117 protein-coding genes and 1 riboswitch (1 of these 118 only partly in view) are annotated in these 114,525 nt (G+C 47.8%); of the genes, 24 read left to right on the top strand and 93 right to left on the bottom strand.

All coding sequences use genetic code 11. The features are described from left to right. Positions 1-1,070, top strand: partial view of a M20 family metallopeptidase gene (locus QMA09_RS00585; RefSeq protein WP_290211644.1) — the 3' portion only. 364 nt of this gene lie to the left of the window's left edge; the window shows 1,070 of its 1,434 coding nt (coding positions 365-1,434); the start codon falls outside the window, past its left edge; the stop codon is at positions 1,068-1,070. A gap of 64 nt (positions 1,071-1,134) precedes the next feature. On the opposite strand, the gene QMA09_RS00580 is transcribed toward QMA09_RS00585, so the two are convergent. The 15 genes from QMA09_RS00580 to QMA09_RS00510 form a co-directional block, all read right to left on the bottom strand. Further along, positions 1,135-2,310 (bottom strand): acyl-CoA dehydrogenase family protein, encoded by a 1,176-nt coding sequence (locus QMA09_RS00580; protein WP_290211643.1) that lies wholly within the window; start codon positions 2,308-2,310, stop codon positions 1,135-1,137. A 24-nt stretch (positions 2,311-2,334) separates the two neighbouring features. Continuing rightward, entirely contained in the window at positions 2,335-3,516 is a 1,182-nt protein-coding gene (locus QMA09_RS00575; protein ID WP_290211642.1) for a CaiB/BaiF CoA transferase family protein, read from the bottom strand. A 37-nt stretch (positions 3,517-3,553) separates the two neighbouring features. Further along, complete coding sequence (locus tag QMA09_RS00570) at positions 3,554-4,960, bottom strand: SLC13 family permease (RefSeq protein ID WP_290211641.1); 1,407 nt, start codon at positions 4,958-4,960, stop codon at positions 3,554-3,556. 28 nt (positions 4,961-4,988) lie between these two features. Then, positions 4,989-5,681 carry a class I SAM-dependent methyltransferase gene (locus tag QMA09_RS00565; RefSeq protein WP_290211640.1) on the bottom strand — a complete coding sequence of 231 codons (693 nt, stop codon included), beginning with the start codon at positions 5,679-5,681 and terminating at the stop codon, positions 4,989-4,991. Between the two features lie 236 nt (positions 5,682-5,917). Then, positions 5,918-6,982 carry a tartrate dehydrogenase gene (locus tag QMA09_RS00560; protein WP_290211639.1) on the bottom strand — a complete coding sequence of 355 codons (1,065 nt, stop codon included), beginning with the start codon at positions 6,980-6,982 and terminating at the stop codon, positions 5,918-5,920. 51 nt (positions 6,983-7,033) lie between these two features. Beyond that, positions 7,034-7,699, bottom strand: coding sequence for a GntR family transcriptional regulator (locus QMA09_RS00555; protein ID WP_290211638.1), 666 nt, complete (start codon positions 7,697-7,699; stop codon positions 7,034-7,036). Between the two features lie 136 nt (positions 7,700-7,835). After that, entirely contained in the window at positions 7,836-8,726 is an 891-nt protein-coding gene (locus QMA09_RS00550; RefSeq protein WP_290211637.1) for an NAD(P)-dependent oxidoreductase, read from the bottom strand. Positions 8,727-8,739: 13 nt separating this feature from the next. Beyond that, positions 8,740-9,294 carry a Fe-S-containing hydro-lyase gene (locus QMA09_RS00545; RefSeq protein ID WP_135504463.1) on the bottom strand — a complete coding sequence of 185 codons (555 nt, stop codon included), beginning with the start codon at positions 9,292-9,294 and terminating at the stop codon, positions 8,740-8,742. Between the two features lie 12 nt (positions 9,295-9,306). Next, entirely contained in the window at positions 9,307-10,149 is an 843-nt protein-coding gene (locus QMA09_RS00540; protein WP_135504465.1) for a fumarate hydratase, read from the bottom strand. Between the two features lie 20 nt (positions 10,150-10,169). Next, entirely contained in the window at positions 10,170-10,670 is a 501-nt protein-coding gene (locus tag QMA09_RS00535; protein WP_290211636.1) for a PaaI family thioesterase, read from the bottom strand. Between the two features lie 17 nt (positions 10,671-10,687). Beyond that, complete coding sequence (locus QMA09_RS00530; protein ID WP_290211635.1) at positions 10,688-12,055, bottom strand: MmgE/PrpD family protein; 1,368 nt, start codon at positions 12,053-12,055, stop codon at positions 10,688-10,690. Between the two features lie 5 nt (positions 12,056-12,060). Beyond that, the gene (locus QMA09_RS00525; protein WP_290211634.1) at positions 12,061-12,858 is read right to left on the bottom strand and encodes an enoyl-CoA hydratase/isomerase family protein; all 798 of its coding nucleotides are present in this window, start codon (positions 12,856-12,858) and stop codon (positions 12,061-12,063) included. Between the two features lie 24 nt (positions 12,859-12,882). Beyond that, entirely contained in the window at positions 12,883-13,809 is a 927-nt protein-coding gene (locus QMA09_RS00520; RefSeq protein ID WP_290211633.1) for a hydroxymethylglutaryl-CoA lyase, read from the bottom strand. A gap of 199 nt (positions 13,810-14,008) precedes the next feature. After that, on the bottom strand, positions 14,009-14,395 hold the full coding sequence (gene pcaC / locus QMA09_RS00515) for a 4-carboxymuconolactone decarboxylase (RefSeq protein ID WP_290211632.1): 387 nt from the start codon (positions 14,393-14,395) through the stop codon (positions 14,009-14,011). Between the two features lie 103 nt (positions 14,396-14,498). Then, positions 14,499-15,527 (bottom strand): DctP family TRAP transporter solute-binding subunit, encoded by a 1,029-nt coding sequence (locus QMA09_RS00510; protein WP_135504475.1) that lies wholly within the window; start codon positions 15,525-15,527, stop codon positions 14,499-14,501. Between the two features lie 584 nt (positions 15,528-16,111). Between QMA09_RS00510 and QMA09_RS00505 the strand changes: the two genes are divergently transcribed. Next, complete coding sequence (locus QMA09_RS00505) at positions 16,112-16,609, top strand: TRAP transporter small permease (RefSeq protein WP_290211631.1); 498 nt, start codon at positions 16,112-16,114, stop codon at positions 16,607-16,609. Next, positions 16,597-17,859 carry a TRAP transporter large permease gene (locus QMA09_RS00500; protein ID WP_290211630.1) on the top strand — a complete coding sequence of 421 codons (1,263 nt, stop codon included), beginning with the start codon at positions 16,597-16,599 and terminating at the stop codon, positions 17,857-17,859. The genes QMA09_RS00505 and QMA09_RS00500 overlap by 13 nt, the downstream gene beginning before the upstream one ends. A 70-nt stretch (positions 17,860-17,929) precedes the next feature. Here QMA09_RS00500 and QMA09_RS00495 read toward each other — a convergent pair whose 3' ends face one another. The 12 genes from QMA09_RS00495 to QMA09_RS00440 form a co-directional block, all read right to left on the bottom strand. Beyond that, positions 17,930-19,225, bottom strand: coding sequence for an amidohydrolase (locus QMA09_RS00495; RefSeq protein WP_290211629.1), 1,296 nt, complete (start codon positions 19,223-19,225; stop codon positions 17,930-17,932). 42 nt (positions 19,226-19,267) lie between these two features. Beyond that, entirely contained in the window at positions 19,268-20,797 is a 1,530-nt protein-coding gene (locus tag QMA09_RS00490; protein ID WP_290211628.1) for an AbgT family transporter, read from the bottom strand. A 171-nt stretch (positions 20,798-20,968) separates the two neighbouring features. Further along, positions 20,969-22,135 carry a M20 metallopeptidase family protein gene (locus tag QMA09_RS00485; protein ID WP_290211627.1) on the bottom strand — a complete coding sequence of 389 codons (1,167 nt, stop codon included), beginning with the start codon at positions 22,133-22,135 and terminating at the stop codon, positions 20,969-20,971. Between the two features lie 211 nt (positions 22,136-22,346). Further along, a complete protein-coding gene (locus QMA09_RS00480; protein WP_135504485.1) occupies positions 22,347-22,925 on the bottom strand; it encodes a TerD family protein in 579 nt (192 codons plus the stop codon). Between the two features lie 18 nt (positions 22,926-22,943). After that, positions 22,944-24,026 (bottom strand): toxic anion resistance protein, encoded by a 1,083-nt coding sequence (locus QMA09_RS00475; RefSeq protein ID WP_135504487.1) that lies wholly within the window; start codon positions 24,024-24,026, stop codon positions 22,944-22,946. A 21-nt stretch (positions 24,027-24,047) separates the two neighbouring features. Beyond that, positions 24,048-25,661 (bottom strand): YceG family protein, encoded by a 1,614-nt coding sequence (locus QMA09_RS00470; RefSeq protein WP_290211626.1) that lies wholly within the window; start codon positions 25,659-25,661, stop codon positions 24,048-24,050. A gap of 18 nt (positions 25,662-25,679) precedes the next feature. Next, positions 25,680-26,495, bottom strand: coding sequence for a hypothetical protein (locus QMA09_RS00465; RefSeq protein WP_290211625.1), 816 nt, complete (start codon positions 26,493-26,495; stop codon positions 25,680-25,682). Further along, entirely contained in the window at positions 26,492-27,601 is a 1,110-nt protein-coding gene (locus QMA09_RS00460) for a cysteine protease StiP family protein (protein ID WP_290211624.1), read from the bottom strand. The genes QMA09_RS00465 and QMA09_RS00460 overlap by 4 nt, the downstream gene beginning before the upstream one ends. Beyond that, the gene (locus QMA09_RS00455) at positions 27,601-28,974 is read right to left on the bottom strand and encodes a phosphoribosyltransferase domain-containing protein (RefSeq protein ID WP_290211623.1); all 1,374 of its coding nucleotides are present in this window, start codon (positions 28,972-28,974) and stop codon (positions 27,601-27,603) included. Before QMA09_RS00455 ends, QMA09_RS00460 begins: the two co-directional genes overlap by 1 nt. Beyond that, a complete protein-coding gene (locus QMA09_RS00450; protein ID WP_290211622.1) occupies positions 28,907-30,052 on the bottom strand; it encodes an HpcH/HpaI aldolase/citrate lyase family protein in 1,146 nt (381 codons plus the stop codon). Before QMA09_RS00450 ends, QMA09_RS00455 begins: the two co-directional genes overlap by 68 nt. Positions 30,053-30,445: 393 nt before the next feature. Then, positions 30,446-31,024 carry a TerD family protein gene (locus QMA09_RS00445; protein WP_183736444.1) on the bottom strand — a complete coding sequence of 193 codons (579 nt, stop codon included), beginning with the start codon at positions 31,022-31,024 and terminating at the stop codon, positions 30,446-30,448. Between the two features lie 14 nt (positions 31,025-31,038). Beyond that, positions 31,039-31,656: a TerD family protein gene (locus QMA09_RS00440; RefSeq protein ID WP_135504497.1), complete on the bottom strand. Its 618-nt coding sequence runs from the start codon at positions 31,654-31,656 to the stop codon at positions 31,039-31,041. Between the two features lie 416 nt (positions 31,657-32,072). Here QMA09_RS00440 and QMA09_RS00435 point away from each other — a divergent pair, with 416 nt between their 5' ends. The 4 genes from QMA09_RS00435 (at position 32,073) to QMA09_RS00420 (ending at position 36,966) form a co-directional block, all read left to right on the top strand. Next, positions 32,073-33,011, top strand: a complete 939-nt coding sequence (locus tag QMA09_RS00435; RefSeq protein WP_290211621.1) for a glycosyltransferase family 2 protein — start codon at positions 32,073-32,075, stop codon at positions 33,009-33,011. Then, positions 33,001-33,396: a GtrA family protein gene (locus QMA09_RS00430; RefSeq protein WP_290211731.1), complete on the top strand. Its 396-nt coding sequence runs from the start codon at positions 33,001-33,003 to the stop codon at positions 33,394-33,396. Before QMA09_RS00435 ends, QMA09_RS00430 begins: the two co-directional genes overlap by 11 nt. A 19-nt stretch (positions 33,397-33,415) precedes the next feature. Continuing rightward, the gene (locus QMA09_RS00425; protein ID WP_290211620.1) at positions 33,416-36,001 is read left to right on the top strand and encodes a YfhO family protein; all 2,586 of its coding nucleotides are present in this window, start codon (positions 33,416-33,418) and stop codon (positions 35,999-36,001) included. A gap of 89 nt (positions 36,002-36,090) precedes the next feature. Continuing rightward, positions 36,091-36,966, top strand: coding sequence for an SDR family oxidoreductase (locus tag QMA09_RS00420; protein WP_290211619.1), 876 nt, complete (start codon positions 36,091-36,093; stop codon positions 36,964-36,966). Between the two features lie 30 nt (positions 36,967-36,996). On the opposite strand, the gene QMA09_RS00415 is transcribed toward QMA09_RS00420, so the two are convergent. Together QMA09_RS00415 and QMA09_RS00410 are read right to left on the bottom strand one after the other, a co-directional pair. Beyond that, positions 36,997-37,704 carry a YqjF family protein gene (locus tag QMA09_RS00415; protein WP_290211618.1) on the bottom strand — a complete coding sequence of 236 codons (708 nt, stop codon included), beginning with the start codon at positions 37,702-37,704 and terminating at the stop codon, positions 36,997-36,999. 99 nt (positions 37,705-37,803) lie between these two features. Then, entirely contained in the window at positions 37,804-38,040 is a 237-nt protein-coding gene (locus QMA09_RS00410; RefSeq protein WP_290211617.1) for a hypothetical protein, read from the bottom strand. 225 nt (positions 38,041-38,265) lie between these two features. Here QMA09_RS00410 and QMA09_RS00405 point away from each other — a divergent pair, with 225 nt between their 5' ends. The 3 genes from QMA09_RS00405 (at position 38,266) to QMA09_RS00395 (ending at position 39,601) form a co-directional block, all read left to right on the top strand. Continuing rightward, complete coding sequence (locus QMA09_RS00405; RefSeq protein WP_135504507.1) at positions 38,266-38,970, top strand: type 1 glutamine amidotransferase domain-containing protein; 705 nt, start codon at positions 38,266-38,268, stop codon at positions 38,968-38,970. A 54-nt stretch (positions 38,971-39,024) separates the two neighbouring features. Then, on the top strand, positions 39,025-39,231 hold the full coding sequence (locus QMA09_RS00400) for a hypothetical protein (RefSeq protein WP_290211616.1): 207 nt from the start codon (positions 39,025-39,027) through the stop codon (positions 39,229-39,231). Positions 39,232-39,370: 139 nt separating this feature from the next. Beyond that, complete coding sequence (locus QMA09_RS00395; RefSeq protein ID WP_290211615.1) at positions 39,371-39,601, top strand: hypothetical protein; 231 nt, start codon at positions 39,371-39,373, stop codon at positions 39,599-39,601. A gap of 67 nt (positions 39,602-39,668) precedes the next feature. On the opposite strand, the gene QMA09_RS00390 is transcribed toward QMA09_RS00395, so the two are convergent. The 10 genes from QMA09_RS00390 to ribE form a co-directional block, all read right to left on the bottom strand. Further along, positions 39,669-40,856 (bottom strand): S1C family serine protease, encoded by a 1,188-nt coding sequence (locus QMA09_RS00390; RefSeq protein WP_290211614.1) that lies wholly within the window; start codon positions 40,854-40,856, stop codon positions 39,669-39,671. Between the two features lies 1 nt (position 40,857). Beyond that, entirely contained in the window at positions 40,858-41,733 is an 876-nt protein-coding gene (locus tag QMA09_RS00385) for a peptidylprolyl isomerase (RefSeq protein WP_290211613.1), read from the bottom strand. Between the two features lie 112 nt (positions 41,734-41,845). After that, positions 41,846-43,246: a sensor histidine kinase gene (locus QMA09_RS00380; protein ID WP_290211730.1), complete on the bottom strand. Its 1,401-nt coding sequence runs from the start codon at positions 43,244-43,246 to the stop codon at positions 41,846-41,848. Beyond that, positions 43,236-43,916, bottom strand: a complete 681-nt coding sequence (locus QMA09_RS00375; protein ID WP_290211612.1) for a response regulator transcription factor — start codon at positions 43,914-43,916, stop codon at positions 43,236-43,238. The genes QMA09_RS00380 and QMA09_RS00375 overlap by 11 nt, the downstream gene beginning before the upstream one ends. Before the next feature lie 99 nt (positions 43,917-44,015). Beyond that, positions 44,016-45,029: a GTPase gene (locus QMA09_RS00370; RefSeq protein WP_135504518.1), complete on the bottom strand. Its 1,014-nt coding sequence runs from the start codon at positions 45,027-45,029 to the stop codon at positions 44,016-44,018. A gap of 67 nt (positions 45,030-45,096) precedes the next feature. Next, positions 45,097-46,920 carry an LTA synthase family protein gene (locus tag QMA09_RS00365; RefSeq protein WP_290211611.1) on the bottom strand — a complete coding sequence of 608 codons (1,824 nt, stop codon included), beginning with the start codon at positions 46,918-46,920 and terminating at the stop codon, positions 45,097-45,099. Positions 46,921-46,989: 69 nt separating this feature from the next. Then, positions 46,990-47,529, bottom strand: coding sequence for a histidine phosphatase family protein (locus tag QMA09_RS00360; protein WP_290211610.1), 540 nt, complete (start codon positions 47,527-47,529; stop codon positions 46,990-46,992). Between the two features lie 225 nt (positions 47,530-47,754). Beyond that, a complete protein-coding gene (ribH, locus tag QMA09_RS00355) occupies positions 47,755-48,219 on the bottom strand; it encodes a 6,7-dimethyl-8-ribityllumazine synthase (protein WP_183736446.1) in 465 nt (154 codons plus the stop codon). Between the two features lie 13 nt (positions 48,220-48,232). Continuing rightward, positions 48,233-49,426 (bottom strand): bifunctional 3,4-dihydroxy-2-butanone-4-phosphate synthase/GTP cyclohydrolase II, encoded by a 1,194-nt coding sequence (locus tag QMA09_RS00350; protein WP_290211609.1) that lies wholly within the window; start codon positions 49,424-49,426, stop codon positions 48,233-48,235. 13 nt (positions 49,427-49,439) lie between these two features. Continuing rightward, a complete protein-coding gene (gene ribE / locus QMA09_RS00345; RefSeq protein WP_290211608.1) occupies positions 49,440-50,069 on the bottom strand; it encodes a riboflavin synthase in 630 nt (209 codons plus the stop codon). A 239-nt stretch (positions 50,070-50,308) separates the two neighbouring features. Continuing rightward, positions 50,309-50,481: riboswitch (FMN riboswitch) on the bottom strand. An 86-nt stretch (positions 50,482-50,567) separates the two neighbouring features. Here ribE and QMA09_RS00340 point away from each other — a divergent pair. Further along, positions 50,568-50,891 carry a CHY zinc finger protein gene (locus QMA09_RS00340; protein ID WP_135502479.1) on the top strand — a complete coding sequence of 108 codons (324 nt, stop codon included), beginning with the start codon at positions 50,568-50,570 and terminating at the stop codon, positions 50,889-50,891. Between the two features lie 30 nt (positions 50,892-50,921). On the opposite strand, the gene QMA09_RS00335 is transcribed toward QMA09_RS00340, so the two are convergent. The 9 genes from QMA09_RS00335 to msrA form a co-directional block, all read right to left on the bottom strand. Beyond that, entirely contained in the window at positions 50,922-51,419 is a 498-nt protein-coding gene (locus tag QMA09_RS00335; protein ID WP_290211607.1) for a GNAT family N-acetyltransferase, read from the bottom strand. 24 nt (positions 51,420-51,443) lie between these two features. Continuing rightward, positions 51,444-51,920 carry an NUDIX hydrolase gene (locus tag QMA09_RS00330; RefSeq protein ID WP_290211606.1) on the bottom strand — a complete coding sequence of 159 codons (477 nt, stop codon included), beginning with the start codon at positions 51,918-51,920 and terminating at the stop codon, positions 51,444-51,446. A 12-nt stretch (positions 51,921-51,932) separates the two neighbouring features. Next, the gene (locus QMA09_RS00325) at positions 51,933-52,757 is read right to left on the bottom strand and encodes a metallophosphoesterase (protein ID WP_290211605.1); all 825 of its coding nucleotides are present in this window, start codon (positions 52,755-52,757) and stop codon (positions 51,933-51,935) included. A 13-nt stretch (positions 52,758-52,770) separates the two neighbouring features. Beyond that, positions 52,771-53,478 (bottom strand): CBS domain-containing protein, encoded by a 708-nt coding sequence (locus QMA09_RS00320; protein WP_290211604.1) that lies wholly within the window; start codon positions 53,476-53,478, stop codon positions 52,771-52,773. Next, a complete protein-coding gene (locus tag QMA09_RS00315; RefSeq protein ID WP_290211603.1) occupies positions 53,468-53,896 on the bottom strand; it encodes a VOC family protein in 429 nt (142 codons plus the stop codon). Before QMA09_RS00315 ends, QMA09_RS00320 begins: the two co-directional genes overlap by 11 nt. Positions 53,897-54,003: 107 nt before the next feature. Next, positions 54,004-54,789 (bottom strand): ABC transporter permease, encoded by a 786-nt coding sequence (locus tag QMA09_RS00310; protein ID WP_290211602.1) that lies wholly within the window; start codon positions 54,787-54,789, stop codon positions 54,004-54,006. After that, positions 54,786-55,664 carry an ABC transporter ATP-binding protein gene (locus QMA09_RS00305; protein ID WP_483313535.1) on the bottom strand — a complete coding sequence of 293 codons (879 nt, stop codon included), beginning with the start codon at positions 55,662-55,664 and terminating at the stop codon, positions 54,786-54,788. The genes QMA09_RS00310 and QMA09_RS00305 overlap by 4 nt, the downstream gene beginning before the upstream one ends. Then, positions 55,661-55,846, bottom strand: coding sequence for a PLD nuclease N-terminal domain-containing protein (locus tag QMA09_RS00300; protein ID WP_241666142.1), 186 nt, complete (start codon positions 55,844-55,846; stop codon positions 55,661-55,663). The genes QMA09_RS00305 and QMA09_RS00300 overlap by 4 nt, the downstream gene beginning before the upstream one ends. 167 nt (positions 55,847-56,013) lie before the next feature. After that, on the bottom strand, positions 56,014-56,673 hold the full coding sequence (msrA, locus tag QMA09_RS00295; protein ID WP_483313536.1) for a peptide-methionine (S)-S-oxide reductase MsrA: 660 nt from the start codon (positions 56,671-56,673) through the stop codon (positions 56,014-56,016). 146 nt (positions 56,674-56,819) lie between these two features. Here msrA and QMA09_RS00290 point away from each other — a divergent pair, with 146 nt between their 5' ends. Then, positions 56,820-57,401, top strand: coding sequence for a protein-L-isoaspartate(D-aspartate) O-methyltransferase (locus QMA09_RS00290; RefSeq protein ID WP_290211600.1), 582 nt, complete (start codon positions 56,820-56,822; stop codon positions 57,399-57,401). A gap of 48 nt (positions 57,402-57,449) precedes the next feature. On the opposite strand, the gene QMA09_RS00285 is transcribed toward QMA09_RS00290, so the two are convergent. From QMA09_RS00285 to QMA09_RS00265, 5 genes are all read right to left on the bottom strand, one after another. Next, positions 57,450-58,151 (bottom strand): Na-translocating system protein MpsC family protein, encoded by a 702-nt coding sequence (locus QMA09_RS00285; protein WP_290211599.1) that lies wholly within the window; start codon positions 58,149-58,151, stop codon positions 57,450-57,452. A gap of 107 nt (positions 58,152-58,258) precedes the next feature. Further along, positions 58,259-58,453, bottom strand: coding sequence for a hypothetical protein (locus tag QMA09_RS00280; protein ID WP_221300853.1), 195 nt, complete (start codon positions 58,451-58,453; stop codon positions 58,259-58,261). 245 nt (positions 58,454-58,698) lie between these two features. Beyond that, the gene (locus QMA09_RS00275; RefSeq protein ID WP_135502456.1) at positions 58,699-58,905 is read right to left on the bottom strand and encodes a heavy-metal-associated domain-containing protein; all 207 of its coding nucleotides are present in this window, start codon (positions 58,903-58,905) and stop codon (positions 58,699-58,701) included. 53 nt (positions 58,906-58,958) lie between these two features. Then, the gene (locus tag QMA09_RS00270; RefSeq protein WP_290211598.1) at positions 58,959-61,067 is read right to left on the bottom strand and encodes a type IA DNA topoisomerase; all 2,109 of its coding nucleotides are present in this window, start codon (positions 61,065-61,067) and stop codon (positions 58,959-58,961) included. Positions 61,068-61,172: 105 nt separating this feature from the next. Then, the gene (locus QMA09_RS00265) at positions 61,173-61,853 is read right to left on the bottom strand and encodes a spermidine synthase family protein (RefSeq protein ID WP_290211597.1); all 681 of its coding nucleotides are present in this window, start codon (positions 61,851-61,853) and stop codon (positions 61,173-61,175) included. A gap of 126 nt (positions 61,854-61,979) precedes the next feature. On the opposite strand from QMA09_RS00265, the gene QMA09_RS00260 reads away from it, so the two are divergent. Further along, complete coding sequence (locus tag QMA09_RS00260) at positions 61,980-62,681, top strand: oxidoreductase (protein ID WP_135502450.1); 702 nt, start codon at positions 61,980-61,982, stop codon at positions 62,679-62,681. A 20-nt stretch (positions 62,682-62,701) separates the two neighbouring features. On the opposite strand, the gene QMA09_RS00255 is transcribed toward QMA09_RS00260, so the two are convergent. The 11 genes from QMA09_RS00255 to QMA09_RS00205 form a co-directional block, all read right to left on the bottom strand. Beyond that, positions 62,702-63,478: a sulfite exporter TauE/SafE family protein gene (locus tag QMA09_RS00255; RefSeq protein WP_135505727.1), complete on the bottom strand. Its 777-nt coding sequence runs from the start codon at positions 63,476-63,478 to the stop codon at positions 62,702-62,704. Positions 63,479-63,539: 61 nt separating this feature from the next. Further along, positions 63,540-63,767, bottom strand: coding sequence for a sulfurtransferase TusA family protein (locus QMA09_RS00250; RefSeq protein ID WP_135505729.1), 228 nt, complete (start codon positions 63,765-63,767; stop codon positions 63,540-63,542). Positions 63,768-63,954: 187 nt separating this feature from the next. Further along, a complete protein-coding gene (locus QMA09_RS00245; RefSeq protein ID WP_290211596.1) occupies positions 63,955-65,076 on the bottom strand; it encodes an MBL fold metallo-hydrolase in 1,122 nt (373 codons plus the stop codon). Between the two features lie 50 nt (positions 65,077-65,126). After that, positions 65,127-65,522, bottom strand: coding sequence for a DsrE/DsrF/DrsH-like family protein (locus QMA09_RS00240; RefSeq protein ID WP_290211595.1), 396 nt, complete (start codon positions 65,520-65,522; stop codon positions 65,127-65,129). Positions 65,523-65,681: 159 nt separating this feature from the next. Then, a complete protein-coding gene (locus QMA09_RS00235; RefSeq protein WP_290211594.1) occupies positions 65,682-66,239 on the bottom strand; it encodes a sulfurtransferase TusA family protein in 558 nt (185 codons plus the stop codon). Positions 66,240-66,288: 49 nt separating this feature from the next. Beyond that, a complete protein-coding gene (locus QMA09_RS00230; RefSeq protein WP_135505737.1) occupies positions 66,289-66,585 on the bottom strand; it encodes a rhodanese-like domain-containing protein in 297 nt (98 codons plus the stop codon). 40 nt (positions 66,586-66,625) lie between these two features. After that, positions 66,626-66,988 (bottom strand): rhodanese-like domain-containing protein, encoded by a 363-nt coding sequence (locus QMA09_RS00225; protein ID WP_290211593.1) that lies wholly within the window; start codon positions 66,986-66,988, stop codon positions 66,626-66,628. 38 nt (positions 66,989-67,026) lie between these two features. Then, complete coding sequence (locus QMA09_RS00220; protein WP_135505741.1) at positions 67,027-67,506, bottom strand: DsrE/DsrF/DrsH-like family protein; 480 nt, start codon at positions 67,504-67,506, stop codon at positions 67,027-67,029. Positions 67,507-67,644: 138 nt separating this feature from the next. Next, on the bottom strand, positions 67,645-67,905 hold the full coding sequence (locus QMA09_RS00215; RefSeq protein ID WP_290211592.1) for a metal-sensitive transcriptional regulator: 261 nt from the start codon (positions 67,903-67,905) through the stop codon (positions 67,645-67,647). A 137-nt stretch (positions 67,906-68,042) separates the two neighbouring features. Beyond that, positions 68,043-68,429: a DUF302 domain-containing protein gene (locus tag QMA09_RS00210; RefSeq protein WP_135505745.1), complete on the bottom strand. Its 387-nt coding sequence runs from the start codon at positions 68,427-68,429 to the stop codon at positions 68,043-68,045. A gap of 81 nt (positions 68,430-68,510) precedes the next feature. After that, a complete protein-coding gene (locus tag QMA09_RS00205; RefSeq protein ID WP_290211591.1) occupies positions 68,511-68,963 on the bottom strand; it encodes an OsmC family protein in 453 nt (150 codons plus the stop codon). A gap of 112 nt (positions 68,964-69,075) precedes the next feature. Between QMA09_RS00205 and QMA09_RS00200 the strand changes: the two genes are divergently transcribed. Further along, complete coding sequence (locus QMA09_RS00200) at positions 69,076-69,663, top strand: GNAT family N-acetyltransferase (protein ID WP_290211590.1); 588 nt, start codon at positions 69,076-69,078, stop codon at positions 69,661-69,663. A gap of 129 nt (positions 69,664-69,792) precedes the next feature. On the opposite strand, the gene QMA09_RS00195 is transcribed toward QMA09_RS00200, so the two are convergent. Further along, positions 69,793-70,578: a carbon-nitrogen family hydrolase gene (locus QMA09_RS00195; protein ID WP_290211589.1), complete on the bottom strand. Its 786-nt coding sequence runs from the start codon at positions 70,576-70,578 to the stop codon at positions 69,793-69,795. Between the two features lie 87 nt (positions 70,579-70,665). Between QMA09_RS00195 and QMA09_RS00190 the strand changes: the two genes are divergently transcribed. After that, on the top strand, positions 70,666-71,832 hold the full coding sequence (locus QMA09_RS00190; protein WP_290211588.1) for a pyridoxal phosphate-dependent aminotransferase: 1,167 nt from the start codon (positions 70,666-70,668) through the stop codon (positions 71,830-71,832). A 48-nt stretch (positions 71,833-71,880) separates the two neighbouring features. On the opposite strand, the gene QMA09_RS00185 is transcribed toward QMA09_RS00190, so the two are convergent. Together QMA09_RS00185 and lepB are read right to left on the bottom strand one after the other, a co-directional pair. Beyond that, on the bottom strand, positions 71,881-74,220 hold the full coding sequence (locus QMA09_RS00185; protein WP_290211587.1) for a purple acid phosphatase family protein: 2,340 nt from the start codon (positions 74,218-74,220) through the stop codon (positions 71,881-71,883). 512 nt (positions 74,221-74,732) lie between these two features. After that, entirely contained in the window at positions 74,733-75,266 is a 534-nt protein-coding gene (gene lepB / locus QMA09_RS00180) for a signal peptidase I (protein WP_290211586.1), read from the bottom strand. Positions 75,267-75,392: 126 nt separating this feature from the next. On the opposite strand from lepB, the gene QMA09_RS00175 reads away from it, so the two are divergent. Both QMA09_RS00175 and QMA09_RS00170 read left to right on the top strand, forming a co-directional pair. Further along, positions 75,393-76,295: an acetamidase/formamidase family protein gene (locus QMA09_RS00175; protein ID WP_290211585.1), complete on the top strand. Its 903-nt coding sequence runs from the start codon at positions 75,393-75,395 to the stop codon at positions 76,293-76,295. Between the two features lie 107 nt (positions 76,296-76,402). Beyond that, a complete protein-coding gene (locus QMA09_RS00170) occupies positions 76,403-77,422 on the top strand; it encodes an SEC-C metal-binding domain-containing protein (protein WP_135501453.1) in 1,020 nt (339 codons plus the stop codon). A 209-nt stretch (positions 77,423-77,631) separates the two neighbouring features. Here the strand turns inward: QMA09_RS00170 and QMA09_RS00165 are convergent, their stop codons facing one another. Next, complete coding sequence (locus QMA09_RS00165) at positions 77,632-78,108, bottom strand: acyl-CoA thioesterase (RefSeq protein ID WP_290211728.1); 477 nt, start codon at positions 78,106-78,108, stop codon at positions 77,632-77,634. Between the two features lie 80 nt (positions 78,109-78,188). Here QMA09_RS00165 and QMA09_RS00160 point away from each other — a divergent pair, with 80 nt between their 5' ends. After that, positions 78,189-79,010, top strand: a complete 822-nt coding sequence (locus QMA09_RS00160) for an AAC(3) family N-acetyltransferase (protein ID WP_290211584.1) — start codon at positions 78,189-78,191, stop codon at positions 79,008-79,010. A 71-nt stretch (positions 79,011-79,081) separates the two neighbouring features. Here QMA09_RS00160 and QMA09_RS00155 read toward each other — a convergent pair whose 3' ends face one another. The 4 genes from QMA09_RS00155 to adh all read right to left on the bottom strand — a co-directional run bounded on the left by QMA09_RS00155 (position 79,082) and on the right by adh (position 81,888). Continuing rightward, entirely contained in the window at positions 79,082-79,672 is a 591-nt protein-coding gene (locus QMA09_RS00155) for a Fic/DOC family protein (protein ID WP_290211583.1), read from the bottom strand. Further along, on the bottom strand, positions 79,665-79,859 hold the full coding sequence (locus tag QMA09_RS00150; protein ID WP_290211727.1) for a hypothetical protein: 195 nt from the start codon (positions 79,857-79,859) through the stop codon (positions 79,665-79,667). The genes QMA09_RS00155 and QMA09_RS00150 overlap by 8 nt, the downstream gene beginning before the upstream one ends. 125 nt (positions 79,860-79,984) lie before the next feature. Further along, a complete protein-coding gene (locus QMA09_RS00145) occupies positions 79,985-80,347 on the bottom strand; it encodes a DUF779 domain-containing protein (protein WP_135501461.1) in 363 nt (120 codons plus the stop codon). A 20-nt stretch (positions 80,348-80,367) separates the two neighbouring features. Continuing rightward, positions 80,368-81,888 carry an aldehyde dehydrogenase gene (adh, locus tag QMA09_RS00140; protein WP_290211726.1) on the bottom strand — a complete coding sequence of 507 codons (1,521 nt, stop codon included), beginning with the start codon at positions 81,886-81,888 and terminating at the stop codon, positions 80,368-80,370. Between the two features lie 236 nt (positions 81,889-82,124). On the opposite strand from adh, the gene rluF reads away from it, so the two are divergent. Together rluF and QMA09_RS00130 are read left to right on the top strand one after the other, a co-directional pair. Beyond that, positions 82,125-82,832 (top strand): 23S rRNA pseudouridine(2604) synthase RluF, encoded by a 708-nt coding sequence (rluF, locus tag QMA09_RS00135; protein WP_290211582.1) that lies wholly within the window; start codon positions 82,125-82,127, stop codon positions 82,830-82,832. A gap of 11 nt (positions 82,833-82,843) precedes the next feature. Beyond that, entirely contained in the window at positions 82,844-83,560 is a 717-nt protein-coding gene (locus QMA09_RS00130) for a DUF6904 family protein (protein ID WP_290211581.1), read from the top strand. A 174-nt stretch (positions 83,561-83,734) separates the two neighbouring features. Here QMA09_RS00130 and QMA09_RS00125 read toward each other — a convergent pair whose 3' ends face one another. The 5 genes from QMA09_RS00125 to QMA09_RS00105 form a co-directional block, all read right to left on the bottom strand. After that, positions 83,735-84,034, bottom strand: coding sequence for an AraC family ligand binding domain-containing protein (locus QMA09_RS00125; protein WP_135501467.1), 300 nt, complete (start codon positions 84,032-84,034; stop codon positions 83,735-83,737). A gap of 83 nt (positions 84,035-84,117) precedes the next feature. Next, the gene (locus QMA09_RS00120; protein ID WP_290211580.1) at positions 84,118-84,840 is read right to left on the bottom strand and encodes an amino acid ABC transporter ATP-binding protein; all 723 of its coding nucleotides are present in this window, start codon (positions 84,838-84,840) and stop codon (positions 84,118-84,120) included. 13 nt (positions 84,841-84,853) lie between these two features. Continuing rightward, the gene (locus QMA09_RS00115) at positions 84,854-85,519 is read right to left on the bottom strand and encodes an amino acid ABC transporter permease (protein ID WP_290211579.1); all 666 of its coding nucleotides are present in this window, start codon (positions 85,517-85,519) and stop codon (positions 84,854-84,856) included. Positions 85,520-85,537: 18 nt separating this feature from the next. Then, the gene (locus tag QMA09_RS00110) at positions 85,538-86,374 is read right to left on the bottom strand and encodes a transporter substrate-binding domain-containing protein (RefSeq protein ID WP_290211578.1); all 837 of its coding nucleotides are present in this window, start codon (positions 86,372-86,374) and stop codon (positions 85,538-85,540) included. Positions 86,375-86,455: 81 nt separating this feature from the next. Then, positions 86,456-87,298, bottom strand: coding sequence for a MurR/RpiR family transcriptional regulator (locus tag QMA09_RS00105; RefSeq protein WP_290211577.1), 843 nt, complete (start codon positions 87,296-87,298; stop codon positions 86,456-86,458). A 474-nt stretch (positions 87,299-87,772) separates the two neighbouring features. On the opposite strand from QMA09_RS00105, the gene QMA09_RS00100 reads away from it, so the two are divergent. Genes QMA09_RS00100 through QMA09_RS00085 form a run of 4 tightly spaced genes read left to right on the top strand, consistent with a single transcriptional unit; the run spans position 87,773 to position 91,770 of the window. Next, on the top strand, positions 87,773-88,525 hold the full coding sequence (locus tag QMA09_RS00100) for a carotenoid biosynthesis protein (protein WP_290211576.1): 753 nt from the start codon (positions 87,773-87,775) through the stop codon (positions 88,523-88,525). After that, entirely contained in the window at positions 88,522-89,196 is a 675-nt protein-coding gene (locus QMA09_RS00095; RefSeq protein WP_290211575.1) for a lysophospholipid acyltransferase family protein, read from the top strand. Before QMA09_RS00100 ends, QMA09_RS00095 begins: the two co-directional genes overlap by 4 nt. 1 nt (position 89,197) lies before the next feature. Continuing rightward, positions 89,198-90,298, top strand: a complete 1,101-nt coding sequence (locus tag QMA09_RS00090; protein WP_290211574.1) for a glycosyltransferase family 2 protein — start codon at positions 89,198-89,200, stop codon at positions 90,296-90,298. Continuing rightward, complete coding sequence (locus QMA09_RS00085; RefSeq protein WP_290211573.1) at positions 90,295-91,770, top strand: phytoene desaturase family protein; 1,476 nt, start codon at positions 90,295-90,297, stop codon at positions 91,768-91,770. The genes QMA09_RS00090 and QMA09_RS00085 overlap by 4 nt, the downstream gene beginning before the upstream one ends. A gap of 35 nt (positions 91,771-91,805) precedes the next feature. Here QMA09_RS00085 and QMA09_RS00080 read toward each other — a convergent pair whose 3' ends face one another. The 16 genes from QMA09_RS00080 to QMA09_RS00005 all read right to left on the bottom strand — a co-directional run. Next, positions 91,806-92,636, bottom strand: a complete 831-nt coding sequence (locus QMA09_RS00080) for a phytoene/squalene synthase family protein (RefSeq protein WP_135501485.1) — start codon at positions 92,634-92,636, stop codon at positions 91,806-91,808. Continuing rightward, positions 92,627-94,093 carry a phytoene desaturase family protein gene (locus tag QMA09_RS00075; protein WP_290211572.1) on the bottom strand — a complete coding sequence of 489 codons (1,467 nt, stop codon included), beginning with the start codon at positions 94,091-94,093 and terminating at the stop codon, positions 92,627-92,629. The genes QMA09_RS00080 and QMA09_RS00075 overlap by 10 nt, the downstream gene beginning before the upstream one ends. Further along, a complete protein-coding gene (locus QMA09_RS00070; RefSeq protein ID WP_290211571.1) occupies positions 94,090-95,616 on the bottom strand; it encodes a phytoene desaturase family protein in 1,527 nt (508 codons plus the stop codon). Before QMA09_RS00070 ends, QMA09_RS00075 begins: the two co-directional genes overlap by 4 nt. 272 nt (positions 95,617-95,888) lie before the next feature. Then, a complete protein-coding gene (locus QMA09_RS00065) occupies positions 95,889-96,461 on the bottom strand; it encodes a LysM peptidoglycan-binding and 3D domain-containing protein (protein WP_290211570.1) in 573 nt (190 codons plus the stop codon). Between the two features lie 235 nt (positions 96,462-96,696). Next, positions 96,697-98,142, bottom strand: a complete 1,446-nt coding sequence (locus QMA09_RS00060; protein WP_290211569.1) for a DEAD/DEAH box helicase — start codon at positions 98,140-98,142, stop codon at positions 96,697-96,699. A 150-nt stretch (positions 98,143-98,292) separates the two neighbouring features. Beyond that, positions 98,293-100,176, bottom strand: a complete 1,884-nt coding sequence (locus QMA09_RS00055) for an alpha-E domain-containing protein (RefSeq protein ID WP_290211568.1) — start codon at positions 100,174-100,176, stop codon at positions 98,293-98,295. Then, the gene (locus QMA09_RS00050; RefSeq protein ID WP_290211567.1) at positions 100,157-101,632 is read right to left on the bottom strand and encodes a circularly permuted type 2 ATP-grasp protein; all 1,476 of its coding nucleotides are present in this window, start codon (positions 101,630-101,632) and stop codon (positions 100,157-100,159) included. Before QMA09_RS00050 ends, QMA09_RS00055 begins: the two co-directional genes overlap by 20 nt. Before the next feature lie 133 nt (positions 101,633-101,765). After that, on the bottom strand, positions 101,766-102,398 hold the full coding sequence (locus QMA09_RS00045) for a hypothetical protein (protein ID WP_290211566.1): 633 nt from the start codon (positions 102,396-102,398) through the stop codon (positions 101,766-101,768). A gap of 129 nt (positions 102,399-102,527) precedes the next feature. Continuing rightward, positions 102,528-103,433: an HD-GYP domain-containing protein gene (locus QMA09_RS00040; RefSeq protein ID WP_290211565.1), complete on the bottom strand. Its 906-nt coding sequence runs from the start codon at positions 103,431-103,433 to the stop codon at positions 102,528-102,530. 89 nt (positions 103,434-103,522) lie between these two features. Next, on the bottom strand, positions 103,523-103,957 hold the full coding sequence (locus QMA09_RS00035; RefSeq protein ID WP_290211564.1) for a hypothetical protein: 435 nt from the start codon (positions 103,955-103,957) through the stop codon (positions 103,523-103,525). Between the two features lie 255 nt (positions 103,958-104,212). Beyond that, positions 104,213-105,700 (bottom strand): glutamate synthase subunit beta, encoded by a 1,488-nt coding sequence (locus QMA09_RS00030; RefSeq protein WP_290211563.1) that lies wholly within the window; start codon positions 105,698-105,700, stop codon positions 104,213-104,215. An 18-nt stretch (positions 105,701-105,718) separates the two neighbouring features. After that, entirely contained in the window at positions 105,719-110,305 is a 4,587-nt protein-coding gene (gene gltB, locus QMA09_RS00025; protein ID WP_290211562.1) for a glutamate synthase large subunit, read from the bottom strand. A 268-nt stretch (positions 110,306-110,573) separates the two neighbouring features. Further along, a complete protein-coding gene (recQ, locus tag QMA09_RS00020; protein ID WP_290211561.1) occupies positions 110,574-112,343 on the bottom strand; it encodes a DNA helicase RecQ in 1,770 nt (589 codons plus the stop codon). Positions 112,344-112,492: 149 nt separating this feature from the next. Beyond that, entirely contained in the window at positions 112,493-113,278 is a 786-nt protein-coding gene (locus tag QMA09_RS00015) for an SDR family oxidoreductase (protein ID WP_290211560.1), read from the bottom strand. Between the two features lie 128 nt (positions 113,279-113,406). Beyond that, a complete protein-coding gene (locus QMA09_RS00010; protein ID WP_290211559.1) occupies positions 113,407-113,919 on the bottom strand; it encodes a hypothetical protein in 513 nt (170 codons plus the stop codon). A gap of 243 nt (positions 113,920-114,162) precedes the next feature. After that, on the bottom strand, positions 114,163-114,525 hold a 363-nt coding region (locus QMA09_RS00005), incomplete at its 5' end, for a helix-turn-helix domain-containing protein (RefSeq protein ID WP_290211558.1).

Below are 114,525 nucleotides of genomic sequence, written 5' to 3'. Positions count from 1 at the left end.
ACGCCGTCAAATCTTATTTTGAGGAAAATGGCATTAAAGGTACGGTCGTGTTCTATGGCTGTCCTGCCGAAGAAGGAGGCTCGGGCAAAACGTTCATGGTGCGCGAAGGCGTTTTTGACGGCCTCGATGCGGCGTTCACTTGGCACCCTTCTTATGTCAACACCATCATGAGCTTATCAAGCCTGGCAAACTATCAGGTTTATTTCCGCTTTAAAGGCATCGCTTCCCATGCCGCGAACTCGCCGCATCTCGGGCGCAGTGCGTTGGATGCCGTTGAACTGATGAACGTCGGCGTCAATTACTTGCGTGAACATGTCATTCCAGAAGCACGGATGCATTACGCCATCACCAATAGCGGCGGCATTTCTCCCAACGTCGTGCAATCGGAAGCGGAAGTCCTGTACTTGATCCGTGCACCGAAAGTTGCGCAAGTGGATGACATCTACAAGCGTGTATGCAAAATCGCGGAAGGGGCAGCGTTGATGACAGAAACCGAGATGTCCATCGTGTTTGACAAAGCCTGCTCCAATTATGAACCGAACCGCGTTCTTGAAAGCATTCTTTTTGATAAGCTGCAGGCAGCCGGTCCCATCCACCCGACAGCAGAAGAAAAAACGTTCGCGGAAGGCATTTGGGACAGTTTGTCTGAAGGTGAAAAGAAAAATTTCGTCGGGGGCATGGAAAGCTTCGGCTACAGCGGCGATGGCAGCGAATTTGAAGGGAAGTTCCTGTCAGACATCATTTCCGGCTACGAGCCTTCCGACGAAACGATGCCCGGCTCCACCGATGTCTCGGACGTCAGCTGGGTGGTGCCGACCGCTCAATTGACGGCTGCAACCAGTGCACTCGGCACACCGCTGCATACGTGGCAGATGGTCACGCAAGGCCTCAGCACGTTCGCCCATAGCGGCACATTGCTCGCAGCGCGTACGATGGCGGAGGCTGCTATCCACCTTTTCGAAAATAGCTCAGCACTCGAAGCGGCAAAAACAGAGCATGACAAAAAACGTGCGAAAGAACCCTATGCCAATCCGATTCCCCACAGCGTCAAGCCATCTGCAACCAAATAATCGCACAGCAATGTGCAAATCAAAAGCGCCCGCCAACAAATGGCCGGGCGCTTTTGTGTAATTTTTAATAAGAGCGCGGCATTCCGAGTACATTCTGCCCGAGGAACGCCAGCACCATATTATTGCTGACGGGCGCCACTTGATACATCCGCGTTTCGCGGAATTTGCGCTCCACATCGTATTGATCGACAAAGCCATAACCCCCGAACGTATCGACGCAGACGTTTGCTGCCTGCCAGCTCGCTTCACTCGACAAGTATTTCGCCAAGTTCGCCTGTTCGCCGTACTTTTCGCCTTCGTCGTATTTGCGCGCTGCTTCATAACGCATCAGGTCTGCGGCTTTGATGGCGGCGTAGGCTTTGGCAATCGGGAATTGGATGCCTTGATTCATGCCGATTTTGCGGTCGAACACCACTCGGCTATTGGCGTATTCAGTAGCTTTATCAATGAAGAAATAGCCATCGCCAATCGCTTCAGCAGCCAACAGCGTACGTTCGGCATTCATGCCGTCGAGGACGTAGCGGAAGCCTTTGCCTTCTTCACCGATCAAGGAATCTGCAGGTATTTTCATGTTCTTGTACCAAACTTGGTTTGTCGCATAATTGAACATGGCACGGACAGGTTCTGTCACAAATGTCTCAGGCTGTTGTTCGCGGATTTCCCGCAAATCGACCAGGAACAAACTCAAGCCTTCGGTTTTCTTGTCGCCCAACTCTTCAGAAGGCGTTGTGCGAGCCAAAAGCATCAGCAAATCCGATTGCAGGACACGGCTTGTCCAATTTTTATGGCCGTTGACGATATAGCCGCCATTGGTCTTCTCGGCAAATGTCTGAATCGCTGTCGTATTGGAACCTGCCGCTTCTTCTGTCACAGAGAACGCCTGGAAGCGGATGCTGCCGTCTGCAATGCCCGGCAGGTACTTGCTTTTTTGTTCTTTGCTGCCGTGCTTCAGCAAGGCTCCCATCGTATACATTTGCGCGTGGCAGCCTGCTGCGTGCCCGCCCGACCGATTGATTTCTTCCAATACGATCGTCGCTTCCGTCATGCCGTAGCCTTTGCCTCCGTATTGTTCGGGGATCAACGCGGATAGATAACCGCTTTTCGTCAGTGCGTCGACGAATTCATATGGATATTCCCGTTCAAGATCGAGGTTCCTCCAATACTCATTCGGAAATGCCGAACACAGATTCCGGACTTCCCCACGCAAATGCTCCCGTTCCTGCACACTTAAACCCGCCATCTTCTTCCCCATCCCTTCCCATTTTCAATTCTTTGGATCCGCCTCTGTAAAAGGACGCATTTCTTCATAGTCAAAACCGAATTCTTCCAGTATAGCTGCGGTGTGTTCTCCAACCTCCGGAACCGGGTTCATGACCGTGTCAAATTCATCCGATGTCACTGGCGGCAGCAAAGCTTTCAGCATGCCCACTGGCGAATCCACTTCCCGCCAGCGGCCGCGCGCCTGCAATTGCGGATGGTCCACCAGTTCGGTAACGGTATTCAAGCGGGCATTGGCAATTTTCGCTCCTTCCAGCGACCCGATAATGGCATCCGAGTCCATGTGTTGGAAGACCGATTCGATGATCGCCCGCAGCGCATCTTTGTTCGCGACTCGGTTGGAGTTGTTATTGAAGCGTTCGTCCACTGCGATTTCTGCCTTGTTCAAGACCTCTTCGCAGAACTGCACCCATTCGCGTTCGTTCTGGATGCCGAGAAACACCATTTTTTCATCTCCCGCTTTAAATGGGCCATATGGATAAATGGTGGCGTGGCTCGCTCCTGTCCGCTTGGGCTCTGATTCGCCGTAAGCAGAATAATACAGCGGATAGCCCATCCACTCAGCCAGCGCTTCGAGCATCGACACTTCGATAATGGCGCCTTTCCCTGTTTTGTAGCGGGAAATAATCGCTGTCAATACGCCCGTGTACGTATACATGCCTGCAGCAATATCCGCGATGGAAATCCCCGCTTTTGAAGGCGTTTCTTCCGTTCCAGTTACCGACACCAGCCCCGCTTCACATTGAATCAGCAAATCATACGCTTTTTTATTGGTATAAGGCCCAAAAGTCCCGTAGCCCGAAATGGAGCAGATGATGAGCTTCGGGTATTTCTTTTGCAGCTCCTGTGCGCTGAAGCCGAGGCGGTCCACCGCTCCCGGCGCAAGATTCTGGATAAAGACATCGGCTTCCGACAATAGTTTATCCAATACATTCTTCGCTTCTTCGTGCTTCAAGTCGAGCGTAATCGATTCTTTTGAACGGTTCGTCCAGACGAAATGGCTTGATAAGCCTTTGACCGTTTTGTCGTAGCCGCGGGCAAAATCCCCCGGCCCTGGCCTTTCCACTTTGATGACACGCGCACCCAAGTCCGCCAGCTGGCGCGTCGCAAACGGCGCGGCCACGGCTTGTTCGAGTGAAACCACTGTGATTCCCTGTAAAGGCAACATGACTTTTCCTCCTTTTGGATTTCGATTCTAGTTGGCGCTATACCAAGCCGATCCATTGCCACCAAGTTGCGGCGACTAGAATGGTAGCGGCGATGGATATCGCTGTTGCGTATAAGCCAGGCTTCAAAAAATCTTTCTGTTTGATCATTCCGGTGCTGTGCGCCAATAGATTCGGCATCGACTCGACGATGAGCACGAAACCGAAAAGGCACGTAAGCCCGGTCGTGAATCCGATCACCAGCGGATCGATGCCTGCGTTCTGTGCCACGCTGATCAGGATCGGCACCAGAACCACGACAGCGGTCGCGACATTGGAAATCAATTTATGGAATAGCTGGGACAATAAAATAACGGTCACCACTGCCACGAGCGGATTTTGCAGCAAGCCGGTAAACCATCCGACGCTTAAATAATCGCTGATCGTACCGGCCGCGCCAGAGTCGGCAAATGCATAGCCCATTGACAGCGTGACGCTGATCAGCAGCACGGTATTGTAATTGATCTTGACGACGGTTTCCCAGTCCGCGACACCGATTTTTGGCAATGCCATCAGCACCACCCCGATCAAAGCGGGCAGGCTCGGGTGCATGCCATGAATCGGTTCGGTCAGCCATAACATGACGATGAACAAAAGAATCAGCATACCGCGGATTTCACCCGGCGTTACTGGGCCAAGCTCTTTCAACTTATCGCCCATTTCCTCGCGGATTGCCGGAAAAGAGCGTTGTTCCGGAGGCAGCGGAAAAGTTTTCAGCAGCATCAGCCATATTGCTGGAATCAGGATTATCCATAATGGGAAGGTATAATAAAACCATTGAAAATAGGTGATTTTGATTCCTGCGAAGCGTTCCAGCAATTCGACCGTCAAAATGTTGCCGATGGCGGCGGTCATGACGGATGTGCCACTGATAATGCCGCCGAACGCTACACCGAGCATAATCATTTTCCGCAAATTGCTGCCCGCTCCCGCGTTCGTCGTTTCGATGATCATCGACGACACCGGCAGGATCAGCGCCGACCGGACCGCTGTAGAAGGAATGAAAAATGCCTGAATTTGCTGGATGATGATGATGCTGCCGAGCAATCCTTCCGGGCTGCTGCCCCATCTTTTTAAGATCCAATAGGTCATTCTTCTGATCAACGCGGTTTCGTTGACTGCTGTAGCAAGCATCATGCCCGCCACGATTAAATAAGTGGCGGGTGAGGCAAAACCGCTGAAGACGACCGTTGCGTCTGCTGCTTTTGTCAACAGCATGGCAAGCAGAATGATCAACGCAGTCAAACCGATCGGCACGGGTTCGAACGCCCATAAAATGATGCCTGAGACAATGATCGCCGTCATCATTTTTGCATCATGCGAAAAGGCATCCGGCAAGCCGAAAAATAGGAGCAAAAAAACAGCGGCGGAAAATGTAAAAGATCCAAACGCCTTATAATCGTTCATGGCCCTTCACGCCTTTCCTTGCCGCTGTTCAGCCGGCATAGCAAATCCAGCCGCCGAAATGGTTGGTTTTAAAGAACTTCGTGATTTTTTGGAATCCGGCTTCCACTAGCAATTCCCGCAGCTTTTCTTCCGGAATCGAGGCTTCCACCAATGTGCTTTTCATCAAGTTCTCGACTTTCTCCTCTGATAAGTTGGTCATATCTAGCCAATAATTTTTCCATAATGCCACCTGCTCCTGGAACTCCTCGTCTTTCGGGTCGCCATATTTGCTGGCCAGCACAAGAGGCGCGCCATGTTTCAAATGTGATCTCAGTTTTTTCAGCAGCATAAGCTTATCTTCTACTTCTGCTACGAAATGAAGGACCAGCAGACAAGTCGCCGCATCAAAAAGCTTTTCTTCCGGAACATCTTCGACCGTTCCGTGGATCAGGATTGTCCGTTCCTCCATATCGTTCTGCTGCGCTTTCATGCGCGCGGCTTCAAGCATCGCCTTTGACGGATCCACTGCAGTAAAACACCATTCGGGGTTTGGCGGCCCGAACGTTTTCAGTTCATTGCCGCCTCCACCGCCTACTATTAGAACAGCCGCTTCCGCCTCCAATTTGGACCTCAGAAACGTATGCGATAACCGCAATAACTGGTCATACGTCGGCAATGTCCGCCTCACGCCTTTGTCATATTCCTGTGCTATATCGGAATCGAACGCCATTTTATCGGACATCTTTTCCACCTCGTTTCCCACTTTCTTTCAATTGCAATTCTTGACAACAAAACCAAATCTAATGAGAGCGCTTTCTTTACAATGAAATTTTAACAAGCTCCGTGGATATTGGATACAATATAAGTATAAAGCTAATACTACTAAAAATTCCGACTATTGTAAATATAAATAACAGGAAATTCGGCTTGCCCATCTATTAATTCCGATGATAAATACTGCCGAATCTCCTGCTGGTTTTAGTTGGACTTTCTTTTAAGCGCTTCTATGACAGCATCGGTCACTTCTTTCGTATTCGAACTGCCTCCGATATCGCCTGTTTTAATCCCTTGCTGCAGCGTTTCTTCAATAGCCTGCAACACCAGGGCACCCATTTCCGGTTCACCGAGGTGGTCGAGCATCATTTTCGCCGTCCAGATTTGTCCGATCGGGTTCGCGATGCCTTTTCCGTAAATATCCGGAGCCGAGCCATGCACCGGTTCGAACATAGACGGAAATTTCCCGTTCAAATTGATGTTGCCGGCTGGCGCGATGCCGATGCTGCCCATGATTGCCGCTCCAATATCGCTGAGGATATCACCGAATAAATTGCTTGCCACCACCACATCCAGTGTTTGTGGCTTCGTGACGAAAAATGCGGAGAGCGCATCGATGTGCTCGCTATTCGTTTGAACATCAGGATAGTTCGCGGATAATTCGTTAAATACTTCGTCCCAAAATGGCATCGAATGGGCAATGCCATTCGATTTGGTCGCACTGGTCAAACTGCCGCCTCTTTTTTGCGCAATTTCAAAACCGTATTGCATGACACGGGAAACGCCTTTTTTTGTAAAGACGGCATTTTGGACAACAACTTCATCTTCGCCGCTATGGACCCGGCCGCCAATGCTGCTGTATTCGCCCTCGCTGTTTTCACGGACAATCATAATATCGAAATTTTCGGGCCGGCTCAGCGGTGAAACCATGCCTTCCAGCATTTTCGCTGGACGGACGTTGATGACTTGCTGGAATTCCCGGCGGATTTTCAGCAGCAGCCCCGCAAGAGAGACGTGGTCCGGTACGAGGCTTGGATCTCCAACCGCCCCAAGAAAAATTGCGTCGCTTTGGCTGATTTGCTCCAGCCCGTCTTTCGGCATCATCTCCCCATGCTCAATATAATATTCGCAGCTCCACGGATAATGGCTGTAATCGAATTCAAGGCCGCCATGAATTTCTGCCACAGCATCAAGGACACGCAATGCTTCCGGCACGACTTCTTTCCCGATTCCATCTCCTGGTATTACGGCAATAGCCAATTTCTTCATGAAATTATCCCCTTTTCCCTAAGCGCTATTTCAACATTCTGGATCGAACAATTATTTGTCGCTGATCATCTGGATCAAATTGCCTTTTGTGCGCAGAATATGCTGCACAGTCACTTGCCGCAGCTTTTCAGCGTCTTTATCTTTGATGGCTTGAAGCATTTGGCCGTGCTCTTTATGCGATTCCGACAAATGGTCTGCCAGCAAGCTCGGCGTATATGGCGGAATGCCTTTCCACAGCGTTTCGATAAACCCTTGAATTCGTCTCCACGGACACCCTTCACGGATGATGCGGTGAAACTCGGAATTCAAAGCCATGAATTCTTCCATATCGTGCTCATCCGCTTTCAGCATCAGCATGCGCCCATATATGTTTTCCAGCTCGTTAATCTCTTCCTCGCCCAGGAATGGCAGCGCCTTGACCACTGCTTCGCCTTCCAGCAAAGCACGGAGCTGATAGATTTCCTCAATATCTTCAATCGAAACAGGCGTTACAATCGCGCCTCTTCTCGGCTCAATTCTGACAAGGCCTTCCACTTCCAGCTGGCGCAAAGCTTCGCGGAGCGGCATCCGGCTGACGCCAAGCTTTTTCGCCCACTCTTCTTGCATCAGGCGCTCACCCATTTTGAATTCGCCTTTTAAAATTAGCTCACGCAGCTTTGTCGTAACCTTGAATTGCAATGTAGCCCTGTCTTGTTCCGTTAATCTGAATTTCTCCATGTGGCACCCCTCAAATACTGTTCTCTTCTAAATCGGCTGTGGCATAGCATTGCTGGTATGCCAACAACGCCTTCAAATTAAGAATGATGAAGTAATTTTAACACTAATCCACGGTGTTGGGCACGAAGGGATTCAGTCATCCTTTTATCTCTACATTGAACATTTCTTCGATGCTTTTGATGATAGCCGTATGGTCTTCGCTTCCACGGCCCTCGGTCCAGGCTTTTTTCCATAGCTGAAACGAAGCACCCGAAATGAACATCGGTACACTTTCCTGCTCAGCCATGCTCATGGCAATCTTTAAATCCTTGACCATCAGATCCAGGGTGAAGCCGACTTCGAAATTTCTTGTCAATACCTGATTGGGGAATTTGAAATCACTGGAAAAACTTTTGCCTGTGCTGGTGTTGATGACATCAAGCATTTTTGCCGGATCCAGCCCCAGCTTGACACCGAGCGCCATCGCTTCCCCGGTCGCTGCAAGCGTAGTCGCAGAAATCATATTATTCAGCGCTTTGATGGTATGCCCCGCACCGGCAGCCCCGACATGATTGATGTTTTCCCCGAGCATTTCCAACAACGGAAGGGCTTCCTTATAATCTGATTCTTCTCCACCGACCATGATTGATAAGGTGCCATTCTCCGCTTTTTTGACGCCGCCTGAAACCGGTGCGTCAATCATGCGCAATCCTTTCGCCTTCATCGCCGCACTCAACTCTTTCGTTACGGAAGGGATTGATGTCGTCATTTCGATGAGCAAGCTTTCCCCGTTCATGCCATCCATCAAGCCATTATTGCCTTGCAGCGTCTCTTGGACGATGTAAACATTCGGCAGGACAGTGATGATGTATTGAAATTTCAGTGCCAAGTCGGCCGGGCTTTCCGCTTTTTCTGCTCCCAATTTGACCATCGCTTCAATGGCTTCCTGGTTCACATCGTAAATGCCGACTTCAGCACCTCCTTCAAGCAAACGTTTAACCATCCGGCCCCCCATATTGCCGAGTCCGATAATCCCTGCTCTCACCATTATCCGTCCTCCTCTATTGCTCTCTGTATTTCTCGACGCCTTCTTGGTAAATGTCTCCCCCATGCGCATCGTTGATAACAAATACCGGGAAGTCTACTATCGCCATCTTGCGGATCGCTTCTGGCCCTAAATCATCGTAAGCGATCACTTCAACCGATTTGATTGATCGGGAAATGAGCGCTGCTGCTCCACCGACGGCCCCGAAATAGACGGCTCGGTTTTTCTTGATCGCCTCTTTCACTTCATCGCTGCGGTAGCCTTTGCCGATCATTCCCTTAAGCCCTTTTTCGAGCAATGCCGGCGTATACAAATCCATCCGGCCGCTCGTTGTCGGCCCCGCAGAACCGATCACTTCTCCGGGCTTTGCCGGCGTCGGACCGGTGTAATAAATCACTTGGCCGCTGACTTCGAACGGCAATGGGATCCCTTGCCGCTCTTGTTCTGCCATCCTTTTATGGGCCGCATCACGCGCCGTATAGACGATTCCTGACAGCAGCACGCGATCGCCCGCTTTCAATGATTCGATATCTTCTTCTGTTAATGGCAGCGTAACTTTCTTCTGGACCATTCGCCTTCCTCCTTAAAGCACAGCCGTCTGGTGGCGGCTGGCATGGCAGTTCAGATTGACTGCAACCGGCAATGCGGCAATATGGCACGACTCCGCTTCTACTTTTACATCGAGTGCTGTCGTACTGCCCCCCATGCCTTGAGGTCCGATTCCTAAACGGTTTATCGAAGCAATCAACTCTTCTTCGAGTGCCGCTACGTCAGGGTCTGGATGGCGTATGCCGATTGGCCGGAACAGTGATTTCTTCGCCAGATAGGCGCAGCGTTCAAAGTTGCCGCCGATTCCGATGCCGACGATCAGCGGCGGGCAGGCATTCGGCCCCGCCACTTTAACAACTGAAAGAATGTACTCCTTGACCCCTTCAATGCCGTCAGAAGGTTTGAGCATTTTCAATGCGCTCATATTTTCAGCGCCTCCGCCTTTCGCCGTCATATGCAATACCATCTGATCGCCCTCCACCAGTTCAATATGGACGATGGCCGGTGTATTATTGCCGGTGTTTTTCCGGTTCAACGGATTGTAAATCATCGAGTTTCGAAGATAGCCTTCTCCGTAGCCTTTCGCGACGCCTTCGTTAATGGCATTGACCAAAAGTCCACCCGTGACATGGCAGTCTTGCCCAAGCTCCACGATGAAAACCGCTGTACCGGTATCCTGGCACATCGGCACTTGTTCAGCTTGTGCGATATCGGCATTCTCAATCAATTGCGCAAGCACTTCCTTGCCCGTTTCCGACCGCTCAGAGGAAAGCGCTTTTTTGAATGCCGAATAGACGTCATCACCCAAATTGTAATTGGCACGCTGGCACATTCCGGCCACTTCCTCAACGATATCTTTATAGTGGATTTCCTTCATGCAGGTCCCTCCTTCCAAGATCACTTTCTTCCTGAAATATAAAATGTCCCAAGCGCCTTCGCCACAAGCGTTCCGTTATCGTCTGTAATCGTACATTCTGCCGCGACGGTACTGCGTCCACGCCGCAAAATGACTGGAACTGCCAGCAGGTGTTCACCCTTCCCTTTTTCAATAAAATTCACTTTCAGCTCCAGCGTGAAAACTTTTTCACCTTCATCCAAAGTTTTCAAGATGCTGAAGCCGATTGCGACGTCCGCCAAGGTGTATACTGCTCCTCCTTGCGCGACGCCATACGTATTTTCGTTCTGCGCGCCAAGTTTCATTTCGGCTGTCCCATCAGCATGCTGCTCGATGCCGAGGAATCGTCCGAGAAAATGCATCGGCACAATGTCCGGGCGTGAGACACGCGAAGATTCGCCATATAGCGACAATACATACGCCACTTCATCCAATTCTTTTTGATCCAGCGCGGCCAGCTCTTTTTGCAGTTCATCTAACCGCCCGCGATTGTTGTCAGCCATATGCTCGCCCTCTTCACCTACAGATTGTCCATCAGCTCTTCGATGTTCTGCACTTTTTCCAAATCCAATAATTCCTTAGCAATCCGCTCTCTCTTTTCGGCTGGGAAATCACTTGCCATGCCGATGAATTTATCGTGCAACTCTTGTGCAGTTACCGCGTTTTCCGGATCGCCTTTCGGGTATTCGGTTGCCATTTTGACCGAATCGCCCCCTTTGAACACAACTTCCACTGCCGCTCCCCATTTTTTCGGGTAGCTGGCATCGATGCCAGGTTCCGTAATGACTTCCACTTTTTTCATCAGCGCGCGCACTTCTTCGTCCCACAGCGATTGTTCATTGAAATCCGCCAAACTGGCACTGCCTTTTAATAGGGCCAAGGCCGAGCAGAACTGAAGACTGAACTTTGCCGCATATTCGGTTTGCGGATCTGCATCGTCGGTGATGTTCAATGCCACTTGATAGGATTCAACCTTCACCGAATCAATCTCTTCCAGTGACGGCTTGCGCTCCTTGAAAATGTCGATGAGCATGTCGACTGCATGGTGCGTGTGGCGGCAGGAGGCATGAATTTTAAAAGAATTCTCCATGATTTTGAATTGTTGGCCCAAGCCTTCTGTAATGCGCGTTTCGTCGTACTCCTCGCTCATCGCTTTGAAAAAGCCGCGATCGCCTTCAAGAATCTTGCGGGGGCCGGTAAAACCTTTTTGGGCCAATAAAGCTGCGAGTACGCCGTTCATCGAAGCTTTCGCCGTATGGAGCTGTTTCGACATCGCGCCGTCTTCGATAAATTCCCAAAGCCCTGCCGCTTGCGTCCCGGCATTGCCAAGAGCCGCGATTGTCTGCTCTTCATCCAAGCCCAGCAATTTGGCCGCCGCGATGGCCGAACCGAATGTCCCGCAAGTCGCGGTATTGTGCCAGTAATAATAATGCGAAGGCGATACCGCTTCGCCGATCCGGAAACAGACTTCATAGCCCGCAACTACCGCGGTGATCAATTCTTCCCCCGATAATCTCTTCCATTCGGCAATTGCCAGCGCAGCCGGGATGACGACAGTTGCCGCATGGATAATCGAACCTTTATGAATATCATCGAGTTCCACAATGTGGCTAGCCGCACCGTTAACCATAGCCGCATTCAAAACGGAAGATTTTCCGCCAGTGAACAGGCGCGCCTGATCTTTCCCACCCATTTCTTCGGCAAGTTCCGCAATCATCCCGACGGGCGCTTTTCCGGAACCGGCAATCGCCGAACCGAAATAATCCAATATGCAGAGCTTTGTAAATTCCACTACTTCCGCAGGCAAATCATCGTATATCAGCGCTGTGCTGTATACCGCCAGCTTTTTGCTCAGTTCAAGCGCCTGTCCTTTTTTTACATCCTGCATTCAAGTCATCTCCCTTGCCAGTTTGCTTTCCGTTTTTCATTAAAAGCCAAAATCCCTTCTTGGCGGTCAGCTGAATTCGCGCATTTATAATATTGGTCCAATTCGATCACTAACGCCGTATTCAAATCGGTTTCAAGTCCGGTATTGACCGCTTTTTTCAACGCTTTCAGCGACAGCGGCGCATTGGCTGCAATTTCCTTGGCAATCGACAGCGTCGCTTCCAGCAATTCCTCTTTTGGCACCACGCCGTTCAGAATGCCCGCTTCCAACGCTTTGTGTGCTGGAATTTTATTGCCCCTGAAAAGAAATTCCTTTGCCAGGCCGACCGGAATTGCACGCGGCAGCAATTGGGTTCCACCGACTCCTGGAATGATGCCGAGCTTCACTTCAGGAAGACCCATCTGCGCGTGCTCTGAAGCATAGCGCAAATCACAGCTCAACAGCATTTCCATGCCGCCGCCCAGCGCAAAGCCATTTACAGCGGCTATGACTGGATAGGGAAAATTCCGCAGGCAAGCGTAAGCTTCCTCGAAAATATCGTGCTGTTTCTTCCATTGCTCATTTGTCATGCCCTTCCGCTCTTTTAAATCCGCTCCAGCACAAAAGCTTTTTTCCCCGGCAGCGGTCAAAACAAGAACACGCAAATCCGGCTTTTCATGTAGTTCCTTGAGGCACTCGATCAGTTCGCTGCCCATTTTGGTGTTCAGGGAATTCATCGACTCTGGTCGATTCAACTCTAGGATATATACATTTTCCGAAGCATGGTCTTCTTTCACGTTGATTGTTTGCCAATCCACCATCATGTTCATCCTCCAAATTCTCATCATTTAATTATTCGGTACCGGATACTTCTTGTCTGAAGGCCCCGCCTTCAAAATATAGCTCGGCGTATTGTGGCCAACCAATTTTTCAAGCATGCGGGAAGTTTCAATCAACCCTTCCAACGAAATACCTGTTTCAATGCCCATACTGTGAAGCATGTGGACCGTGTCTTCCGTACAGACATTTCCCGTCGCGCCAGGCGCAAATGGACAGCCGCCGAGACCGCCGAGCGATGTGTCAAAACTGTCCGCACCCGCTTCGAGGGCAGCGAGGATGTTAGCCAATCCCATCCCCCTTGTATTATGGAAATGCAGATTGAACTTCTGTTCCGGATGAACTTTTTTCAAGCTCTCCAGCAAGTCGGATACTTGACGCGGATTCGCCATGCCTGTCGTATCCGCCAATGTGACGATATCAATTTTCAGATCGATGAGTTTCCGGACCAGCTCGTGGATCCTCCTTGAAGGCACATCGCCTTCAAAAGGACAGCCGAATGAAGTCGCAATCGACACATTCATGATTATTCCATTCGTTTTGCAGAAGGTGTGAATCGCTTCCAGCTCTTCCAGTGATTGCTCTGTCGTCTTGTTCACATTTTGCAGGTTATGGGTATTGCTAGCAGAAAAAACGAAATTCACTCGTTCCACACCTTTGGAACTTGCCAATTCGGCGCCTTTCAAGTTCGGAATTAATGCAATCAATACTGGATGGGCTGAATCCCCGGCAATCTGGTCGTATAATTCCCCGCTATTCGCCATTTGCGGGACCGCTTTCGGATGGACGAACGAACCGAATTCAATCGTTTCGACACCCGCTTGGACCAACCCGTTAAACAGCGCTTTCTTTTCCTCAAGACTGGCGATTTTCGCCTCCAATTGAAGCCCATCCCGTAACACGACTTCGTTTATCTGCACACGCTGCGGAAAATGCATAGCGCCCCTCCTTTGAAATATTGATGCCCCATCAAAATTTTCGCTTTATTTCGGCTACAGCCCGTTAATCAAAGCATTAAGTTGTATTTTGTATCCAAAATAATGGCAAAAATTTTTACCCGCCTTGCTGCACTTGGATTTGCTGGATGCTGAAGCCAAGTGCGGGTCGGGCGGAGCTTTCATTAGCCGATTTAATGGCTTATTCTTTGTCCATTTCGTCAAAAACTTCTTTTGCGGAGCGGAAACTGTCAATGGCAGCGGGTACGCCGCAGTAAATCGCTGTTTGCAGGAATACTTCTTTGATTTCATCGCGTGTCAAGCCGTTATTGATCGCACCTCTGACATGCAGCTTTAATTCGTGCGGGCGATTGAGCGCCGTGATCATCGCCAAGTTGATGATGCTTCTTGTTTTTCTTTCCAGTCCTGGGCGGCCCCAAATCTCACCCCAGCAATATTCCGTAACCAATTCCTGCATCGGCATATTAAAATCCGTTGCATTATTGATTGAATTCTCGACGTACTCAGCACCAAGAACGCTTTTTCGAATTTCCAGGCCTTTTTCAAATTTTTCTTTATCCACAATCATTCTCCTGTCTTCAAGTTATTTTGAAAGGGTTTCAATAAAGTGAAAAAGCTGGCTATGAATACAGCCAACTTTTTCAATTCCAGCCATAGGGGCATGAATTCCATTATTCTCCCGCAGCTTCTCTTGCCGCTTCGTATACATCAGCGCCAATTTCCTCTTCAAACTCTTCATAGATTGGCTCCAAAGCCGTTTTGAATTCTTCAACTTGTTCAGGAGTCAATTCAGTGATTTCGATTTCACCGCGTTCTTTGATCAATTCCAAAGCTTTTTCGTTCAACGTTAGGGCTTCTTCACGCGCCACTTTCGTGCCTTCCTCAACGCCAGCTTCAACAATCGCTTTTGTTTCTTCGTTCATGCCTTCCCAGAATTCAGTGTTTGTGAAGATCGCATAGTCAACACGAGTGTGGTTCATAATTGTCATGAATTCTTGTACTTCATCAAACTTCTTCGATTCGATGTTGCTGAATGTATTTTCCTGTCCATCAACTACGCCTTGGTCCAATGCAGTGTAAAGTTCGCTGAATGGAATCGATTCCGAACCAGCTCCAAGAGTTGAATAGACAGCTTCTAAAACTTGTCCGCCTTGTGTACGGAATTTCAATCCTTTAAAATCCGCTGGAGAAGTGATTGCGCGTTCGTTATTCGTTACATGTTTTCCGCCATTTGGCCACATTTTCAAACCAAGCACGCCATCTGCTTCAAGGCTTCCCAAAATTTCCGTTCCTTTTTCCCCATCCCAGAAAGCGATGGCTTCATCATCGTTGTCAAACAGGAACGGCAATGAAGGAACGTTGAATTGAGGATTGTTCCCTACGAATTTAGATAAATCAGGAGCAATGAATTGTACGTTATTTGATACTAAGTTTTGGTATTCATCTTGGTCACCGAACAAAGAACTGTTCGGGTAGATTTCAACTGTGATCTTGCCATCCGATTCTGCTTCAATATACTCTTTCATCGCCAATGCACCCTGGTGCTTCGGTGTGTTTTCAGCTACTACGTGAGAAAATTTAATCGTCGTTTCCTGAACCCCATCCGCGCTTTCCGATCCGCCGCCCGACTCCTCGCTTCCGCAAGCTGCCAAAACAAAGCCGACCATCAATAAAAACAATAGTAATGTTACCTTCTTCATGTACTCTTCCCCCTTGTATGTTTGTTTTGCTTTGTTGCTCCCCAGCCTATTCCGTTTTTTGAAAGGGTTTTCATTTTACCGTTAACGCCTCCCTTTTCATTGAACTTTTATTGCTGTTTTAGAGTCGGGCCCCTCATTCTTGATTATTGGATACAACTCAACCCCAAATTATCACAGCAAATTCACATTGTAAAGAAAAATTTTAATTTTCTAACAGTTAGTTCTTGTATATTCTATTCATTAATTTATCTATTTTCAACTCCACTTAAAAGTTGATTTTGTGTAGAGCAGAGATTTTTCGCACTCTAAGAAGGATTTAAATTTAAGCACAAAGCCCTTTGAGCCGCTCTTCATAGAATATAACTACTCTAATCAATCTGTTGGCTTTATGCGGGACTTCCAATCCATTTTTAGAATTTCCTTGATCCGCAGATTGCTGGATAATCTTTTATAAAAATTCAAAGCCTCGTTTAAATATTTTAAATAATTTTACTATTTGGTCTTGTTATTCTAAAACGCTTATATTATGATTTGATTTAACATCTCGTATCCAAAATACATGAACGGGATAAGGAGGAAAATGAATGAAAATATTAGATTGGATTGAAAGCGCTTTCTCAGCTGTTTTATTTTTAGCTGGAATTGGAATCAGTTTGTATTCAGTATTCATGCGTTATGTGATAGGGGCATCTCAAAGCTGGGCAACAGAAATTTACACCATGATGCTGGTTTGGGCAATTTTCATCGGATTTTCCACTGCCTTGAAAGAAGACAAGCATATTGCCATCGATATCATCTATGACAGAGCAGGCCCGACCTTCAGAAAAATTTCACAAATCTTCACCCTTGTGGTCGGCATCTCGTTCAGTGTTTTCGTTATCTGGACTGGCCTGGACATGGTGATGACCGCGTACGAACAGCAAATCAAAACCATCGATCTCAACTTTCCAATCTGGATCAACTACTTGATCATGCCGATAGCCGGTACATTGCTGTTTATCCGATTCTGTGAAAAAGCCTACAAATTCTTTATTAAGAAAGAAGACGTTACCCACGGGGAGGATATTCTATGGAAGCAGTAATTGTAATCGGCTTATTATTCTTCTTTGCATTATTGCGGGTGCCGATTGCCATCAGTTTGGCAATGTCCAGCATCATCGGCTTGTATATGGTTGATTTTTCTTTGAACACCGTTATTCAGCGGATGTTTACCGGCGTCAACAGTACGACGCTTATGGCAATCCCCGGTTTTGTCTTCGCCGGTTTAATCATGGCGCAAGGCGGAATTTCAAAGTATTTGATTGAAGCAATACGTGTATGGGTCGGCCATACAAAAGGCGGCCTATCGGTCGTTACCGTGTTGACGTGTATGGTTTTTGCGGCAATTTCCGGTTCCAGCCCAGCGACTGCTGCGGCGATCGGCGCCATCATGATTCCGATGATGGTCAAAGCGGGCTACGATAAAAAGTATTCCATGGGATTGGTCGCATCTGCGGGGACGCTGGGAATTTTGATCCCACCTTCAATTCCTTTGATTTTGTATGGCTCTGTTTCAGAACAGTCCACCGGCAAATTGTTTTCCGCCGGTATCATACCTGGCTTGGTACTCGGTTTAGCACTCATCATTTATGCTGTAATCGTTGCCCATAAAAAAGGCTATGGCGGTTCTCCTAAAGTACCTTTGAATGAAAGATGGCGCCCGACGCTTAAATCATTCTGGGGACTGATCATGCCGGTCCTCATTTTGGGAAGCATTTATACCGGTGTCGTTACACCGACCGAAGCATCATTCTTGGCGGTTTTATACTCGTTGATCATCTCGATATTCGTTTACCGTGAATTGAATTTAAAACAGTTCCGCAACATTCTGACCGAATCCATCAACACCACAGCTATGATTTTCCTTATCATCGCAGCTGCACTTGTGCTCGGAACTTTCCTCACTACGGAACAGATTCCACAAAGCTTTGCGCAATGGGTCAGCGACAGCGGTTTTAACAAATGGACATTCTTGCTGATTATCAGTTTGCTGTTCTTCGTCCTAGGCATGTTCCTGGAACCGACAGCAATCATCTTGATTACATTGCCGATTCTCTTGCCGATCATCACTGCATTGGAAATTGATGTCATCCATTTCGCAATCATCATGGTTGTCAATATGGAACTTGGGATGATAACCCCTCCGGTTGGACTCAATCTCTTTGTTGTCAGTGGGATAACTGGCGAGAAAGTGGAAGAAGTCATCAGGGGCGTTGTGCCATTTTTCGCGATATTCGTTATCGTTTTGATCATCGTCATCGTCTTCCCGCAGCTTTCGTTATTCCTGACGTGACCGCGGCAACCGCGGCATTTACAAGACATAAGAAAAGACAGGGCCCGCTGCCCTGTCTTTTTCTTATGCCTTATTTATTGCTCAGATTCCATGCTGAGCGCAGCAGTACATCCACAGCGGCCGGCATCGATGCTTCATCGAAGTCGAAGCGCTCGTTGTGGTGGCCTGCCGCCAAATCACTGCCGACGATGCAATAAGTCGCCGAACCGCCGAGCTCTTTCACACGTTCCATGTAATAAGTAGCGTCTTCAGATCCGGCCGCATCGGTCGACCAGGCTGTCACTTTAGTGAAGTAAGGAGATTCTTCGGCGATCGCCGCCAGATCTTCGACCAGCTTGCTGCTCGGCATGCTGCTTTTCGCTTCACCGACGATGTCCACTTCCACTTCAACACCGTACATCGCAGCTGCCCCGTTCAAGACAGCCAGTGCCTGGGATCGGATGTAATCATTGATTTCTGATGTTTCACCGCGCGTTTCCAATTTCATCTCAGCCAGCGGCGCAATGATGTTGCGGCCGGAACCTGCAGCCAATACGCCGACATTGATGCGTGAAGCCCCTGCAGAATGGCGCGGAATGCCGTATAGCGCAAGAACTGCAGAAGATGCAGCGGTCAATGCGTTGCGCCCTTCTTCCGGTTTGCCGCCAGCGTGCGAAGCTACGCCTTTAAACGCGACATCCAATTTCGTTGTAGCCAGGAAACCGGAATTGCCCGCGATGAATTCGCCTGTCGGCACGCCGGTCCCCAGATGCATCGCGATGAAGAAGTCCACATCGTCGACGACACCCGCTTCCACCATCGACTTCGCGCCCCGCGTCCCTTCTTCAGCCGGCTGGAAAATCAATTTGATCGTTCCAGCCAACTTTTCTTTATTGTCCATCAACGCTTTTGCCAACCCGAGGCCGATCGATGTATGCCCGTCGTGCCCGCAAGCGTGCATTTTCGAGGCATTTAATGAAGCAAAGCCGTTTTCAAACGGCATATGCCCTTCTGCCATGTCTTCCTGGATATCGAGCGCGTCCATATCAAAGCGATACGCAAGCACTGGGCCGGGCTTGTCGGTTTGCAGCGTCGCCACAATTCCCGTCATCCCGCCTTTGAACTTCGGCAGCCAGTCGAGATCTGCTCCATTTTGTTCAGCCCAGCTATAATGGGCATCCAGAATTTCTTCTGACGGAACCCCCATGCGCTCTTCAGCTTTCATGACGTCTTGGGCCCACTTCAATTCATAGCCGAGTGACTCTAAATACGGTGCCACAAGCGATGCTGTACGCATTTCCAAAAAGCCCGATTCCGCATGCTTATGCAAATCCCTGCGCCACTTGATCATGCCTTCCTGTAAATCGTCGCCAACCAGTTTTTCCATAATGGAATCTACTCCTTTTCATCTGTCTACAGTTCGTCTTGCTTACAAAAATGGTGTAATGCCTGGTCCGTATTGGAAGCCGGCATAGAAGAAAATCAGGAACATGATAATCCATACAACCAAGAACGACAGCGTATATGGAATCATCAATGAAATCAATGTCCCCATTCCCGCTTTTTTATCGTATTCACGCATGAAGGAAAGAACAACGATAAAATACGGATTCAGCGGCGTCACAATATTCGTGGATGAATCCCCGATGCGGTAAGCCATTTGCGTAAATGCCGGATGATAGCCCAGCTGCATGAACAATGGTATGAAAACCGGTGCTTCCAGCGCCCATTTGGCAGAACCGGAAGAAATCAAGAAGTTCAGCATCGAGGTAAAGAGAATATATCCGATAATGAGGTAAATTCCCGTGAAATTGATTTGCGTCAGTAATTCTGCGCCATTGACCGCAATCCACGTTCCGATATTCGACCACGTAAAGTAGGCGATAAACTGGGAGGCCGCAAATATCAAGACGATAAAGCCGGACATGTCTTTAATGGAATCAGCCATAAACCCGACGGCATCCTTTGAATTTTTAATGACTCCAACAGTTTTTCCGTAGGCTACACCCAGGACCACGAAAAGCCCTAAGATCACCGGCACAATCCCTGTCAAAAATGGCGAAGGAATCATTCCGCCATCTTCGTTTCGGAGCGATGACCCAGGCAAAAAGATGAGCAACGCGATAACAGCGAGGTAAGCCAATGCAGCAAGCCCCGCATTGCGCAAGCCTTTATTCGCTTTGGGATGTTCTTCGGCACTTACGTCAATGACCGTATCCCCTACATATTTGCCAAGTTTCGGTTCGATGACTTTTTCCGTAATCAAACCTGCTACAATCGTCAACACAAAAACAGAAACCATATTAAAATACCAGTTATCGGCTGGCGTCACTATAAGTTGATCGTCCAAAATAGCGGCAGCTTCCGTAGAAATACCCGAAAGCAATGCATCCGTTCCGACAATCAATAAATTCGCGGTGAAACCTGCGCCGGCACTGGCAAAGCCAACGGCAAGCCCTGCAAGCGGATGGCGTCCGATTTTATAAAAGACCATTGCGGCAAGAGGCGGAATCAAGATTTGTGCAGCATCTGATGCAATATTTCCCATGATCCCCACAAAAGCGATTGCGTAGGTAACCAATGCTGCCGGCGCTTTCAAGATCGTTTTACGAATGGCAATTTCCAATAATCCGACTTTTTCAGCCAAGCCGATTCCCAGCATCACGGCAAGGACCGTGCCAAGCGGTGCAAAGCCCGTGAAGTTCGTCAGCATCGACGTGATTATGTATTCCAATCCAGCCCAGGACAATAAATTCTGGATGGCAAGCGTTTCGCCTGTCCCCGGGTGCACAACAGATGCATCAAACAAACTGAAAATAAATGAGCTGACCATAACGGCCACGGCCAAATACACAAAGATCATGAATGGGTCTGGCAGCTTGTTTCCGATCTTTTCGATAGCGTTCAAGAAGCGGATAAAAATACCCGTCTTTTCAGTCTTTTTTTCTGTTTTCTTCATATTGCGCCTCCCGAAGTAAAAGAATTTTTATTCAATTAAACAGTATTATATACATCAATTCTGCCATTATTCAACATTTTCTAAATTTAACTGCATAAAAATTGTTTTCAATTATTCTTTTCCGCTTGGTTCTGCAAGCAGCAAAGGCAAAGGCCAGAGCCCAGCTGCCCATCATTTTTTCAGTTTTTCCAAGGCGTTGACCGTCACATCGACCATCGTATTGATGCCGATTTCCAGGGCATCTTCGTTGAAGTAAAATTCCGGATCATGGAGCGGCTTCGATTTTTCTTCGCCTTCTCGTGCACAGCCCAGCCAGTAGAAAGCTCCCGGATACTCTGCCAAAAAGCGCGAAAAGTCTTCACCTGCCATAGAAGGATCTACTGCCGGCACCGCTTCTGCCCCCAGCGTTTCAACAGCGCGGCCGCGGATCAGCTCTGCCCATTCCGGCGTATTGACCGTCGCGTCATAGCCTTCAATGTATTCATAATCGATTTCCGTTTCAAACGCTTCTGCAAAACCTTTTACGAGGCTGTCGATTCTCCGTTTCACCGTTTCTTTGGCTTTGCTGCTATACGTTCTGACGGTGCCGTTCAATTCCACCCGGTCTGCGATGACATTATAGCGATAGCCGCCGCTGATTGTGCCGAGTGTTAAGACCGCTGATTCCAGTGGATTGACATTGCGGCTGACAATCGACTGCAGCGAAGAAATGAATTCCGCGGCGATGACGATGGCATCTTTGCCTTGATGCGGCATGCTTGCGTGTCCGCCCGCCCCTTTGATCGTAAAAATCAGCCGGTCGGAAGCCGCCATCATTTCTTTGTCACGTATGCCGATCTGGCCGACTGGCAAATCCGGCCACACATGCTGCCCGAAAATGACATCCGGCTTAAACTCATCAAATACACCGTCTTCCATCATCGGACGCGCCCCGCCGATTGGCGTCGATTCCTCATTCGGCTGAAACACCAGCAGCACGCGCCCCGGCAGCTGGTCTTGCATTTCTTTCAGTTTGAACGCAGTGCCAAGCAGCATGGCTGTGTGGGCATCGTGTCCGCAGGCATGCATTTTCCCTGCCGCCTTGGATTTAAAGTCGACAGCCGTTTTCTCGGAAATCGGCAATGCATCAATATCTGCACGCAGCGCCACCGTGCCGCCAGCTGCGCCTCCTTCAATGATGCCGAGCACACCGGTTTTCGCAAATCCGGTTTTGAATGGGATCCCTGCCTTTTCAAGCTCTTGCTGAATACGTTTAGACGTCTCCCATTCTTCCCCGCCAAGCTCCGGATTCTGGTGCAAAGCCCGCCGAATTCCCTTGATCTGTTCGATATCCATCATCCAACTCATCCTTTCCTTATCGCATTACTCTCTTTTCGAGAATAGCATAAATTGAAAAAATGATGTTGAATAATGCCAATTCATAAAATATTGCATCATCTTCCCTATATTTCGGAACCCGAATTTCTGAGACCGAAGACCCAATTGAAAAAGGCTGTCCCGAAGCCATGTATTATGACTTCCGGGACAGCCTTTAGTTAAAACTCTTTGATTAATTTAATCCGAAATCGCTGACCAAAGCCGCAAGTCCACCTTGATAACCGCTGCCGATCGCGTTGAATTTCCACTCTGCGCCGTGGCGGTAAAGTTCACCGACAACTAAAGCTGTTTCAATCGAGAAGTCTTCACCAAGGTCATAGCGCAGGATTTCCTGGTTGCTGTTTTCGTTCATTACACGGATAAAAGCGTTTGATACTTGGCCAAAATTCTGTCCGCGGCTTTCCGCGTCATGAATTGTGACCGTGAACACCACTTTATGGACATCGGCAGGCACGTTCGGCAAGTCCACAATCACTTGCTCATCGTCGCCGTCGCCTTCGCCTGTCAAGTTATCGCCGGTATGGACGACTGATCCGTTGCCGCCTGTCAGGTTATTGTAGAAGATGAAATCTTCAGGTCCACGTGATTTGCCGTTTTCCGCTGCAAGGAAAATGGACGCATCCAAGTCGAAGTCTCCTCCGCCGCTGTATTTATTGGTGTCCCAACCAAGCCCGACAAGGACTTTCGTTAATCCTGGATTGGTCTTTGTTAAATCGATTTTCTGGCCTTTAGTCAAATTGATCGATGTCATATTGAATTCCTCCTCAGATTAAGTAGCTTTGCGCTGGGTATCTTCGTATTTCTTCTGCAATTCTTCGATGCGCAAACGCCCTTGTTCGCGCATTTTACGGTTTTCATCTTCAATTGCACGGGTCTCATTCATGCCTTGCATAATCGTCTCCCATGTCTGCTCAATCGTTTCAATCTTGATGCTCGGCTGGCCTGACATGCGTGCGATATCGACGCTTTGGCGCGAGATATCATTGGCATTTTTCAGCAGCATTTCGTTTGTTCGGCGGTCAAGTTCATTCATGCCTTCAGCAACCAAACTTTGGCGTTTCGCGGCAATCGCATTGATCAAGCCTGTTTTGAAAATAGGGATTGTCGTGACGAAAGCGGAGTTGATCTTTCCGATAAGCTTCGTATTGCCGCGCTGCAGCATACGGATCTGCGGTGCTGACTGGTAGGAAACCTGCTTCGCCATCTCCAGATCATAGACGCGCTGTTCCAGCAATTCGATGGCGTTCTGCAATGAATTCAATTCCATCAGCGCCATTTGGTTGCCGCTTTCTGCTTTGGCTTGGACGCCCGGCAATTGCTGCTTCAGTTCATCGATTTTTACATCGCCTGCCGCGATGTATTTTTCCAGCTCCATAAAATACTGGAAGTTCTTGTCATACAATTCTTCCAACGTTGTAGTGGATTTCTTCATTTCGGATTCGTATTTCGTGATTTCAACGTAGACTTTATCAATTTCCGTTCCCATCGTTTGATACTTGCTGAATAATTGTTCGATCACTTTATTGCCTTTATTGAACATTTTGCTTAGAAAACCTTTTTTCTCCACAAAATCTTTTTTGTCGAATTTGTCCATGATTTTGCCGAGTTGCTTCAGCAGCTCACTGGATTCTTCCATGCTGTTCGCTTGGACCGTGTTCAAGACTTTGCCCGTAAATGCCGAAATTTCATTTGCCGGCTCGCGTCCAAACTCCAATAATTCAATTTGGTTTTTCGGATTGATTTTTGCAGCCAATTGCAGGACTTCCGGGTCTTTCTTCAGCTGAACTTTCAGTTCGTTTTCGTTCTGCATTGCTAGTTCTTGTTCTTCCATATGATTCGGCATCGTGTTCATCAACTTTCCCTCCTTTTATGGTTAAAGCCATTTTCTGAACATCTTTTTCACCACGGACGGTTCTCTATATGGTTCGTCGTAGCTTCTGTCGTCCAGCCAATGCGTGTCGATCAAATCCGCATCGATCCACCGTTCGATGTCTTGATGCGCTTGCGGATTGATGATGATTACATCCAATCCGAAAGTGTGGATCAATGCGATCGCATTGGCATCTGCACGGCTCAATTCACCGTCTTTTTCTTCATTATAAAACAAGAGCGTCGGGACGAATTGCGGATAGTCGAATTGTTGGATCAGTTTGATGACCGGATCCGGCAGCGACATCGATTGCGAAAACTGGTACAGCTTCAAGTCTTCCAGAGACTCTCCCGGTTGCGGGGAAAGCATCGGTTTTTCGACGTGGCGCGCGATGGCTTCGCATAAAGCCGTCTGCAAACCTGTTGGCAGACGCCCGTATTTCCACCAATTGGCGGTCTTCATCTTTTCCGGATCCAAGCGGCCGTCTTTTCCCAGCGCTGCACGGTAATGGAATTGCTGATTGCCTTTCCGCTCTTCGATGAACGGGAAGCTGCGGACCAGCAGCGTGTCATCACGGTCGTCCAGGCCATGGATATTGTCCCAAAAACGCTTGCGGTCTTTTTCAATGCCCATCACTTTTGCAAAGACGACGGGAATGATGACGCTTCCACGTTCTACTGCGAATGAGGGCCGAACCATCGCCCGTTCTTTTGCCAATATAAAAGCTTCATCAATCGTCGTTTTCAAGCGCACTGACTTTGTTGTATAGGATTTGAATTGGAAAGGTTTGTACAGTCCTGAATCATCGTGATGCAATAGCCGGTCCACTTCCTGCGTTGCCCGGAAGGCGACAGTCCCAACTCTCTCCGGCCGTTCCAGCGGAAAAGGCGGCACCTCATCGGCTGTTATCTGGAAACTATGCGACGGCAGATCTTTCTCACCGAGAGCATCTTCCAGCCATTGCTTGCCTTCAGGGTCGTAGACAATCAGATGGAAGCCGAATTTCGCGGCGAATTTCATAAACCATTTTTCGCTTTCTGTCGTTTCCCCGTACCATAAAAATCCAGGCAAACCTTTTTCAAGCACCAATTTATCCAGCTCCGGCTCCACATGGTTGAACGTCCATTTCACGAGATCGGTTGCCACGCGCCGGAAAGAAGAAATCGTCGTGCTGCCGCCAGACTGCTCCTGGAATTCCTTCAACACGTCAATCATGATGAGGCGGATCCGCCGATTCAAGCCCGCGTCCTTCAATCGGGGAAGCAAACCCTTGCCATCCAGAAAGGCTACGATGCGGCTAGGGGACAGCCCCTTTTCCTTATTATTCATTTCGAATAAATCCTGAAGGCTGCGCAGACGCTCTCCTGAAATCTGCTTATTCATGTTGCCTGAAAGGCGGATCAGCCGACCATCCGCTCCTTCCAGCAAATCATAAATAGCTGCGAAATAATCATCAGTATCCAGCGGCATGCCAAGAAATTGCCCCAGCAGCTGTGGATACGTTATGGTTTCGCCTTCCACTTTCGTTTCCGGATGCGCAACCAGCGGTTTAGCCAGCCATTCACCCAGTTTTTCCGGATCCCACGTTCTCACGCGGACCGGATGCAGTTGAACCATGGGAATCCCCCTCATCCTTTATTTATATTGCAAGACTACTTTCGCGATGCGTTCAAGAATTTCTTCCCCTGCTCTGATGCCGCTTTGTCTAGTGACTTCGATATGGGATGAAATCGCAATGCTGCTCTTCACTGCTTCCCCGTGGGCAGCAAATAGCCCCAAATCCGCACTTTCGAGAAGGCAATGGTCCAATAACGAATCTCCGGCCGCCGCAACAAAGCTTGCGTTGACACGTTCTTTTACATATTCCATAGCGCCTGCTTTCGTAATGCTGACTGGCATGAAGTAAAGCTTGCGCCCCTGCAAAGACATATCCCAACCGATTTTACGGAAAATCTTCGTGAATTCGCCTAATTTCTCTTCCGGAAAACGTTCGCGGTCGACAATCAGGTAAACAAACCAATCATCGGCCTGGCGCACACGCAGTACCCAATCTTCTGAAAAATGCTGCTCTATTTTCGGCATCAGTTCTTCGATGACCGTTTTATCACTGGCGCATTGCTGGCGCAGCTTTTCAGACCATTCCTTAATCGGCTGCCCATTTTCCAAGATGACAGCGCCATTTGAAACAACCGCGAAACGAGGCGCATCACCATCCTTGAAAATCCCGGTCACCCGCTCGTATTGCGCTTGCGTCCTTGTTGTCACCGGCAGGAAAAATGCAGATTCCGACAGTTCCCATAACGCCTGCTGGCTTTTTCCGGTCATAAACGACTGCGGATTGCCTTCAAAACGCTCCACTTCCCGCAACTCTGCCTCCGAGACATCAAGCCCCATTGAGCGGCGGGAATAAATCAAAGTCTGATCCAGATCACTCGCAAAAAGGATTGTCATAATTCTTTCCCCGATCTGATCAAGCCGATTGCCTGATAAAATAAGGTTGGCACTTCTTCGACTTCGATGCCTTTTTCTTTCGCCAAAATCAAGATATGCTGCACATCCGGATTATCGAGTTCCCGGACATACACTTTCCATGGACTGCGGCGCAACAGGACGCGCGTCGTTTCGCCGACCCCTGGTTTGACCAAGTGGTAATTCCGTTCACTGTACATTTTATCGCCGATTTCTTCCACTTCACGCATGCCTTGCCACGTCCGCTCTGCTGTTGCTGGAGAACTTTCGGCGGCTTTTTTCACTGCATCCGCTGTTCCCTTGAATTCAGCAGTTACCTGATTGATGAAATCATTGGATAAGTCATCCTGGAGCAGTTCGGCATAGAACTTCGCGCCGTGAAAATCATCCTTGCCAACGTATTTTTCATTTAAAATGGTTCGGCTCACAAGCCCGGACACTGTGGCATTCAAACAAGCGCTTGGAATCAGGAAATCTTCCCTTGTACCAAACAACACGGCACATGCGCCGGGATCGGCCAAGACCGCCATATCGTCTTTCAGGCTCCAGCCATTTTTCTCATTCAAAAGCGCAACTGATTTGGTCAGTTCTTTTTGGATGGCACCTTTTCCAGTCCAGCCGTCAACGAATTGGATGCGGCTTCCGGGGTGTTTTCCGCAGATAGCTTCCATCGCTTTTTCATCGATGCCTTTGTCCCGCAGAATCGACACGCTGTAATGCGGCCAATCCATGCCTAAAATCTGCTGAGCGTATCGGCGGATTAAAATGCCGATCGGGCTGCCGGCGCGCGCAAGAGAAACCAATACAATATCATCTGTCCCCGCATTCATATGGATGCGGCGCGCCACAAGGCCCACCAGAGAACCCAAATATGACTTGGTTTTTTCGACTGTAGCATGATACAGTTTTGTGTATTCCTGGGACGGTACGTATTCAATCGGCAGACGCTCTGCATAATGCGCTCCCGCTTGAACCGCTTGTTCACGTTCTTCAAGTGTACTTTCGGTAAAATCATCTGTTACATCTTTCAATAAAAAAGTGATATCTTCCTTCGAATAGCTTGTTTTGACCAATCCTGCTTCAATCATCAGGCTCCGTCCCCCGCTTTCTTGTTCGTCAGAGAAATCCATTTGACAGGCGCTTTTTTCTCTAAATAAGAAATCAGCGGCTGCCATTCTTGTTCTAATGTGACAGACTCAGCCAGCAAATATATCGTTGTTATATCAAGCTTATGCACGTTATAGAGGAACTGGTTCACCCCGTCAGCATCAGGCAAGCTGAATTTCACTTTTTCTTTGATCGGATATTCTTTGGTGTCAGAAGCAAAAATCGGGCTTCGCGTAGTTGTTTGGACAAGTGCATGGCTGTCCAGTTCCAAAGCAAAGCGGAGCGGCAAATACATATTCTCGCCGATTCCGATTACCAGCGGCTTTTCATTTGCTGCCAGCTCTCCGGCCAGCGCTGTAGCCTGGTTTGCCCAGCTGGCGATTTCAAGATGGGCAGTGCTGGACAAGCCGAAGCGGCCAGTCAGCGGAATATATCTGTGACCCGTAGCCGATTGATGCGGCAATGGTTTTACAAATGCGATTTCTTCCAATTGCGCGCCGCTCGTTCCTGACAAATTCTCCAGCTCTCCGTCTTCAGGCGATGAACCGTGCCGAAGTTCGAATTCTCCATCCATTAAAGCAAGGACTGCGATGCTGATGTTCCGGTCCAATTCAAGCTGGCTGACATTTTGCCGCTGTTTTTCATTGCGCCAATCGAGTATCGACAAGGATGTATATTTTTTGCCCGGGAATTGATCATCCAGGGCTTTTATGAGATTGATCAAGGTATTGCCCGTAGAGATCTCGTCATCAATAAGTACGATGGCTTCCGCATCTTCGAGCATTCCTTTTGGAGCATAAACTCTGTGGGAAGTCGCGTGGGAATGTTCTTCTTCGAAAACAAAAGATGGAACCAGCTCGTTTATGTTTTCTCGTGTTGTATGGATATAAAAAGCATCTTCAAAATGCTGGAAAACAGAATGGCCCAATCCGGTAGCCGTTTCCGCCATTCCGATAAAAACCGTTTTCTCCGGCAAAGCGACCCGATACTCCAATGCTTTTTTCAGCAAAGCCGGATCGGGAACTCCCTTCCCGATCATGTGCGCCAGCTTTTGTGTCTGCGGCGGGGCAGGGAGATTCTCTTTTTCCATCAGCAAAGAAGCCAGCAAAGTACCGGTGCCCAAAGCAACGGCTGGATTGACCGCTAAGTGTTTGGCAATCAGCTTGCTGACAAATAGGAATTGCCGTTTTTTATTGACCCGAAGAGCCATCGAAAAAAGCGATTCCACCGGCAGCCCCTGAAAAGATCGGTTCACTTTCACCAATAATTCCAGAGAGTCCCATAATTTATAATTGTTTTGATAATTGACTTGCTCGAATGTGGTTGAGGACATCGATTGGTTTAAAGTTTTCATTCAGCACCCCATAGACTTCCGCCTGGGCAGCAATTTTCTTTGCCCAGCTCAAATGCGGTTTTACTTCGTTCATTTTGTTGCGGGTCGGGCTTTGCAGTACGCCATTATGCGAATCACTTTCAGACAGAATCAATGCCGCATCTGTATAAGTTTCGAGCGAAACGATATAACCGGCATTGACGATCATTATTTGGGACGGGTGGATGCACGTTTTGCCTTTGAAACCGTTAAGGGCATCCAATTGCACTTCTTCCCATAACACCTTCTCTGGAATGCTTGCGAGCCAGCCTTGCCGGTTGGCAGAGAAATGTTCATACACAGGCCCTGACACGGTAAAACCGTCTTCGGCTCTGCCGAACCGGTTCAGTACATCGGCTAAGCAGTCCCTGATTACGTGGACATCGTAAATTGTCCGATCTGCGGGACGGCGCAACCCGTACAAACTCGAAAAATCGGTGGCACCGACTCGCACCGTCAAAACCCGGTCCACTTCCTCCAATAATATTTCATGGATTTCCTGCAGCGCTTGGCTGCGCGTTTCGGAATACAGCACTTCTTTCGTTTCAAGAAGCGGGAGAGCGTATAAATTGCGCCCTGCCGCCGCACTGGCGCGGTCAAGCGCTGGAAAGAATGCCAAAAGGTTTTCCGGTTCGCATTTCGGAAAGACGATGCCGGTCAAAACGCTTAAGGAGGTGCCGCATAAAGCCGTCATCTTATCGAGTTGCTGCGCATTGCGAATCCGCAGGAAAAGAGCCGGTCCAGCCTCTAGCTGAAACACCTTCGCTTTTTCCAACTTCTTCAGCTCCTGAACGACATTTTCTTCCGCCTCCAATAGCTGCGAGTCTGCAACAGCATCCTCCAGGCAAACGATCAACGTCGTCAATCCAGCAAACGCATCGCGGCTGTATTGTCCGGATAATATCTTATTGGCGAAATCCTGCCTCGAACCAGGCGTGTACAGCGCAGCTCCCAAAGCCAATCCCAATGTTTCCCGTTCTGCATCTCGGTTGAATTCTGCCGGGGTATATTTAAAAAAGGTTTTTAAATCAGAATCGTTCAATACGCCAAAATGTTTCATAACTTCTTTCCTCCCGGCCCCGCCGCAACAGCAAGCACCTAAAATTAATAGCGGAATTAATATATAAGTTAAATTAATATTTTATACTCTTCGATATTCCGCAAAACAGCTTCGCTTGCCGCGGGCGAGCGCCAAGCCTCCTCAGTCGCTTCGCTCCCTGCGGGGTCTCGGCTGCCTCGCTTTCCCGCAGGCGTCTCCACTGTTTTGCTCCATATCGAGAGATATCTTAGCTGAGGCGCGTCAAGGGGCTAGGCGAAGCAATGAGACGAGTGTTCTTCTCGGCTCATGGCGAGAGCCATGCCCAAAGCGTCCGAAGCGATGTAAAAAAATAACAACTTCTTTATTAGTATAAAAAAAGCAAGGAGACAGCCTCCTTGCTTTTCTGCTTTCAAATCAGCTGTCGAGGCCGAAGTCTTTGACGAGTGAGCCAAGGCCGCCCTGATAGCCGCTGCCGATTGCATTGAATTTCCATTCAGCACCATGGCGGTAAAGTTCCCCAACGACAATTGCCGTTTCAATTGAGAAGTCTTCTCCAAGATCGTAGCGGATCAGCTCTTCATTGGAGTCGCCGTTGACAATGCGAACGTAAGAATTGCTTACTTGGCCAAAGTTTTGGCCGCGGTTTTCCGCATCGTGGATCGTGATTGCGAACGTTACGCGTTCGATTGTTGATGGAATTGTCGACAAGGTAACTTTGACTTGCTCATCGTCCCCGTCGCCTTCACCTGTTTTGTTGTCGCCTGTATGCTCTACTGAACCGGCGGCGCCAATCGTGTTGTTGTAGAAAATAAAGTCAGCTTCAGAAGCTGCTTTGCCGTCTGCGTTTAAAAGAAATACCGATGAATCCAAGTCAAAGTCCTGGCCTCCGTCATATTTGTTCGTATCCCAGCCTAATCCGACAACTACATTTGTAAGACCCGGATTTGATTTCGTTAAATCTACTTTTTGACCTTTTGATAAATTGATTGCCATTGCGCATGCACTCCTTAAGCGTATTTGTTTGCGATTGAGCCGATATCTGCATCCACTGTGCCTTCACCGATAGCGGAAAATTTCCATTCTGAGCCTTGGCGATAAAGTTCCCCAGGAATCAATGACATTTTCCCTGCATAATTCTCAGTGAGGTTGTAATGGATAAGTTCTTCTTTGGATTGGTTGTCCACTAAACGGATAAAAGCGTTCTGGATCATGCCGAAATCTTGCTTCTTCTGTTTTGCGTTATAGATATTGACAACGAAGACCAGACGGTGGACTGATGGCGAAATCTTTTTCAAATCGATTTGGATCGTTTCGTCATCGCCTTCGCCAGCTCCTGTCAAGTTATCGCCTGAATGGACAACGCTGCCATCTTTGCTTTTCTTGTTGCCGAAATAGATCAGGTTTTCTTTGCCTTTCAGTTTGCCGTTCTCATCCAATAGGATAACTGAAGCGTCGCAGTCCACTTCTGAACCGCCTCCTGCGCCTCCACCAAGCAAGCCGCCCAAAAATCCGCCGCTTTTCTTTGTTTCAACAGGGTCCCAGCCCAATCCGACCATAATGCTTGATAGAGAGGAACGTCCTTTTGTTAAATCGATCTTTTGACCTTTTACCAGGTTAATAGCCATTCTTTTTGCACTCTCCATTCATTTTTATGTACTCTTTTATAAGTCTATTTGTAAATCCGGAAAATTTCAATTATTAAGGGTTTCCAATCCCAATTGCAGCTGGAACCGTTTTACCAATTCTGCGTCTTGTACATATAGGAAGAATTAAAGAAGCACCTTTTTATCCCTCGCTTCGGGACATAAAAATGAGCTGCTCCTGCACAAAATCCTCAAAAAGTCTTGTGCCGCATTTTTCCTAAGATTGAAAAGCCCCCACCGCCGCAGCTCCGGAATAACAGCCGGTATTATTCTATACGTTCATCGGGCAAATAAGTTTCGTTTATGCAGCAAGAGAATTGCATATTAATAAAATGCGATGGGTAAACAACTACAGACAGCCTAATTTATCGACCGTTGACTCGAAAGGAGCCCTTTATGTGGTATTAATCTCCATAGTCGTTCCCGCTTATAACGAAGAAGCCAATATCAAATTCATGTACAAAAAATTATCCCAGGAACTGAATCCGCTTCCGTTCGATTACGAAATTATGTTCATCAATGATGGCTCAAGCGATGGAACTTTGCAGGAAATTCTGGCGCTTGCGGATCAACACGCCAACGTCAAATATATTTCACTGACGCGTAACTTTGGCAAGGAAGGCGCATTGTTTGCTGGACTGAAACGCATAAAAGGAGATGCTGCCATTTTGATGGACAGCGACCTTCAGCATCCGCCAGAATTAATCAGCGAAATGTTTAGCGGATTCGAAGAAGGATTCCACCAAGTCGTTGCAAAGCGAACGCGAACCGGTGACAGTAAAGTGCGCAGTGCGTTCTCTTCCTTCTACTATAAATTAGTGAACTTTGTCACCGACGTCGATTTTGCGGACGGCGAAGGCGACTTCCGTTTGCTTAGCCGCAAAGCCATCAATGCGATTCTTCAACTGAGCGAGAGCAATCGTTTTTCAAAAGGCCTTTATTCTTGGATCGGCTTAAGCAAAAAGACCATTGCCTACGAAAATGTATCGCGCACAGCCGGAGATTCCAAATGGTCTTTTGGCAGTCTTGTGAATTACGGGATAGATGGCATCATTTCCTTCAACATGAAACCTTTGCGCATCTGCTTTTATACAGGCTTCATTGTTCTGGTCCTTTCTATCATCTATATTGGCGTGACATTCTATAATATTACGGTAAACGGCATCGGTGCCCCCGGCTATTTCACAACGATTACGGCTATTCTATTTCTGGGCGGCATCCAATTGATCAGTCTTGGCGTGATCGGTGAGTACGTTGGACGCATTTACAATGAGTCAAAGCAGCGCCCGAATTTTCTGGTCGATATCAGCAATGTGGACGAATACGATGCACCTTAACCGCCTGAATACGGAATTCAACCGCTTTGTCGTCGTCGGCGTCATCAACACCATCACTTATTACAGTACCTATTTGCTGCTCCATACAGGAGCTGGGCTGCCGTACCTGCTTGCACATGTCCTCGGCTTTCTGATTTCTTTAAATGTTTCTTTCTTCTTAAACTCTTACGTTACGTACAAAGTAAAGCCGACACTTAAAAAATATCTTTATTTCCCGCTGACACAGGTAGTCAATATGTCAGTTTCTACAATCCTTATTTACGTGTTTGTGGAATTCATGCATCTAAGCAGCAACATCGCTCCATTCGCGGCCGTTCTGTTTACAGTGCCGATTACGTTTCTCGTTTCAAGGAGAATCATGAAGGGTCCGGCACGCTCCAAATAACCCGAAAGCTGGTGATAGCATGCAGTGGAAATACCCGAATGTCCTTTTGTTCTTCAGCTGTCTTGTATTGTCAGCTGCTGGACACGCGGTTTTCCTTTCCCAATGGACGCGCGGCCACTTTATGATTGGCATTGATGACGGCGCTTCCCAGATGATGCCGTTCAAAAAGCTATTATATGAACAATACAGCAGGGGCGAATTTTTCTATTCATTCGATTTTGGGCTTGGCGCAGGGACGTTCAGCGAACTCTCCTACTATTTTTCCACATCGATCGTTTTTCTGATTACGGCCGCTGTGGTGTTTGCTCTTGAAAGCCTCCACGTCATCGAATCGACAGATGTGCTGTTTTGGGCCAATGCCGCTGTTTTTATCAGCATCATTCGATTGGCTTTCGTTTTGTTCATTACTGCCAGAGTGTTCGCCTATATGGGCATTTCCAGGCTTTCCGCGCTTACTGGCGCTGCGCTTTACGGCTTGCCGGGTATGTATTTTCGCCATACAGTGTATTGGGAATTCTTTGCTGACGCCTATTTATGGCTGCCGCTGCTGATTCTTGGTGTGGAAAAAGTTTTCAGGGAGCAAAAACCTGGCTGGTTCCTATTTGCCATAGCCATTTCGCTGATCGACAACTTCTATTTTGCATACATCAATATGATGCTCACAGCCATATACATAATGGTGCGCCTTTTTTTCCCGCTAACTGAATCGGAAATTCCAAAAAGGAAAGCCATCGGCACTTTTTTTGTTTTTGGCCTTCTCGGGCTTGGCATCAGTGCAATATCTTTTGTGCCAGCGGTCTATGCCTATCTGAACAATCATCGTCCAGCTTTCCAACAAGACATCGAGTGGGTGAATTTGACGGATAACATCCTGTTCACCAGCCGCTACATTGTTTTGCCAGCGATTTTTTTGCTATTTTGGACGATTCCCGCTTTCCATCGGAGCCGCTTGTTCCGCTTATTCGCTTTGTTCGCATTAATCGGTGTGCTGCTTCACTACAGCCCGATTGCGGCAAGCCTTTTCAACGGCTTCTCCGCTCCGCAATACCGTTGGGAATATTTCATGGCATTTGTGAGCGGCGGCGCAGTAGCGGCAGGCTTGGAACGCATTGGCGGCCTCACCATGCGCCAGCTCATTGCATCTTCCGCCTTTGCCCTGCTGGCCTACAACTTGGCTATTCGAATAGACCAAGGTTTTGACGCTGGATCATGGCAAGCGGTATTTGTTTCACTGTCACTGCCGGCAGCCATACTGCTGCTCGCGGCGGCCATTCGCTGGCCGCGGCCGCTGCTGAAAAAAATCTTGGCCGTCTATATAGTAGCTTCCGCTGTCGTGTTTGCAAATTTCTATCAGGCCGATGCGATCCTTGAAATTGGCCGCATTAAAAATGTAAACGAAGAGCTGCTGACTACCACAGGATATGACTCCGTTGAGATCAGAGGTTTGCTGGAAGAAATCCATTCGCAGGAAAGCGATCCGATGTACCGCATCGACTGGATGGAAGACATCCGCAACAATACGCCGATTGTTCAGGAATTCCGAGGGCTGAGCGCATACTCCAGTATTCTGAATAAAAATTTATTGTATTTCTATCTATATGATTTGGAAATCGATATGGGCCGTGAAAGTGTCAGCCGTTATGCTTCACTGGGCAACCGCGCCAATCTCCACAGCCTGCTGCAAGGCAAATACACCATTTTGGAAAAAGGTGATCCGAATGTTCCCTATGGCTTCGAAGAGCTGACTGCTTCGGAAAACTTTGTCGTTTACCGGAATACCAATAATCTGCCTTTCGCCCGTTCCGCCTCTGATTCCTATTCCGAGGTAGGGCTCGAAACGTCCCCTCCGCTCGTCCGGGAACACGCCATGCTCAACGGAATCGTGCTGGACGGCGAAGGCGGCCCAGCACCCCTTTCGACGGCAGATCAAACTCTGCAATATCAAATCCATGAACAAGCTGCCGTTTACGATAACGGGTTATTGGAAGTCCGAGGCGAAACCGGCGGAATCGATTTGACGCGCAAAGACGGCGCAGTTTTGGAAGGCGACCTTTACGTATCATTCCATTTGGAGAATGAAGCTTCGAGTGAAGGATTCATCCTGACAGTGAATGGATATGAAACAAGCCGCAAAGCAAACGACTCCATCTACCGGACATACGTCGACGACTTGACTTTGCGCATCCCGGCTGATGAAAACGTGAAAATCCGACTCCCTCAAGGCAATTACCGGCTGACAGAACTCCAGGTTTTTGAAGAAACCTACGAAGTGCTGGAAGCTCAGGTTCAGAAAGCTTCAGGCGCGTCAAATATTGAAATCGATGGCAGTAAAGTTACGCTCGATTACGATAACGTTCAGCAAGATGAGTATTTATTTCTCAGCATCCCTTATGAGCGCGGATGGAAAGCATCGGTAAACGGCGAAAAGACACCGGTGCTGAAAGCCAATTATGCATTTGTCGCCGTCCCCATCGAAGCGGGTATGAATGCAGTCGAATTCACTTACAGGCCTCCTTATTTTGGTGTTGCATCAGCCGTCAGCCTCTTGTCCGCACTTGCCGGGCTATTTTATCTCATCTTCAGGAAAAGGCAGTCCTTTCCATAGTTTTGGAATGGCTTCGCGTAATAGCGTTTAGCGGAGGGCGCAGCGGGAATATTGACTTTATAGCTAACCGAACCAAGGAGGAATCCATCATGGCAGAAGATAAATTCGAAAAAATCGACAAAGAAATTGAACCGCAGGAACAGTCGCACCAGCCTGGCTCTGAAAGAGAAATGTCGCCAAAACCGATTTACGATGATAAAGATTACAAAGGTTCAGGCAAACTCAAAGGGAAAACAGCGTTGATTACCGGCGGCGACAGCGGAATTGGCCGTGCCGTAGCAGTAGCATTTGCAAAAGAAGGGGCAAATGTAGCCATCGCTTATTTGGATGAGCATGAAGACGCAGAGGATACAGTTAAAGCCATCGAATCTTATGGCGCTAAAGCGTTCAAATCAGCAACGGACATCGGTGACTCTGAAAATTGCCAAAAGCTCGTTGATGACGTCATCGCTGAATTTGGCGGACTGAACATTCTAGTCAACAATGCAGGCAAGCAATTTCCGCAGGATGACTTCCTGGCAATTACGCCCGATCAATTGATGGAAACATTCGAAACGAATATATTCAGTATGTTTTACTTGAGCCAAGCAGCGGTACCGCATATGCAAAAAGGCGATTCGATCATCAATACGTCATCGGTTACCGCTTACCGCGGCTCATCGTCACTCATCGATTATTCATCGACAAAAGGTGCAATCACGGCCTTTACACGCTCGCTTTCCCAAAACCTTGCAGACAAAGGCATCCGCGTCAACTCCGTGGCACCAGGGCCGATTTGGACTCCGCTTATCCCGGCCACGTTCGATGCTGAAAAAGTCGGCAAGCACGGCGGCGAAACAGCGATGGAACGCCGCGGACAGCCTTCAGAAGTGGCGCCGGCCTATGTCTATTTCGCATCAAAAGATTCAACTTATGTGACCGGCCAGGCAATCCATGTCAACGGCGGCGACTTTATCACATCCTAACCAAAAAAGAAAACCGCTAAAGCTTCGGCTTCAGCGGTTTTTTACGTTTTTTTCGATGGCCGGCGGATAAAACAACACTTCCATCGAAGAGCTGTAATGGGTTACCGGACGCAGTCGATGCAATTGTTCGGGCAGAAAACCAGCAAGAGAATTTTCTGTGATTTCTCCTTTAACATATTGAAGGCGCCAAGGCGGATGCCCGATATCCAGGCGGTAAAGCCTGTTTCCAGGTTTAGTCCATAGGCTGTAGCGCTCTGTCAGCCAAATCTCTAAAGGGGCAGGTTCAATAATGGCTGCTTGAGGTTCGTAAACCAGTTCAATTTCTTCAATTCCAGCCGCTCCACTATGCCTGCTCTTGAACCTGATCTGCGTTCCTTGCTTAGCCATTTCGATGCGCGCCTGTCGGTATGGCAAAAAGCTGCCGAGAGACGCCGTCTGAACAGCTGCCAGACTGTTTGCATCCATTGAAAAAAAGTAGACGCCGCGCCGATTGTCGTACCGGACATACGTCCTGACGTTAAGCTGCAAAAATGTCCGCATTCCCGGCACCGCAGACATGCCCCGAATATGCGTATCGCGTGCCTTGAACAGCACAGCGCTTATCCATGCTTTTCCACCGTACAGATCCAATTCCAATTCAGGAGGCAGCATTCCGCAAAGCCAATCTGCGGGAACCGCCCAATGCAAAAACAGCACATCCTGCAATTGCTGCGACATGATCCATTTTCTTCTGTCCATCTTCCTATCCCCTTTGGACATTCAAATGAGCCTCTTTATCAAAGAGCTTCGGGGCAAGTATCCTTCAAAACGCTCTTGCTGTTTAACTACAGGCAGCTGTTATTTTTTCGATGGGAATTTTTCGCCTGGATGCCCACCATCGTAATCGGAATCGTTGCCGCCTTCATTGAACGATCCGCTTCCTTCAGCTTCAGCATCCGATTGTTCCTCTTCATATCCGCCTGGATGCCCTCCGTCGTAATCCGAGTCGTTGCCCCCAGCGTTAAAACGAGGTTTTTGCCGCTTTTCCTCTTTTGGATACTTTTCTTCGTCGCGCTCTTTGTTTTCATCAGCCATTTTATATTCCCCTTTCTCTCCAGTGCTTCTTTCTTATTATCTGAATACCCACACTATAGGAGGTGAAACAGATTTTCTTAATCCGTAGAACTCTTTCCTACGAAAGTAACAAACCTTGTTCGAAGTTCTTTGACACTCCCATTAATGCGTTTGTTAAAACGTTTCAGGAGAGGCTGAAAGGGTAAATAGACTAATAGATATAAAGACTCTGAGGAGGAATAAACGATGGCAAAAGTTTTAGCCGTTCTATCTGGCGGATATGCAGATGAAGAAAATAATTACGTAACTGGATGGTGGGCGGAAGAATTGTTCGCTCCAGTATTAGCGCTGGAAAAAGAAGGGCATACAGTCGGCCTTGCTTCTCCAAAAGGCGGAAAGCCCGTTGTTGACCCGATGAGCTTGAGCAAAGAATATGACCCTGAAGGCAAATACAAGGAATTATACGACTCCGGCATTGCAGACAAAACGACACCAATTGTTGACGTCAAAGCGAGCGATTACGATGCCATTATGATTGTCGGCGGACACGGCGCCATGTTTGACTTAGCACATGACCCGGATTTGCATGCCGTCATCAACGTTGTCTATGAAACGGGCGGAATCGTTTCTGCTGTTTGCCACGGACCCGCACCGCTCGTCTATACCAAGACCAAAGACGGCCGTGGAATTTTAGAGGGCTTGAAGGTGACAGGCTATCCAAATAAATTCGAACCTGAAGAAGTGGTCGGCCTGCTGCCATTCAGCCTTGAAGATGAAATGAAGAAAATCGCGAACTACGAACCGGCTTCTGATAAAGAGCAATACGCCGTATGGGGCAGCGATCAGATTTTAACCGGACGTGATCCGCAGTCTTCTCCGCTTTTCGGAAAAGAGCTCGCTGAGAAATTGACAAGCCTCGAAAAAAAGGAAGAAGAAAAATTCTTTAAGTAAGCTGCTTTAATGGCTGCGTTCAATCAAACTGCTTGATAAGAGGAGGAAATTCACATGACAGAAAAAGATCCGAAAGAGCAAGAATACGCAAGAGCCAATAAGTCAGAAATGCAAGGACCCCCAGCACACAAAGAAGGGCTGGAGGAGCCGAAGACCAAGGGCTATAAACCCATTCAAATCGGTATCGTCATTTTTGTCATATTGGTATTGATCCTTATTATTACTGGTATAAGTTCAGATATGTGGGGACTTTTCGGCTGATTGCTTCCAAGCAATCAGTTTTTTTATTGGCATAGATTTCAGCAGCCTCTCAATTTTGAAAAGCAATCTTTAGACTATCAATTATTTGATTTTTCTGTTAATATTACATCAATAAGAGTGGCGCAGGGAGGCGTTGAATATGAACCAGCAAGAACCTTTGGAAAAAGAGGAATTGCCAACCACCCAAGACACTGCAGAGCCGGTTGAACCACCGCCGCATCATCACCATATGCATCACATGGAAGGCCTGGAAGAGCCGAAAATCAAGAATTACAAAGCAATACAGGTCGGTGTAGTTATTTTTTCAATCGCCATATTGGCATTGATCTTTTTCGGAATCACTTCGAATATGTGGGGATTAATGGACTGATGAAAGCGGCAGAATAAAATTTTATGCATAACAAAAAGAGGATGCAAATGCGCATCCTCTTTTTGTGTTAAAGGCTTTCGTTCAATTCGATTTCAAAATCCATCAATTCGCCGTTGCGGTATGCTTTCACTTTCAATCTATCCCCTACTTCTGTTTCATTGTATAGATGCTGGCGAAGTTCCTGGATCGACGTTACAGGCTTGCCATCCATCTCGACGATGACATCGAATTGCTGGAGCCCTGCTTTGTCCGCGCCGGAACTTGGCGAGACTTCATTGACCACAATTCCGCCTTTCACGTTTTCAGGAAGTTTCAGCTCGCTTTGCCGTGCTTGCGGCGGAACTTCGGACAGATCCAGAATGCTGACGCCCATTGACGGACGTTCCACCGATCCTTTCGATTCCAAATCCTCGATTACCGGGATGGCTGAATTGATCGGAATGGCAAGGCCGATGCCTTCGACGGCATCCTGTGCTATTTTCATTGAATTGATGCCGATCAGCTGGCCTTGGCTATTGATCAACGCACCACCGCTATTACCGGGATTGATGGCTGCGTCTGTCTGGAGGACTTCTGCCTGCCAATCCTCTGTTCCATCTTCATTGATATCGATTGGCACGAGCCGTTCGGTTCCAGAAATGACGCCCGTCGTCACCGACCCGGAAAATTGAAGGCCCAGCGGATTGCCGATAGCGATTGCCGGCTCGCCTGCCTTAAGGACAGAGGAGTCACCGAACTCGATGACAGTCGTAATTTGTTCAGAAGGCACTTTCAGCACAGCGAGGTCCGTCCAGACGTCCGTGCCCAGCACTTCCGCATCCAGTTCCGTTTCGTCAGCAAGTGTCACCTTCACTTTTTCCGCACCTTCGACGACGTGGTTATTGGTGACGACATATGCCCAATCCCCGGTTTTTTTATAAATTACGCCTGATCCCGCTCCAGCCTCCTGTGCGCCCGACTCGGCTGTCGGCATGAACGGGCTTTGCTGTGCGGTCTGCAAATTCGTTACCCCTACGACAGCTCCTGAAGTTTTTTCAACCGTCTCTGTAATATCAGTAGTGACGATATTCGTGCTTCCTTGTACGCCGCTTGCTGTTTCAGCAATGGTTGCGCCGTTGTCTGCCGCCGGATCAACATCCGTGAATTCCGGCAGAACGACGCCCATCAGAAGCGCTCCTGCAATCAATCCCATAAAGCTGGAAGCAAAGTAACCTGTCCGTTTTTTCTTCGGTTCACTTGAATTGTAATAACCCATATTAATTTCCTCCTTCTGACAGTGTGTTTTCAATGTCATAAGACGCCTGTTTTTCAGAAAGCCACGTTGTGTATTCACTGTTCAATTGCTCTTCAAACAATAGCTCTTTGATTTTTTCTTTGCTGTTTTCAAGTGTAGCTTCAGCAGCTTCTGTCTTGCCGGTCACTTTGATGATGTGGAAACCGAATTCCGTTTCGACCGGCTTGCTGATGTCGTCCACTTTCATGGCAAATGCCGCTTCCTCGAATGCAGGGGCCATTTCACCAGTTCCGAATGCCCCAAGCTCTCCGCCATTCTCTGCACTTGCTGTGTCCGTCGAATACTCTTTTGCCAATTCGGCGAAGTCTCCGCCTTCAGCAAGCTTGGCTTGTACTTCTTCCGCCTCTTCTTTTGTCGCGGTCAGGATGTGGCTCGCTTCCACTTGTTCGCTTTGCCCCAGTGAATCCTTGTTTTCATCAAAATAAGTTTGAATTTGCTCATCCGTAATTTCAATGCCTGGGCCGATCAGTTTCTCGATTTTCACATAGGTCTGGACTTCTTCCTTTAGGGATTCAACTGTCATTCCGCTTGCGGCTAACGCCGAATCCAGTTCCTCAGCACCGCCGTATTGCTCTTCGTAGACCGCAATTTCAGCATCAATTTCTTCGTCTGAAACCGTGATATCCTCTTTTTCAGCTTCCTGCCGGACAATTTCCTCTGAAATCATCAAATCGAGTGTTTCCGTCCCATTTGTTTTCAGCATTTGAGCGTACAGCTCATCTTTGCTGATTTCTTTGCCATTAACACTTGCCACTCCATTGTTTTGTCCAAAACTCATCAACAAGAATATCGCTGATGCAGCTATTACTCCAATTGCAATGTATATCGCTTTTTTCATTTCGCAAGCCCTCTTTCTATCTGATTACTAACATCGTAACAAGCAATTATGAATAAACTATGACCAAAGCTGTAACAATTAGGGAAATAAAAAGACAGTTTGGCCGGCTGGCTCAAACTGTCTCTTTATGCGGCAGGTGGATCAGGAAAATCGTACCTTTGCCTTTCTCGCTTTGCACACGGATGTCCCCACCGTGCAATGTCACCAATTGCTTAACGATCGATAAACCAAGACCGAATTGGCCGCTCCCGCGCGATAAATCCGCTTTGTAGAAGCGGCGCCAAATCAAATCGATTTCTTGGACATCAATCCCTTCGCCCGTGTCTTTCACTTCGATCGCCATACCGCCCGGCTCGCTGTATGCCCGCAAGGAAATCAGCCCATCCGCTGTAAACTGGATGCTGTTTTTCACAATGTTCGTCAAAACCTGGATCAGCCGGTCCATGTCTCCGTAAATCACCTGTCCGGGTTCTGAGGCTATTTCGATGCGATTTCCTTTTTCAGCCGCTTGCATCTCCAGCTGCTCTTGAATAATTTCAAGCAATTCTTCTGCCTCAATCTCTTCTTTCGTTAGCGTCACTTGGTTTGAACGGATTTTTTCATAATCCAGGTTTTCATTGACGAGGCGGATGAGGCGTTTCGTTTCATCGCTGACCAACCGGATGCCTTTTTCACGCTGCTCTTCCGCAATCATATTATTGCGCAGCCCTTCAATGACACCGGCAATGGTCGTCAACGGCGTACGCATTTCGTGCGAGACGTCCGCCATGAACTGGCGCCTTCTGTTTTCCAATCCTTCAATTTCTTCATTCGACTGCTGCAGCCTTTTGGCCATCTGGTTGAAATCCTTCGACAAATCGCCGAATTCATCAAAATCGGATTCCGGCAAATTGACTGCGTAATTTCCTTCGCTGATCATTCCCGCAGCTTCCTGCATGCGTTTCAAACGGCTGACATGCAGTTTCGACAATAGCAGACTGAGCAGCAATGCCACTGCCAATGCGATGAGTATTGTCGTTAACAGCGACTTATTGAGTTCGGCAATCATTTCGCTCGTGCCGCTGACAGGCGAGGCAAGGAGCACTCCGCCGGCCAATTGGCCATTGTCGGCATATGGCATCGCCACAAACGTTACGGTATTCTCAAATCGTTCAACATCCCGGTTGACGACAAGTGTTTCCCCGCGCTCAATGACGTCCCATTCCTCCGTCGTCAATTCAACAGGCGGAAATGCCCCGGAAACCGGGTACAAAATGCGGCTTTGCTGGTCGAAGACGATAAAATTAATGTTTTGAGCTTCCAGAATGGACACGTAGGACTGAAGATTGGTGCCCGGCCGCGGCGCTTCCAGCTCCTGCAAAATCTTGACGCCATAGCTTTCCAGTTCTGCCGCCTTGTCTTCGTAAGCAAAATCTTCCACGTAATTGACGAACAATAAACTCAATATAAAGAATGCAATGAGCAGGATGCTCAAATGGCTCGCAATCAATTGGTAAAAATAATTAATCCGCATATTCTTCAAATTTATAGCCAACTCCCCAGACGGTATGGAAAAATTGTTCCCCGCCTGCTATTTTTTTGCGCAGACGCTTAATGTGCACATCAACGGTCCGTTCGTCTCCGTAATATTGGTAGCCCCACACTTGCTCCAGAAGCTGTTCGCGGCTGAATACCTGTTTTGGGTGCTGCATGAAGAACAGTAGCAGTTCGAACTCTTTCGGCGTCAAATTCTGTACCGGTTCCCCGTCTTTCTGCACTTCCCGCGTTTCTTTATTGACCGCAAAATGCTCCGTGCGGACTGTTTCTTTCGGCGCTTCCGCTTTTTGTGAACGCCGCATGACCGCTTTGATGCGCGCCATAAGCGTCAGCGGGCTGAAAGGTTTTGTCACGTAATCATCTGCGCCCATCTCGAACCCGATGACTTGGTCCGATTCACTGTCTTTGGCTGTCAGCATGATGATTGGCACCGAATCTCCGAGTTCCCGGATTTTCCGGCATAACGCAATTCCGTCCATCCCTGGCAGCATCCAGTCCAATATCAATAAATCATAATCGCCTTGTCTGTATTTTGCGAACCCTTCCTGGCCGTCCGCTGCAAAATCACCGGCAATCGCTTCTTTTTGAAAAAACAATTCCAACATGGAACTAACGCTCGGATTGTCTTCCACCACTAATATTTTCATCCTGTACCTCCGGCATCTGTTTCTTTTAAAGTAAAGCAGGCGGGCAAAAGACGCAAGTACATAGAAAAACCGCCCTATGTAAAAGAGCGGTTTTTGCGTCTACGCCTTTTTCTCGCGCGCTTTGTATTTCTCGAACAAATCGCCGATCATGTCGTAATCGATGGCAATATTGTTCTCGTAGGCATATCTTACGCCATAACCCAATGCCAGGGTCATTGCGGATGCTACGGTGCCGCCGATAACAGACCCGGCGCCCGGGATGAATTTCAATGCCTGGCGGTAAAGTGTATGGCCAATTGTCTGGGTCGCCGTGATGACAATCATGTCTTTCGCCGCTTTTTTGCTGAGCGGTTTATCGTACAGCTTCGAAAGCTTGATGATCAAGCCGACTTGCAGCGAGGTCAGCGGAATGATGTCCGAACCGGGAATCGGGGAAGCTCCGATGACGCCGGCCGAAACGCCAGCACCGATGATCCAGCGGTTCGCAGCGGCTGATTTCTCTTTCATGCTTTTAGCGAAGAGCAGGTCTTTACCTTTCTTTTCGAGCAAAAAAAGGATTTCCTTCTTCAAAGTTTCCAGATTCTCTCCTGTTTTCGATGAAATTGGAATCACCTTATATTTGCCGCCCGTATGGTTTTTGACAAATTCGATGATGGACGGAATGTCTTCTGCCGCGTCTATTTTGTTCAAGACGATCAGGATGTCCTTGTTATGCTTTTCAATTCCCGCAAACTTTTCCTTCTCGCTTTCCGAAAAAACAGTCCCTGCTGCATTCAGGAAAAACAGCACGACATCCGATTGCTGGACAAATTCCAAGGTCTTTTTAGGATTTTCGTCATTCGGGTCGTTCAACCCAGGTGTATCCATGAACTTGATATTCTCCAAGCCTTCCAAATTATACGGGTCGACGCTCACGGTTTCCCCTGGCATTGGATTGGTGCTTGCAATATCTTTGCCGATGATTTTATTGACCGTCGAAGATTTGCCGGCATTGACTTCGCCAATCAACGAAATCAGCAGCTCCTGCTCAAGCATGTCGTTGACTTTTTTCATCTCGTTTTCAAACATTGAATCCATCACACGGCTTACTTCTTCTTCAAAACTCTTTGCCATCGTCTAATCCCCCTTGATAAATCCTCTTTATGAATAGTATAAGCAATGATGTGATTCACGCATACCGTTACTTGTCGATGTATGGTTTCAGCAAGGCATCGCCATATTTCAAAATTTCCTGCGCATTGCGTATATGCTTTTTAGTCGCACTGTTTTTCGCGCGTTTTTCCATGGTTCTCATATCCCGCAATTCATCTGGCAATTTCGCTCCCGGCGCTTTGTACAATTGTTCAGACTGGACGAATGATCCGCCCGGCATGTAATAACGCATCGCCAGCAGGTTTTTTTCATACTCGAACAGATTATGGCCCATCATCGGAGTTGCATGCTCCACACCGAGCAAGGCGAGCGTAGTCGGCATAATATCCACTTGTCCGCCAAGACGGCTGAATTCTTCTCCTTCGAACAAACCGCCTCCTGCCATCACAAGCGGCACTGTCAGGCGTTCTTTCATCGTATACGGATGGCCAAGGAAATCTTTCAGCAGCAGCGCATCTTCTTCTGACAGCGGCGATCCATGGATGCCGGAATGGTCGCCGTAAATGACAATCAACGATTCATCATAAAGTCCCTGATCTTTCAGTTCTTCTACGAACTTTCCAATCTGCTCATCAGCGTAGCGGATCGATTGGAGATAATGGCCGACGTGTGTCCCTTCATATTCCGCCGGCAGCTCCAGATGCTGCATTTCTGCCGGCAAGATGAATGGTGTATGGCTTGTCATCATAACAATATTCGAGTAGACCCGTTCATAAGTATCCAGCTGCCGCGGCAGTTCCTCGAGCGCAAAATCCATCAGCACTTCATCCGAAGGGCCGTAGCCCACTTGGTCTTTGTCCGGAATCTCTTCGACTGTGAATACTTCATCGAATCCGAGTGCCGGATACAGCACGTCGCGGTTCCAAAATGTCACATCATCTGCGTGATAAGTAGCAGAACCATAGCCTTCTTTTTTCAGGGTCCGTGAAAGCGAAGGCACTTCCTTGCCGTTCAAGTCATTGACGGTAGGCGCCATCCCTTCCGCATAAAGACCGGTATTGCCCATCCATTCGGCGTCCGAAGTTGTGCCGGCACCAATTTGCTGGAAGACATTCGAGAAATAGGCGCTTTCTTCAATGAGTTTATTGAGATTGGGTGTTATCTCCTGGCCATTGATCGATTTATTGACAGTGAAATTTTGCATCGATTCCACTTGGATCATGAACAGGTGGCGGCCTTCAGCCAACCCGAACGAAGCGTGATTGTTTACTGGCACATATTCATTGCCTTTTAACGCTTCCAGCTCTTTTGCCGATAACTTTGTTTCAGTGCCGGAAGCGTGGGCTTTTTCGTTAAGGTGGTTATACATCTGGACAAGCTGGGATTGGGCATAGCCATTTTCTTTGGCAAAAAAGGAGATATCAATGATTGGCTGCTTGATAGCGTAGACGGTTGTAAAAACACTGATTGCAGCCAGCCCAGCCGCTGCATATTTCAATGAATTGAGTTTTGGCAGCTTGCCCCAACGGCGCGCCAAGACGACTAATATTACGGCGTCCAGGAAGAAAAGAAAATCCAGTGGATTGATCAATAGCAAAATGGTCGTGCCGACGGTGCCCGATTGGGTGGTCTGCCGCAAATCATAATAGGAAGGGATTGTGGAATAATAGCGGCTGTACAATACGACGGCAAAAAAGACCCCTGAGACCAGCATATTGAAAATGCCGGCAGTGAGCCAAACCCTTTTCTTGAATAACAGCAGCGCAACAGCCAGCAGGAACGCCCAAACCGGAAATTCGACGAATGCGATATGGAATATGGATTTCGCATCGAAGATTACGATGCGAAACGCCATAACTTTAAGAAATAATAATAGGAAAATTGCAATATAAGGCATAGCTTTTGTTCTCATCGTAATCCACCTCCTCTTTAAAGACGGCTGTGCTGACGGAATGTTGCCACTCCGTTGCACTCGACAGCCTCAGTTCCAGACCCTTTCCACGATGGCGGATTGCCCGTCGTGCCTAATTTTAAAAATATCAGGATTCGATAAATTCCGCCACTCAGCAAACCCAAAGCCCGGATCCCAATGATTGAGCAATAAGGCCAAAAGATTGCCATGCGTCACGACAATACTTTGATGCGGCACCGCAGATACTGCCGCGATTCCCCGCTCAGCTGCTTCAATACCGGATTCGCCGCCCGCCAATTTCAATTCCATATTATTGAATGACCGCTCCAGATGGCCGAGCCAGTCAGGCAGATTGCCGAGGCCCAATACACGCTCCGAAAGGCGGATGTCGGTATTCAACGCAAGCCCCTTCTGTTTTAAAGTTGGTTCAATTGATTCGATGGCCCGCACATAAGGGCTCGAAACGATATAAGAAATTTCCACTTGAGCAAAAAAACGGGCAAGCCTGTCTGCCTGCGCACGCCCTTCCACCGTCAATTCTGCCTGCGGATGCTGTCCTTCCGCCTGGCAATGCCGAACCAGGTAAAACGTTTTCTCCGAACCCTTCATCTAAACTCCCCCTTAACGCCTTCACAAATTCTGCCATATTCATTCCATTATAAGGCTTTTTGGGAGATTCGTCTTTTTTTCGCCTTCCGGTTGAACCGCCATTATTCGCAAAAGCGATGGAAGGTATGGATACCAGTTTCCGCTCATATCTTGGTTCTTATGTTATTCCCTTTTTATCCGATTTTTAAGCAAAAAAACTCCAGGCAATTAGCCTGGAGTAAACGATTATAGTTTTTTCATCAAATTCGCCATTTCAATGGCTCCAGCAGCAGACTCCCAGCCTTTATTGCCAGCTTTCGTCCCTGCACGCTCAATCGCCTGTTCGATCGAATCTGTTGTCAAGACGCCAAATATGACCGGAATATCCGATTGGTCGCTAGCCCGCGATACGCCTTTTGCGACTTCGCTGCAGACGTAATCGAAATGCGGTGTCGCCCCTCGGATAACGGTGCCGAGTGTGATGACTGCGTCATAGTTGCCGCTGACCGCCATTTTTTTAGCAACCAACGGAATTTCGAATGCGCCCGGCACCCATGCAATTCCGACATCTTCCGCTTTCACGCCGTGCCGCTTCAAAGCATCTTCCGCTCCGCTCAGTAATTTGCTGGTGATGAATTCATTGAAGCGCCCGACCACAATGCCGATGCGCAGCCCTTCTCCATTTAAATAACCTTCAAAATGATTTGCCATGTCCATTTCTCCTTTAGAAATTCAGCAAGTGGCCGAGTTTCGATTTTTTTGTTTTCATGTATGCTTCATTGTCCTTGTTGGTCGGCATTTCAATCTGCAGCCGCTCGACCACTTCGAGTCCGTAGCCGCCGATGCCCGCAATTTTCCGCGGGTTGTTGGTCAGCAATTTCATCTTCTGGACGCCAAGGTCCCGCAGGATTTGCGCACCGATTCCGTAATCGCGCAAATCGTCGGCAAAGCCGAGTTTTTCGTTGGCTTCCACCGTGTCATAGCCCTGTTCCTGCAATTCGTAAGCTTTCAGTTTATTGATCAGGCCGATGCCGCGCCCTTCCTGCCTCATATACAGCAAAACTCCGGCTCCGGCATCGTTGATCTGTTTAAGGGCGGCATGCAGCTGCGTGCCGCAATCGCATTTATGCGAACCGAAGACGTCTCCCGTCAGGCATTCCGAATGGACGCGCACGAGCACCGGGGTGTCAGGATCGATTTCCCCTTTCACCAATGCCACGTGGTCTTGTCCGGTGAGCACTTCGGTATAGCCGACAGCGCGGAAATCACCGTAATCCGTAGGCAATTGAACTTCCACTTCGCGTTTGATCAATTTTTCGTTTTTGCGCTTATAGGCGATCAAATCCTGGATGGTCAAAATGCCCATGCCGAGGCGTTTTGCGACTTCCTGCAAATCATCGACGCGCGCCATTGTGCCGTCAGCATTCATAATTTCGCAAATGACGCCAGCCGGTGTAGAGCCTGCCAATTTCGCCAGGTCCACAGCCGCTTCCGTATGCCCAGCCCGGCGCAGTACGCCGCCTTTTTTTGCAATCAGCGGAAAAATATGGCCGGGGCGCTTGAAGTCAGATGGCTTTGCAGCCGGATCAAGCAGACCCATGATCGTATGCGACCGTTCAAAAGCGCTGATGCCTGTCGTTGTTTCGCGGTGGTCGATGCTGATGGTGAAGGCGGTGCCGTACTCATCCGTGTTGTTGTCGGTCATCAAACCGATCTTCAAGCGTTTGGCAATTGTTTCCTCCACAGGGACGCAGATCAAGCCGCGGCCTTCCGTCGCCATCAAATTGACGATTTCCGGTGTAGCGAATTCCGCCAAGGCGATAAAATCGCCTTCATTTTCCCTGTTTTCATCATCAATGACGATGATCGCTTTGCCGTTTTTCAAATCATGGACAGCTTCTTCAACTGTATAGAACATTTTTCCGCCTCCATTAAAATCCGTTTTCCGCAAGCCAGCTGCGGCTGATTTTCGGTTCTGCCGTCTGGATGCGTTCTGTGTACTTCGCCAGCATATCGCATTCGATGTTGACGGATTCGCCGATTCCTTTAGCACCCAGCAGCGAATCTTCCTGTGTGGTGGGAATCAGTGAAATTGTTACGGTGTTATGGCCGAGGCCGAAAATCGTCAGCGATGTGCCGTCGACCGCAATCGAACCTTTCATCATCATGTACTTCATGAGTTCGGGTTTGACTTCGATCGACTTCGTCACCGCATTCGCCTCTTTTTTGACCGAACGGATGACACCCACGCCGTCAATATGGCCGCTGACAAAATGGCCGCCGAATCTGCCATTTGCAGGCATTGCACGCTCAAGGTTGACCTTTGAACCGCTTTTCAGCCCGTGCATTGTAGAGGACTTGACCGTTTCCGGGATGACGTCGACCGTAAAAGTGCTTTGCGCCAATGAAGACACAGTCAAACAGACGCCATTGATGGAGATGCTGTCTCCACGTTTGGCGTCTTCTAAAACAAGCGAACACGAAATGGTCAGCTCCATTGCCTGGGGCTTTGACCGCACAGATGCTACGCGGCCCACTTCTTCCACAATTCCGGTGAACATTGAATCACGCTCCTTTGTAAAAGCCATGAAGCTCCGATGCTGCGGTCCAATGACCGCATTAAATTAGGTACTGCTAAAAGGATTCTTTCCACCAAGGGGCAGTCGGGTGGCAAGGAAAGGAATTTCTATAGGGGATTTGCAAGCCGCATCAAAGGCACGCCGAATAAACTCTATTTCGTTGTCAGAAACGGAGCCGTGCCGTTAAAGAGCTAAAAAAAGGGTACGACAAAATAAGCGCTCGAATTCTTCTCCCATCCAGACTTTCACTGTCGGTGCCGGATTTTCACCAGCTCCACCGCCTTGAAAAACACCCAGCCGCTTTCTGGCTGGACATCTTTTCAAGATCGGGTCACGGACTTACAGTTCTCTGCTCACCGCCGGTAAGGAATTTCACCTTGCCCCGAAGAATTCGATTCGATTAATTGTCCATTTCATAGTAGCATAAAAAAGAGAAAACTTCGCAGATTTCTGATTTTGCGGAAGACAGGGGGAGAAATGATGCCGCATACACAAAAGGTCTTAGGGCTTCAAGTCGATGAAGAAACAAGATGCGTTCATTGGCATTCGGAAATTGATCGGATCGCTATCAAATTTTATTGCTGCGGATTGTATTACGCATGCTTCGAATGCCACGAAGCGACCGGCTGCGGAAAAGCCGCGGTTTGGCCGAAGGAGCGGTTCGATGAAAAAGCCGTGCTTTGCGGATCCTGCGGCCATCAATTGGCCATCCAGGAATACCTCGAATGTGCGTCGGTATGCCCGTCATGCAACAGCCGCTTCAACCCCGGCTGCAGCCTCCATAAGCATCTTTATTTTGCCTGAGCGCCGCTTTGAAGGCAAAAAAAAAGAGCGTCAGCCGCTCTTTTCAGCAGCTTTCACTCGTAAAGACATGACGATTTGTTCGCCTTTGGAACGCATCAGGCGCCTCCCGGTATCTTCAAATCCGGCCCGTTGGTAAATGCGCTGAGCCGGCGTGTTGCGTGCATTGACGCCAAGCACCACTTCGTCAGCCTCGGGGAACTCTTGGCGGATAAAATCAGGCAGTGCATAAATCGAACCTGTCGCGATGCCCTGCCCTTGGAAAGCCGGATCCACGGAGTAGCCCCTCAGAAGCAAGGTATGCGGGTTATCGGAATAGGCTTTGCGGTCATCCGATTCATCGAGTTCAAAAAAACCTGCCACTTGGCCGCGTGCTTTGATAACGATGAAATGCTTCAGCGGATTTTCCGCATCCCGCCGGATGATATCCTGCGGCAAACCGGTAAATTCCCGCTGCTCCGAAGGCAGGTCGTATTGAACGTCCACTTTCGGCGTATAGCAATGCAATGTGACTTCTTTTTTCCTGATCACCGTAAACGCCTCCTGAATGGTCTATTAAAGCGCATCTTCTGCAATGATGACATGTTCGATACTGTCAGGGAGCTCTTTTAAGCCGGAACGCAGAAATTCCGGATAAAGCTCGACTTGGCCGATTTCACTAAGCGGCATCCATTGATAGGTCAGGCGTTCGCCTTCAGGTCCGAAAAAAGGGCCTTCACGGAAATGGCTGGCGCCTTCCACTGGCTCCACTTCGTAATAAAAACCGAGTTCATGATACTGCTTCGCATTGTAGGTGAAAAAGTTTTCTGCCACCCACAACAGCCGGCTGGCAGACACCGCTGTATCCAGCTCTTCAGCCATTTCCCTCACCAGGCAGCTTTTCGAGTCCTCCAGCATTTCCGCCCGTCCGCCGGGCAGCGCCCAATAGGACTCTTTTGTCTGCTTGTGCAGCAAAACGTGGCCATTCTCGATCCACACTGCGGCCACACGGTAATTGAAAACCTGTGTCTCCATTTTAAACGATGTATCCAAATGGGTACCTCCTCATTCTTTTTCCAGCGTCACCGCTACAACTTCCGGCAGATTGAAAACCCTGACCGGAAATCCGCTATTCCCAAGGCCGCGGCTTAAAACAAGCTGTGTGCTGTCTTTACGGAAAATCCCTTCGGTCATCGTTGGAAACCATCCTTGCCCAGGCGCGATCAAACCGCCAAGACCCGGTATGCGTACCTGTCCGCCATGGGCATGGCCGGCGAATACCAAATCAATGCCCTGTTCCACGTAAATACTGAACATTTCCGGCCGGTGCGCCAATAGCAATGTGAAGTCGTCCGTCAATGCCGTTTCGGCTAATGCATCTCTCGTAAAGTCCTCTTCCGTCAAATCGACATTGAACAACGGGTCGTTGATGCCGGCAATCTGCACCGTTTCCCCGCCTTCTTCCCATTGCACCTTGTCGTTCATCAATACAGTAACACCGCGCTCTTCCAGCGCCGCTGTAATTTCGTCGATTTTATTGACCGCCACTTCATGATTGCCAAGCACAAAATACACTTCGCTCATCTCAACCAACGCGTCAACCAGCGTCAAACTGGTTTCCAGATCGTAGCGGTTGCTGTCGATCAAATCCCCTGTCAGGAAAATGGCATCCGGGTCGGCAGCTTCCACTTTTTCAATCAACGATGACTGCCCTTTTCCGAAATTGGCGTTGTGGAGATCCGATACCTGCACAACCCTTTTGCCGTCAAAAGCAGCTGGCAGCTCTGCAGACGATAAGGTATATTCCGTTGTTTGAATCCAATTATTATTAACCCAGATGAAGCTCCAGACAAAAGCGATGAGCAACAGCAGGATGATCAGTTTTTTCATATTTTAATAACCTCTATTCAATCTTAATCAAGTCAATCGGCGTAATGATTCCCGTCAATTGTTCTTTTTTGCTGCCATTTCTTGTGATGAGCAGCGCTTCAAGTCCGCCTCCTGAGAGCACAGATTCCTTGAATATTTCCTCCGCTTCGTAAACGGATGTCGCCGAAGCGATGAACCGATGGTTGCGGCCGTCTTTCTCATGTTGCAGAATGTCACGCATTGTCGTTATTTCCCGGGAAATAGTTTCTTCTTCCCTCGTTTGGATGAGCCAGCGCGCGATGCCGCCCGACGTAATCAAACCGGCAAATTCTTCTCCGTCATAAATAGGCCATTGCATAAAACCCTTAGCCCGGACGATGCGCAGCACTTTCGCCAATGTGTCGTCCGCTTGGAACGTATGCACCTGGCGTGCAAATATCACACCGACAGTTACCGGTTGGGACAATAATACCTCAATCTGCTCTATCAATTCTACAATTTCCGTATGCGGTTCAGCAATAACGTATTCTGTCGAAGTCCGATGATGGACAATGGCGTTGCGCAAATCGGCGAATTCCCGCAGATCATCTTCGTATTTTCTGACTGTGGCGTTCTTTCTGCTAGCCAGATCGATTGATTTGAAAAACGTTACGTAATCCTTTGAAGCATTGATTTCTTTCAGCAATTTCTCGATTTTATTGAAAGCCACAAGGAAGCGGCTTGAATTTTTGTCAGACCTCACTTTCAATACCCCCATCTGCAGCAATCTCAATCTTCATCCGGTCCGGATCTTCCATGAAAACAGCGTAATGATGAGGGCCTCCAGCATATGGGTAACGGTCCTCGTAGAGCATAGACACGCCCAAACCTCTCATCTTGCCAGCTAAGCGGTCTACAACAGCTGGCGCCGCCGCATGAAAAGCGAGGTGATTGAGGCCGGGAGCTTTGCGGTGGTAAGGGCGGGACAGGAAATTTTCAGCCGTTTGCACGAACACCACATAGCTGTGGCCATTCCTGTAGCTGAAGCCCTCGGGCCACTCCTGATAGATCGAATACCCCAATTCAGGTAACAGCGCTGCGTAGAATTCCCTCGATTTCTTCAAATCGGAAACATTCAGTTCAATGTGGTGAATCAAATCAACCGGCCCCTTTTTTTTCATTTTAACAGAACCCCCAAAAAAGTTCGTGTTCAAGCAAAGCGTGCAATGCGCAAAGAAAAGGAGCCTGGCATTTTTAGCCAGGCTCCTCGGTATATGTGCTGAGGTGATTACACTTTTGTGGCTGCTGCATTTTTGCGGGACATCCAGACGCCGAATGTTACGGCCATTGCGATGAGGAGCAGCGCAATGCCCAGCGCCCACCAAAAATCTGCGCGCACCGGCCCATCCACGAGCCATTGGGCCGCATAATTCGGGATCTTCACCGGCGAAACCGTCCAATACGCTCCAAGGAGCCCATCTCCCAGCTGCGCCAGAAAAACCAATGCCAGAGCCACTGCCGCAGCAAACCCCGGATTCGGCAATGCGGCGCTCGCTGCTAGAACAATGGACACCACCAGCAAAATCCACACGCTGTAAGTTGCAGCAAATTGGATGAATTTCACGAAGTCCACTTGTTCGAATAACAGGAATGTATAATAATAGGCCGCGAGCAAACCGGACCATACGCTTATAATGGCGATCAAACCCGCGATCATCCATTTACTCAAAAAATATGAAGTGAAAGACAGCGGCCGCACATACAGCAGCGTCGCTGTCCCGCTTTTTCGTTCACCAGCAATCGTTCCCATATAAGCCAATATCAACACGAGCATGCCGATTAATTGATATTGCCCCAACACAGCAGCAAGTATTTGCGCCGGTTCCGGCGGTGGAATTTCGATGACTGCCCCGTCTGGCAGATTTCCGACCGAATCCAGTATTTGCGGCAGGAAATAATTCGTCACTGGTTCCATGATGCCGAATAGGATGAAGACAGCCGGAATCCAGAAAATTTTATAATTCCGCAGGTTTTCCCGCCATTCCTTTTGGAAAAGTACGCCCAATTGCTTCATCTTGCGCCCACCACCTTCAAGAATATTTCCTCAAGCGTGGCAGATTGCCGTTCAACAGCGTTCACGCCTGCTGGATCTGAAGCAATTACACGCAGCACTTCCTCCATGGATGGCCCGCCGCTTGCCGGCAGCCAAATCGATGCGCCTTTAACTTCAGCTTGCCAGGGATTGCTTTGCAAAAAACGTGCTGCATGTCCGCTGTTATCAAAACCGATGCGGATTTGCGGATTGGCATGGCGCTTTTTAACTTCAGCGAGCGACCCTTGTTCCACCAGCTTGCCGCGTTGCATGAACAATACCTGGTCTGTCATCTCTTCTGCATCGTTCAGAATATGCGTCGAGTACAGAATCGTCGTCTGCCCTTGGAGCGATTTCAACAAATCCATCACTTCCCGGCGACCTGTCGGATCCAATGCAGAAACCGGTTCGTCCAGCAGCAGCAATTTAGGTTGGTGGACAATCGCCTGTGCGAGGCCCAAGCGCTGTTTCATGCCTCCGGAAAACGTTCCTGTTTTTTTATTCATGGCTTGGCCCAAGCCGACAAATTCAAGTGTCCGTTCCGATTGCTTTCCGGCCAGCTTAGCCTCCACTCCGCTGATTTTCGCCGCCATTTCTGTGAACTCGATGGCCGTCAGCCACGGGAAAAATTGCGGGTGCTGCGGCAGGAAGCCGATGCCGGAATGGGCATCCCATTCAACGCTTCCCTCAGTCGGTTTCAGCAATCCGGCAAGCATCGATAATGTAGTCGTTTTGCCAGCGCCGTTAGGACCGATCAAGGCGGTCGCCGTGCCTTCTTCCAGCGCGAAGGATACCTGGTCAACCGCTAATTCACCGCCATAACGTTTCGTCAGCCTTCTGGCTTCCAGCATGTTCAATAATTACGCCTCCCAACAACAAAGTAAACAATCGGGCCGATGATATTGATCAGCACAATAATCAGCGCCCACATCCATTTCGGTCCGTTCGGATTCGGATTTTTCACCAGATCCACTAAAGCGAAAATCATTAAAGCCAATTGGATCAACACAATCGGCAGCAACAGCCATAGCAAATCCATTTCTTCCATTGCCATCTTATTCCCCCCTTATACCTTCAATTCTCATTTCTCCATCCAGCCAGCTGATTCCTGCTTGAAATTCTTGTTAGCGTTTCAAAAGAATGTAAACCTTACAGTGCCAGCTTTTATCCAAGAAAAAAAGACTCCGCAAAAACGGAATCTTTCGCTCACCATTTGATCGCCATCAAAGTTTCCACCAGCACGCGCCGGCTTTCTTCGCTGATGTTCCAGCACATTATTTCTTCCTTCAATTTCTCCCGGTTGCCGAAGCCTTTGGCGAAGCCGTTCAGCCTCGCGGCAAAAATTGAATCCTGAAAACTCTCTGCATCGGGGTAATGCTGCGCCAACTGATCAAGGATCCGTGGATAGCGTTTTAAATAATACTTTTGGTGCCGTTCTTCCGCTAATGTGAAATCCCGGTAAGGCGCAATCTCCGTTTCAATTTTCTCGCCGAGCCGGTTTTCCATTTCTTCCTTGATCCGGATAATCGTCTCCTGCTGCCGGACAGAATGGAAGCGCAGTAAGGAAATATACTGCCGCCCTTTATACTCATCGCGGTTTGGATAATGATTTCCCCAAAAATGCCGCAGTATTTCTTCGTACGGCAGCACAGCCGGATCAAAATCAATTTGCAGCGTTTCGCTATGGTCCCCCATCTGGCGGTAAACCGGATTCAATGTCGTGCCCCCTGCGTAGCCTACCCGTGTGCGCAGCACCCCGGGCAAGCTGCCGAAACGCGCTTCCGGTCCCCAGAAACACCCCATACCGAACGTGGCGGTTTCAAAATCGCCATGTGCTTCTGCTATTTCTCTTTCTATTGCAGCCATTTCCGGCTGATTTCCTTCCATCCTGATCCCTCCTCGAATAAAATTTGGACCGCAAAAAAATAGGTAAAAAAATGAATCCGTATTACAATGAACTATATAGAGCGAATCCAGTCCACCCTATCCTAATCGGAAAGTGAGTGAAGAATATGGACAGCCGAAAAAAAGAAATCATTGCCTATTTCCGCAATTTAGACCGCAGTTTTTTCATGGATAAACACAAAGAGCTTGCAGGTTTGGATGAAGCGATTCCGATCGGCCATCAGCAAACCATTTCTCAACCCTCGCTCGTCTTGGAGATGACACTTGCGCTAGATCTCCAGCCCACTTCAAAAGTATTGGAAATCGGAACAGGTTCCGGCTTCCAAACTGCGTTGCTCGCCAAGTTCGCTGCTTCTGTCTATACCGTCGAACGCATTGCCGAATTCCATAACAGCGCCCAAAAACGCTTAGCTGAAGCCGGTTTTTCCAATATCCATTTCAAGCTGGATGACGGCAGCTTTGGTTGGGCTGAACACGCTCCGTATGACCGCATCATGGTCACTGCCGCCGCTGCGGTCATACCGCAGGAATTGATCGAGCAATTGAAACCTGGCGGAAAAATGCTGATTCCGGTCGGCAGTTCCTTCCTGCAAGATTTGCAGCTGGTGGAAAAGGACGAAAAAGGCAAGCTTCATAAAACCGTTATTGATAATGTATTGTTTGTGCCGCTGAAAGGCAAGTACGAATGACTTGCGCTGAAAAAGATAGGAGCTGCCGAGAAAAACGTCCGGCAGCCCCTATCTTTTTTCATGATTTTCCAGCAGAAGCACAATATAGCCTTTATCTTCTTCCAAATGCCAATCGATAAACACTTCCTGAACATCGCGGCTGACTGCCGCTTTCCATACCAACTGCCGCAGCAAGGTCCGTTCAAGCGGACGCTTCACCAGCTTCAGCTCTTCTGAAAATCCGGCTTTGATCAATTCTTTTTCTATTTTCATAAAAATTCCGGAATGCCGCAATAAAACCGTGCGGTGATTCAACCAGAAAATTTCCGTTTCTTCCGGCTGTTTATACGTCTTATCGCTGATTTGCTGAAGGGTATCACGGAATGCATGTTCATCAATTTCCAGCGGCCATTTGCATTCACCCTTGCCGCTGCCGCTATCCAATACAATCAGGATCAGCCCTGTCTGCTCTTCCAGATTCCAATCGATGTACATCTCGTTTGTGGAAAATCCACAGAGCTTCCTTACCTCCATCGCTATTTCCGGTTTTAGATCTTTCATCAGCAATTCCCTGATTTCCAGCACACGCCGAAATTCATTTTGCCTTAAGAGAATTTTCTCCGCAGGCGCCAAAAAGCCCCGAAGTTGAATAGCGATGAAAGGGGAGTTGACGGCCACATATACTGATGCCGGGCCTTTCCCGAAATAATTCCGAAGCCTTGTAGAGATAAAACTCCCAATTTCTTTTTCCATGGTTCTTTCTGCTGCCATTTCCTATCTGCTCCTTTGGCCGAAAAACATGTACACAATTAAAGCGCACCATAAAAACCCTCACTTAGCCGGAGGGCTTTATGGCGTGCATCTAAGTATAGAATCGTTCAATCAATTTCAATCTGAACGGTTTGGCAATACTCACATAATTCATATCTTCTGTCGTCTTTCAAACTTTCCACATAGTTCTCAGCGTCTGTGAATTCGCGCTTATCAATCGGCGTTTTTACAAATCCACACTTGTCTCCTGCATGAACTCTTTGATGAATTTTTTTGTATTTGTGATCAATGAAGAATTGCATGAAGCTCACCTCTTTCTGAAGAAAAACGTAAAAAAGCCGAAAAGGGTCCTAGGGATCCTTTTCGGCTTTGTCAGCAGCTCTATTGTCTGTAACATTTCACCAAAGTCTATTCTTTATGAAACTTATGCAAGCATTCTGAAGGATGTCGGCATCCTTATGCCTGTTAAACCATATTTCAATGACAATAAAATGGAAACACTATTGTTTTCCAAGCAAATTAAGTTTACCTCAGATTATCTTTGGTTTCAAACAATATGAAAGCCGTCTTGCCGTATTCTTTCAATAAGCTGCTCCTGGCCCAAAACTTTTTCATCGAACGAGATTTTCACTTCGCCATCCGCTGTATCAACCAATGCGCGTTCAACTCCATCCATTGCAATAATGATCGCTTCAAGAGCTCGGATCGGCTTTTCAGAAGTGGCTTCTTTGACGAATAAGGTTATCGTTTTCATTTCACTCATCCTCTCCCGTACGCTTTTTGACTCTATACCCGGATTTCATACAATTAAAATTCCATTTTCAGCTTTCCGTCTTCCAGCACCAGCTTGGCATTAAACTTTTTGCCGTTTTTTGACACAAAACCTTTGATGACCGGCGTTTTTCCTTTTGTACACAAATACTCCACTTGCTTCGCAGTCAGCCGCTTTTTCAAAAACACATTTGGAAACGATTGCTTGCAGCCATTGTCGTATTCCGTGCAGCCGTATGAGCCTTTGCGCGAGATGATCATGCCTTTTTTACAGCGTGGGCACAAAGCGATTTCTTCTTTGCTGTCCGGCATCGCCAGCTTATCCGGCAATCCATTGTGCTTCATCTGTGCAGGGACATCTTCAAGCAGTTTGTGGATGAATTTTGCAATCGTCGCCAGGAACACTTCCGGAGATCCTTCCCCTTTGCCGATTTTCTTCAGATACGTTTCCCATTTTGCCGTCATCGCAGGGCTCGACAGCAGATTCCCTTCAATCGACTGGCATAGGATTCGGCCTTTGCCGGTAATCGAAACGATGTTTTTCTTCACTTCAATGTATTCGTGGCGCTTGATCGTCTCGATGATGCCGCTGCGCGTCGCTTCTGTTCCAAGCCCTTCAATTTCCTTGAGGATCTCGGTATCTTCTACGTCGTCGACATATTTGCCGCAGGTTTTCATCATGGCAATCAATTGGCCTTCCGTATACGGTTTCGGAGGCGTTGTCATGCCTTCCTTTACAGCTACGTCAGCCTTTACCGCTTCCTGCTCTCGAAGTTCCGGCAACGGGGGTTCCTGTTTCGTTTCTTTTGCAGCCGGAAACAAGTCTTTCCAACCTTGATCAAGATCCGTTTTTCCAGTCGTCAAGAATGCCAAACCATTTACTTCTGTGGTCACTTTTGTTTCCGCATAACGGTAATCCCGATGGAACATCGCCAATGTCGTCCGCAGCACTTCCTCATACAGATTCCGTTCATCGCGCGCCAAGCCTTCCAATTTTCTTGCAGTCGGAATGGACTTGGTGGGAATGATGGCATAATGCTCCTGGACTTTTGCACTGTCGACAAATCGCTTTTTCGGCGATTTTGACGCTACAGGAAATTCAGCGCCGATCAGTTTTTGATAGGATTCCACTTGTCCCGCCACATAGCTGAATTCCGCCGGTGTAATGTGTTGGGCATCTGTCCTCGGATAGCTTACCAATTTCTTCTCATACAGCCCCTGCATGACCGACAGCACTTTCGCCGGGCTGTATTTCCATTTGCGGTTGGCAGTTGCCTGCAAGGTCGATAAAGAATGCAGCATCGGCGGTGGCATCCGTTTTTCCACTGTTTTCAATTGGGCTACTGTGCCTTCCGCTTTTCCGGTGATATGGTGTTTCTGCAGCAATTCTTCTGCTTCACGCCGTTCTTTCGCTTTGAACTTGGCTTTCCCTTTATAACGCCCTTTCTCGGCAGTGAAGACGCCTTCAATCTCATAAAACGGTTCCGGCACGAAAGACTCGATTTCCATCGCACGCTGATAGACCAGAAAGACAGTCGGTGTCTGCACTCTTCCGATGGCGAATACTTCATGTATGCCTTTCTCCTGCAGCAGCAAGGAGTATAGGCGGGAGCCGTTCATGCCGACCAGCCAATCACTGATTTGGCGTGCCCGCGCTTCCTGGTAGAGCAGCAGATCCTGCTTATTGTCGCGCAATTGCTGAAAGCCTTTCCGGACCTCGTCCACTTCAAGTGAATTGATCCACAACCGCTGGATTTTCTTGTTTTTCACACCTGTCTGGTAATAAATGCTGTAAAAAATATTGGAACCTTCCCGGTCAACGTCGCACGCATTGATGACCGTATCGGTTTGTGAAATCAATCTTTTAATAATATTGAATTGCTGCGATTTCCCTCTCGCGACCTGGAATTGGTATTTTTCAGGCAGGATTGGCAGCGCCTCGAGCTTCCAGCGCCCCCATTTTGGGTCGTAGGCCTTCGGCTCTTTCAACTCCACCAGATGGCCGATTCCCCATGTGATAAAGGCGCCTTCCGGAAAAATCGCATCTGGCGCTATTTCCAAATAGCCATCCCGTTTGGACGTTTTGAACGCTTCGGCATAGGCTTTGGCCTGGCTCGGCTTTTCAGCTACAATTACTGGTTTCATACAATTCGTCCTTTCATTCTCCGCTTTCCTCTATTGTACGCTGTTCACTCGAAAAGCAAAGAAATTTGAAAACGGAGTACTGGCGATTCTTGCTGAACACTGAAGTTATAGCCTTTTATCCGAAAGTATATCGCTAAATCTGCTCTTTATCGTTTCTTTATCTCCAAAAATCATCACCAAGTCGCCGGTTTGCAAAGTTTCCTCAAAAACCAATTTTCTAACGATAGAATTGCCTCTTCTGATGAAAAGCAGGTGAATGTCATCATCCCTATCCAGTAGCTTTTCCGCTATCTGTCCCAAGTATTCAGAATCATCCTGAATTTCCAGCAGCGCGACCATATCATGATCTTCAAGCGATAATGCGGTTTTTAGCGGCCAATCTTCCAAATCGTATTCTTCATCCATTTCGTGTTCGAATTTATCAGTCAAAAAGGTTTTTACCATCCCACTTTTCAAAAATAGCAGGATTGTCAGAAAAACTGCAATTACCATAAAAAGTACGTTTATCCTCAAATCGTTGGACAAGATCGTGGCAATGGAAGAAATCATGACCGCCAGTGAGAAATAGCCGAACAAAATGACCGCCGCGCTGATTCTTCTGCGAATCGGGTGGTCGACAATCAGTTTGGACTCTTCCGATGTAAAACCAGTGGCCGTCAGCATGGAAATCACCTGATAGCGGGCGATCGGTTTATCCAGCCCTGTCGCTGCAAAAAGCATTACTGCAATTTCAATTGCCAGCCACATGATGGATGAGTAAAGTAAAATAAAAAGAAATTCCGTCATGCCTGCCACTCCTCTCTTCACATTTAACCATTCCCCCATTGCAATAGTTGAAATCCTTTCTGACTTAAAGTATTCAGTAGTATAATCAATAACACGAGCTTGATTGATAAGAATGGAGAGGATCCCATGGAACATGCTACTAAAACCGCGCTGCTTGCAGGTGCCAGCGGCCTGGTCGGAAATGAGCTGCTGCATATTTTGCTGGAAAGCCCTCATTATGATTCTGTCAAAATAATCGGCCGCCGCCATCTCGACATTATGCACCCCAAGCTGGAACAAATAGTCGTAGACTTCGATCGGCTTGAAAATTGCCGCGAACTGCTTGCTGCTGATGACGTTTTTTGCTGCTTAGGCACCACGATTAAAGCAGCAGGCTCCCAGCAAGCGTTCAGAAAAGTGGATTTCGAATACCCGGCCAAACTCGCGCAATTGGCAAAAGAGCAAGATGCGCAAAAATTCCTGGTTATTTCAGCGCTCGGCGCCGATTCAAAGTCCAAAGTATTCTATAGCCGCACCAAAGGCCAATTAGAAGATGCTTTGAAGAAAAACGGCTTTCCCGCGCTCCATATTTTCCAGCCATCCTTGCTGCTCGGAGACCGCAAAGAATTCAGGCTCGGCGAAAAAGCTGCGGCTCTGTTAAGCCCATTGTTCAGTCCTCTGCTGATCGGACCGCTGCAAAAGTACAAGCCAATCAGCGCACGGCGTGTTGCGGTTGCTATGCATCACGCAGCGCAAGACCTTTCCATCGGAATCTATACCCATCCGTCGAACCGGATTGTTGAATTGAGCCGCAGGCACCCGATAGAACAGAAAAACGGCACTGGATAATTTCCAGTGCCATTTTTTCGTTATAGAATATCCGACCAAATTTTGATGGCTGTCCCTAAAATCAACAGCGCCAAAATCCATTGCAGATATTTCGTATTCATTTTTTGGCCAAGTTTCGCCCCGATTGGAGCCGCAATGATACTCGCCACAATCATGACTGCAGCTGGACCGTAAAGAATCTGGTCTGTTGCAATCTTGCCGATTGTTGAACCGATTGACGAGATGAACGTGATTGCAAGAGATGTGGCAATCGTCATGCGTGTCGGTATCTTCAGAACGACTAGCATGATCGGCACAAGGATGAATGCACCCGCTGCGCCGACGATGCCGGCTGCAATCCCGACTGCAAACGCCAAGCCGGCCGCCAGCCATTTATTGAATGTCACAGCATCAGCTGGCTTATCATCCAAGTCTTTTTTCGGGATGAACATCATAATGACCGCGAGCGTCGCCAAAATCGCGTAAACGAAATTGATCGCCCCTTCAGAGATTAACGTCGAGCCATAGCCCCCGATGAAACTCCCGATCAGGATAGCCCCACCCATATAAGTGATCAAGGTTTTATTCAAATAACCGCTGCCCCGGTATGCCCATACGCCAGCAATCGTTGCAAAGAACACCTGAATCGCGCTTATTCCGGAAACTTCATGCGCACTGAATGCCGTATAGCCAAGCATTACCGGTATATACAACAGCATCGGGTATTTGATGATTGAGCCGCCAATCCCGACCATTCCGGAAATGAAAGATCCGACGAATCCAATCAGGAAAATGACAATAATAAAATCAATACTCATTTGAATCCCACCTTTTCATAAGAGAAAAGGGCATCGTTTCCGACGCCCCTCCTTTAAACTCTTAGCCTTTCTGAATCCAGAATTTAAGGACGTCGCCATCTACTTGGTGATCCAGAAGGTCGTGGCCTCCTGATTTTGCCCATGCAGTCAAATCCGCTTTAGCACCCTTGTCAGTTACTAGGATTTCCAATACTTGCCCTGAATCCATTGCTTTCATTTCTTTTCTTGTTTTTACGATCGGCATTGGGCAAGCCAAGCCTTTTGCGTCTAATACTTTATCTGCGTTCATCATATTCTCTCCTTTGGGTTTGTTTTATTAGTCGATGTTCCGCAAAATAATTGCGCTTTCCAACCCCGCTTGCTTCATCGCTGCGCTGCAGGAGCAGTTAGGTTTTACCATTATTTTGCTGCACATCTAGTCATATCTCATTGTGCCGAAGAATCTTTTAAAATCAATTTCTTTTATAAATTGTTACTTAACGGACTGCACAACGGTTCGGTCCGATTTCCATTTCACGCTGGACTTCTTCATCTGGTGTGATTTTGCCCATATTCGTTTTGCGGATGTCTTGGTAAGCGTTCGGCTGCGGCGGCAGGTTTTTCGTGACCATGTCACGGAATTCCTGTTCGTCGCTGATGTTCAAGCCGTGGTTCTCTTTGAACAGTTCGCCTAGTTTTTTCGAAACGCTGCCGTCTTCGTTCAATTCTTCGATGATCATGAAATGCGCCGGCAATACTGTAAGCTCTCCAGCTAATTCCTGGAAGCGGCTGTAAAGCGACTCGCGCAAATCGCCTACCCAGTCTTCTGCAAGCCCTGCAAGGTCTGGACGGCCGATTGAGTCGATGAACAGGATATCACCCGTCATCAAGTATTGGTCGTCAACGATGAATGACGTAGAACCGATTGTGTGTCCTGGTGAATACAGCGCTTCGACTTTCGTGCTGCCGATTTCCGCTTCCAGGCCGTTCACCAATGCCTGGTATTCAAATACAACTTCTTCTGCATCAGCTGGCGGCAAGTAATACGTTGCGCCTGTTGCTTCAGCAATTGTTCTGCCGCCGGAAATGTGGTCGGCGTGAAGGTGTGTATCAAATACGTGCTTGATCACAGCGCCTTTTTCTTGCGCGAAGTCCAAGAAGATATCAGCCATGCGTGTTGCATCGATAACAGCGGCTTCGCCTTCAGAAATGGCCATGTAAGACAAGCAGCCTTTTCCGATGCGGACGAATTGATACAATTCCCCGCCATTTTTCAAATCACCGACTTTTACTGGTTCCAAGTGTTCGCTCCAGGCTTTCATGCCTCCTGAAAGATAGGCCGAGTGGACGCCTTCTTCAGACAGCATTTCCGCTACCATGATGGAAGAACCTTCTTTTGCGCAGACAACAAGAATATCTCTGTCTGTCGGCAGGTCTGAAACCACTTCTTCGACGCCGTCCAATAAATCAAAATAAGGGATATTCAAATATTGGATATTGCCGCCTTCAATTTTCCAATCCGCAAAAGCATCGCCATTGCGTACATCCAGGATGAATAAAGGCTCGTTATTGATTACTTTTTTTGCTACTTCACCAGCAGCCATTGCTTTTACAGTCATAGATTAAGTACCCCCATAGGTATTATTTTAGGTAAAAAAATATTCATTTCTTAGAAAGTTAACGTTACGTCAGCGTCTTGTGCAAAATCAAGGAAAGTTACCGCTCCGCCTACTTCAATGCCGTCAACAAATGCTTCTTTTTCAAGGCCCATAACGTCCATCGTCATTTGGCAGCCGATGAATTTCACATCAAGTTCTTTTGCCATTTCAATCAATTCAGGAATCGCAGGGACATTCGCGTTTGCAAATCCATCTGCGAAATGTTCTTTGCCTTCTGGCATTGGAAGCTGTTGGTTCGCTTCTTTGTGGATCAAGTTCAAGCCTTCGAACGTGAAGAAAATAGCTACTTCGTGATCAGTTGCAGCTGCAGCTGTCGCGATGTTGAATACTTTATATGCTTCGAATAATCCGCCGTTAGAGGCGATGATTGCTGTTTTTTTAGTCATTTTCCAAACTCCTTTTAATAGGTTCTAGTTTAAGATCCATTACATTGATATTCTTTGGCGACGGCGCGTCTAGGGCTAATGAAGCAATGCCCAAAACGTCCGGCGTGATTTTCAAAATATTACTTTTTAGTTGAAGTTATAGAGATGCTGCGGACTGGATTATTCAGTTTTGCCTGTCCAGTCGCGCATGCCCGGTACTACGTTCAATAGTTTTCCGAATCCTTTTTTCGCCATCATTTCTCCAGCAATTCCGCTTCTGCGGCCAGAATGGCAAATGATGTGGATTTCATCTTGCGACTGCAATTCATTCATGCGGTTTTCCACTTCGCCAAGCGGGATGTGGATAGCACCAGGAATATGCGCTTCTTCGAATTCATCCTGCTCACGGACGTCAAGAATCGTCAGTGATTCACCGTTTTCAACTTTGTCTTTAAACGCATCCAAAGAGATTTCAGGAATTGCGATTGTTTCTTCTTTTGAACCAGCCCCATCTTTGCGCAGGAAATGGCGCAAAACGTCGCCTTCTGTTTCAGTGCCGATGTATTCGTGTCCTGAGCTCTTCGCCCAAGCTTGAAAATCAGCAGTCGAACCTTTATCAGTTGCCTGAATTTCAAGCACTTCGCCTGAACCTAGGTTTTTCATCACTTTTTTTGTTTTTACGATCGGCATCGGGCAAGCAAGCCCTTTTGCATCTAATACATTTTCAGTTTGAATCATGAATTATCCTCCTATGATATCGCTGCGGCCAAGCCGCATTTATTTTGAATTATTCTGTAGCGCCTTCCCAAGCCATCATTCCGCCATCCATGTTGATGACATTGTACCCTTGGTTCTCAAGGAAGTTAGTGGCTTGGCTGCTGCGTCCGCCTGAACGGCAGACCATGATATATTCTTGTGCTTTATCCAATTCATTCATACGGAACTCCAATAGGCCAAGAGGGATGTTGACAGCTCCCGGAATTTTTCCAGCCGCTACTTCAGCAGGTTCCCGGACATCGATAATCGCCGCTTCCTGATTGGTTTCCACTAGGTTTTGCACTTCTTCTGGTGAGATCTGTTTCATCTTTTTTCCTCCTCTATCGTTTTTAGAGACAGCTTCCGCCTTAGCGGTAGCTGCTCATTCCGCCTCGTACGTTCAAAACTTTTTCAAAGCCGTTCTTTTTCAAGATTTGGCTGGCTTTGCTGCTGCGCATTCCGCTTTGGCACATAACCACCACTTCTTTGTCTTTCGACAATTCGCCCATGCGTTTCGGCAGGTCGTTCAATGGAATGTTTTTGAAGCCTTTAACATGGTTTCCTTTGAACTCGCCTGGCGTCCGTACATCAACGAATTGTTTGTTTTTGCTGCCGAGCTGGGATTTCAGTTCTTCCGTCGAAATCGACTGCACGCCTTTTTGCGGAGATGTGAGACGGTATCCAAGCCACAAAACTGCTGCACCGACTACAATCCATAAAAGAATATCCATTTTCATCATTCCCTCTCTATTCGTTTTGGCCGAGCCAATTAGATGAATAAGTTTACGTTGCCGTCTTCTGCATCGCCAAGATATGCTGCTACACCTGCATATTCGATTTCATCAAGCAATTCCAATTTGTCCAACCCAAGAAGATCCATTGTCATTGTGCAAGCTACCATTTTAATATCTTGCTCTTGTGCCATCTCGATTAATTGTGGAAGTGTCATGGCGTTGTGCTTTTTCATGACTTGCTTGATCATTTTCGGTCCCATTCCGCCAAAATGCATATTTGAAAGCCCTAATTTATCAGCGCCTCTTGGCATCATTTTCGCGAACATTGTTTCCAGTCTGCCTTTTTTCAGTTCCGGCGGATTTTCTTTGCGCAATGCATTCAATCCCCAGAATGTATGGAAAATCGTCACTTCGTGGTCGTATGCTGCAGCACCATTTGCGATAATGTAAGCTGCCATTGCTTTGTCGTAATCCCCACTGAAGAGTACGATGGTCGTTCTTTTAGTTTCAGTCATTTAATTGCCTCCATAATTTTACCCGTAGGGGTATTTTTTTCTTCAAAAAAAAGAGCGTTTTAAAGTGTCGCTGCACTTTTCATATACCCTACAGGGTATGTTAAAGCATACAGTTCTCTATGTCAACAGGAAACTTTTTTATCTGCTTTTCACTAATAATTCGACTGCTTCTTTTACGACTGCTTCCGTGCCTTCGCCTTTTTCAATGCTTTGGCGGACGCAAGACTCAAGGTTATCACTGACTACCACGCCGATTGTGCGGTCGACAGCACTTCTGATTGCGGAAAGCTGCATGACTACATCGCGGCATTCGCCTTCATTTTCAACCATTTTCAGCACGCCCCGCAATTGGCCTTCAATCCGTTTCAGCCGATTTTCAATGCGTTTATCGTATGCCATCTTTCGTTCCTCCTCGAAATAAATATAAGAGATGCGTTGTTTACACCCCTTATATTATACCCCTTAGGGTATGTTGTCAACCATTTGAATTTTGTTTTTTAGCAGCAGTCGATTCCGTACCTGTCTCTTCTATTAGATTACTGGATGCTGTTGTCGATTGCGTTGATCAATCGTTTTTCAATATCCTCAGCGATTGCTTGGACATCCTGATCTTCTACCATCGAAATCATCGCTGTCGGTTTTGGCATACCGATTTTCACGCTGCCGCCTTCTTCGTAGACCACAATCTTACAAGGCAGGAAATAGCCGATCATTAAGTTAGACGATAGCACTTTGTTCGCTTCTTTCGGGTTGCACACTTCGAGAATGGTATACGGCGTGCTGAAATCTTCACCTTTCTCCTGCAGTTTTGCCGTTAAGTCAAAATTCCATAAAACACCGAATTTCTCATCTTTCAGCTTTTCTTCTAAAGACTGAACTGCCTGGTCCATCGTTTTATCCGTTTCTACCGTGTAATTGAACATATAGCAGCACTCCTCCTCTAATTTGATCTTCCCCATTACCCTACCCGGTATAATTCAGCTTAAACATTCCACTCGTTTCTTCTATATAGAAAAGGACTGGATATTAGCCTGCAGCTCGAGTTCGACATTGCCTTTGATGGCTCGGCTGATCATGCAGGAAGACTCCGCTTTTTCAGCAAGCCGGTGGGCCAGTTCGATATCTTTTTCGGAGGCATCTGTTTTCAAGACCACTTGCGGGCGATGAATGATTTTTTTATAAGTGATCACGCCTTTTTCCACTTCAACGATTCCTTCTGATTGCATCGTCAGGGATTCTTTTTCCAAATTGCTGCGCTGCATCATTGCTGCCAGTGTAATGATGTAGCAAGTCGCGGCTGCTCCAAGCAGCATCTCATCCGGATTGGTGCCGACACCGGGGCCGTCCATTTCTGGCGGTATGGAAATCTGCGTCTTCAAATTCCCCGATTCGATTTCTCCGACATCATTGCGCAAACCCGGCCAATCCGCTTTTAAATGAAAACTGTGTAAAGCCATGCAGTTTCTCTCCTTTAATGGTAACGTCATTATATAGATAAAATCATTTCATCCGATTTCTTTATTATTTCAGTGCACATAGGCATTAAGCAAGCAAAAGGAGCTAACTAGAATGGATATTACACTAAGGCAAGCCCGGCCTGAGGATGGAACAGCGGCAGCTCCGCTCATCGTCAATGCCATCGGGGACATCGCCAATCATATGACGGCACAGCAAGAGCCGCAATTGGTGCTGGCCAAAATCAGCGATATGGTGCGCGGCAAGCACACACGCCACAGCCACCGCTTCACGTATATAGCGGAAGTCCAAGATGCTATTGCCGGTGTGCTGGTGCTTTACCATGGCAGCGAAGCGGAAGCGCTTGACCGCTTTTTGTACGATGAGCTAAGAAAAAGCGGTCATGATCGGACGATTGAAAAGGAAGCCCATCTCGATGAATGGTATATCGATACTGTATCGGTTGATGCCGCTTTCCAAGGAAGAGGCATAGGCACGGCATTATTGAGCCACGCTGAAAAAGTTGTTTCAGCCGAAGGAGGCGGGAAGCTGTCGCTGAATGTCGATACAGGAAAAGAAGCGGCCATCCGCCTCTACCAAAGGCTCGGCTATACGATTTCCGAACCGTGGACCATCATTGGAGAACCGTTTCACCATATGGTCAAAACCATACCTCCAGAAAAGGAGGGTCCCCAAAAGTAATTTAGGGCACCTCTTTGTGACGAAGCTAGCGCAGCGATGCAAGAGTCATAGTATTCCATTGGCCGACGTTAAAAAAGGGGCTGTCCACTAAGTCTGTTATTCGACTTGGTGGACAGCCCTTCTTTTTGTTCATTTGAATTTCATGTACAGATTTTCACGGCGGTCCGCGAACACGGGTATGCGTTTCCGGACTTCTTCCACTTCAGCCAAATCGATGCCGGCGTAGCCGATCCCTTCCTTCTTCTCCATATCCAGGCGGATTTCGCCCCATGGTGCGATCACCATTGAACTGCCGCCGAATTCGTTTTTCGGATCATTGCCGATGCGATTCACCGCAACGATAAAGCATTGGTTTTCGATGGCGCGCGCCTGCAGCAGAATGCGCCAATGGTCAATGCGGGCTTCCGGCCATTCCGCCGGCACGAAAATGACTTTCGCCCCGTTTAGCGCTTGCGCCCGTATCCATTCGGGGAAACGGATGTCGTAGCAGATGACGCCGCCGCAAACCGTTCCCTCAAGTTCGAACGTACCGAGGCCCGCTCCTTCTTCCAGATGGATATGCTCATCCATCAGCCCAAAACGGTGCGCTTTGTCATATTCCGATACCAGGTTGCCGTTTTTATCCACCACATACATCGTGTTGTAGAAGCCATCCTGTTTTTTAGTGGACACGGAGCCTCCCACGATATTGACGCCGTGCTGTTTCGCAAAATCCTGCAGAAATTTAAGCGTCCGTCCATCGCCATCCGCCAGCGTTTCCAATTCCGTCAACGCGTAGCCCGTATTCCACATTTCCGGCAGGACAATGGTTTCTGCCCCGTTTGCTGCAGCTTCTTTCAAATAAGCCTCCACCTTTTCAAAATTCACGTCAGGCTCCCCAAAAGCGATATCCATCTGTACGCACGCAATCTTCATTTCATTCTCCTCCAGTAGACAAGTTAAGTTAAACTCTATAAGATTTGGAATAGAAGTGCAATTATTTAGAAAATGAGGGACTATTATATGGAATTTTCAAACCGCCTGCAGCAATTGCCGGACCAATTTTTTTCAAAACTTGCATCCCGCACGAAACAAGCGATGCTGCAAGGGCGTGATATCATCAACCTCGGACAGGGCAACCCGGACCAGCCGACGCCTGCCCATATTGTCAAAGCAATGCAAGAGGCGGTTGCCGACCCGCAAAATCATCGGTATTCCCCATTCCGCGGCATTCCGGAAATGCATCAAGCCGCTGCGGCTTTCTATAAACGCGAATACGGCGTAGACATCGACCCTGACACAGAAGTTGCTGTGCTCGGCGGCACGAAGATCGGCCTTGTGGAACTGCCGCTCGCCTTGCTCAACCCCGGCGATTTGCTGCTGTTGCCGGATCCGGGATACCCGGATTATCTGTCGGGTGCCCCGCTTGCCGAAGCCCGATTTGAAACGATGCCGCTGAAAGCGGAAAACAATTTCCTGCCGGATTACGCAGAACTTTCACAGTCGGCCAAAGACCAAGCCAAATTGATGTACTTGAATTATCCGAACAACCCGACCGGAGCTGTCGCCGACGACCATTTTTTCAATGAAACCGTCGAATTCGCCAAGCATCATGGAATTGGCGTCGTCCACGATTTTGCATATGGAGCGGTTGGCTTTGACGGCGTAAGGCCTCCGAGCTTTTTGCAGGCAGCAGGCGCAAAAGAAATCGGCATTGAAATGTACACCTTGTCCAAAACCTATAATATGGCTGGCTGGCGCATCGGTTTTGCTGTCGGCAACGCCAAAATGATTGAGGCATTGAACATCATCCAAGATCATTTATTCGCTGGATTGTCGCCTGCCCTGCAACTTGCCGCTGCTGAAGCTCTGACCGCTAGCCAGCAATGCGTTGTAGAACTGAACAGCACATACGAAAGCCGCCGCAATGTTTTGAAGGCGGAATGCGAGCGCATCGGCTGGCATATTGAAGCGCCAAAAGGATCTTTCTTTGCCTGGCTGCCCGTGCCAGAAGGCTTAACAAGTATGGAATTTACGGATCTCCTGCTGGAAAAAGCGGATATTGCCGTAGCTGCAGGGAGCGGCTTCGGCGAAAGCGGAGAAGGCTATGTGCGGGTCGGCCTGCTCGTGGACGAAGCCCGCATCGTGGAAGCCATCCAGCGCATCGAGAAATTAGAATTGTTTAGCTGACAATAAGAATACAAAAAAGGAGAGCCTGCGCGGCTCTCCTTTTTGTATTCAGTCTGTTTCCAAGTTTACGGAGAATTTCATATCCCAATAAACATCAGAACTTTGCGGGTTGTCCTGCCGCACTTCCGCCGCGATGATGTTTTCACCATCCCTAAGGTTAGCCAATGCAGCTTCATCCAGTGTGATACGCGTTGATTTATTCTCCGGCGGGATATTTTCCCTGTCAAGATCGTTCAAATGGTCGTCATAGCCAACTTCCCCGTCCGCCATATTATAGCGTCCGATTTCTTCTCCATTCAGATAGATGATTGCTGCGTCATCCGCTTCCAGGTCAATGATGCCGTAATTGCCGATTGCTTCTGCATCATCGATATCAAACGATGTCCGGAAATAGGAAGTTGCGTATTTATCAAATTCATCTTCTCCGTAATCAATGACGGTCTGGATTTCACCGAAGGGCTCGCGTTCATCGCCTTCCGGATAACCAAGCGGCGAAGGACCTGATTCCCAGCCGTTATCATCAAAGTCAGGCTGCATCCAGTCGGATCCAGGATCGCTGCCATCGTCCAAATAAGTCCAGTCGGATTCCGCTTCCACTAAGCCCGTTTCAGCATGCTCAACAATTGACAGCAGGACCGTTTCGGTTGTCAGGTTTTGGCCATCAGCCGCTACTTCTGCCCATATTTCGACTTCTCCAGGCTCGGCGTTTTCCGTTATGCTGACATTCCCTGTCGGGGAAATCGAAACGGCGCCTTCCGGGTCTGTACGGTAAGTGATATTTTCTCCAAAAAGGTCATATTGCCCGCCTTCCGTATTGGTGCCGGCAACGTCTAGAACAACTTCCGGGTAGAAATCGGTCGGTTCGGTCGGCAAAATCCTCCCTGTCGCCGTCAGAACCGCATCGCTCAGCCCCGGAACGTCGACTTCAATGGAACTGTCTTTGACGATTTTATACGTATCAACCAGTTCCATCGTATCCGTCCGGTACGTGGTGAATTCCAGGCTCGTCGGCGTCACTGCAACATTCATGAATGTCGGCACTTCGAGCTGTTCTCTGACGGCTGAATAAGGCTCGGGATCTTCATTCATCAGGTAGAACTTGCTGCCGCTTGCCGAGTTGCCGGTCAGGTAAATCGTCCCTTCAGGATTGATGACCGCCCCATCTTCAATCATATGATTTTTCAGCGGCTTAAATCCTTTCATTTGATGCGACCTGACATACGAATGGTCATGGCCCATCAATACAGCGTCGAATTCAAGCCGGTCAATTGCCGGTACGAGCTGCTCTCGCAAGCCAAGGACATGGTCGCTCGTTGAATGCACGGCAGCACTGTAAATCGAATGGTGGAAAACGAGGAATTTCCATTTAAAGTCCTGGCCTGAAGTTGCTTCTATCGTTTCTTCCATGAACCGGACATGTTCTTCACCGTTTGTTTGGTTCGAATTCAGATTGACGAATAACGCATCTCCATAAGTGAAATAATAATTGCCGCCCGAACTATCGTAATTTCCCAGCTCTGCATTCTGATTCGGCACATTAAAATGGTATTCGTAGAAAATCGTATTATCGTGGTTGCCGATCGTTGTGGCTGTCGGCAAGCGCTTCAGCGCATCAGGTGCAAAATATGCTTCGTATTCTTCTTCAGAATTGCGGCTCTCAACTTGATCTCCAGCGGATTGAATAAAACTCGTCATCGGATACTTGTCCAAAGCCTTTTCCAAAGTTTCGTTCCAGCCTGCTATATCCGCTTTCAAATTTCCGGAAGCTCCGATTTGCGGATCACCCATCAACAGGAAATTATAGGAATCGGTTTCCCGAGTATGGAAGCTGTATGTCTCGCTCCAGTTGCCGTAGCCGTCGCCCACCCGGTAGATATATTCAGTAGAAGGCTCAAGACCGGATATAATCGCTTCGTTGGATGCGTATCCGGTGGAAGCGATATCCAAATGGGCCATACTCTTTTGGACAGCTGCCGCTTCAGTGCCGGCAGCGAAACGGCTTCCCGCTTTGGCATACTCGACAGCCCCAGGGTTGCGGGTGTCCGGAGAATACCACGAGAAGTTCATTTCTTGCTCATTGCGCCCTGGGGCGAAGGCAATCGAACTGACGAGGTAGCGCGATGCAGCGGGAAAGACAGTCGGTCCGCTCCGGTCGAGCAGCAGATAGAAACGGTCATATTGCTCTTTGTAGCTGCCCGAGAAATTCAACAGCTCTTTCGACAATTGAACGTTTCTTCCTTCGATTTCAGCGCTTTCCGCCAATGCCAGCGCATTTTTGGATTCGCCTTCTGCTGCTGCACTTTCCGCCCCCGGCAAGCATATGAAGCTTAATAGGGCTGCCGCTCCGATAAATTCAACAACTTTGGACTTCAAGGGAATCAGCCGCATTGTCTTCACTCCAATTCATTGATTTCTTTCATGCCTTCCGCAGCGAACTGCCTTCATGCCAACACTTCCAGCAACATTACATTTGTTAAAAATTGGATGAACAGCATTTAACAGACTCGTGACTTAAGAAGAATATTTTTAAAATATGAGAGAGCAGAAATACTCAAATCTTTATTGAATTAGAGACATATAACCTCTAATAAAATCCATATATTGGTATCTTTATTTCCAAAACCAAAATTCAACATTTATTAATTGACTTTTCAGACTTTTATTCTATCCTACACTGTTTATGGATAAAAAGAAACCTCTATCAATAGGAAATATGTACTTATTAGACGATATTCCATGCAAAAAGTTCGCCGTTTTGTCAATTTTCCAATAATTGTGACGATACTTTAACAACGGCGTCAGTTTTATCATTTAATTAATCAGCATTGGGACCAAAAGAAAAAGCCTGGCATCATACCAAGCTTCTTGAAAAAAGAAATTCTATTATCAATCATTTTATTTCATTCAATCGCACCCAGATTCTTAAAAGGCTCGAGGCGCAACTTCACCTCTCCAATGATTGCGTGGTCGAGCACGAATCCGATTTCCCTTGAATCCACACTGTTCAGCCGATTGTCGCCCAGCACGAAATATGCCCCGCCAGGCACCGTGAATTCCCCGAAATCCTCTGTCAGTTTTTCCAGCCCCTGCTCGCGGGCTAGATTGCGGTTTTCGTCCAGGTAAACTTCTTCTACAGGTGTGCCGTTCAGGATCAGCCGATCATCGGACATGCTGATTCTATCTCCCGGAATACCGATTACACGCTTGATGAAATTCCTGTCCCCAGGTGTTTTAAAAACAATGATGTCGAAGTTCTCGATATCGCTGAGTTTCACGATCAGGACTTTATCGGCTTCTTGGAAAGTAGGCATCATCGATGTGCCATGCACTTCTACAGGCTCGAAAAGAAATTGGCGAGCCAAGAGCACGATCAAGGCGGTGAACAAAAGGATTTTCATCCAGGCAATAAGTTCTCGAACTGCGCCTTCAGCCATCGCTTCTCCTCCGTTCTGCATAGTACATCTATTTTACTACAGCCAAAAGCGCTTGCACATTCGTTTTGCTATTCATTATCCGGATTGCTACAATTGTGTAAATATTAAAAATAGGAGGACTAATGCATGAAAACTTTGTCGACAAATCATGTCATCTACAGCTTTTCCCATTTGAACGAACCGGTCATGAAAGTACAGCCAGGCGATACGGTGGCCATCGAAACCTACGATTGTTTCCAAAACCAGCTGCAATCGGCCGAACAGGAAGTCGCAGCCATCGATTGGAATGAAATCAATCCCGCCACCGGACCGATTTTCATAGAAGGCGCAGCCATCGGCGATTTGCTGAAAGTGACCATCGATGAGCTTGAAATCGGCAGCCAGGGCGTAATGGTGACCGGTCCCGATTTAGGGGTCATGGGCCATCGCTTTGAAAAAATGGAATCGAAAATCATTCCGATAAAAGATGGCAAAGCGGTCTTCAATGACCAGCTGCACATCCCTTTGAATCCGATGATCGGCGTAATCGGTGTGGCACCGGACGGTCCGCCGATTTCCTGCGGCACTCCCGGAGCGCATGGCGGCAATATGGATACGAAATTGATCACAAAAGGCGCAACGCTCTACTTCCCGGTCTTTGCTGAAGGCGCACTGTTCGCATTGGGAGATTTCCATGCTGCCATGGGTGACGGCGAAGTCAGTGTCTCCGGCATTGAAGTGCCGGGACGCGCTACTGTTACATTTGACGTCATCAAAGGTTTGCATTCAAAATACCCGATTCTCCAAAACGACGACGGCCTCGCTCTTCTTGTATCCGCCATGACACTTGATGAGGCAGTCAAAATTGCGGTGGAGGAAATGATCGACCTGTTGCTTCCTCATACGGATTTGAGCGTCAGCGACATGACGATGTTGATGAGCGCCGCCGGCCAGGCCCAAATCAGCCAAGTCGTCGATCCGCTCGTGACGGTGCGCTTTTTCGTGCCTAATTACGTGCTTGAGTCGCTGGACATCAAATTATTCGCTTAATGTGTTTTATTTAGCCTTTTAGGGGGCTTGGCGGCGTCAGAATCGTCCGACTTTTGAGCCGCGCCGCTTTTTATGTTACACTCAAGAAAAACTTGTAGGTGATAAGAATGGTAGGAAGAAATGACCCATGCCCTTGCGGCAGCGGAAAGAAGTATAAAAAATGTCACGGGAAACAGCAAACGGTTTCCATCAATGACTTGGTAAACGACGAATTGTTCAAAGTACGCCAGCAATTTTTCTCGGACAACCCGAATCAGGAACAGCTTCCGGCGTTCCGTGAACTTCAGCAGCAATGGCAGCCTCGTTTGATGCAGTCAATGGCGGAAAACGATGCACAAGCTTTTGTCATCGAAAATTTCCTGTTCATGCAAAAGCCTGAACTTTGGGCAGACTTTTTAACAAAACAGATCGAAGCGGCTCAACGCCCGACGACGAAGGAAGTTCTTGAAAACTGGAAAGATGTAAAAGTGTTCCTGGGCCAATTTGTTGCCGGAAACGAAACGTCTGCACAATTTAAAGATGCTTTTACAGGCGAAGTCTTTAAAATGACTGACCAGCCTCCGACAGATATGCAAGACAATCAGGGATTATTGGCTATCTTGTTGCCGGATGCACGCATCGGCGAAGAAGGCGCATTGTTCTTGAATGGCTATTTGACGGTTGTCGGCGAATTCACTCCGTTCTTTGAGAAGTTGAAAGCGCAAATGGCTTCTGACAACGCTACGGACGGCCCAGCTTATCTGCGCGATAATTATTTAGCGGTCGTTGAGATGATCGTCAAATACTCGACGGGCTCAGTGGACGAGAGCGTTGAGCTCTCCCCTGAACACCAATCGGTCATGGACGAGCTTAATAAGCACGTAGAAGGGGCTGACTTCGATGCCGAAACAGTCGATAATGTGACGAGCATCCTGAACAGCTACCTTGTGAGCCAACAGCCGACTGTCCAAAAGCCAGAAGCACTTGTTGCCGGCTATTGGAGATTCCTGCAGGACCATGAGTTGATCAAAGGGCCAATGCTTGCGCCTAAAGACCTCAGCGAAAAATTCGGTGTTTCATCAAGCACGATCTTAAAACGCTCAAAAGAGTTCGGTTCTTATTTCGAAGAACTTTTAGCGAAAAACTAAACAGCAAAAAAGCGCGGCTTAGGCTGCGTTTTTTTGTAGAATTTTGCTGGCTTTTATTCGTTTTATGCACATTAATCCAGGCTTTTCTGTGTGCTATGGGGATAAAAACGGCTTTTTTCTTACCCCTTGCGACTTATCAACATGTTGATAAGTTTTTGCGGCTCATTGTTTTCCACAGAAAAAGGTTCCGGGCAGTCCCGGAACCTTTTTTATGACCTTGGCGTTTTTACACGCAATTTACGGTGCTCCCGGCGGGCAGGTGCACTTTCAAAAAATAACTTTTCCCCTGGCGACTCGGCTATCACTGCCGGGACCTGCGCGGGTTTGCCGTCATCTCCCATTGCAACCATCGTTAAAAACGATTCGGTTGTCAGCCGCTCTTCCCCAGTCTGCAAATTATGTGATTTCACACGCACGTAAACTTCCATTGACGTTCTGCCAGTAGATGTTACATTCGCTTCAAGCTCCAGTACATCCCCGACGTGTGCAGAAGACAGAAAGTCAACCGAGTCAATCGACGCCGTCACCACTTGTTTGCGGGAATGTTTCATAGCGGAAATTCCAGCAATCTCATCAATATAGGCAAGCACCTTGCCTCCGAAAATCGAATCCATGTGATTCGTATCCGGCGGCAATACCAATTTCGTCTGAATGGTACGTGATTCTTTCATCGGCCTTGCGTCCATTTTCAACATCCCTTCCTTTTGCTTGCTGTTTTTAACTACGCTTCCCTTCTATGATATATTACAAATAAGGGGGAGTAGCAATGACAGAATTATTGAGAATCTTGAACACACCTGAATTTCAATCCAAACACACATTGAAAGACCAATTGCGGGAAATTGGAATAAAAGCTGGCGACGCACTGATCGTCCATTCATCGCTGAAGTCAATGGGCTGGATCGCAGGAGGCCCACAGGCGGTCGTTGAGGCCTTAATGGAGACAATTACCACAAATGGCACCTTAGTGATGCCCGCGCAGTCTGCGGACAACTCAGACCCTTCTTATTGGATGGCCCCGCCCATCCCGGAAAATTGGCATCAGCCATTGCGTGATGAACTGCCAGCATACGATCCCCACCTGACGCCAATGCGCGGCATGGGCAAAATCGCAGAATGCCTGCATCGCCATCCGGATACCATCCGCAGTCCACATCCAGCCCACTCCTTTATCGCTTGGGGAAAAAATGCCGCCCATTGGATGAGCGAGCAGCCGATTGAAAATTCTTTCGGACCCGGTTCGCCGCTCGGTAAAATGATGGAAGCCGATGTGAAAATCGTACTCCTTGGCACCGGGTTTGATTCGTGCACCGCTTTGCATTACGCAGAGTTTGTCCAAGAAGACCGAACCACATCACCACAAGGCGCAGCCATCATGAAAGACGGCGAGCGGATCTGGCAGCCATTCGACTGTGTCGATATGGATTCTGAACGATTCCCAGAAATCGCCAAATCGTATCCAGGTCCGATTGAAACCGGCCAACTCGGCCAAGCTGAAGTCCGGATCGTTGCCATGCACCCGCTTGTCGAATTCGGCATCGAATGGCTGAAGGCCAATCCTGCGCCAAAAGAAGAAGAACCAGCATAAAAGCCCGTCCATTGGAGAGGGTTGCCCCTCCATTTAAAAATGGCGAGACAGCCTCATACAAGGACGGGCTTTTATGTATAAACGATTTCATCTAATAGATTTTCGAGGCGGACATTACTGGAATTGAACGAATCCACGAACGCATTGATGATTTCAGCAGGTTCGGCTATATTCTCCCAATCCAGCCGGTAACCGGCATTCAGGGCTAGCTGGCGAGCAAATTCCCGAACAGTCCGTCCATTGCCTTCACGGAAAGGGTGCAGGGCATTCAGTTCTGCTAAATAATGGGCAAGGCGCGGAACAAACTCGCTGCGCGGCAAGTTTTTCAAGTAGTTATCCTGTTTGAGTTCCGCAAAGATCCTGCGCAATTCCGCATCGATGAATTTCGGATGCGCGAAAGACGAAGACCCTTTCGAAATCATTTCTTTTCGCAATTCGCCGGCAAACGGATAGACATCCTGCAGAATGTAACGATGGATGTCGATAAAGGCTTCCATATCAACAGGATCCGCTGGTTGTTTGATGCGCAATTCCGATAGCCGGAACAGCGTATATACTTTTTCCAGCTCTTTCAGCTTTTCTTCATCCATCAAATTGAAAAGGTTGACCAGCACTTCCGACTCCGGGTAGCAATACATGGAGCTATGCTGGTATTTAGACATTGAATTTCGATTTGATGGCCCGGTGGAATTGAGCTTCCGTCCGTTCGCCTGTCAACACCGACCTCACAAACTTCTCATCCTCGTGTGTTACATCAAAACCTTCAGTCACTAGAGAATGGGAAGCATAGGAAATTGCATGGTTGGCTTGTTCATGGGAAACACGGTTAACTAATTTCGTCAATTTCATGACCACCTTTCGTCTCCCAATCATACCATTTTTCCGCCCTTTTTTCCAGCTTCAACCCCTATTCCATAAGGTTTTCAGCGGTTTTTTCGCACACAAAAACCGGATGCCGAGGCACCCGGTTTTCTTTATGCCTGCTGCTGCAGTTCTTTGGTTTCTTCCGCTGTAAAAGGCCGGGATCTCGTTAAGAAGCGTTTGCCTTCCACGCCTTCCAATGAAAACATGCCCCCGCGGCCATTCACAACATCAATGATCAGCTGCGTATGGCTCCAGTAGTCGAATTGGCTTTTATGCATATAGAATTTACTGCCGCCGATTTCGCCGAGCAGCACGTCCTGGTCGCCCAAAAACAAATCGCCTTCCGGATAACACATCGGTGCGCTGCCGTCACAGCAGCCTCCCGACTGGTGGAACATAACCGGCCCGTGTTTCTTTTTCAGCAATTCAATCAGCTCAAGCGCCGCTTCTGTTGCAATTACACGTTGGACCATCTTAATCCCTTCTTTCTTGATCAAAAGAACCCTTGTTTGTCATCGCTATAGCTGACAAGCATATTTTTCGTCTGCTGGTAATGGTCAAGCATCATTTTGTGGTTTTCACGGCCGACGCCGGACATTTTGTAGCCGCCGAATGCTGCATGTGCAGGGTATTGGTGGTAGCAGTTTGTCCAAACACGCCCAGCTTGGATGCCGCGTCCGAAACGGTAAGCCGTATTCGTGTCGCGCGTCCAGATGCCCGCTCCCAATCCGTATAACGTATCGTTAGCGATTTCAAGCGCTTCTTCTTTTGTTTTGAATGTCGTAACCGAAACAACCGGCCCGAAAATCTCTTCTTGGAACACGCGCATCTTGTTATGTCCTTTAAAGACAGTCGGCTTGATGTAATAGCCTTCTGCCAAATCGCCTTCAAGCACATTGCGGTCTCCGCCAATCAATACTTCAGCGCCTTCTTGCTTACCGATATCCAGGTAAGACATGATTTTTTCCATTTGTTCCTGTGAAGCTTGTGCGCCCATCATTGTTTCTGGGTCAAGCGGATTGCCGATTTTGATTGCAGCCACGCGTTTCAAAGCGCGCTCCATGAATTCATCATAAATATCTTCATGGATCAGAACGCGTGAAGGACATGTACATACTTCGCCTTGGTTCAAAGCGAACATGACAAAACCTTCAATTGCTTTGTCCAGGAATGCATCGTCTTCATCCATGATGTCTTTGAAGAAGATATTCGGTGATTTCCCTCCAAGCTCCAATGTTACCGGAATCAGGTTTTGTGATGCATATTGCATGATCATGCGGCCCGTTGTCGTTTCACCCGTAAATGCCACTTTTGCAACTCGCGGGCTTGATGCAAGCGGTTTGCCTGCTTCTAATCCAAAGCCGTTGACAATGTTCAAGACGCCTGGCGGAATCAGATCGCCTACCAATTCAGCCCAGACAAGAATGCTTGCAGGAGTCTGTTCAGCAGGTTTCAAGACGACGCAGTTTCCAGCTGCAAGTGCTGGAGCAAGTTTCCAGACTGCCATCAGCAACGGGAAATTCCAAGGAATGATCTGGCCCACGACGCCCAGCGGCTCATGGAAATGATAAGCTACTGTATCTTCGTCTATTTGGCTGATCGAACCTTCTTGCGCACGGATAACGCCGGCGAAATAGCGGAAATGGTCAATCGCTAAAGGAATGTCGGCATTCAAGGTTTCACGGACAGCTTTTCCGTTATCCCATGTTTCCGAGACTGCCAATAATTCCAGGTTTTCTTCCATGCGGTCTGCAATTTTCAATAACATATTCGAGCGGACAGTAGTTGACGTTTTGCCCCACGCTTCTTTAGCTGCATGAGCAGCGTCAAGTGCAGCTTCCACGTCTTCAGCTGTCGAACGCGCTACTTCTGTGAATTTTTTGCCGTTTACTGGAGAAACATTATCAAAATATTGGCCTTTTACTGGTGCGCGCCACTCTCCATTTATATAGTTTTCGTACCTTTCCTTGAAAGAGTGTTTTGCACCTTGTGTGTTCGGCATCGCATATTCCATTACCATTCTGTTTCCTCCCTTTTCTCTTTTATGCCCTGACTTGTATACGCTTACATTCTTCTTAAAAAAGAATGCTGCTCAACAAGAAACAGCTTCCCTTCTATATTGTCAAAAAAATTAGATAATTGCAAGTCTTATGGATAAATTATAGGCAGCATTTCACATCGTTTTGTTTATTCGGCGTGAAGGGTATACTATTTACATAAAAAGAAATAAGCAATGAAGGGATTTTATGTATGCGAATCAATAAGTTTTTAAGTGAAACGGGCATCACCTCGCGCCGCGGCGCCGATAAATTCATCGAAGCCGGCCGCGTCACCATCAACGGCCAGCCGGCGGAGCTTGGCAGCAAAGTCGGGCCGCACGACGAAGTCCAGGTAGACGGCAAAGTCATTGAACAGCCGCAAGAAGAATACGTCTACATCGCCCTCAACAAACCCGTAGGCATCACGAGCACGACCGAGCGCCACATAGAAGGCAATATCGTGGATTTCGTCAACCATCCTTCCCGCATCTTCCATGTCGGAAGGCTCGACAAAGATTCTGAAGGTTTGATCCTGCTGACGAACGACGGCGACATCGTCAACGAGATTCTGCGCGCAGAGAATGAGCACGAAAAAGAGTACATCGTCAAAGTGGATATGCCGGTGACCGAATCCTTCTTGAAGAAGATGTCGGAAGGCGTTGAAATCCTCGATACAAAAACATTGCCGGCCAAAGCCGAGAAGATTTCGAAATTCACATTCCGCCTGACGATTCGGCAAGGACTGAACCGCCAGATCCGCCGCATGTGCCAAGCGCTCGGCTATGAAGTCCGCGATTTGAAGCGGGTGCGCATCATGAACATTCATCTGGGCGGCTTAGCCACAGGCGAATGGCGGAATCTGACGGATGAAGAACGCAATGAACTGTTCCACGAACTCGATTACAAACCGAAACGATAGGAGACAGATACATGCTGACATTACAGAACACCCCTAACCACGCAGGCGTTAAGATCAGCGGCGATTATTTCGACCTTGAGGAATTGAACAAAGCGATCTACCATGTAATCGGCGATGAAAAGAAATACCATAATTATAACGGTTCCCGGACCCGTATTCTTGGCATTTCCCATGCAATCCGCCAAGCCGCGCTTGGTGAACGCAATGTGGAAACTGTTTATAATGGTTTGACGGAACATGCAAAAAAACAAAAGAGCTTTATATCCCCTGACAAAAATATTTATTTCTCCACAGAAGTGCTGTGGCCTGAAATTTTATACGCAGCGGTTGCACTAAAAGACTTTGTCCGCCTGCACCGCGAAGAATCCGCATTCCCCGACTGGGAGCCTGAAGTACATGTCATCACCCATTTCCAGTCGCTTGTGCTGGATTGCCTTCACGGACAAGTGCCGGAAGAGGAATACCAGATCATCATGAAGACATTCAGCCAGGCTCCTTCTGTCGGCGACTATGCTATCCAATACATCGATTTCCTTAATCTGAAATATATCGATATGCCAAAACAGCAGCGTGAAAGTGCGCTGTCTTCTGTCGCGATGAAAATTGCTGTGCAAGACAACGATTACACCGCATTCCGCCAGCAGGTGCTGGCAGCGGCAAATCCCGCAAAAAAAGGCATACATGAAATTTACTTTAAAGCTGATTATCCCGACGAAATCGATTGGTGACAAGAAAAGCGGAAGTGCCCGTTTAGCCCCGACAAGCGCTGGAAGCCTGGCCGGTAATGGCGCTCTTTGCCATTGCTGGTCAGGCTGAAGCGACTCGAGGGGCTGGGCACTGCAGCTGGACAACATGAAAAGCGGGAGCGCCAGTGTGAATTCACACTGGCGCCCCCGCTTTTCTCAACGCTTAATTTGAAGCACCATGAAATCGCTGACTTCTTCCGCCCGCAAGCTATGCCTTTCCCCTGGAGCCATATGAAGCAGATTATGCTGCGATACTTCGACTTCCCTGCCTTCTACCGTAAAAATCACTTTCCCTCTTTTCACAATGATGAGAACGTCCGCATCCACTTCATGCTCCGCAACGGTCTGACCGATCTGCAGCTGCATATTCACCACATTGGTGTCATTAAAACTCAGCACTTTTTCGATATGCTTATGTGTCTCGTTCAGATAATAAGGTGTATCTATCAATTCCATGCCGGTACCCTCCTTTTACACCAATTAGTTCGACACAAAAACCCGAATTCCTCTGCTAAAGGAATTCGGGTTTGCGTTCTTTCTTATTCAACCAATTGGATAAACTGTTTTGTCCGTTCATTCTGAGGGTTCTCAAAGAACGTTTTCGGATCTGCAGATTCGATAATGACGCCTTTGTCGAGCATGATGACACGATCTGCTACTTCTTTGGCAAACTTCATTTCATGCGTGACCACAACCATCGTCATGCCTTCTTCAGCAAGTTGCTTCATTACTTGAAGAACTTCGCCGACCAGTTCAGGGTCAAGTGCTGATGTCGGTTCATCAAACAGCAGCACTTTCGGTTCCATCGCAAGTGCACGTGCAATCGCTACCCGCTGTTTTTGGCCGCCGGACAACTTGCTCGGATAAACATCCGCCTTGTCGCCGAGGCCTACTTTCTCAAGCAGCGCTAAGCCTAATTGCTTCGCTTTTGCCTTATCCATTTTCTTTACGATAATGGGTGCTTCAATCACATTTTCCAAAACCGTCTTATGCGGAAACAGATTGAAATGCTGGAAAACCATTCCGACTTCTGCCCGGATGTCCGGCAATTTATCTTTTTTTGGATCGATGGTGTGCCCGTCAATCGTAATCATCCCGCTGTTCATTTCTTCTAAAAAGTTGAAGCAGCGCAGAAGCGTACTTTTACCTGATCCGCTGACCCCCACAAGAACTACCACTTCCTGGGGCTTTACATGCAGATCAATGCCTTTCAGCACTTCCAAATCACCAAAAGATTTATGGATGTTTTCGCCAATAATCATGATCTTAACCCCCTCACACTTTGTCGACATCCAGCCTGTTTTCATACCATCTGACGATGTATGTGAAAATCATGACCAGGACTAAATAATAGAAACCTACAACGATGAATGTTTCAAACTGTTTGAAAGAACTTGCTGCTGCCCGGTTTGCCACCGAGAAGAGCTCTGCTACCCCGATCATCCAGACCAGGGAAGAATCCTTCAAAGTGATGATAAACTGATTGCCAAGCGGCGGAATAGAACGGCGCAGCGCCTGCGGGAAAACAATTCTCCGCATCAACTGATTGTTCGTCATGCCGAGTGCCCGGCTCGCTTCTGTCTGTCCGCGGTCAATCCCTTGGATCGCTCCACGGAAAATCTCAGCGATGTATGCACCGTTATGGACTCCAAGAGCCAGCGCTCCTGCCCAGAAATTATCCAAAACTACGATTTGCGTAATCCCGAAATACAGGAACATGATCTGCACCAGTAAAGGCGTCCCTCGGATAACTGTAATATATATATTTGCGATGCCTTGCAAAATTTTGGATTTCGATATTTTCATCAATGCAAAGGCTATACCCAAAATTGTTCCGAGAACAACTGAAATGGCTGTCAATTGGAGCGTGATGATGACGGCATCCAAAAATCCCGGATAAGTGGTTATAAAGATATCAAATATTGTTCGAATGCTCTCCATGGCAATTCTCCTCTCCGTTTAGCGCAGAATTTCGATTCCTTCTGTATCCACTTCGAGGAGGTTAGTACCGAACCATTTGTCCGAAATTTCCGCGTAAGTGCCGTCTTCAACAATAGCAGCCAACGCTCTATTGATTTCTTCTAAAAGAGCTTCGTCTTCCGGACGCACGGCAATCGCCGCTTCTTCGATCCACAGGTTTTCGCCAATGTCCTTGATTTCAAGACCGGCTTTCTGTGCTTCAAATCCGACAACGTCAGAAGTGATGACCGCGTCAACACGTCCTGGCACCAATTCCTGCAAAGCGACAACGTCACTATTGTAGTACTGGATATCATCAGTAAACTCTTTTGCAGCCGGCTCGTAAGTCGTTTGTGCTACAATCCCGATTTTCTTGCCTTCCAAGTCTGCTGGTTCCTTGATTTCCGTGTTGTCTTCAGCAACCCAGATTTTCCCGCCTGACAAATAGTACGGATCTGAGAACGCTACTGTTTTCGCGCGTTCGTCTGTAATGGCCATCGAACCTAGTACTGCATCATACTTTTTGCCGATTAGGCCTTGGATGATGGTTTCGAACGGATTTGTTACCGGATTGTGTTCCAATCCCATCTCTTCTGCCAAAGCTGCACCAATTTCAATATCAAAACCTGTTTGTTTTCCGCCTTCTTCATAGTTGAACGGTTTATAAAGTCCGCTGGCTGCAGTTGTGAACTTGCCCTCTTCCAGCAAGCCCAGCTCGTTTCCTCCGCCTTCAGTGCTTGATCCTCCCGAACCGGCTGAGTCTTCTGAACCTCCACAAGCTGCCATAAGCATCCCTGCTGATAGAATTACACCTAAAAATGATAATTTCTTTTTCATATTGTTCTCCCCTTTTCGTTTATTATGATTGACCAAAGCGCCTGGGCGTTTCGGGACTTGCCAGTAGGTTGAGCGTTCTTTTTATAAAAATATGTCTTTCTCTTTGTATACTGCTTCGACCTTTATCAAATTCCCTTTTACCTTGGCATGCTCCTTTACGTAAACGAAGCGCATGATGGAAGTCAGCAAAGCGTGGACAGCCGTGTAGGAATCGATGTTCAAATTGGAATTCAATGCGACTGGCAGTAGGATATTCGCATATTCCCCTGCAGGCGAATCACTGGAATCTGTCAGCACAATCACTTGTGCACTCCGCTTTTTCGCTGTACTTAGCGTATCAATCAGTGCCCGCGTATACCGAGGAAATGCAAATGCAATCACAATGTCGCCTTCTTCGATCTTCGCCAGCTGGCTGTAATATCGCCCTTCGGAAGAAACAATCATTTCCGTGTGGCCCAGCGTCATGTCCAGCCAGCCCGAAAACCAATGCGCCAGCCCGAAATCGAAAAAATTGCTGGTGACGTAAATGTGTTTTGCGGAACTGATCATATCGACTACTTGAAGCAGCTTTTCTTCATCAATGGATTGTTTGAGTTTGACGATGCTTAAAATATCCGCATCCAGCAAATTCTCCAAAAAAGATTGATCCGCTTCAGGTTCAAGCATTTCCTGCTCTGCCTGCACCAGCCTTTCTTCCGCTAATTTCCGCTGAATCACCTGCTGAAATTCAGCATATCCTTTGTAGCCAAGCTTCTGCGTCCAGCGAATCACCGTTGACTCGCTGACGTTCACCCGTCGCCCTACTTCAAGAGCAGATGAAAATGCCAGGAAAATGGGTTCTTGCACAAATAAATCCCCCACTTTTTTTTGGCCAGAGCTGAAATCTTTATATGCCCCCGAAACTTTACGCAGTATTTCCTGCACGCCTACCGCCTCCAACACAAGAACTTACTCAAATACCTATAAAAAGTATACTACCTTGCAGGGAACCCTGCAATACTTTACTGAATATTAGCGGAAGACTTTCATTTATATTTATTCTAAAATTACGTATTTTACTCAATTTATGGCGTTTTTTATGCATTAATTATGTATTTTTTAAGCAGGCGCCGTATGGAGCGAACTGGAAATACAGCTTTTTAGAAGCGGTTTTATGAAATCCATTTTAAAAATGGGTTTTTTTTATGCAGGAAATACTTCAGCCGACTATTTTCTGGAGAAAATCCCACGCCAGGCTAAATTGTAAACTTAAATTTTTCAAGTCTATTGATTTTAAAGGATTTCTCTTAGAGGACCCGAATTAGGAAAAGAAAGCAATGAGCGGAAAACGCCAGGACATGAAATAAAACATAAGTATTGTATAATAATTGTATAATATTAGTATCGGAGTGGTTGAATGTGAAATGGCAAGATCGGATTTTCTGGCTGTTTATCGTGTGGTACAGCATCGGAATTGTTTTATTGAGTTTTGATTTATTGCCTTGGTGGCTGGAATGGGCAAATGCATTTTTCCTGATGCTTGCCGGAACACTCGGCTTCCTTTATTTTTATCATCTGTTCGGAAAAACAGCCGGCATTTCGTTGGGCATTTTCATTTTCCTGTTTACGTTTATCGTTGAAGGGGCTGGCGCAGGTACAGATTTCCTTTTTGGCTCGTACGACTATACAAAAAGCTTCGCGCCCAATCTATTTGGGGTGCCGATTGCTATCGGCTTCGCCTGGCTGATGGTCATGGCGACTACCCACGTCCTTGCAAGCTGGATAATACCTTCCGGGGGGCTTTTATACGCTGTTGTCGGTGCGATAGGTGCTGTCATCATCGATTTGATCATCGACCCTGTCGCTTTTCTGCTGAAGGAATATTGGATTTGGCAAGATACCGGCATTTATTACGGCATCCCGTGGACCAATTTCACTGGTTGGTTTACCGTCGCTTTCGTCCTCCATTTGCTCATTGACTGGCTGATGAAACGGCAGGGCATCCAAACCCGCTCTTCCATTCTTGAAAAACGGATGGCTCTCTTATACATATTGATTACCGCTATGTTCGTGCTGCTTGGCGCATTGGGCGGTTTGTGGCTTGCGGCATTGCTGACCACCACCCTTGCAGCCGGATTCACAGCATTGGCATGGAGAAGGAGACGCGTATGATTCCCGCGAAAAAAATTTATTTATTCGATAAGGGATTTGAATTGTATTTGAATCCGCTGCTTCGTCGATCTTTTTCGGGTCTTCTCGGCCGCGGCATACTAAAGCCGCCGTCAAATCCTGTAATCTTCATCGCCAACCACAGCTCCTGGTGGGATGGGCTCTTATTCTTTTTCCTGAACCGTACTGTATGGAAGCATGACATCCACATGATGATGGACGAAAAAGGATTGGTTCAATACAGCTTTTTCCGTTTTCTCGGCGCATTTTCCATTAATCGTGCAAAACCGAAAGATATACTCGCTTCGCTGCAATACGCAGAAAAGCTGCTGAATAGCGGAAAAACAGTTGTGCTATTTCCGCAAGGCGATGAATTCCATCAAGAAAAGCGGCCGCTCGGCTTTAGTGCCGGCATCACCTATTTGATGGAACGCTGTCCGGACATTCCGGTAGTCCCGCTCAGTTTCTATTATTCGTTCCGCCATGCCCAAAAGCCGGAAGTGTGGATGTTGCAGGGAGCTGCGTTCCGTTTAACTGATCTTTCCAGCACCAGCCGAAAAAATCAGACTGTTGAAATCGAACAGCTTTCCACCCAGCAGCTCGATGAGTTAAAGCATTTTGCAGTGGCGGAAGATACGGCCGCATTCGTAGACTTATTAAAAAGGAGGAAATAGCATGTTCTTGTTCATCGGTGCACTTGTATTTTTTTTGCTGTGGACGATCTTTAACAGCTTTTTCCTTCCTTTGCTGCCAACCAAGGCGAACTTGTCTTCAGCTCCGCTCATTTCAGTGCTGATTCCGATGCGCAATGAAGAACATAACGCCGAAACTTTGGTGGCTTGCCTGAAAGCCGCGGATTATCCGAGTATGGAATTCATCATTTTAAACGATCAATCGACAGACCGTACCGGCGAGATTCTTTCCCGCCTGACAGCTGGCGACAGCCGTTTCACGCTTTTACAGGGACGGGAACTGCCAGCAGGCTGGGTTGGAAAAGTCCATGCCTGCCACCAATTGCAGCAGCATGCCCAAGGAGAATACCTGCTGTTCATTGATGCCGATATCCGCTTTGTTCCGGAGGCGTTCGGACAAGCGTTGTCGTTGATGCAGCAAAAAAACGCGAAATTATTGTCCGGTTTTCCTGCGTTCGATGTGCCCCCTTTCTTGAGCAAGCTATTGGTTCCGATGCAGCATTTTGTTGTCTTCTTCCATCTTCCGCTGGCCGTGGCCAATCGAACGAATATCCCCTCAACCACAGCGGCAAACGGCATGTGGATGATGTTCGAACGCCGAGCATACGACAAGATCGGCGGCCATGCTGCCGTGTCGGATTCTCTCGTGGAAGACGTCCACATTGCGCGCTTGATGAAGGCTTCGGGCATGAAGATGCTACTCGCCAATATCACCCGGTCGGTGCGCTGCCGGATGTATGACACAAACCATGACGTATGGGAAGGCTTCTTGAAAAACAGTTATGCAGGCATCGGCCGTTCGCCTTTGATGGCAGCTGTCTTAAGCCTATTTTATAGCGCGTTTTACGTAGCTCCGCTGTTTCTGCTTATGTATGGCATGCTGACAGCCAATCCATTGTATGCTATCCCTTACGCATTAACCGTATTGCAGCAGCTTTACGTCATGCTCAGAACCCGCCAGCATTGGTATTTGGCATTTCTGATGCCGGCGCAGGCAGCTGCAATGATTGCTGTGCTGCTCCATTCCATGTGGAAAGCATGGCGCAAAAAACCGTATTCCTGGAAAGGCAGGCAGTATTCATGAAAAAAGTGATTATTATCGGCGGCGGCCTTGGCGGTCTTGCGTCAGCTGTTACGTTGGCGCATGCCGGATTCCAGGTGCATTTATATGAGCAAAACGCTCATCTCGGAGGTAAATTAATGCCGGTTTCATTGGGCAGCTATACGTTCGATTTCGGGCCGAATACCATCACGATGCCGCATGTTTTCAACGGAATCATCGAACAGACAGGTGAGCGGGCAGAAGATTTTTTCGAACTATTGCCACTCCAATCGCATACTCGCAATCATTTTTCAGACGGTTCCACAATCGAGTTTTCTTCTGATCCGGAAAAGATGGCTGCTGAAATTGCCCGCTCTTCCTCAGCCGATGCAGCCAATTATCCGAAATTCCTAAAAGAAATCGACCGTCTTTACCAATTATCAGAACGCTATTTCTTTCCAGCCACGTTCCAATCCTGGCGCGATTACCTTTCCCCTTCACTCGGAACCGCTTTATTGCAGGCGAGGCCGATAGAAACCTTGGACCATTTTTTCAAGCGTTATTTTTCAAACCCGAATTTGCTGCAGGCATTAGGCCGCTATGCCACGTATATCGGGTCTTCTCCGTATAAAGCGCCAGCGACGTTTGCAATGATTGCCTATCTTGAATTGGTCGAAGGCGTGTATTACACCAAAGGCGGAAATGTCCGCATTGCAGAGGCTTTCGCAACTGTTGCCAGAAAAAATGGAGCGGTGCTGCAAACAGGGACTGCTGTAACACGGATTTTGGTGGACAAAGGGCAGGTATGTGGCGTGGAGCTGGCAGGCGGCGAGAAAGCCGAGGCCGATCTGGTCATTTTAAACGGTGATCTTTTAAGCGCTTATCCTGAATTGGTGGAGGGAAAACTGCGTCCTTCGTTTTCTGACAGTAAAGCGGCACGTTTTGAACCATCCATTTCTGCATTTGTCATAACTGCAGGATTGAAGGGTTATGCACCGGAACTCAAACACCATAACGTATTTTTCTCCGGGGATTACCGGCAAGAATTTGCCGACCTGTTCGCCCAGCAGCGCTATAGCGACGAACCGACCGTCTATATCAGCAATTCCTCCTTCACCGACCCGTCCGTATCTCCGGATGGCAGCAATTTATTCATATTAGTCAACGCACCTGCCCTGACAAAGGACGGACAGCTGCAAATCGATCCTGAGCAATACAAAGAACGCATCTACGATTTTCTGGAAAGCTACGGCGTAGAAATCCGCAGCCGCCTCGCTGTGGAGAAGGTTTTTACCTCTTCTTTCATCAAGGAGACGTTCGGCTCGTGGCGCGGCGCACTTTATGGCCCATCTTCCCACCGCAAAGCGGATGCATTCCTGCGTCCTGCCAATGCCAGCCCGGACATTGCCAATTTATACTTCATCAGCGGCAGCACGCATCCAGGCGGCGGTTCTCCGATTGTCACAATGGGCGGACAAAACTTGGCAAAACGCATTATCAAACAGCATAAATAAAAAGGCTTCAGCGCGAATCTGCGCTGAAGCCTTTTTTATAAGCAAGCCAGGATGGCCTGTTTCGATTCATCTGATACGAAATGTTTTTCTTTGAATACATTATAGCGCTTGTCGCGGATTGCCGACAAAATCTCCCGATACACAAGGCCCGCCCCTTTTACAGCAATGCGCGAGGATAACGGGTATTCATGGATGGTTTCAAAAGCATGCTCATAATATTGTTCAGCTTGTTTGGCAAGGTCTTCCCAGACCTCGACAAACTCTCCGCTGACTTGCCCATTATGCAGATCCGCATCGGCAAGGCTGTATTTATGCAGAACTTCATTCGGCAAATAAATTCGGCCAATTTTCAAATCTTCTCCTACATCCCGCAAAATATTCGTGAGCTGCATCGCGTAGCCCAGGGAGACCGCGCCTTCTTTCAGCACAGCCGTTTTTCCTGGTGCAAGAATCGGAAGCAGCATCAGCCCGACGCTGCTCGCCACGTGGTAGCAATAGTCCAGCAGGTCTTCAACTGTTTCGTAGCGGCTGAAAGACAAATCCATTGCCTGGCCTCTCAGCAGGCAGGAAAATGCGTCTGCATCCATATCGAAGGTTTGGAACACATCCGCCAGTGCAACCCACATCGGATTTTCCGGATTGTGCTGGCCTTTCAAGAATTGCTGGAACTCCTGCTCGAACTTTGCAAGTTCTTCAACGGGGTTATCCCCTTCATCGACAATATCGTCAGCGAGGCGGCAAAATGCATAAACTGCCCAAACCGCTTTCCGTTTTTCCTTTGGCAATAAAGAAAAGGTTTTGTAAAAACTCTTGGAATTGGCAGCAATGACTTTTTCACAATAATCGTAAGCTTGTCTTACTTCCATCGTGGACCGCTCCCTTCACTGGTGAACTCACTTTGGACTTGCTCGGCCATGAGTTTCGCTCCTTGCATGACAATCGGGATTCCACCGCCTGGATGCACGGACGCTCCCACTGCGAACAAGCCTTGGGTTTTATACGGCTTGACCTGCGGACGGAAAACCCCTGATTGGAACAGCGTCGGCCCAATGCCGAAACTGCCGCCTTTGAACAAGCCGAACGCTTCGGCATCTGTCGGCGTCCTGACTTCCATCCACTCCGTCGCCGCCTTTAACCCTGGAAAAGATAATTGCTCCGCGCGTTCTATAATTTGATCGATCCATTCCGTTTCCGAAGCCCAATCGACCGTTGAGCCGGCAGGAACAGGCACCAACATGTAAAGGACGCCTTTCCCTTCCGGAGCAAGTGAACGATCCACTTTGGAAGGGTGGAATGTATAGAACGCAGGGTCTTCAGGAAGTTTCTTATCGTTAAAGACATTTTTCATATGGTTTTCATAACTGCTGCCAATGAAAAACTGATGGACATTAACATCTTCATAGACCTTGTCGAGCCCGAAGTATAACAATACGCAACCGGAAGAAGGAATAAATTCCTTCTCTTTCTGGCCGGGCAGGACAGATGTAATTGAAGGAAAGTCTCCATTATAAATTACGCCGTCAAAAGCCTGAAATCCTTCTTTTGTTTCAATTCCTTTGACAACATCGTCATCAACGACAATGTTTTCTACTAGGCAGCCGGTATGTATCTCAGCATTGGGGCGCTTCCGAAGTTCCTTTTCAAGAAGCGGGATCAAGCTGCCGTAGCCGCCTTTCAAATAATGCACACCATGTTCATGCTCACTGAAAGGCACCAAAGAATACATGGCAGGCGCATTGAAAGGGTCTCCCCCGATATACAGCGCCTGCAATGTATAAGCCAATTGAAGCCTTTCGTCTTTAAAATAATTGGACATCAGCTTTTTCACGGATTGCTGCGGCTTCAGCTTCAGCAGCTTTTTCACATTCCCAGGTGTCCAGAAATCGCTTTTTTTGACAAAGGAATGTTCCAAAAAGGCAGAGCTTCCAATTTCAAAGCGTTCTCTGCCTTCTGCCATGAATTTCAGGAAGCCTTCCTGTTCCCCTGGAAACACCCGCTCCACTTCTGCGGCTTGGCGTTCGATATCCGGATATTTGGTGTACACTTTGCCGTCCGGATAACGGATTGTATACAATGGGTCGCAGAGCAGCAATTCATAATCGTCATCGCTGATTCCGGCTTCCCCCAGCAACTTGCGGAACATTTCCGGCAACAGCACAATCGTCGGCCCTTCGTCGATCCGGAAGCCGTCTCGTTCAACGAACGTTAAACGGCCGCCCAATTTTTGCTCTTTTTCAAAGATGGTGACATCGAAGCCTTGGCGCGTTAAGAAAAGCGCTCCCATCAAACCGCCGACGCCGCCTCCGATAATGGCAATTTTCATGAAAAGCCCTCCAATACCGGCAAAGGCGAAGTCGGAACAGGCGCTTTGCCGTATTGCTCGAAAATGCCATTCGCTGTAATGCGGGCAGATTCCAAGATCGTCGGCAACCCGCTTCCGGGATGCGTTCCGCCGCCAACCAGCCAGCAATGATCCAGTTCTTCGAATTTATTATGGGGACGGAAAATCATCATCTGCGACAATTGATGGCCCAAGTTGAATGTTGCGCCTTTGTAAACAGAATAATCATGCTCCCAGTCGAACGGCGTCAATAGCTGCTCTTCTACGATATGGTCGCGGATCCCTTTAAATTCCGATTTTTCTTCAATGATATCCAGAACAAGTTCACGGAAAGCCCCTTTTTCCTGCTCCCATCCGATATCGCTGAAATTATTCGGCACCGGCGCCAGGATATAAAGCGTCGACTTGCCTTCAGGCGCCAACGTCGGATCGGTTACGCTGGCATTCTGGACGTAAATCGAGGGATCTGCCGAAAGCATGCGCGTATTGGTGATTTCCTCGACATTCTTTTTATAGTCCTTCGAAAAGATGATGGTATGGTGGGAAAGGTCATATTTTTTATCAAGCCCCAGGTACATCATGAACGTTGAACAAGAATACTTTTTCTTCTCCAATTTTTGCGGACTGTATTTCTTCAAAATGCCCGGTTCTACAAGATGGGTCATGACATGCGCAAAATCACCGTTGATGACGACTTCATCTGCCAATTCGACAGAGCCATCTTCCAGCTCAACGCCTTTTACAGCACGATTTTCAATGACTAATTTTTTAACGCCTTGACCTAAATGGATGGCGCCGCCCAACTCTTCAACCACCTTGGCCATCGCCTGTGAAAGCTGGTTGACGCCGCCAATTGGATGGAAGATGCCGTATGCATGCTCCATATAAGAAAGGATGGAAAACGCACCTGGGCATTCCCACGGGGACATGCCAAGGTATTTTGACTGAAACGCAAAAGCCATCTTCAACCGCTCGTCTTTAAAATAGCGGGACAAAACATCATATAAGGTTTTGTTGACTTCCAGTTGAGGCAGCGCTTTGATGACATTGGGCTGCATCATGTGGATCAGCTTGTCCATGCGCGATTGCAGCAGCGGCGTCAGCGCCTCCAATTTTTTCGCGTTGTCTTTCATGAAGCGGACATAGCCTTCACCATCGCCTTTGAAATTCTCGTCAATCTGTTTTCTCATCTGTTCGTAATTGCGTGTCATGATCAGGTTTTGGTCTTCAAAACGCAATTCGTACATCGGATCCAGTTCGATTGCTTCCATATAATCCTTCAATTGGCGTCCGGATGCTTCAAATAGCTCTTCCACAATGTGAATCATGCTTAAGAATGTCGGCCCTGTATCAAATTTGAAATCGCCGAGATGCAATTCTGCATTGCGCCCTCCTACTCTGTCTTGTTTCTCGTAGACATCCACTTTATAGCCTTTGCTCGCCAGCAGCATCGCCGCCGCCAAGCCGCCTGGGCCTGCGCCTATTACTATCATCCGCTCTTTCATGGCTTAACCCCCATTTTAGACTAACTCCCTATAATAGTTAGACATTTATTATACAAACATTATATATTTTTAACATCCAAATGACTAGCGATATGTTTAATCCGCACGTTTATAAGATATTTCCATTTTATCATTTTTCAGATTTTTTATCTTTTTTGGAGAGGTCTAATCGCGCTCTATTAATAAAGATATTTTGTTGATAGCGTATCTTTCAACTTCTTTACTAAATAAAAAAATACCCGATGCCTCAGGCATCGGGTATTTCAATGAGCTTATTTCAAGATTTTAATTTTGACGTTTTTGCGTCCCCATTTCAGAGCCGCGCTCTTAGTTGGGATGAAGACGTCGATTTTATTGCCTTTGATTGCGCCGCCTGTGTCGCCTGCAACTGCGTAGCCGTAGCCGTCAACATAAACTTTCGTTCCTAGTTTGATGACTCTCGGATCAACCGCGATTACTTTCAAACCTGGGTTTTTCTTCAAGTTAATACCCGTTTTCGTAATGCCGGAACATCCAGCGCAAGATGCTGTATAAGCTGAAGCGGAAACTGTAAATTCTTTAACTACATTCGATGAAGTTGAACGTGAAGGCGTTTTTGCTTTCGCTTTAGCAGCTGTTTTCACTGCCGTGCCTTTCACTTTTAATTTCTGTTTTGGGTGGATGGTATTTGATTTAAGTTTGTTCCATGTTTTCAGGTTGCTGACTGATACTTTATGCGTTTTAGAAATCTTATATAAAGTGTCCCCACTTTTAACCGTGTATGTATTTGAAGCTGCTGAACTTTCTAGAGACGTGCCAAGAAATAAAACTAGTGCAAAGCTTAAGACAATTAGTAGTTTTTTCAATTTGTTCGCTCCTTTGTTTGTTTTTGCAGTACAAACAAAATAACACGTAAACATTACAGTTCTGTAACAGTTAGACGCCTATACCATTACAATTCGACTATTTTTCATGACATTTGTAATTATTAAGTTGCAGAGAGAAGCTTTTTACCCGGAACAGCAAGTATTTATTACAAAATAAAAGAGTTGCCGGCAAATTGCCGACAACTCTGAAACGTTCACAAAGAACAGTCTGCTGTTATTTATTCGCTTTATGGACTTTCAAGGTCTTGCCTTTGATCGTCTTATCTTTCATTGCTTTCAATACCATCGGCCCTTTGCCGTTAAGGATATCGATGTACGTTACCGTATCCTGGATTTTGATGATGCCGATGTCTTCAGCCGTGACGCCAGGGATGCTTGTCAGCGTGCCGACAAAATCAAATGCGCGCAATTTCTTTTTCTTGCCGCCATTGAAATACAATTTCATGATGTCTTTGTTCACTTGCTCATTCTTGTTCTTTTTCAGCTTCGGCTGTGTTTCGAGCTTCTCCGTAAAGGCAGGCTCTGCTGCGTGGACCTCGCTGGCTGAAGGCGCCATGCGCTCTTCGATTTCAAAGCCGATATACGCTTCGATTTCCGCGAGGAATTTTCCTTCATGCGGTGTTACGAACGTAATGGCTTTCCCCGTCTTGCCTGCACGCCCCGTCCGGCCGGCACGATGCACATAGCTTTCTTTTTCTAACGGAATATCATAATTGATGACATGCGTGATGCTGTCGATATCAATGCCGCGAGCAGCAACGTCCGTAGCCACCAGGTAACGGAACTCGCCGCGCTTGAATTCGCTCATCACTGCAAAACGGTCTTCCTGCAGCATGCCGCCATGCAATTTCTCGCACGTGTAATGATGCTTTTCAAGCTGTTCCATAACAAAGTCGACATTGTCTTTCGTACGGCAGAAAATGATGCAGCTGTCCGGATTTTCAACAATCGTCAAATCGCGCAGCACAGCAAACTTTCTCTTTTCCTCCACACGGATCAACGAATGGGCGATGCGGTCCGTGATGGTGTCCGTCGATTCGATTTCAATGTGTTCAGGGTCGGTCATGTATTTGCGCTGAAGCTTCTCGACGTTTTCAGGCAAGGTGGCCGAGAACAGCATTGTTGTGCGCTGTTCCGGAAGCTTAGTGATGATCGTCTCCACTTGTTCAATAAAGCCCATGTTCAGCATTTCATCCGCTTCATCAAGCACCAGATAAGCAACTTTGCTCAAGTCGATCGTGCCGCGCTCAATATGATCCAGCACCCGTCCAGGCGTCCCAACAACGACGTGGCATTTCTGCTTCAATTCAGCCTGTTGGTAAGCGAAAGGCTGTTTGCCGTATACCGCTGCTGCCTTGATGCGCTTAAAGCGCCCGATATTCGTAATGTCCTCTTTTACCTGGTCTGCCAATTCGCGCGTCGGCGTCAAAATCAGCGCCTGCGGCTTATTTTCTTCCCAATCGAGCAATTCGCAGATCGGAATTCCGAAAGAAGCGGTTTTCCCGCTCCCTGTCTGTGATTTCACAGTTAAATCCGTTTTGGCCAAAGCGACCGGGATGACCTTTTCTTGCACCTCTGTCGGTTTTTTATAGCCAAGCCCGTCCAATGCTTTCAAGATCGGTTCGCTAATCGTAAAATCAGTAAATTGTTTTTCAGTCATAATTATTGCTCCTTCTCCGTTCAAAAATATACACGTTGTTTTATTATCGCACGGATATCGCTCTTTCACACGTTAAGCGATTATTAAGTTTTATCTTGCCGATTGGCAATTAAAAAACCAGCGGAATTGCTCCGCTGGCTGATTTGCTGCTTATTGGTCGAGCAGGCTGACCGATACTTTGACGTCAAGCGACTGGCTGCCGCCTCTGTAGACGCCTTGCACCGGGCTGACATCATTGTAATCGCGCCCTACCCCGACAAGGATATGGTGCTCGAGCGCTTCTACATTGTTCGTCGGGTCCAAGCCGACCCAGCCGATGCCCGGGACCATCACTTCAACCCATGCATGGCTCGCCGCATCGCCGATCAACGCTGAGTTCTCGCCGACGTATAAATAGCCGCTGACATAGCGCGCCGGGATGTTTTTGGCGCGCAATATCCCAAGCATGACGTGCGTGATGTCCTGGCAGACGCCTTTCATCAAATCGAACGACTCTTCCGCCCGTGTTGATACGTCCGTTGACTCGCCGTCATACGTAAAACGGTCGTGCAGGTAATTCATTACATCGATCGAATACTGGACCGGATTCGACATTTCGCCGAGTGCTTCATCCACTTGGCTAATGTGTTCCGGCGTCAGATACGTATATGCCGTATTGCTCAGGTATGCCAAATATTGTTCCGCAAATAAATTCGAATGGAAGATGGCGTTCATTTCCGGTGAATAATCGATGCGGTGGATAAACGGGCTTTTCTGGATGCTGACAGTCGACGTCGCTTTCACTTCAAGATTTTGGTGATGCTCTGCAATGAAAAAGGTTTCCACATTATTGCCCCAAATATCGATATGCTCTTTTGTCAATGAGGCTGGCGTAATATCCGCACGATAAGAATGCAGGCGCTGGCATTCATCGGATTTCGGCTTCAGGCGGATGGAGTTCATGCTTTGGTCGACAATCGTTTCGTATTTAAAAATATTGGTGTGCTCGATTTTATACTTCATAGTAGTTATTCCCTTCGTGCCCATCTGATTTGTTGCATTCTGTGACTGGCTTTGTCCAGACTGTTCTGAAGAAGGATCGATTAAATAATAGGTTTTTGAGAACAATTGGCTGATTTCATTGCAGCCGTCCTGGAAATGATTCAGAAACTCCATCATTCCATCTGTTGATAATTCATCCAAATTCAGCTCGTTGAACTCAGTCCGCACTTCGTCGAGTTTTGCATAGAGCTCCCACGAATAATGGGAAATCTTGCTGTCTTCCAACTCTTCCACTGCTGCCCGTACATGATCCAGGCAATAGCGGATCGAACGCGGAAAGCTTTGATTGGAAATAAGGAAATCAAGTATTTGGCGCGGATCCATTTTTGGTGGATTCGCTTTTAAATACGCGTCATACGCGTTGGTCATGCGCAGCGCAGAAAGCCAGTAATAATAATCTTCCGTTTGGGCTTTCAACTGTTGTTCGTAAGTCCGCTCACAGACGACATTCAAAATCCGGGCGGTTTTTTCAGCACGCTCGAGCCACTTGGCGATTTTGATGATTTGATAGCCGACTCCGCGGGACATGGCCGCTTCAATAATCCCTTGCGACGTCAGCGAAGTGAATTTGACGCGTTCCAAAAACTTGCCGACATCTTTGGCCGTGCATTGGCCCGCTTCTACATCCTGCAAAGCCAAATAACAGCGGTTCCAGGTCTGCCAATAATCATCCGTGATATGGTCGCGGCTGACGCGGGCATTTTCGCGGGCGGTCCGGACACAATTTGCAACGGAATTCATATTGCCCTCATCAAACGAAAGATATTGAACCAGCTGGTCTTCTTCATAATGTTCCTGGGACTTAATACGGCTGAGTTCTTCACTCGAAGCGCATATTTCATAAATCAGTTTCCAGTCACTGTCCCTGACCAATTCTTCATCGGAAGCTTCGATCATCTGCAAAAGCTGGACATCCAAAATCCGCGCATTATTTTCCGCCCGCTCGGCATTGCGGGACATCCAGTACAAAGAATTAGCTACTCGGCTTAGCATTGTGTTCCCCCCTGTCATCCTTCTCCCGGTAGACCCAGGTATCTTTTCCGCCGCCGCCCTGCGAAGAGTTGACTATGAGAGATCCGCGCTTAAGCGCCACCCTCGATAATCCTCCAGGAAGGACGCGCGTATTTTTCCCTCTCATGACGAAGACGCGCAAATCGACATGGCACGGGTAAAAATCCTCGCCTTGGTAAGCGGGAGCGCGGGATAATTTGATTGTCGGCTGGGCGATGTATTGATGGGGGGTCTCGATGATTTTCGCCCGGAATTCTTCGATCAGCTCTTTCGATGCATGGGGTCCGACAAGCATATCGTAGCCTCCGGAAGCCCCGACGTTTTTCACGACCAGTTCCTCCAGATGCTCTAGTACCCATTCCCGTTCTTCCGGATTATCAAGCAAATAAGTTTTCACGTTATCGATGATCGGTTCTTCGTTCAAGTAATAGCGGATCATTTCCGGAACATACGCATAAATCGCCTTGTCATCCGCAACGCCATTGCCAATTCCATTCAAAATAGCGACGTTCCCGTGGCGGTAAGCGTCCAACAAGCCTGGCACGCCCAGTGCCGAGTCTTCGCGGAAAGCTTCCGGGTCCAGAAAATCATCATCGATGCGGCGGTAAACGATGTCTACACGCTTGAGCCCGCGGATCGATTTCATGTAGACAATGTGGTCTTTGACAATGAGGTCCCTGCCTTCAACCAGGTCAATGCCCATTTGCTGGGCCAAAAAAACGTGGTCGTAATAAGCGGAATTGTACATTCCGGGGGTTAAAAGGACAGCAAACGGCTTGTCGTTCGTCGTTTTAGGAGCATGATCAAGAATCGCTTCATGCAGGTATGACATTTGATGCTCCAGCGCATGCACGGAATGATTATTGAAGAATTCCGGATACACTTGCCGCATAACGTATCGGTTTTGGTAAACATAAGACATTCCAGAGGGGTTTCGCAGGTTGTCTTCAAGCACATGATATTTTCCGTGTTCGTCGCGAATCAAATCAATGCCAGCTAAAAATATATGGTTTTTCAAGGGCACATTGATTCCTTGCACTTGTTTTGCATAATAATAGGGATTTTCTTCTACCAGTCTTCTGGGGATTATTCCGTCTTCGAGGATTTTCTGGTTATGATAGACATCATCTAAAAAGCGGTTTAAGGCTTCTGTACGTTGAATCATGCCTTTTTCAATCGTATCCCATTCATCCGGGGAGATGATGATCGGCACAAAATCGAAAGGCATTGTCCGCTCTGTTCCGACGTTATTGTTATAGACCGTGAATGTAATCCCTTGCCTGAGAAAAGACAGCTGGGCTGTTTCATGCTTTTCCTTCAGCTCTTCTTCGGAAAACTGCTGAAGTTTTTCATAGAACTTTCGGTAATGAGGTTTCGCCGTTCCTTGCGCTGTAAACATTTCATCAAAATATGGCTTTACATTATACGATTCGAACATACATACCCTCCTTAAATCATTTTGCTGCATCCAATATATACAAAAAAAGCTATGGCTCTTTTTTGCGAGCTATAGCTTTTCCTGTATTCATTTTATCTTATTTTTCAGAGAGAATATACATTTAACTGAAAAATTAGTTATTTTTTGACTTATCGTCATCTTTATTCTTTTTCAGTGATTCGCTGTAAGCCGTGCCGCCGCCAAATGCGCCGCCGCTCGGAGTGGTTCCTGAAGTTGCAGATCCGCCTGTTGTAGAAGATGAACCGCCCGCAGTGCCCGACGTGCCGCTGCCCGATTTGTCAGAGCTTGTCATGCCTGAGCCAGTTGAACCGGTACCAGTGAAACCTGTGCTTGTTGTGCCTGTTGAACTTGAGCCAGTTGTTCCTGTACTCGTTGTGCCTGTTGAACTTGCTCCTGCAGTACCCGTACCTGTTGTGCTAGTTGAATTGCCTACATCCTTTTTCAAGGTCTCATTGGCTTTGTCCAATGCATCTTTTTCTTTATTCATCATCTGCTGCTGGCTTTCAATAGCGCCTTTCACAGCTTCAACCGCTTTGTTGACGCTTGGCTTCACTTTATCGACCATGCCGCCTGATTGCTCGTTAAGACGGTCAAGCCCTTTAACGACAGATTCTTTCAGATTTCCAGCTTGTGTTGAAGAAGTGCCCGTTTGCCCTTCTTTTTTCTGTGTCATTGCGGCACCGATTAAAGCACCAACTCCTAATAACACTAATTTACCGAATGTCCCGCTTGATTTTCTAGCCATCGATTACCACTCCTTTTAATTTTAAAATCCTGTGTTATTTAGTATTGACTATTTCGAATCTTTTCAAACCTTTAAATGAAAAAAACAAAGACACCTGCCAGTAAAAGAGGTGTCTAAAAGAGAGGAACATTATTGAATTTTGCCTTCTTCTTTCAGCACCTGCCAAAACGCCTCGACCACTTCAGGATCGTATTGAACGCCAGCCAATTCCCTGATTTCAGCCATTGCATATTCTGCGCTAAAAGCTTTTCGGTAAGCTCGGTCTTCCGTCATCGCATCAAACGTATCACAGACACCAATGATCTTCGCTTCCGTCAATATTTCGTTGCCCTTCAAGCCAAAAGGATAGCCGCGGCCATTGATCCGCTCATGATGCTGCTCGACAATATCCGCAAGATCCGCATAAGCCGTTTTCCGGAGCATGTCAGCACCGTCGCCAGGATGTTTTTTGACGATATCAAATTCTTCATTGGTCAATTTATCCGGTTTTTTTAATACTTCTTCCGGAATATTTATTTTGCCGATGTCATGAAAGATAGATGCCAGATACAAACTCTCTGTTCGATCTTTTCCTAACTTCATCTTGGCAGCCGTTTTAACTGCATAGTCAGCTACGCGGGCACTGTGATTGAATGTATATCGATCTTTTCTTTCTACAGCTTCGCCTACTTCCTTTAATGCTTTTATAACGTCACTTAGGTAATGGAAAATCGGCGCAGTAGATACAGACAATAGCGTAACATCGGTAAGGGTTGAAAAATGGACTGGGACTTCAAGATTTTTAGCTGAAATGAAATCATGTGCTCCGACCTCTGTTTTAATCCCATCGATTTCCGCCTCAATCTTACCATCAAGTATGTAGAAATATTCTTGAGCATCCGCCTCTTCAGTTGGAAAAAGTATAAAAAGTTTATCTTTTGAAATGGTCTGTTTCATCATTTCAATACCGCTTCCGCGTCCCAACAAACTTAATGAAGTGGAGTCATTATTAACATTTTCCAGATACTTGCCCCTTAATATGTCCAATCCTTTCACAAATACACTTCCTTCTGAAAAAAATTATGAGAGCGTAGATACTTCTATACTCTCATAATACTTTATCTATTCTCTTTTTCCAATGAAATTTACCAGCCTACTACATGGATTGGATCAATCATTGCAACTCGATCAGGAAACTGAACCGGGATCCACTCGATGGCTACTGTAATTCCTGCAGCATTAGCATTTTCCACGCCAACGCGTGTCATTTCTCTAGTCTTCATATCGAGCTCATGGATCAAAGCCGATACTTCTTCATCGTATTTAGCCCATAACGCGGCTTTAGTCTCTGCGTCGTAAGCATTTGCGTAATCAGCCAGATACTGAGCATACAACTCATCCGCTTCCCCTTGTGCTTCGGCGATTTCAGCGTAGATTTGGTTATTTACCAGCTCGATATCAGACAATCCTTGCGCAATCTCCGGTGTTACTGACGTATCTCCTGCAGCAAATGCCGATGTGCCAAGCATTACTGTAAGCATTACTGTAAGAATTGCAGCAATTACATTTTTCTTGAACATTCTCTTTCCTCCAGTCGGGTCGGTTAGTTGAGGCATCCTGTGTTTTTGGTCTTCAAATAGTGAAAACTCCCCCTGAGATTCCAGTATTTGAAATATTTTAATGTCGACAGTCCTCTATCTTAGTATATAAGAACCATTGTCATAGTACAATATAATTTGTCAATCCTTTACAATAAAAGGATTATTATTGACACAAAGGTGTTTAGCATCAAAAAAAGGCCGGAATTTCTTCCGGCCTTTCCATTTTTGATGTTATTACGGCAATACAGTCGAGCCCATAAGGTAGCGGTCGCATTCGCGTGCGGCTTCGCGGCCTTCGTTGATTGCCCAGACAATCAAGCTTTGGCCACGGCGCATATCTCCTGCAGCGAATACACCCTCCACATTGGTGGTGTATTTGCCATATTCCGCTTTGACGGTAGACTTCGCCGTCGTTTCTACAGCTAGTTGCTGGATCAGCCCTTGTTCCGGTCCGCTGAAACCGATTGCCAGCAGCACCAAGTCCGCTTTCCAGACTTTTTCAGTGCCCGGAATTTCTTCACGGATCCGGTTCCCCTGCTCATCAATTTTCAGTTTGACGTTGACGGTATGGACTTCTTTGACAGCCCCATTTTCATCGCCGACAAATTTTTTCGTCATGACCGCAAATGCGCGCGGGTCATGCCCAAAAGCGGCAGCCGCTTCTTTTTGGCCGTATTCGACGCGATGAACTTTTGGATACTGCGGCCATGGATTGCCGGCTTCATCGCGCAACGCACCTTTTTGGTCGTAGACATCGAATTGCACGAGGCTGCGGCAATTCTGGCGGACAGCTGTTGCCAGACAGTCTGTGCCTGTATCGCCGCCTCCGATGACGATGACGTTTTTGCCTTCAGCTGAAATAAACTGGCCATCTGCCAAATTTGAATCCAATAGGCTCTTTGTGTTGCTGTGGAGGAAATCCATTGCGTAATGGATCCCTTTCAAATCGCGTCCCGCTACATCGACATTGCGGTGGACAGTCGCACCGCCGCACATGACGACTGCATCAAAATCGGAACGCAGGGAGGAAACCGGATAATCTTTGCCGACTTCGGTGTTCGTGATGAATGTGATGCCTTCCTGCTCCAGGATTTTGACACGGCGCATCACCATATCATAAGGAAGCTTCATTTCGGGAATGCCATACGTCAAAAGCCCTCCGACACGATCGCTGCGTTCAAATACCGTCACATAATGTCCGGCTTTATTCAGTTGGGCAGCAGTTGCCAGGCCAGCAGGTCCAGAACCAATGACCGCGACCTTTTTGCCGGTGCGTGTTTTTGGCGGTTCCGGCACTACCCAGCCTTCCGCGAAGCCTTTCTCGATAATCGAACGTTCAACCGTCCGGATCGCGACTGCCGGTTCGTTGATGGCAAGGACACAAGCCCCTTCACATGGAGCCGGACACGCCGCCCCCGTAAATTCCGGAAAATTATTCATAATATGCTCCCGGTGCAAGGCCTCTTTCCATTGGCCGCGATAAACAAGGTCGTTCCACTCCGGGATCAGGTGGTTTACAGGGCAGCCAGTTGTAGCGCCTTCCAGTTCCATGCCTGTTTGGCAGGTTGGAACACCGCAATCCATACAGCGCGCGCCTTGTTTGCTTACTTCTTCATCCGACAGCGGAACGGTGTAATCCGACCAATCCTTGACGCGTTCTTGTGGAATGCGTTCTTTGAGTGTCTGCCGGTTATATTCCATAAATCCAGTTGGTTTGCCCATCGAATCCCTCCTCCTCGTTTATTTTCCGGTTCCAGCCATTTTGCTTTCTTCAAAGGCCGCCATTTCAGCGTCCCCTCGTGCCATGCCGCTTTGTTGAAGCTTATCGATGCGGTCATTTATCTTCAAGTAAGCTTTCGGAATCACGCGTATGAATTTCGCCGAGAATATATCCCAATACGCCAAGATCCGTTTGCCATTTTCACTGTTTGTGTAACGCACATAGTTTTCGATCATTCCGCGGAGTTCTTCCATTTCAGCCGGTTCAGCAAGGGGTTGCATATGGACCATCTCTGGGTTGCAGCGCGTACCGAATGTGCCGTCTTCGTCCAGCACATATGCGACGCCGCCCGACATCCCGGCTGCGAAGTTCTTGCCTGTAGAGCCAAGGATTGCAACGCGTCCCCCGGTCATGTATTCACAGCCGTGGTCGCCAACCCCTTCTACGACAATCTTCGCGCCGCTGTTGCGGACTGCAAAACGTTCGCCGGCTACACCATAGATATAGGCTTCGCCCGCTGACGCTCCGTAAAACGCCACGTTGCCGATGATGATGTTTTTCTCCGGGATGAATGTCGAATCAGGTGCAGGATAGACGATTATTTTACCGCCCGACAAGCCTTTTCCGACAAAGTCATTGGCGTCGCCGATCAATTTCAAGGTCATCCCTTTCGGAATGAATGCTCCGAAACTTTGGCCGGCTGAGCCCCGGAAATTAAAATTGATGGTATCTTCCGGCAGCCCTTTCGCACCGTATCGTTTAGAGATTGCGCTGCCAATAATCGTGCCGGTTGCCCGGTGGATATTGCGGATGGCAGTCGTCAATTCGATGCGCGTGCCGTTTTCAATAGCATCTTTGGAACGCGGCAGCAATTCCTGGACATCCAGCGTCTGCTCCAGGCCATGGTCTTGTTTGACCGTGGCGTAGCGTCCGACTTTTTCCGGCAGGTCCGGCTGATGCAGCAACGCTGACAGATCCAAGCCTTTCGCTTTCCAATGGTCGATGTCCGCTTTCGTCTGGAGCACATCTGTGCGGCCAATCATTTCGTCGATTGTGCGGAAACCGAGTTCCGCCATCAATTCACGCGTTTCCTGCGCGACAAAGCGCATGAAGTTCGCAACATGTTCCGGGTCGCCCATATACTTCTTGCGCAGTTCCGGGTTCTGCGTCGCAATGCCGACCGGACACGTGTCCATATGGCAAACGCGCATCATAATGCAGCCAAGGACAACTAGCGGTGCCGTGGAAAAACCGAATTCTTCCGCTCCCAAAAGGGCTGCCGTTACAACATCGCGGCCTGTCATCATTTTGCCGTCGGTTTCAACGACAATGCGGTCGCGCAAGCCATTTAGCAGCAAGGTCTGATGCGTTTCAGCCAAGCCGATTTCCCATGGCAGGCCGGTGTGCTTCAAACTCGTCTTCGGTGCTGCGCCTGTTCCGCCGTCATAGCCGCTGATGAGCACGACATCTGCACGCCCTTTCGCAACGCCGGCAGCGATTGTGCCGACGCCCACAGCAGAAACCAGCTTGACGCTGATGCGTGCTTGCGGATTGGCGTTTTTCAAGTTGAAGATCAATTCCGCCAAATCTTCGATTGAATAGATATCGTGGTGCGGCGGAGGTGAAATCAGTTCGACGCCTGGTGTTGAACCGCGGACTTCCGCTACCCACGGATATACTTTCTTGCCGGGCAGATGGCCGCCTTCTCCAGGTTTCGCGCCTTGCGCCACTTTTATCTGAATTTCATCGGCATTGACTAAATAATGGCTGGTCACGCCAAAGCGGCCAGATGCCACTTGTTTGATTGAACTGCGGCGATTGTCGCCGTTGGCATCCGGCGTAAAGCGGGAGGTCTGTTCGCCGCCTTCTCCGGAGTTGCTGCGGCCGCCGATTCGGTTCATTGCAATCGCCAAAGCTTCGTGTGCTTCCTGGCTAATGGAACCGAATGACATTGCACCGGTTTTGAAGCGTGCACAGATCTGTTCGATTGTCTCCACTTCGTCAATCGGAACAGAAGCTTGTTCCTTGAATTCCAGCAAGCCCCGTAAAGATTGCACATTGGATGTTTCAGCCGTCAGCAAGCCGCTGTATTTCTTGAACGTTTTGTAATTATTCGTCCGGCATGCCTGCTGCAACGTGTGAATGGTTACTGGATTGTATTGATGCGTTTCGCCGTTTGCACGGTATTGGTATTCGTCCCCGGGCTCAAGCGCATGGTTCCCGCCTTCACGCTCCGGATAAGCTTGGGCATGGCGCATCAGCACTTCTTTCGTGATGATATCGAGGCCGATTCCGCCAAGCCGCGATGATGTACGGGTAAAGTAGCGGTCGATGACATCCATGTGGATGCCGACTGCCTCGAAAATTTGAGCACCTCGGTAACTTTGGATAGTGGAAATCCCCATTTTCGACAACACTTTGATGATGCCGTCCGTTACCGCGTTGATATAGCCCGCTTCTGCCTCTTCGTAAGAAACACCGCCGACATCGCCGGAATCCACGAGGTCTCCGATTGATTTGAACGCCAAATATGGGTTGATCCCTTCAGCTCCGTAGCCAAGCAATGCAGCGAAATGGTGCACTTCGCGCGGTTCAGCCGACTCCAGGAGGATGCTCATCCGCGTGCGGGTGCCTTGGCGGATCAGATGGTGGTGGAGGCCAGATACAGCCAGCAAAGCCGGTATCGCCGCATGTTGTTGATCCACACCGCGGTCAGATAAGATCAATAATGTCGCACCTGCGTCAAACGCTTCGTTAGCTTGGATGAAAAGCTCTTCCAGTTTCTGTTCCAGCGCCTGCGCTCCACCTGCCGCTTCAAATAAAATCGACAGCGTCACCGCTTTGAATTCGGGCAGTTGCTGCTGGCGCAGTTTTTCCAACTGGCCATTCGTCAAGACCGGGGTTTCCAAGCGGATATGGCGGCAGCTTCCCGGACCGGGTTGGACAAGATTGCCTTCCGCCCCGATCGTGGTCTGTGCCGCTGTAATGATGTGTTCGCGGATCGCGTCAATCGGCGGATTCGTCACTTGTGCGAATAATTGCTTGAAATAGCTGTATAAGAGCTGCGGCTTTTTCGACAACACCGCGAGAGGCGAATCGTATCCCATCGAACCTACCGGATCTTTGCCGTCTGTCGCGAGCGGTTTGATGATTTTTTGGACTTCTTCTGTCGTATAGCCGAATGCCAATTGCTGTACGAGCAAGTCTTCCGTATCGGCATAGTCAGGCGCTGCAGTTGGTTCAGGAATATCTGCCAGGTCCAGCATATTGTTTTCAATCCATGAACGGTACGGCAGCTCAGCCGCTATTTGGAGTTTGATTTCTTCATCCGGGATGATTTTACCCGCTTCCAAATCAATCAATAGCATTTTCCCAGGGCGCAGACGCTCTTTATAGACGATGTCATCCGCAAAAATATCAAGGGCACCAACTTCAGAACCCAAGACGATCATGCCGCTTTTCGTTACGTAATAGCGCGCTGGGCGCAGGCCATTGCGGTCCAGGCAGGCTGCAATCTGCTTGCCGTCCGTGAAGACCAATGCAGCCGGCCCATCCCACGGTTCCATCAACGTACTGTGGTATTCGTAAAAATCTCGTTTTTCCTGTTTAATTGTCGGGTCGTTAACCCAAGGCTCCGGAACCATCATCATGGCCGTATGGGCCAGCGAACGCCCTGATAAATGAAGGAATTCGAAGCAATTGTCGAACATGGATGAGTCGCTTCCACTTTCATCGATGACAGGCAAAACTTTCTCTATATCTTTTTCCGTGAAATAAGGGGAGTTGCACAATACTTGCCGCGCGCGCATCCAATTGACGTTGCCGCGAAGTGTGTTGAATTCGCCGTTGTGGATCGAATAGCGGTTCGGATGCGACCGCTGCCAGCTCGGGAATGTATTGGTGCTGAAACGGGAGTGAACTAATGCCAACGCCGATTTGAATTCGGGATGGTTGAGGTCAATGTAAAACGAGTCGAGCTGTTCCGGAATAAGCATTCCTTTATAAACGATCGTGCCCGCTGACAAACTGCTGAAATAGACATCGCTGTAATCAGGGCTGCTGCCCATCTCCATTTCGATGCGCTTCCGGATCACGTATAATTTCCGTTCAAGCGCCATGCGGTCTTCCAGCTCATCCGCCGCCTCGATAAACACTTGGCGGATAACCGGCTTGGTCTTAGCGGCTACTTTTCCGACAAACGAATCGTTTACCGGGACAGGGCGCCAGCCAAGGCATTTCTGCCCTTCTTCTTCGATGATGCGCTTGATAACCTCTTTCGTCTGCATGCGCAAATCGTAATCCTGTGGCATAAACACCATGCCGATGCCATAGCGGCCTTCAGCCGGCAGGGCGATCCCTTCCTTTTCGCATTGTTTATAGAAGAAACGGTGGGGAATCTGTGTCAGGATGCCGGCTCCATCGCCAGTGCTAGTATCAGAAGATTGTCCTCCGCGGTGTTCGAGGTTACAAAGAATATTAATGGCATTTTGAACAATCGAATGCGATTTTTCTCCGTTGATATTTGCAATCATGCCAATACCGCATGCTTCATGTTCTTGATCTGGATGATAAAGCCCTTGTGCGGCTGGATACTCTTTCTTTCTCATCAAATCGCCTCCTTTAACTCAGTAGAGTGTCATAATATCAGAATATTATAGCATGTTTATTGAATATATATACGCTTTTATCAAATAAAATTAACGTCAGAATAATGAAAACGGTTTCATTAAAAGGCTTTGTATCTACACATTTTCATCCAAATCCTGTTTTAAAGGCATTTTCACACCAAACTTTATGCATAAAAAAATTAAATTCCCTCTATTTAAATGAAACAAAAAAAGCTGCCGATAATTTCTCGGCAGCTTGACAATTCACTTATTCAGCTTCAGGAAAGTCACGGATGGCGGTTAAGAACGCTTCTCCGTACTTCTCTAATTTACTTGTTCCGACGCCATTCACTTCAAGAAACTCTTCCTCGGACTTCGGCTTTCTAGAACACATATCCCGAAGTGTTTTATCAGAGAAAATAACAAACGGCGGTACGCCCGCGTCGTCCGCCAATTTTTTGCGGATTTTACGCAGTTCTTCAAACATTGGATCGTTCTGGGTGATCTGTTTCGTCGCTACGGCGCCTTTGCGCAAAACCCGGCGCTTGCCGAGCAAGACATCCCGCCCGCCGTCCGGTACGTAAATCGTCGGGAAAGAACCTTGTTCAACAGCCAGCAGTTCCTGGGAAATCATGAACTCGATCAAATTCGATACTTCTTTCGCATTATGATGCTTTAAAATGCCGTACGTCGACAATTTATCAAATCCGAAATCGAGCACTTTTTTATTGCGCGAACCGGTCAATACTTGAGCCGTCATCATCTTGCCGAATTTCTGCCCCATGCGGACGACGCACGACAACACCATCTGGACATCCGTCGTGACATCGAGGCTTTCGCGTTCATCGCTGCAGCTGCTGCAATGGCCGCATGGTTCTGCTCCCGTGTCGCCGAAATAAAAGATGATGAATTGCTGGAGGCAGTTTTCGGTATGGCAATAATCCACCATTCCCTGCAATTTGGCCAGTTCTCCAGGAATCCGGCTAGGATCCTGAGCCTGGTCGATCAGGAAACGCTGCGTTTGGACATCCTGCGAAGCATAAAGGACGATGCATTCGCTCGGCAGCCCGTCGCGCCCCGCACGGCCCGCTTCCTGGTAATAGCTCTCCATATTTTTCGGCAATTGGTAATGGATGACGTAGCGGATATTGGATTTATCGATACCCATGCCGAATGCATTAGTGGCTACCATGACCGTCACTTCGTCATTCAAAAAACGCTCCTGGCCGCTTTTGCGCTCCTGATCCGGCATGCCTGCATGGTATTTGGCGGCTTTAACCCCTTTTTTGATCAGCATGTCATAAACGGAATCGACTGTCTTGCGTGTCGCTGCGTAAATGATGCCGGCTTCTTTTTCGTTTTTTTGGACGTATTCTTTTACATAGCGGTCGCGGTCTTGTCCGCGGATTACCGAAAACGACAAGTTTGCGCGTTCAAATCCGGTCATGACCGTATGTTCCTCTTCAATATCGAGGATGCGGCAAATGTCTTCTCTGACCTGCGGAGTAGCAGTTGCTGTCAAGGCCAATACGGTCGGATTGTTCGGAAACAGCCCCGCCATGCGGCTGATCAGCCGGTAGCTCGGACGGAAATCATGCCCCCATTGCGAAATGCAATGTGCTTCGTCGACCGCAATCAGCGGCACTTGCACGCCTTGCAATTCGTTGAGGAACATTTCCGAATCCAGCCGTTCCGGCGCAATGTACAATAATTTAATCGCACCGCGCTGAACATCGTGCAAGGTTTCCCGCACTTCTTCAAACCCAAGTGAACTGTTTATATAAGCCGCAGGAATGCCGGCCGCAAGCAGCGCATCCACCTGGTCTTTCATCAGCGAAATCAGCGGTGACACGACAATCGTCGTGCCTTCCATGACCAAAGCGGGAATCTGGTAACACATCGATTTCCCTCCGCCCGTAGGCATGACGCAGATTGTGTTTTGCCCTTCGAACACCTGTGAAATCGCCTGCTCCTGTCCCGTCCGGAATGTCTCATAGCCAAAATGCGTCTGCAGTAATTTTCTCGCTTCTTCCAACACAATAAAACACTCCCAAAACTCGTCTCGTATCTAACAGCTTATCACATTCCTGCCGCTTTTTTCTCTTTCCGAAATCGCAGAAAATACCTTGCAGCAAAAAACTGTTCCATCAGCCTAAGCTTCTGGAACAGTTTCCCGGATTCCCGTATTTAAATTTCCATGTCCCACCGTTTTGCTTCTTCTTCTTTCATCTGCTGTTCCGTTTCTTCCGGGAAAGCAGTCCGGAATTTATGGTTGTCGAGCGGAATGATTTCAACCATTTTTTCAATCATAGCCGCCGGATCGTATTGATCTTCGAGCGCTTTTTCAGCCTCTTCCATATCCTCTTTGCGGGTAAAGTGAATTTTTTCATCAAACCATTTCCACTTCGCTTCGGCACTCCGGTCATTAAAGCCGGTAGCAAAGGCTCCTGGATTGATCGTTGCCACTTGCACGCCGAATTCTTTTAGCTCTTTTTGCATCGTTTCCGCAATCGCCTCAATCGTGTGCTTGGTGGCAGTATAAGGTCCAACATACGGCGTAGCCATGATGCCTGCCATCGAAGACATGAAGATGATTTTGCCGTGTCCTTTTTCCACAAACTTTTGGGCAGCAATTTGCGCCGTTTCAAGCGTACTGAAAACATTCACCTCGAACAGCTTGCGGAAATTCGCCATCGGCACTTCGCCGAGCGGACCGCCTTCATTGATTGCTGCATTCGCTACGAATATATCGAAATCGTAATCCAGCATCTGCGCCAGATCCTGTGGATTCGTAATGTCCATTTTAAAAACTTCCAATTCGACGCCTTCCACTTTCGCCGCCTCGCGCAGCGATGTCACTTGAGGCGCTATTTCAACCGGCGCGATGACGCGATGCCCTTTTTTCGCTAATCCTATTGCAGCGCCTTTCGCTAAGCCGCTCCCAGCTCCTGTAATGAAAATCGTTTTACCCAATTCGATCAGCCTCCATTAAATTTATAGTCTCTTTAATGGTTTCCCGGCATCACAGGCATTAAACTCCAAATCAAAAAAGCGGATTTCCACCCGCTTTTTTGCCAGTCTTTTATAAGGTTTCTTCTATATTAATGTCCCCATTCCTGAAAACTGAAATGCTGTGCAAAGCCAGCATATTTTGCCAAACCGTCTTGCAGCTCCTGTTCATTTTTTGCCAGCATGCGTTCTCTTGTTTTTTTGCGTTTGAAGCGGCTGCCGTATGCTTGCTGCGCTGCTTCATTTCGATAGGCGAGCTCTTTGAACTCCACCGCGACATCTTCTTCGGGATCACTCAACAAAGAAGCAAGCATACCAGCCTTGCGATACAATTCCGTGGAATCGTATTGATCCCGCCGTTCATGCAATAGCCCCGCTACAATATGGCTTGGCAATTCCTGGTCCACACCTTTGGCAAGGTCCGTCAACAGCTCCAGCATGACCCTGCGGTTGCTTGCAAGCGACAAAACGTAAAAGACATGTGGAATCTCTTCCACAGGAGCAGCCGTAATATAAAGGTCGATTTCCCGAATCAGCTCGGCAGGCTGTATTAAATCAATCAAAATAGCCAAACGGTATGTTTCGTATAATATATATCTATCCATCTGGAATCGCCTGCCTTACGGAAAAATAAGTTCATGAATTTTCATGTGCATCTCAATTATTGGTAAAAATGACAACGACAGATTATTCGAATAGTAATATAGTTCAATTATATCATTTTTACGAATATTTAGTTATTTAAGATATATAATTATTTCTCTTAAAATGCCTAATATTAACAAAAAGTCCACTCATTAGAGAATGGACTTCTTCAATGCTTTTGTAAAATAATGGTTCATCAAAGCTTAATTAGCTGCCCCATAACTTCCCATGCGGCGTTTTACTTGGATGTAAGATGCTGCTTCCGCAATCTCGTTGTGATCGAGCGGCTTATTGTCGAGCATTAAATTATAATCACTTATAGATGAAGCGTTTTGCAGGTCCAAGTCTATGACTTTTTCGGTGCGGTCCAATAATCCGTCAACAGAAACGTCGAAGAAATCAGCTAAACGCGTTAAATGGCTTACAGTAATTTGTTTTTTGCCGCTCTCATAGGCCCAAATCGTACTTTTAGCAAATCCGATCTTTTCTGCCAACTGCTCCGGAGTCAATGCTTTCTCTTCTCGCAGGTCTTTGATTTTTTTGCCTAAATCGTTCATTAGTTTTCC

It is taken from the genome of Planococcus sp. APC 3906 (assembly GCF_030407685.1).
GTDB lineage: Bacteria > Bacillota > Bacilli > Bacillales_A > Planococcaceae > Planococcus > Planococcus koreensis.
Note: the sequence above shows the minus strand (reverse complement) of the source record. Positions and strands in the feature narration are given on the sequence as shown.

Excerpts from the sequence above, each read along its gene's own strand:
- QMA09_RS00535 (WP_290211636.1), bottom strand. The coding sequence starts at position 10,670 with ATGGCTGACAACAATCGCGGGCGGTTAGATGAACTGCAAAAAGAGCTG.
- QMA09_RS00575 (WP_290211642.1), bottom strand. The coding sequence starts at position 3,516 with ATGTTGCCTTTACAGGGAATCACAGTGGTTTCACTCGAACAAGCCGTG.
- QMA09_RS00285 (WP_290211599.1), bottom strand. The coding sequence starts at position 58,151 with ATGGCAGCAGAAAGAACCATGGAAAAAGAAATTGGGAGTTTTATCTCT.
- QMA09_RS00450 (WP_290211622.1), bottom strand. The coding sequence starts at position 30,052 with ATGAAACATTTTGGCGTATTGAACGATTCTGATTTAAAAACCTTTTTT.
- QMA09_RS00095 (WP_290211575.1), top strand. The coding sequence starts at position 88,522 with ATGATTCCCGCGAAAAAAATTTATTTATTCGATAAGGGATTTGAATTG.
- QMA09_RS00395 (WP_290211615.1), top strand. The coding sequence starts at position 39,371 with ATGAACCAGCAAGAACCTTTGGAAAAAGAGGAATTGCCAACCACCCAA.
- gltB (WP_290211562.1), bottom strand. The coding sequence starts at position 110,305 with ATGAGAAAGAAAGAGTATCCAGCCGCACAAGGGCTTTATCATCCAGAT.
- QMA09_RS00210 (WP_135505745.1), bottom strand. The coding sequence starts at position 68,429 with ATGTTCAATTACACGGTAGAAACGGATAAAACGATGGACCAGGCAGTT.
- QMA09_RS00470 (WP_290211626.1), bottom strand. The coding sequence starts at position 25,661 with ATGGTTCAACTGCATCCGGTCCGCGTGAGAACGTGGGATCCGGAAAAA.
- QMA09_RS00075 (WP_290211572.1), bottom strand. The coding sequence starts at position 94,093 with ATGAAAATTGCCATTATCGGAGGCGGCGTCGGCGGTTTGATGGGAGCG.
- QMA09_RS00115 (WP_290211579.1), bottom strand. The coding sequence starts at position 85,519 with ATGGAGAGCATTCGAACAATATTTGATATCTTTATAACCACTTATCCG.
- QMA09_RS00445 (WP_183736444.1), bottom strand. The coding sequence starts at position 31,024 with ATGGCAATCAATTTATCAAAAGGTCAAAAAGTAGATTTAACGAAATCA.
- QMA09_RS00380 (WP_290211730.1), bottom strand. The coding sequence starts at position 43,246 with ATGCGGATTAATTATTTTTACCAATTGATTGCGAGCCATTTGAGCATC.
- QMA09_RS00400 (WP_290211616.1), top strand. The coding sequence starts at position 39,025 with ATGACAGAAAAAGATCCGAAAGAGCAAGAATACGCAAGAGCCAATAAG.
- QMA09_RS00190 (WP_290211588.1), top strand. The coding sequence starts at position 70,666 with ATGGAATTTTCAAACCGCCTGCAGCAATTGCCGGACCAATTTTTTTCA.
- QMA09_RS00060 (WP_290211569.1), bottom strand. The coding sequence starts at position 98,142 with ATGACTGAAAAACAATTTACTGATTTTACGATTAGCGAACCGATCTTG.
- QMA09_RS00265 (WP_290211597.1), bottom strand. The coding sequence starts at position 61,853 with ATGACGGAATTTCTTTTTATTTTACTTTACTCATCCATCATGTGGCTG.
- QMA09_RS00480 (WP_135504485.1), bottom strand. The coding sequence starts at position 22,925 with ATGACATCGATCAATTTGACTAAAGGCCAGAAAATCGATTTAACAAAG.
- QMA09_RS00550 (WP_290211637.1), bottom strand. The coding sequence starts at position 8,726 with ATGGTGAGAGCAGGGATTATCGGACTCGGCAATATGGGGGGCCGGATG.
- QMA09_RS00325 (WP_290211605.1), bottom strand. The coding sequence starts at position 52,757 with ATGAAAAAACTGATCATCCTGCTGTTGCTCATCGCTTTTGTCTGGAGC.
- QMA09_RS00170 (WP_135501453.1), top strand. The coding sequence starts at position 76,403 with ATGGTAGGAAGAAATGACCCATGCCCTTGCGGCAGCGGAAAGAAGTAT.
- QMA09_RS00050 (WP_290211567.1), bottom strand. The coding sequence starts at position 101,632 with ATGTTCGAATCGTATAATGTAAAGCCATATTTTGATGAAATGTTTACA.
- QMA09_RS00270 (WP_290211598.1), bottom strand. The coding sequence starts at position 61,067 with ATGAAACCAGTAATTGTAGCTGAAAAGCCGAGCCAGGCCAAAGCCTAT.
- msrA (WP_483313536.1), bottom strand. The coding sequence starts at position 56,673 with ATGGCTGCAATAGAAAGAGAAATAGCAGAAGCACATGGCGATTTTGAA.
- QMA09_RS00010 (WP_290211559.1), bottom strand. The coding sequence starts at position 113,919 with ATGGATAGATATATATTATACGAAACATACCGTTTGGCTATTTTGATT.
- adh (WP_290211726.1), bottom strand. The coding sequence starts at position 81,888 with ATGGAATATGCGATGCCGAACACACAAGGTGCAAAACACTCTTTCAAG.
- QMA09_RS00390 (WP_290211614.1), bottom strand. The coding sequence starts at position 40,856 with ATGGGTTATTACAATTCAAGTGAACCGAAGAAAAAACGGACAGGTTAC.
- QMA09_RS00440 (WP_135504497.1), bottom strand. The coding sequence starts at position 31,656 with ATGGCTATTAACCTGGTAAAAGGTCAAAAGATCGATTTAACAAAAGGA.
- QMA09_RS00365 (WP_290211611.1), bottom strand. The coding sequence starts at position 46,920 with ATGAGAACAAAAGCTATGCCTTATATTGCAATTTTCCTATTATTATTT.
- QMA09_RS00280 (WP_221300853.1), bottom strand. The coding sequence starts at position 58,453 with ATGCAATTCTTCATTGATCACAAATACAAAAAAATTCATCAAAGAGTT.
- QMA09_RS00375 (WP_290211612.1), bottom strand. The coding sequence starts at position 43,916 with ATGAAAATATTAGTGGTGGAAGACAATCCGAGCGTTAGTTCCATGTTG.
- QMA09_RS00495 (WP_290211629.1), bottom strand. The coding sequence starts at position 19,225 with ATGGAAAAACTGGTTGGCGACGATTTACAGGAAGGCATGATCAAGTGG.
- QMA09_RS00220 (WP_135505741.1), bottom strand. The coding sequence starts at position 67,506 with ATGACTGAAACTAAAAGAACGACCATCGTACTCTTCAGTGGGGATTAC.
- QMA09_RS00525 (WP_290211634.1), bottom strand. The coding sequence starts at position 12,858 with ATGATGGTGGATTGGCAAACAATCAACGTGAAAGAAGACCATGCTTCG.
- QMA09_RS00410 (WP_290211617.1), bottom strand. The coding sequence starts at position 38,040 with ATGGCTGATGAAAACAAAGAGCGCGACGAAGAAAAGTATCCAAAAGAG.
- QMA09_RS00370 (WP_135504518.1), bottom strand. The coding sequence starts at position 45,029 with ATGGCAAAGAGTTTTGAAGAAGAAGTAAGCCGTGTGATGGATTCAATG.
- QMA09_RS00255 (WP_135505727.1), bottom strand. The coding sequence starts at position 63,478 with ATGAGTATTGATTTTATTATTGTCATTTTCCTGATTGGATTCGTCGGA.
- QMA09_RS00460 (WP_290211624.1), bottom strand. The coding sequence starts at position 27,601 with ATGATTGAAGCAGGATTGGTCAAAACAAGCTATTCGAAGGAAGATATC.
- QMA09_RS00240 (WP_290211595.1), bottom strand. The coding sequence starts at position 65,522 with ATGACTAAAAAAACAGCAATCATCGCCTCTAACGGCGGATTATTCGAA.
- QMA09_RS00275 (WP_135502456.1), bottom strand. The coding sequence starts at position 58,905 with ATGAAAACGATAACCTTATTCGTCAAAGAAGCCACTTCTGAAAAGCCG.
- QMA09_RS00030 (WP_290211563.1), bottom strand. The coding sequence starts at position 105,700 with ATGGGCAAACCAACTGGATTTATGGAATATAACCGGCAGACACTCAAA.
- QMA09_RS00200 (WP_290211590.1), top strand. The coding sequence starts at position 69,076 with ATGGATATTACACTAAGGCAAGCCCGGCCTGAGGATGGAACAGCGGCA.
- QMA09_RS00070 (WP_290211571.1), bottom strand. The coding sequence starts at position 95,616 with ATGAAAGAGCGGATGATAGTAATAGGCGCAGGCCCAGGCGGCTTGGCG.
- QMA09_RS00215 (WP_290211592.1), bottom strand. The coding sequence starts at position 67,905 with ATGGCATACGATAAACGCATTGAAAATCGGCTGAAACGGATTGAAGGC.
- QMA09_RS00520 (WP_290211633.1), bottom strand. The coding sequence starts at position 13,809 with ATGCATTTTCCGCAGCGTGTGCAGATAAACGAAGTCGTGTTACGGGAT.
- QMA09_RS00580 (WP_290211643.1), bottom strand. The coding sequence starts at position 2,310 with ATGGCGGGTTTAAGTGTGCAGGAACGGGAGCATTTGCGTGGGGAAGTC.
- QMA09_RS00500 (WP_290211630.1), top strand. The coding sequence starts at position 16,597 with ATGGAAGCAGTAATTGTAATCGGCTTATTATTCTTCTTTGCATTATTG.
- QMA09_RS00150 (WP_290211727.1), bottom strand. The coding sequence starts at position 79,859 with ATGAAATTGACGAAATTAGTTAACCGTGTTTCCCATGAACAAGCCAAC.
- QMA09_RS00195 (WP_290211589.1), bottom strand. The coding sequence starts at position 70,578 with ATGAAGATTGCGTGCGTACAGATGGATATCGCTTTTGGGGAGCCTGAC.
- QMA09_RS00235 (WP_290211594.1), bottom strand. The coding sequence starts at position 66,239 with ATGATTCAAACTGAAAATGTATTAGATGCAAAAGGGCTTGCTTGCCCG.
- QMA09_RS00425 (WP_290211620.1), top strand. The coding sequence starts at position 33,416 with ATGCAGTGGAAATACCCGAATGTCCTTTTGTTCTTCAGCTGTCTTGTA.
- QMA09_RS00085 (WP_290211573.1), top strand. The coding sequence starts at position 90,295 with ATGAAAAAAGTGATTATTATCGGCGGCGGCCTTGGCGGTCTTGCGTCA.
- ribE (WP_290211608.1), bottom strand. The coding sequence starts at position 50,069 with ATGTTCACCGGAATTGTGGAAGAAGTGGGCCGCGTAGCATCTGTGCGG.
- QMA09_RS00415 (WP_290211618.1), bottom strand. The coding sequence starts at position 37,704 with ATGGACAGAAGAAAATGGATCATGTCGCAGCAATTGCAGGATGTGCTG.
- QMA09_RS00145 (WP_135501461.1), bottom strand. The coding sequence starts at position 80,347 with ATGGTCCAACGTGTAATTGCAACAGAAGCGGCGCTTGAGCTGATTGAA.
- QMA09_RS00530 (WP_290211635.1), bottom strand. The coding sequence starts at position 12,055 with ATGCAGGATGTAAAAAAAGGACAGGCGCTTGAACTGAGCAAAAAGCTG.
- rluF (WP_290211582.1), top strand. The coding sequence starts at position 82,125 with ATGCGAATCAATAAGTTTTTAAGTGAAACGGGCATCACCTCGCGCCGC.
- lepB (WP_290211586.1), bottom strand. The coding sequence starts at position 75,266 with ATGGCTGAAGGCGCAGTTCGAGAACTTATTGCCTGGATGAAAATCCTT.
- QMA09_RS00475 (WP_135504487.1), bottom strand. The coding sequence starts at position 24,026 with ATGAACACGATGCCGAATCATATGGAAGAACAAGAACTAGCAATGCAG.
- QMA09_RS00385 (WP_290211613.1), bottom strand. The coding sequence starts at position 41,733 with ATGAAAAAAGCGATATACATTGCAATTGGAGTAATAGCTGCATCAGCG.
- QMA09_RS00055 (WP_290211568.1), bottom strand. The coding sequence starts at position 100,176 with ATGCTAAGCCGAGTAGCTAATTCTTTGTACTGGATGTCCCGCAATGCC.
- QMA09_RS00360 (WP_290211610.1), bottom strand. The coding sequence starts at position 47,529 with ATGAAGGGTTCGGAGAAAACGTTTTACCTGGTTCGGCATTGCCAGGCG.
- QMA09_RS00245 (WP_290211596.1), bottom strand. The coding sequence starts at position 65,076 with ATGACTGTAAAAGCAATGGCTGCTGGTGAAGTAGCAAAAAAAGTAATC.
- QMA09_RS00125 (WP_135501467.1), bottom strand. The coding sequence starts at position 84,034 with ATGGAATTGATAGATACACCTTATTATCTGAACGAGACACATAAGCAT.
- QMA09_RS00175 (WP_290211585.1), top strand. The coding sequence starts at position 75,393 with ATGAAAACTTTGTCGACAAATCATGTCATCTACAGCTTTTCCCATTTG.
- QMA09_RS00555 (WP_290211638.1), bottom strand. The coding sequence starts at position 7,699 with ATGGAGAAATTCAGATTAACGGAACAAGACAGGGCTACATTGCAATTC.
- QMA09_RS00420 (WP_290211619.1), top strand. The coding sequence starts at position 36,091 with ATGGCAGAAGATAAATTCGAAAAAATCGACAAAGAAATTGAACCGCAG.
- QMA09_RS00230 (WP_135505737.1), bottom strand. The coding sequence starts at position 66,585 with ATGAAACAGATCTCACCAGAAGAAGTGCAAAACCTAGTGGAAACCAAT.
- QMA09_RS00310 (WP_290211602.1), bottom strand. The coding sequence starts at position 54,789 with ATGAAGCAATTGGGCGTACTTTTCCAAAAGGAATGGCGGGAAAACCTG.
- QMA09_RS00545 (WP_135504463.1), bottom strand. The coding sequence starts at position 9,294 with ATGGTCCAGAAGAAAGTTACGCTGCCATTAACAGAAGAAGATATCGAA.
- QMA09_RS00225 (WP_290211593.1), bottom strand. The coding sequence starts at position 66,988 with ATGGATATTCTTTTATGGATTGTAGTCGGTGCAGCAGTTTTGTGGCTT.
- QMA09_RS00350 (WP_290211609.1), bottom strand. The coding sequence starts at position 49,426 with ATGTTCTATACAGTTGAAGAAGCTGTCCATGATTTGAAAAACGGCAAA.
- QMA09_RS00155 (WP_290211583.1), bottom strand. The coding sequence starts at position 79,672 with ATGTCTAAATACCAGCATAGCTCCATGTATTGCTACCCGGAGTCGGAA.
- QMA09_RS00300 (WP_241666142.1), bottom strand. The coding sequence starts at position 55,846 with ATGGATTTGCTATGGCTGTTGCTGCCGATTGTGTTGATCCAATTGGCT.
- QMA09_RS00035 (WP_290211564.1), bottom strand. The coding sequence starts at position 103,957 with ATGTTCAAGAAAAATGTAATTGCTGCAATTCTTACAGTAATGCTTACA.
- QMA09_RS00405 (WP_135504507.1), top strand. The coding sequence starts at position 38,266 with ATGGCAAAAGTTTTAGCCGTTCTATCTGGCGGATATGCAGATGAAGAA.
- QMA09_RS00110 (WP_290211578.1), bottom strand. The coding sequence starts at position 86,374 with ATGAAAAAGAAATTATCATTTTTAGGTGTAATTCTATCAGCAGGGATG.
- pcaC (WP_290211632.1), bottom strand. The coding sequence starts at position 14,395 with ATGATTGTGGATAAAGAAAAATTTGAAAAAGGCCTGGAAATTCGAAAA.
- QMA09_RS00510 (WP_135504475.1), bottom strand. The coding sequence starts at position 15,527 with ATGAAGAAGGTAACATTACTATTGTTTTTATTGATGGTCGGCTTTGTT.
- QMA09_RS00290 (WP_290211600.1), top strand. The coding sequence starts at position 56,820 with ATGGACAGCCGAAAAAAAGAAATCATTGCCTATTTCCGCAATTTAGAC.
- QMA09_RS00540 (WP_135504465.1), bottom strand. The coding sequence starts at position 10,149 with ATGAAGGAAATCCACTATAAAGATATCGTTGAGGAAGTGGCCGGAATG.
- QMA09_RS00505 (WP_290211631.1), top strand. The coding sequence starts at position 16,112 with ATGAAAATATTAGATTGGATTGAAAGCGCTTTCTCAGCTGTTTTATTT.
- QMA09_RS00250 (WP_135505729.1), bottom strand. The coding sequence starts at position 63,767 with ATGAACGCAGATAAAGTATTAGACGCAAAAGGCTTGGCTTGCCCAATG.
- ribH (WP_183736446.1), bottom strand. The coding sequence starts at position 48,219 with ATGGCAAATCATTTTGAAGGTTATTTAAATGGAGAAGGGCTGCGCATC.
- QMA09_RS00560 (WP_290211639.1), bottom strand. The coding sequence starts at position 6,982 with ATGAAGAAATTGGCTATTGCCGTAATACCAGGAGATGGAATCGGGAAA.
- QMA09_RS00160 (WP_290211584.1), top strand. The coding sequence starts at position 78,189 with ATGACAGAATTATTGAGAATCTTGAACACACCTGAATTTCAATCCAAA.
- QMA09_RS00045 (WP_290211566.1), bottom strand. The coding sequence starts at position 102,398 with ATGGCTAGAAAATCAAGCGGGACATTCGGTAAATTAGTGTTATTAGGA.
- QMA09_RS00565 (WP_290211640.1), bottom strand. The coding sequence starts at position 5,681 with ATGTCCGATAAAATGGCGTTCGATTCCGATATAGCACAGGAATATGAC.
- QMA09_RS00205 (WP_290211591.1), bottom strand. The coding sequence starts at position 68,963 with ATGGCTTTACACAGTTTTCATTTAAAAGCGGATTGGCCGGGTTTGCGC.
- QMA09_RS00130 (WP_290211581.1), top strand. The coding sequence starts at position 82,844 with ATGCTGACATTACAGAACACCCCTAACCACGCAGGCGTTAAGATCAGC.
- QMA09_RS00165 (WP_290211728.1), bottom strand. The coding sequence starts at position 78,108 with ATGGACGCAAGGCCGATGAAAGAATCACGTACCATTCAGACGAAATTG.
- QMA09_RS00570 (WP_290211641.1), bottom strand. The coding sequence starts at position 4,960 with ATGAACGATTATAAGGCGTTTGGATCTTTTACATTTTCCGCCGCTGTT.
- QMA09_RS00315 (WP_290211603.1), bottom strand. The coding sequence starts at position 53,896 with ATGAAAAAAAAGGGGCCGGTTGATTTGATTCACCACATTGAACTGAAT.
- QMA09_RS00465 (WP_290211625.1), bottom strand. The coding sequence starts at position 26,495 with ATGACAATCCTTTTTGCGAGTGATCTGGATCAGACTTTGATTTATTCC.
- QMA09_RS00340 (WP_135502479.1), top strand. The coding sequence starts at position 50,568 with ATGCCGCATACACAAAAGGTCTTAGGGCTTCAAGTCGATGAAGAAACA.
- QMA09_RS00080 (WP_135501485.1), bottom strand. The coding sequence starts at position 92,636 with ATGGAAGTAAGACAAGCTTACGATTATTGTGAAAAAGTCATTGCTGCC.
- QMA09_RS00455 (WP_290211623.1), bottom strand. The coding sequence starts at position 28,974 with ATGAAAACTTTAAACCAATCGATGTCCTCAACCACATTCGAGCAAGTC.
- QMA09_RS00485 (WP_290211627.1), bottom strand. The coding sequence starts at position 22,135 with ATGATGGATATCGAACAGATCAAGGGAATTCGGCGGGCTTTGCACCAG.
- QMA09_RS00185 (WP_290211587.1), bottom strand. The coding sequence starts at position 74,220 with ATGCGGCTGATTCCCTTGAAGTCCAAAGTTGTTGAATTTATCGGAGCG.
- QMA09_RS00430 (WP_290211731.1), top strand. The coding sequence starts at position 33,001 with ATGCACCTTAACCGCCTGAATACGGAATTCAACCGCTTTGTCGTCGTC.
- QMA09_RS00090 (WP_290211574.1), top strand. The coding sequence starts at position 89,198 with ATGTTCTTGTTCATCGGTGCACTTGTATTTTTTTTGCTGTGGACGATC.
- QMA09_RS00260 (WP_135502450.1), top strand. The coding sequence starts at position 61,980 with ATGGAACATGCTACTAAAACCGCGCTGCTTGCAGGTGCCAGCGGCCTG.
- QMA09_RS00120 (WP_290211580.1), bottom strand. The coding sequence starts at position 84,840 with ATGATTATTGGCGAAAACATCCATAAATCTTTTGGTGATTTGGAAGTG.
- QMA09_RS00490 (WP_290211628.1), bottom strand. The coding sequence starts at position 20,797 with ATGAAGAAAACAGAAAAAAAGACTGAAAAGACGGGTATTTTTATCCGC.